The sequence below is a fragment of the Shewanella marisflavi genome (genome assembly GCF_023283925.1).
Classification (GTDB): domain Bacteria; phylum Pseudomonadota; class Gammaproteobacteria; order Enterobacterales; family Shewanellaceae; genus Shewanella; species Shewanella marisflavi.
The window spans coordinates 115,344-230,686 of sequence record NZ_JAKIKX010000005.1 but is presented as its reverse complement, the minus strand read 5'-3'; the positions used below and the strand labels follow the sequence as shown (position 1 = coordinate 230,686).

General features: G+C 49.6%; 93 protein-coding genes, 2 pseudogenes and 1 riboswitch (2 of these 96 cut by a window edge). Of the genes and pseudogenes, 30 read left to right on the top strand and 65 right to left on the bottom strand.

What is annotated here, in order from left to right:
- The 9 genes from L2712_RS12390 to bioB form a co-directional block, all read right to left on the bottom strand.
- Positions 1-304: the 5' portion of a curli production assembly/transport protein CsgE gene (locus L2712_RS12390; RefSeq protein ID WP_248977953.1), read on the bottom strand. The gene continues 164 nt to the left of window position 1, outside the view; 304 of the gene's 468 nt are visible here — the first part of the coding sequence; the start codon lies at positions 302-304; the stop codon falls past the left edge of the window.
- The gene (locus L2712_RS12385; protein WP_033538266.1) at positions 301-927 is read right to left on the bottom strand and encodes a response regulator transcription factor; all 627 of its coding nucleotides are present in this window, start codon (positions 925-927) and stop codon (positions 301-303) included. The genes L2712_RS12390 and L2712_RS12385 overlap by 4 nt, the downstream gene beginning before the upstream one ends.
- A 168-nt stretch (positions 928-1,095) precedes the next feature.
- On the bottom strand, positions 1,096-1,647 hold the full coding sequence (locus L2712_RS12380; RefSeq protein ID WP_248977952.1) for a curlin: 552 nt from the start codon (positions 1,645-1,647) through the stop codon (positions 1,096-1,098).
- A gap of 283 nt (positions 1,648-1,930) precedes the next feature.
- The gene (cctA, locus tag L2712_RS12375; RefSeq protein WP_033538265.1) at positions 1,931-2,278 is read right to left on the bottom strand and encodes a tetraheme c-type cytochrome CctA; all 348 of its coding nucleotides are present in this window, start codon (positions 2,276-2,278) and stop codon (positions 1,931-1,933) included.
- 334 nt (positions 2,279-2,612) lie between these two features.
- On the bottom strand, positions 2,613-3,476 hold the full coding sequence (gene htpX / locus L2712_RS12370) for a protease HtpX (protein WP_033538264.1): 864 nt from the start codon (positions 3,474-3,476) through the stop codon (positions 2,613-2,615).
- A gap of 241 nt (positions 3,477-3,717) precedes the next feature.
- Positions 3,718-4,440: a dethiobiotin synthase gene (gene bioD, locus L2712_RS12365; protein ID WP_248977951.1), complete on the bottom strand. Its 723-nt coding sequence runs from the start codon at positions 4,438-4,440 to the stop codon at positions 3,718-3,720.
- Between the two features lie 15 nt (positions 4,441-4,455).
- Positions 4,456-5,259 (bottom strand): methyltransferase domain-containing protein, encoded by an 804-nt coding sequence (locus tag L2712_RS12360; RefSeq protein WP_248977950.1) that lies wholly within the window; start codon positions 5,257-5,259, stop codon positions 4,456-4,458.
- 3 nt (positions 5,260-5,262) lie between these two features.
- A complete protein-coding gene (locus L2712_RS12355) occupies positions 5,263-6,444 on the bottom strand; it encodes an aminotransferase class I/II-fold pyridoxal phosphate-dependent enzyme (RefSeq protein WP_248977949.1) in 1,182 nt (393 codons plus the stop codon).
- 37 nt (positions 6,445-6,481) lie between these two features.
- The gene (bioB, locus tag L2712_RS12350) at positions 6,482-7,534 is read right to left on the bottom strand and encodes a biotin synthase BioB (RefSeq protein ID WP_033538260.1); all 1,053 of its coding nucleotides are present in this window, start codon (positions 7,532-7,534) and stop codon (positions 6,482-6,484) included.
- A gap of 149 nt (positions 7,535-7,683) precedes the next feature.
- Here bioB and bioA point away from each other — a divergent pair, with 149 nt between their 5' ends.
- Entirely contained in the window at positions 7,684-9,012 is a 1,329-nt protein-coding gene (gene bioA, locus L2712_RS12345; protein ID WP_248977948.1) for an adenosylmethionine--8-amino-7-oxononanoate transaminase, read from the top strand.
- A gap of 139 nt (positions 9,013-9,151) precedes the next feature.
- Here the strand turns inward: bioA and oleD are convergent, their stop codons facing one another.
- The 6 genes from oleD to L2712_RS12315 all read right to left on the bottom strand — a co-directional run bounded on the left by oleD (position 9,152) and on the right by L2712_RS12315 (position 16,728).
- The gene (oleD, locus tag L2712_RS12340; protein WP_248977997.1) at positions 9,152-10,252 is read right to left on the bottom strand and encodes a 2-alkyl-3-oxoalkanoate reductase; all 1,101 of its coding nucleotides are present in this window, start codon (positions 10,250-10,252) and stop codon (positions 9,152-9,154) included.
- 12 nt (positions 10,253-10,264) lie between these two features.
- Positions 10,265-11,956 (bottom strand): olefin beta-lactone synthetase, encoded by a 1,692-nt coding sequence (gene oleC, locus L2712_RS12335; protein ID WP_248977947.1) that lies wholly within the window; start codon positions 11,954-11,956, stop codon positions 10,265-10,267.
- Positions 11,957-11,977: 21 nt separating this feature from the next.
- Positions 11,978-12,850 (bottom strand): alpha/beta fold hydrolase, encoded by an 873-nt coding sequence (locus tag L2712_RS12330; RefSeq protein WP_033538256.1) that lies wholly within the window; start codon positions 12,848-12,850, stop codon positions 11,978-11,980.
- An 89-nt stretch (positions 12,851-12,939) separates the two neighbouring features.
- Entirely contained in the window at positions 12,940-13,989 is a 1,050-nt protein-coding gene (locus L2712_RS12325) for a 3-oxoacyl-ACP synthase III (protein ID WP_033538255.1), read from the bottom strand.
- Positions 13,990-14,227: 238 nt separating this feature from the next.
- Entirely contained in the window at positions 14,228-15,463 is a 1,236-nt protein-coding gene (locus L2712_RS12320) for a methyltransferase (protein WP_248977946.1), read from the bottom strand.
- Positions 15,464-15,570: 107 nt separating this feature from the next.
- Positions 15,571-16,728 (bottom strand): chemotaxis protein, encoded by a 1,158-nt coding sequence (locus L2712_RS12315; protein ID WP_248977945.1) that lies wholly within the window; start codon positions 16,726-16,728, stop codon positions 15,571-15,573.
- 162 nt (positions 16,729-16,890) lie between these two features.
- Between L2712_RS12315 and L2712_RS12310 the strand changes: the two genes are divergently transcribed.
- On the top strand, positions 16,891-17,133 hold the full coding sequence (locus L2712_RS12310) for a DUF1289 domain-containing protein (RefSeq protein WP_248977944.1): 243 nt from the start codon (positions 16,891-16,893) through the stop codon (positions 17,131-17,133).
- 13 nt (positions 17,134-17,146) lie between these two features.
- Here the strand turns inward: L2712_RS12310 and L2712_RS12305 are convergent, their stop codons facing one another.
- The 7 genes from L2712_RS12305 to L2712_RS12275 form a co-directional block, all read right to left on the bottom strand.
- Positions 17,147-17,512 (bottom strand): YajD family HNH nuclease, encoded by a 366-nt coding sequence (locus L2712_RS12305; protein ID WP_033538251.1) that lies wholly within the window; start codon positions 17,510-17,512, stop codon positions 17,147-17,149.
- A 133-nt stretch (positions 17,513-17,645) separates the two neighbouring features.
- Positions 17,646-18,173, bottom strand: coding sequence for a GrpB family protein (locus L2712_RS12300; RefSeq protein ID WP_248977943.1), 528 nt, complete (start codon positions 18,171-18,173; stop codon positions 17,646-17,648).
- A complete protein-coding gene (locus L2712_RS12295) occupies positions 18,170-19,123 on the bottom strand; it encodes a hypothetical protein (RefSeq protein ID WP_248977942.1) in 954 nt (317 codons plus the stop codon). The genes L2712_RS12300 and L2712_RS12295 overlap by 4 nt, the downstream gene beginning before the upstream one ends.
- A 296-nt stretch (positions 19,124-19,419) precedes the next feature.
- Complete coding sequence (gene phoU, locus L2712_RS12290) at positions 19,420-20,121, bottom strand: phosphate signaling complex protein PhoU (protein WP_033538248.1); 702 nt, start codon at positions 20,119-20,121, stop codon at positions 19,420-19,422.
- 50 nt (positions 20,122-20,171) lie between these two features.
- Positions 20,172-20,990, bottom strand: a complete 819-nt coding sequence (gene pstB, locus L2712_RS12285) for a phosphate ABC transporter ATP-binding protein PstB (protein ID WP_033538247.1) — start codon at positions 20,988-20,990, stop codon at positions 20,172-20,174.
- A gap of 77 nt (positions 20,991-21,067) precedes the next feature.
- Positions 21,068-22,720 carry a phosphate ABC transporter permease PstA gene (gene pstA, locus L2712_RS12280; RefSeq protein ID WP_248977941.1) on the bottom strand — a complete coding sequence of 551 codons (1,653 nt, stop codon included), beginning with the start codon at positions 22,718-22,720 and terminating at the stop codon, positions 21,068-21,070.
- 60 nt (positions 22,721-22,780) lie between these two features.
- Entirely contained in the window at positions 22,781-25,039 is a 2,259-nt protein-coding gene (locus L2712_RS12275; protein ID WP_033538245.1) for an ABC transporter permease subunit, read from the bottom strand.
- Between the two features lie 280 nt (positions 25,040-25,319).
- Between L2712_RS12275 and L2712_RS12270 the strand changes: the two genes are divergently transcribed.
- Positions 25,320-25,817 (top strand): glycine cleavage system transcriptional repressor, encoded by a 498-nt coding sequence (locus L2712_RS12270; protein ID WP_033538244.1) that lies wholly within the window; start codon positions 25,320-25,322, stop codon positions 25,815-25,817.
- Between the two features lie 39 nt (positions 25,818-25,856).
- On the opposite strand, the gene L2712_RS12265 is transcribed toward L2712_RS12270, so the two are convergent.
- The 4 genes from L2712_RS12265 to L2712_RS12250 all read right to left on the bottom strand — a co-directional run bounded on the left by L2712_RS12265 (position 25,857) and on the right by L2712_RS12250 (position 31,790).
- Complete coding sequence (locus tag L2712_RS12265; RefSeq protein ID WP_248977940.1) at positions 25,857-26,741, bottom strand: DMT family transporter; 885 nt, start codon at positions 26,739-26,741, stop codon at positions 25,857-25,859.
- 223 nt (positions 26,742-26,964) lie between these two features.
- Positions 26,965-27,897 (bottom strand): fructokinase, encoded by a 933-nt coding sequence (gene mak / locus L2712_RS12260; protein ID WP_088904802.1) that lies wholly within the window; start codon positions 27,895-27,897, stop codon positions 26,965-26,967.
- A gap of 33 nt (positions 27,898-27,930) precedes the next feature.
- The gene (locus tag L2712_RS12255; protein WP_248977939.1) at positions 27,931-30,531 is read right to left on the bottom strand and encodes a glycoside hydrolase family 3 protein; all 2,601 of its coding nucleotides are present in this window, start codon (positions 30,529-30,531) and stop codon (positions 27,931-27,933) included.
- Entirely contained in the window at positions 30,528-31,790 is a 1,263-nt protein-coding gene (locus L2712_RS12250; RefSeq protein ID WP_033538241.1) for a sugar MFS transporter, read from the bottom strand. The genes L2712_RS12255 and L2712_RS12250 overlap by 4 nt, the downstream gene beginning before the upstream one ends.
- A gap of 211 nt (positions 31,791-32,001) precedes the next feature.
- On the opposite strand from L2712_RS12250, the gene L2712_RS12245 reads away from it, so the two are divergent.
- The 8 genes and pseudogenes from L2712_RS12245 to L2712_RS12215 all read left to right on the top strand — a co-directional run.
- Positions 32,002-33,360 (top strand): GH1 family beta-glucosidase, encoded by a 1,359-nt coding sequence (locus L2712_RS12245; RefSeq protein ID WP_248977938.1) that lies wholly within the window; start codon positions 32,002-32,004, stop codon positions 33,358-33,360.
- A 14-nt stretch (positions 33,361-33,374) separates the two neighbouring features.
- The gene (locus L2712_RS12240; protein ID WP_248977937.1) at positions 33,375-34,709 is read left to right on the top strand and encodes a glycoside-pentoside-hexuronide (GPH):cation symporter; all 1,335 of its coding nucleotides are present in this window, start codon (positions 33,375-33,377) and stop codon (positions 34,707-34,709) included.
- Between the two features lie 23 nt (positions 34,710-34,732).
- On the top strand, positions 34,733-35,737 hold the full coding sequence (locus L2712_RS12235) for a LacI family DNA-binding transcriptional regulator (protein ID WP_033538238.1): 1,005 nt from the start codon (positions 34,733-34,735) through the stop codon (positions 35,735-35,737).
- A gap of 328 nt (positions 35,738-36,065) precedes the next feature.
- A complete protein-coding gene (locus tag L2712_RS12230) occupies positions 36,066-38,969 on the top strand; it encodes a TonB-dependent receptor (protein WP_248977936.1) in 2,904 nt (967 codons plus the stop codon).
- Positions 38,970-39,786: 817 nt separating this feature from the next.
- Positions 39,787-40,077 carry a putative quinol monooxygenase gene (locus L2712_RS12225; RefSeq protein WP_033538237.1) on the top strand — a complete coding sequence of 97 codons (291 nt, stop codon included), beginning with the start codon at positions 39,787-39,789 and terminating at the stop codon, positions 40,075-40,077.
- Between the two features lie 8 nt (positions 40,078-40,085).
- A complete protein-coding gene (locus L2712_RS12220) occupies positions 40,086-40,517 on the top strand; it encodes a MarR family winged helix-turn-helix transcriptional regulator (RefSeq protein ID WP_033538236.1) in 432 nt (143 codons plus the stop codon).
- A gap of 2 nt (positions 40,518-40,519) precedes the next feature.
- Entirely contained in the window at positions 40,520-40,723 is a 204-nt protein-coding gene (locus tag L2712_RS19185; RefSeq protein ID WP_487250778.1) for a hypothetical protein, read from the top strand.
- Between the two features lie 146 nt (positions 40,724-40,869).
- A pseudogene (locus L2712_RS12215) lies at positions 40,870-41,953 on the top strand (IS4 family transposase); the annotation flags it as partial.
- A gap of 83 nt (positions 41,954-42,036) precedes the next feature.
- Here the strand turns inward: L2712_RS12215 and L2712_RS12210 are convergent.
- On the bottom strand, positions 42,037-42,999 hold the full coding sequence (locus L2712_RS12210; RefSeq protein ID WP_248977935.1) for a sensor domain-containing diguanylate cyclase: 963 nt from the start codon (positions 42,997-42,999) through the stop codon (positions 42,037-42,039).
- A gap of 263 nt (positions 43,000-43,262) precedes the next feature.
- Here L2712_RS12210 and L2712_RS12205 point away from each other — a divergent pair, with 263 nt between their 5' ends.
- Entirely contained in the window at positions 43,263-44,084 is an 822-nt protein-coding gene (locus tag L2712_RS12205) for a DUF2797 domain-containing protein (protein ID WP_248977934.1), read from the top strand.
- A gap of 259 nt (positions 44,085-44,343) precedes the next feature.
- Positions 44,344-46,476: a TonB-dependent receptor gene (locus L2712_RS12200; protein WP_248977933.1), complete on the top strand. Its 2,133-nt coding sequence runs from the start codon at positions 44,344-44,346 to the stop codon at positions 46,474-46,476.
- 120 nt (positions 46,477-46,596) lie between these two features.
- On the opposite strand, the gene L2712_RS12195 is transcribed toward L2712_RS12200, so the two are convergent.
- The 3 genes from L2712_RS12195 to L2712_RS12185 all read right to left on the bottom strand — a co-directional run bounded on the left by L2712_RS12195 (position 46,597) and on the right by L2712_RS12185 (position 50,791).
- Positions 46,597-47,031 carry a DUF2541 family protein gene (locus tag L2712_RS12195; RefSeq protein ID WP_248977932.1) on the bottom strand — a complete coding sequence of 145 codons (435 nt, stop codon included), beginning with the start codon at positions 47,029-47,031 and terminating at the stop codon, positions 46,597-46,599.
- 81 nt (positions 47,032-47,112) lie between these two features.
- A complete protein-coding gene (locus tag L2712_RS12190) occupies positions 47,113-47,706 on the bottom strand; it encodes a DUF4136 domain-containing protein (protein ID WP_248977931.1) in 594 nt (197 codons plus the stop codon).
- Between the two features lie 220 nt (positions 47,707-47,926).
- Positions 47,927-50,791: a M9 family metallopeptidase gene (locus L2712_RS12185; protein ID WP_248977930.1), complete on the bottom strand. Its 2,865-nt coding sequence runs from the start codon at positions 50,789-50,791 to the stop codon at positions 47,927-47,929.
- 345 nt (positions 50,792-51,136) lie between these two features.
- Here L2712_RS12185 and L2712_RS12180 point away from each other — a divergent pair, with 345 nt between their 5' ends.
- From L2712_RS12180 to L2712_RS12170, 3 genes are read left to right on the top strand one after another with little or no spacing between them, the layout of a single operon-like run.
- Positions 51,137-51,733: a LysE family translocator gene (locus tag L2712_RS12180; protein ID WP_248977929.1), complete on the top strand. Its 597-nt coding sequence runs from the start codon at positions 51,137-51,139 to the stop codon at positions 51,731-51,733.
- A gap of 21 nt (positions 51,734-51,754) precedes the next feature.
- Complete coding sequence (locus L2712_RS12175; RefSeq protein WP_346347563.1) at positions 51,755-52,330, top strand: DUF1415 domain-containing protein; 576 nt, start codon at positions 51,755-51,757, stop codon at positions 52,328-52,330.
- Between the two features lie 20 nt (positions 52,331-52,350).
- Complete coding sequence (locus tag L2712_RS12170) at positions 52,351-53,094, top strand: ribonuclease H1 domain-containing protein (protein ID WP_248977928.1); 744 nt, start codon at positions 52,351-52,353, stop codon at positions 53,092-53,094.
- Positions 53,095-53,115: 21 nt separating this feature from the next.
- Here the strand turns inward: L2712_RS12170 and L2712_RS12165 are convergent, their stop codons facing one another.
- Positions 53,116-54,594, bottom strand: a complete 1,479-nt coding sequence (locus L2712_RS12165) for a sensor domain-containing diguanylate cyclase (protein WP_248977927.1) — start codon at positions 54,592-54,594, stop codon at positions 53,116-53,118.
- A gap of 202 nt (positions 54,595-54,796) precedes the next feature.
- Complete coding sequence (locus L2712_RS12160) at positions 54,797-55,279, bottom strand: HPP family protein (protein ID WP_248977926.1); 483 nt, start codon at positions 55,277-55,279, stop codon at positions 54,797-54,799.
- Between the two features lie 99 nt (positions 55,280-55,378).
- On the opposite strand from L2712_RS12160, the gene L2712_RS12155 reads away from it, so the two are divergent.
- The 3 genes from L2712_RS12155 to L2712_RS12145 all read left to right on the top strand — a co-directional run bounded on the left by L2712_RS12155 (position 55,379) and on the right by L2712_RS12145 (position 57,952).
- Positions 55,379-55,942, top strand: a complete 564-nt coding sequence (locus tag L2712_RS12155; RefSeq protein ID WP_248977925.1) for a TetR/AcrR family transcriptional regulator — start codon at positions 55,379-55,381, stop codon at positions 55,940-55,942.
- A gap of 147 nt (positions 55,943-56,089) precedes the next feature.
- On the top strand, positions 56,090-56,518 hold the full coding sequence (locus tag L2712_RS12150; protein WP_033540811.1) for an LETM1 domain-containing protein: 429 nt from the start codon (positions 56,090-56,092) through the stop codon (positions 56,516-56,518).
- 72 nt (positions 56,519-56,590) lie between these two features.
- The gene (locus tag L2712_RS12145; RefSeq protein ID WP_248977924.1) at positions 56,591-57,952 is read left to right on the top strand and encodes a leucyl aminopeptidase family protein; all 1,362 of its coding nucleotides are present in this window, start codon (positions 56,591-56,593) and stop codon (positions 57,950-57,952) included.
- Between the two features lie 97 nt (positions 57,953-58,049).
- Here L2712_RS12145 and L2712_RS12140 read toward each other — a convergent pair whose 3' ends face one another.
- From L2712_RS12140 to L2712_RS12130, 3 genes and pseudogenes are all read right to left on the bottom strand, one after another.
- A complete protein-coding gene (locus L2712_RS12140; protein ID WP_033539634.1) occupies positions 58,050-59,645 on the bottom strand; it encodes an ABC-F family ATPase in 1,596 nt (531 codons plus the stop codon).
- Positions 59,646-60,173: 528 nt separating this feature from the next.
- Positions 60,174-60,299, bottom strand: a pseudogene (locus L2712_RS12135) (transposase domain-containing protein); the annotation flags it as partial.
- A 12-nt stretch (positions 60,300-60,311) separates the two neighbouring features.
- Positions 60,312-61,298 carry a hypothetical protein gene (locus L2712_RS12130; RefSeq protein ID WP_248977923.1) on the bottom strand — a complete coding sequence of 329 codons (987 nt, stop codon included), beginning with the start codon at positions 61,296-61,298 and terminating at the stop codon, positions 60,312-60,314.
- A gap of 418 nt (positions 61,299-61,716) precedes the next feature.
- Here L2712_RS12130 and L2712_RS12125 point away from each other — a divergent pair, with 418 nt between their 5' ends.
- Positions 61,717-62,265, top strand: a complete 549-nt coding sequence (locus L2712_RS12125) for a recombinase family protein (protein ID WP_248977922.1) — start codon at positions 61,717-61,719, stop codon at positions 62,263-62,265.
- Here L2712_RS12125 and L2712_RS12120 read toward each other — a convergent pair.
- The 16 genes from L2712_RS12120 to cobB form a co-directional block, all read right to left on the bottom strand.
- A complete protein-coding gene (locus L2712_RS12120) occupies positions 62,246-63,220 on the bottom strand; it encodes a hypothetical protein (RefSeq protein WP_248977921.1) in 975 nt (324 codons plus the stop codon). The two genes, L2712_RS12125 and L2712_RS12120, sit on opposite strands and share 20 nt — an antisense overlap.
- Before the next feature lie 280 nt (positions 63,221-63,500).
- Complete coding sequence (locus L2712_RS12115) at positions 63,501-64,364, bottom strand: hypothetical protein (protein ID WP_248977920.1); 864 nt, start codon at positions 64,362-64,364, stop codon at positions 63,501-63,503.
- Between the two features lie 800 nt (positions 64,365-65,164).
- Positions 65,165-66,787, bottom strand: coding sequence for a recombinase family protein (locus L2712_RS12110; RefSeq protein ID WP_248977919.1), 1,623 nt, complete (start codon positions 66,785-66,787; stop codon positions 65,165-65,167).
- 320 nt (positions 66,788-67,107) lie between these two features.
- Entirely contained in the window at positions 67,108-69,171 is a 2,064-nt protein-coding gene (locus L2712_RS12105) for a S9 family peptidase (RefSeq protein ID WP_248977918.1), read from the bottom strand.
- Between the two features lie 12 nt (positions 69,172-69,183).
- On the bottom strand, positions 69,184-69,438 hold the full coding sequence (locus L2712_RS12100; protein ID WP_033539632.1) for a hypothetical protein: 255 nt from the start codon (positions 69,436-69,438) through the stop codon (positions 69,184-69,186).
- Positions 69,439-69,723: 285 nt separating this feature from the next.
- Positions 69,724-70,482 carry an SDR family oxidoreductase gene (locus tag L2712_RS12095; protein ID WP_248977917.1) on the bottom strand — a complete coding sequence of 253 codons (759 nt, stop codon included), beginning with the start codon at positions 70,480-70,482 and terminating at the stop codon, positions 69,724-69,726.
- A 4-nt stretch (positions 70,483-70,486) separates the two neighbouring features.
- Positions 70,487-71,386 (bottom strand): 3-hydroxyisobutyrate dehydrogenase, encoded by a 900-nt coding sequence (gene mmsB / locus L2712_RS12090; RefSeq protein ID WP_033539630.1) that lies wholly within the window; start codon positions 71,384-71,386, stop codon positions 70,487-70,489.
- Positions 71,387-71,421: 35 nt separating this feature from the next.
- The gene (locus L2712_RS12085; protein ID WP_248977916.1) at positions 71,422-72,552 is read right to left on the bottom strand and encodes an enoyl-CoA hydratase/isomerase family protein; all 1,131 of its coding nucleotides are present in this window, start codon (positions 72,550-72,552) and stop codon (positions 71,422-71,424) included.
- Complete coding sequence (locus L2712_RS12080; protein WP_033539628.1) at positions 72,552-73,325, bottom strand: enoyl-CoA hydratase; 774 nt, start codon at positions 73,323-73,325, stop codon at positions 72,552-72,554. The genes L2712_RS12085 and L2712_RS12080 overlap by 1 nt, the downstream gene beginning before the upstream one ends.
- Positions 73,326-73,340: 15 nt before the next feature.
- Entirely contained in the window at positions 73,341-74,498 is a 1,158-nt protein-coding gene (locus L2712_RS12075) for an acyl-CoA dehydrogenase family protein (protein ID WP_248977915.1), read from the bottom strand.
- A 149-nt stretch (positions 74,499-74,647) separates the two neighbouring features.
- Positions 74,648-76,153, bottom strand: a complete 1,506-nt coding sequence (locus tag L2712_RS12070; protein WP_088904824.1) for a CoA-acylating methylmalonate-semialdehyde dehydrogenase — start codon at positions 76,151-76,153, stop codon at positions 74,648-74,650.
- Positions 76,154-76,288: 135 nt separating this feature from the next.
- A complete protein-coding gene (locus L2712_RS12065) occupies positions 76,289-77,479 on the bottom strand; it encodes a thiolase family protein (protein ID WP_248977914.1) in 1,191 nt (396 codons plus the stop codon).
- Positions 77,480-78,100: 621 nt separating this feature from the next.
- Entirely contained in the window at positions 78,101-78,763 is a 663-nt protein-coding gene (locus tag L2712_RS12060; protein ID WP_248977913.1) for a Type 1 glutamine amidotransferase-like domain-containing protein, read from the bottom strand.
- Positions 78,764-78,893: 130 nt separating this feature from the next.
- Positions 78,894-79,181, bottom strand: a complete 288-nt coding sequence (locus tag L2712_RS12055; RefSeq protein WP_248977912.1) for an antibiotic biosynthesis monooxygenase family protein — start codon at positions 79,179-79,181, stop codon at positions 78,894-78,896.
- Positions 79,182-79,221: 40 nt separating this feature from the next.
- Positions 79,222-79,641 (bottom strand): ATP-binding protein, encoded by a 420-nt coding sequence (locus L2712_RS12050; RefSeq protein WP_248977996.1) that lies wholly within the window; start codon positions 79,639-79,641, stop codon positions 79,222-79,224.
- Between the two features lie 71 nt (positions 79,642-79,712).
- Positions 79,713-80,459, bottom strand: coding sequence for a Sir2 family NAD+-dependent deacetylase (gene cobB, locus L2712_RS12045; RefSeq protein ID WP_033539622.1), 747 nt, complete (start codon positions 80,457-80,459; stop codon positions 79,713-79,715).
- Positions 80,460-80,772: 313 nt separating this feature from the next.
- On the opposite strand from cobB, the gene fur reads away from it, so the two are divergent.
- Positions 80,773-81,204 carry a ferric iron uptake transcriptional regulator gene (gene fur / locus L2712_RS12040; protein WP_033539621.1) on the top strand — a complete coding sequence of 144 codons (432 nt, stop codon included), beginning with the start codon at positions 80,773-80,775 and terminating at the stop codon, positions 81,202-81,204.
- A gap of 86 nt (positions 81,205-81,290) precedes the next feature.
- Here the strand turns inward: fur and L2712_RS12035 are convergent, their stop codons facing one another.
- Complete coding sequence (locus L2712_RS12035; protein ID WP_248977911.1) at positions 81,291-81,791, bottom strand: GNAT family N-acetyltransferase; 501 nt, start codon at positions 81,789-81,791, stop codon at positions 81,291-81,293.
- 217 nt (positions 81,792-82,008) lie between these two features.
- Here L2712_RS12035 and L2712_RS12030 point away from each other — a divergent pair, with 217 nt between their 5' ends.
- The gene (locus tag L2712_RS12030) at positions 82,009-83,700 is read left to right on the top strand and encodes an FMN-binding glutamate synthase family protein (protein ID WP_248977910.1); all 1,692 of its coding nucleotides are present in this window, start codon (positions 82,009-82,011) and stop codon (positions 83,698-83,700) included.
- A gap of 74 nt (positions 83,701-83,774) precedes the next feature.
- Here L2712_RS12030 and sucD read toward each other — a convergent pair whose 3' ends face one another.
- The 8 genes from sucD to sdhC all read right to left on the bottom strand — a co-directional run bounded on the left by sucD (position 83,775) and on the right by sdhC (position 93,393).
- Positions 83,775-84,647: a succinate--CoA ligase subunit alpha gene (gene sucD, locus L2712_RS12025; protein ID WP_033539619.1), complete on the bottom strand. Its 873-nt coding sequence runs from the start codon at positions 84,645-84,647 to the stop codon at positions 83,775-83,777.
- Complete coding sequence (gene sucC, locus L2712_RS12020) at positions 84,647-85,813, bottom strand: ADP-forming succinate--CoA ligase subunit beta (protein WP_033539618.1); 1,167 nt, start codon at positions 85,811-85,813, stop codon at positions 84,647-84,649. The genes sucD and sucC overlap by 1 nt, the downstream gene beginning before the upstream one ends.
- A gap of 102 nt (positions 85,814-85,915) precedes the next feature.
- Positions 85,916-87,103 (bottom strand): 2-oxoglutarate dehydrogenase complex dihydrolipoyllysine-residue succinyltransferase, encoded by a 1,188-nt coding sequence (odhB, locus tag L2712_RS12015; RefSeq protein ID WP_033539617.1) that lies wholly within the window; start codon positions 87,101-87,103, stop codon positions 85,916-85,918.
- A 30-nt stretch (positions 87,104-87,133) separates the two neighbouring features.
- A complete protein-coding gene (gene sucA / locus L2712_RS12010) occupies positions 87,134-89,956 on the bottom strand; it encodes a 2-oxoglutarate dehydrogenase E1 component (RefSeq protein WP_088904829.1) in 2,823 nt (940 codons plus the stop codon).
- A 215-nt stretch (positions 89,957-90,171) separates the two neighbouring features.
- Positions 90,172-90,879: a succinate dehydrogenase iron-sulfur subunit gene (locus L2712_RS12005; RefSeq protein ID WP_033539615.1), complete on the bottom strand. Its 708-nt coding sequence runs from the start codon at positions 90,877-90,879 to the stop codon at positions 90,172-90,174.
- Between the two features lie 10 nt (positions 90,880-90,889).
- Positions 90,890-92,656 (bottom strand): succinate dehydrogenase flavoprotein subunit, encoded by a 1,767-nt coding sequence (gene sdhA, locus L2712_RS12000; protein WP_033539614.1) that lies wholly within the window; start codon positions 92,654-92,656, stop codon positions 90,890-90,892.
- The gene (gene sdhD / locus L2712_RS11995; RefSeq protein WP_033539613.1) at positions 92,657-93,004 is read right to left on the bottom strand and encodes a succinate dehydrogenase, hydrophobic membrane anchor protein; all 348 of its coding nucleotides are present in this window, start codon (positions 93,002-93,004) and stop codon (positions 92,657-92,659) included.
- Positions 92,998-93,393 carry a succinate dehydrogenase cytochrome b556 subunit gene (gene sdhC / locus L2712_RS11990; protein ID WP_033539612.1) on the bottom strand — a complete coding sequence of 132 codons (396 nt, stop codon included), beginning with the start codon at positions 93,391-93,393 and terminating at the stop codon, positions 92,998-93,000. The genes sdhD and sdhC overlap by 7 nt, the downstream gene beginning before the upstream one ends.
- Positions 93,394-93,805: 412 nt before the next feature.
- Here sdhC and L2712_RS11985 point away from each other — a divergent pair, with 412 nt between their 5' ends.
- The 8 genes from L2712_RS11985 (at position 93,806) to L2712_RS11950 (ending at position 109,401) form a co-directional block, all read left to right on the top strand.
- Entirely contained in the window at positions 93,806-95,092 is a 1,287-nt protein-coding gene (locus tag L2712_RS11985) for a citrate synthase (protein WP_033539611.1), read from the top strand.
- Positions 95,093-95,519: 427 nt separating this feature from the next.
- Positions 95,520-96,584 carry an efflux RND transporter periplasmic adaptor subunit gene (locus tag L2712_RS11980; protein WP_248977909.1) on the top strand — a complete coding sequence of 355 codons (1,065 nt, stop codon included), beginning with the start codon at positions 95,520-95,522 and terminating at the stop codon, positions 96,582-96,584.
- Between the two features lie 14 nt (positions 96,585-96,598).
- On the top strand, positions 96,599-99,841 hold the full coding sequence (locus tag L2712_RS11975) for an efflux RND transporter permease subunit (protein WP_248977908.1): 3,243 nt from the start codon (positions 96,599-96,601) through the stop codon (positions 99,839-99,841).
- A 2-nt stretch (positions 99,842-99,843) separates the two neighbouring features.
- On the top strand, positions 99,844-102,891 hold the full coding sequence (locus L2712_RS11970) for an efflux RND transporter permease subunit (protein WP_248977907.1): 3,048 nt from the start codon (positions 99,844-99,846) through the stop codon (positions 102,889-102,891).
- Between the two features lie 88 nt (positions 102,892-102,979).
- Positions 102,980-103,852 carry an MBL fold metallo-hydrolase gene (locus L2712_RS11965; protein WP_248977906.1) on the top strand — a complete coding sequence of 291 codons (873 nt, stop codon included), beginning with the start codon at positions 102,980-102,982 and terminating at the stop codon, positions 103,850-103,852.
- Positions 103,853-104,166: 314 nt separating this feature from the next.
- Positions 104,167-105,537, top strand: coding sequence for a sigma-54 dependent transcriptional regulator (locus tag L2712_RS11960; protein ID WP_248977905.1), 1,371 nt, complete (start codon positions 104,167-104,169; stop codon positions 105,535-105,537).
- A gap of 34 nt (positions 105,538-105,571) precedes the next feature.
- A complete protein-coding gene (locus L2712_RS11955; RefSeq protein ID WP_248977904.1) occupies positions 105,572-106,363 on the top strand; it encodes a thioredoxin domain-containing protein in 792 nt (263 codons plus the stop codon).
- A 476-nt stretch (positions 106,364-106,839) separates the two neighbouring features.
- A complete protein-coding gene (locus L2712_RS11950) occupies positions 106,840-109,401 on the top strand; it encodes a hypothetical protein (protein ID WP_248977903.1) in 2,562 nt (853 codons plus the stop codon).
- Between the two features lie 124 nt (positions 109,402-109,525).
- Here L2712_RS11950 and L2712_RS11945 read toward each other — a convergent pair whose 3' ends face one another.
- From L2712_RS11945 to msbA, 5 genes are all read right to left on the bottom strand, one after another.
- Complete coding sequence (locus L2712_RS11945; protein ID WP_248977902.1) at positions 109,526-112,612, bottom strand: Ig-like domain-containing protein; 3,087 nt, start codon at positions 112,610-112,612, stop codon at positions 109,526-109,528.
- 71 nt (positions 112,613-112,683) lie between these two features.
- Positions 112,684-112,768: riboswitch (cyclic di-GMP riboswitch) on the bottom strand.
- Positions 112,769-113,095: 327 nt separating this feature from the next.
- A complete protein-coding gene (locus L2712_RS11940) occupies positions 113,096-113,815 on the bottom strand; it encodes a BUD32 family EKC/KEOPS complex subunit (RefSeq protein WP_033539603.1) in 720 nt (239 codons plus the stop codon).
- Between the two features lie 147 nt (positions 113,816-113,962).
- Positions 113,963-114,142, bottom strand: a complete 180-nt coding sequence (locus tag L2712_RS11935; protein WP_033539602.1) for a Trm112 family protein — start codon at positions 114,140-114,142, stop codon at positions 113,963-113,965.
- A 1-nt stretch (position 114,143) separates the two neighbouring features.
- The gene (gene lpxK / locus L2712_RS11930; protein ID WP_248977901.1) at positions 114,144-115,154 is read right to left on the bottom strand and encodes a tetraacyldisaccharide 4'-kinase; all 1,011 of its coding nucleotides are present in this window, start codon (positions 115,152-115,154) and stop codon (positions 114,144-114,146) included.
- A protein-coding gene (gene msbA / locus L2712_RS11925) for a lipid A export permease/ATP-binding protein MsbA (protein WP_088904837.1) crosses the window boundary here: on the bottom strand, positions 115,154-115,343 show its final stretch. It continues 1,625 nt past the right edge of the window; the window shows 190 of its 1,815 coding nt (coding positions 1,626-1,815); its start codon lies beyond the right edge, outside the window; it ends in the stop codon at positions 115,154-115,156. Before msbA ends, lpxK begins: the two co-directional genes overlap by 1 nt.

Genomic DNA, 115,343 nt, shown 5'->3' with positions numbered 1-115,343 from the left:
TGTGTAGTACACTGATCTTGCTACCGCTTCGCGCTGTAGCCAGCTCGACAATGCTTAAGCCGCCATGGTCCGTCATACCGCCAATATCGCGATAGGCGGCCACAAATTCTCGATAAAACCTATGGCCTATTCGCGTCATAGCGCGGTTGAGGATCAAACCATCGATGAGATCTGACTCCTGGCTAGGCGCGGCATCACTGGTGCTCTGCGCGGCCATGCGAGAACGCTCCTCCACATCAGGCACCTGACAATAAACGGGTGCCGAAATGGCCGCTAACAAGAGTAAGCGGCCGAAGACTATCACTGCTGTACCTCATGCAGATGCGTCTGTGCCCAAGCAATAGCTTGACCACGACTCGACACACCTATTTTTCTAAACACACGATAAAGGTGAGTTTTAATAGTGCTCTCACTGACAAACAGCTGATTGGCAATGTCCACATTGGTGCTGCCGGTTAACAAGGCTTGCAGTACCTCGCGCTCTCGAATGGTAAGATTATCGGTACCTTCAAGCTGTTCCTGATCCAAAGTGGCACTGAGCAAATCAGCAGGAATAATAGTTTGCCCCCGCAGCACATTCGCCAACGCCTTACCTATCTGTTCTAGCGAGGCGTCACCATAAAATACAGCGGCGGTTATGGGAGAAATTAAAAATCGTGCATCGATGAGTTTGGGGTAATGTAGAAACACAACGCGGGCACTATAGCGTTTCTCTATCTGTTTTTGTAACTGATAGGCACGCTGTACATCTATCGTCGCCAAATCAATCACAACCAATGAGTAATTCCCTTCACTCATAGTCACTTCTACAGACTCAGGCGCCACTTTTGTCAATTTAACCAAAAACTCTTGTGGCCAACGTGTCTCCAATAGATCGATCAAGAGTTGCGACCGAGAAACGACTACCCAATTTATCACTTTGAACATCCTGCTCACTCCATGTCACTAGCTATTAGCGTATTCCATCAACCGATATATCATAACAACTATAGATTTAAAAAATAACATCTTAATTGCGCTAATTTTATGAAGCATGAGCAGAATAATTCGTTAGCCTAGGTTACATTCGCCCGACATTTCATCATTTCACGGGTTTTAACGATAACCCTGGGTAATAGTTGCCCGCTGTGCATTGCCCCACTGAGTAACGATAACCCCATGACCCGAGCCATTTTGGTAAATAGTCACCCCATTGTCGGCGCCAGATTGTTGTACAAATGCGCGATTGTCATTACCTAGTTGCTCGGCATCCACCGATAAACTCACGCCCAATTGCGACACGATCAAACTATTATTAACGCCAACCTGCAATAAACTGGCTTCAATAGCCTCTCCCTGCTGTAGTAAATAGGCCTGATTACCGATCCCTTGCTGACGAAGATCCGCGTTATTTGCCTCGCCCAGCTGTGACATTCTTGCGTTATTATCTACACCGGTTTGTACTATCTCACCCTGTAAAAGATTTCCGTTTTGGAAAATAATGGCCTGATCACCGCCACCTGCTAACTCATTAAACTCACTAAGATCCGCAGCAGCAACTGACGCCGAGTTTAAGCCAAAACTCAGTAATAAAAATAAATACCGGCTAACTATACTGCGCAAAAAAACGGCTTTTAAACTAGGAATCATCTGCTTAGTTAGGGTCATTTGACGCACCAGATTGCTTTTAGTGGCCAAGATTATCTATCTAAGTCACAGCTTGTACGTCCACAATGAGTATTAACTCCAGTTAGCCAAAGTATCTATTCAGCAAATAGGACTAATACTTTTCTACTAAACAGGAGTCTCAGCGACTTAAATTCGGCAGTAAGCAAAGAGAGTAACGGCGATAGGAAAGTCAATAAAACAGAAGAAGGAAGGAGTTACGCTTTGCTGCAGACATAAAAAAACACCGACGATAAGTCGGTGTTTTTTCAAATTATAAATCTGTTTACTTCAGCACAGATTCAGCAGTACGACCGTCATCATGACAGCTGTCACAAGTCGGTTTGTCACCTACGTTAGAATCATGAGGAGCATGACAGTCAGCACACATCAGATTACCGTCGTGTGGCTTATGCACTGCATCCATCTCAGACAAGGTACCGTGACAGCTTTGGCACTGCTCAAACTCGTGAGCACCATCTGCAGAAGGCTCGCCATCGGCGTGACATGCTTCACAACCTTCCATCTCAGCGTGCATTTCTGCAAGTTCCTGAGGTTCAGCCATTGCCGCAGGAGACAAGGCAAGTGCCGCCAAACCTGCACCAAATAACGCACTTAATATTTTATTGCTCACGATAATATCCTCTTTTATGTTTGGTTTGGCTGTGTGGGGTCTAGTTGTTATATCCCATCATGCCTTGTTCCTAATTGCACAACTTAGCTTAAAATAGCTAAGGTTTTGCAAATAGGCAAATTTTCTCTAGCGGCGATAGTAACAACAGCAATTCCTTAAAAACGTGCACTTAATCAAATATCTATGCCGCAAACCACAGAGTTACAAACAAATTTGATCTAAATCACACTAATATCATGCGATTTGGCAAGTCGAGATCCTCATCATGGCAATTGATGGATAAAAACGAAAAACGGGAGCTATTAGCTCCCGTTTCATTTTAATCTACCCTGTTTTACTGGGCACGTAACGCTTCGATACGCTTCTCAAGTGGCGGATGGCTCATCAACAGCTCAGCCATCGACTTCTTACCATTGATACCGAAAGCCGCCATCTGCGCTGGCATCGCACCCGTTTCAGGGCCTTGGCGCAATCTATCAAGGGCTGCGATCATCTTGTGCTTACCCGCCAACTTAGCACCGCCAGCATCGGCCTTAAACTCACGAATACGAGAGAAGTAAGCCACAATCATAGAGGCCAGAATACCAAACAGCATATCAAGCACAAACACAACCGCCATGTAGGCAAACATACCTAGACCTTCGCCCTCTTCATCATTGCTGGAAACGAAGTTGTCGATAATGCTTGCCACTACACGGGCAGCAAAGATCACAAAAGTGTTTACCACGCCTTGGATAAGCGTCAGGGTCACCATATCACCGTTAGCCACATGGCTCACTTCGTGGGCCAATACCCCTTCAATCTCATCTTGCGTCATGCCATATAACAGCCCGCTACTCACGGCGACCAAAGAGTTATCTTTGCTCGGACCTGTAGCGAAGGCATTGAGTTCTGGCGACTGATAGATAGCCACTTCAGGCATCTTGATACCCGCCTGATCGGCTTGACGCGCAACAGTTTCAAGCAGCCAGCGCTCCATGTTGTCACGAGGAGTCGTGATCACCTCACAACCCATGGTCTTTTTCGCCATCCACTTAGAGATCGCTAGACTGATAAAGGCGCCACCGAAACCGAAGATCGCCGCAAACACTAACAAGCCGCCCATGGTCGATGTGTTAACACCGAGAATGGACATCACAATTGACGCAACCAGCAAAATTGCCATGTTTGTCGCTATCAATAAAAAAATACGCTTCATGTCAGCTCCTATAAGCTTCTATATGAGACACCCTATGTGTCATCTGTCTACCTAACTGACATAATATGTCCGCTTTGACAGAGTTCAAGGGGGGAATCATAAAAAATTTTTCAGGCAGTGGGATTGAGAGTGTATCCACGCCTAAAAGTGTAGATCTTGATGTGGAGTCTAGAAGCCCCGTATTAAGCGAATCTTAAATTTAAGGGCTTTAAAAAGATAAGCCGTTAATCTTTATTAATAATTACTCAACTGACGCTGATTCAGGCGATAACTTGCTCAAATCAAGATATTGCGCAGCGTTCTCGGCGTTAGATTCTGCTAGATAAGGGATTATACCTAAACAGGGTGCCTGCATTATCGTCGTGAGTGTCGATAGATTATCACTGGTCACATCCATATGAGGATCGACACAATTTGCTACCCAGCCCGCAATCTTCACGCCGTCATTAAGGATAGCTTCTTGGGTTAACAAGGCGTGATTGAGACAACCCAGCTTGACGCCAACCACTAAGATCACAGGCATATCAAGTTGCGACACCACATAGGAGAGAAAGCCTTGAGGATTGATCTTACCTGCTTGCCTCAGATTTTCGTTTAGGGGCAGACGCCAACCACCAGCTCCTTCAACCAGAGCAAAATCCACATCCATCAAAGGTAGCGACGCTAAATGCTCAGCGACCGTCTGAGCATCAAGGTTTACCCCAAGCTGCTTAGCCGCAATATGGGGCGCAATCGCAGGTTCAAAGGCAAAAGGATTCACTTGTGTATAATCCAGGCGCACACTCGAGTGTTCCATTAAAGCCAAGGCATCAGGATTTCTAAGTCCCTCTGTGGTCAACTCGCAACCTGACGCAATGGGCTTAACGCCTAGCGTGCTGCCCTGCTGCTTGGCAAGATACAACAAGGATGAGGCGACCAATGTCTTACCACTGTCGGTATCGGTTCCGGCGATAAAATAGCGCATAACAGCTTTCCTCAGCTAACCTTTGCGGCTGGCATGAATAAATAAGATTTTATAAGTCAGCGGGATACCTTGTGGCTGACGCAAACCCTCTGCAATCGCCTTTAGCGCCTGCCAATCTTTACGTCCCCGAAGCTGCGACTGTGTCTGCTGCGCAGCGCCATCTACAGCTGCCGAAGCCCCAACGCCTTTGATGGAGTAAAGCAAGGATTTCAGCTCGTCGAAATGCACCTGTAGGGACTCTACGACGCCACTTTCCACTTGCCAATTAGCCTCATCGAAGCAGCTAAGAAGCGAATCGGGCTCGGCAAAGGGATTGACTCTCAACCCCAGAGTTTGCAATTCTGGCAGACTGCCATCGACCACTATGGCAAGATGACACTGGCCTTCAGCGCGCACTACTCGGGTAAGCTCTGTGACAACACTGTCAAAGTCGCGGCACCACTGCAGGGCTAAGTTTGAGTAGAGCGTATCGATACAGGCATCTTGCAAGGGCAGTGCCTGAGCATCGGCGCATAGGGCGCCATAATGGGGAAATCTTGCCTGCATCTGTGACAGCATGCCAGGTGCGATATCCAGACCTATCACCTGGGTATTGTTTGAGCTATCGTCAAAAGCAGTGCCCGGGCCACACCCCAGATCCAACAAACGCCCTTGAGGCGTGATCTTAGTTAGCAATCTGGCCGCGCTTTGACGCTGCAAGAGATCGTGGCGCTGATACTGGCTTGCCGCCTGGGAAAATTGCCGCGCTATCTTATCGGCGCAGCTGACCCCAGCTTGGGCAGAAAACTCGACTGCTGTACTCACAAGTCTACTACTCACTAATTAGGCATCCTTTGGCTTATCTGTTACGCCTTGCTCCCTCAACACGAGATTAAGCTGTTTCACCAAGGCATCGATATCGGCCCGGCTATGATTAACATTGAGGGTGATCCTCAACCTGGCGCTGCCCTGAGGCACTGTGGGCGGTCTGATGGCGCCCACCCAAAATCCGGCGGCTTTAAGATTAGCATTCACCTCAGATAGGGTGTCGATGGCGCCAACCACCAAAGGCTGAATAGGAGTCTCGCTGCCGAGCAGCTCGATACCTTGCTGCTGACAAGCATAGCGAAAATAATCGACCACCTGTTTCAATCGCTCACGCAGCTGAGTATCTCGTCCCACTCGCAGCACCGCCTGCTTTGCCACGTAGGCATTAGCCGGCGACAAGGCGGTAGAATAGATATAGTCTCGGGCATGGGCTACCAGGAAATCAATACAGGTGCGAGAGCCTAAAATGGCCGCCCCTTGGCAGCCGAGCGCCTTGCCAAAGGTGACGATTTGAATATCACAGCAAGCGGCAGTCATCGCCTGTCCAGTGCCAAGTGGCAAGACCCCAAAACCATGGGCATCATCGACGATCAACCAGGCGTCATTCGCCTTAGCCAAGTCATACAGGGCTTGAACAGGCGCCTGATCGCCATCCATGCTAAACACGCTTTCTGTGACGACAGCGACAGGCTGATGCTTTTGCACCAGACGCTGAGCCGCCGCTAAATCGTTATGGGCAAATCGCCTAAGCTCGGCGCCGCTCTCTAATAAGCCATCGATAAGGGAGGCGTGGATTAGCTTATCGGCTACCACTACCGCCTCTTTATCAAATAACGTCTTCATTAGGGCGCTGTTAGCACTAAAGCCACTGCTAAAGAGTAAGGCCGCCTCATGTCCTGTGTCCTCACACAAGGCCTGCTCTAACTCATAGTGTGCCTGACTATAGCCGGTCACCAGTGGCGAAGCGCCGCTGCCCACACCATAACGCCTAGCTCCCTCTGCCAACGCCGCGATCAAATCGGGAGACTGACTCAGCCCCAGATAATCATTGCTGGCAAAGTTACGCTTAAGTTCCTGCTCATGAGTTATCAGACCAGGCGATTGGGCCGTTTGGCTCAGCAGCTTTCGTTGCCTGAGCAACCCCCTGGCCTCGGCGGCCTGCATCTTAGTGAGGATCTTATGATCGAGTCTGGTCATGGCTCTGATTCATGCCTCTGATAAGGGTTCTGGGCGACTATAGCGCCGCTGCGTCATAGAAAGCTTGGCTTGCTTTGTCTTTAACCGCTTGAGCCTTGGCAAACACCGCCTTCTCCTCTTCCACCGTTGCCGCCTGGCCCTGCTCAGGATGCAGTCCGAGACGCTTAAACAGCGTCATATCTTCATTCTCTTCAGGGTTACTCGTGGTCAACAGCTTACAGCCGTAGAAGATAGAATTGGCACCAGCAAAGAAACACATGGCTTGCAGCTCATCGGTCATCTTTTCACGTCCAGCCGACAGACGTACGCGAGAAAGCGGCATCACAATACGGGCCACGGCGATGGTACGCACAAATTCCAGCGGGTCGAGATCGTCCAGATTCTCAAATGGGGTACCGGCAACCTTAACCAACATATTAATGGGCACAGACTCGGGATGCTTCTCCATATTCGCCAGCTGTTGCAACAGTCCGGCGCGATCACTCGCCTGCTCGCCCATGCCCACGATACCACCCGAGCACACCTTCATGCCCGCCGCGCGCACATTGTCCAGGGTATTGAGTCTGTCCTGATAGGTTCGTGTAGTAATGATATCGCCATAATATTCTGGCGAGGTATCCAGATTATGGTTGTAGTAATCAAGACCAGCGTCGGCCAGCTCTTTTGCCTGAGAGGGAGACAGCATACCCAAGGTCATGCAGGTCTCCATACCCATCGCCTTCACTTCGCTGACCATATCCTTAAGGTAAGGCATGTCACGCTCATGGGGATTACGCCACGCGGCACCCATACAGAAACGTGAAGCGCCAGCAGCCTTGGCGGCTTTCGCCTCGGTGAGCACTTTCTCAATTTCGATAAGACGTTCTTTTTCGAGCCCGGTATCGTAGCGGGCGCTCTGAGGGCAATACTTACAATCTTCCGGGCAAGCGCCAGTCTTGATCGACAAAAGACGTGAGATCTGTACTTCGTTCGGGTCGAAGTGCTGGCGATGAATGCTATGGGCTTTAAACAGCAGATCATTCATAGGTAGCGCGAAAAGCGCTTCAATTTCATCACGTTGCCAGTCATGACGTAAGACTAATTCGGACATTATTTACCAACCCTCACCTTGCAATTTTTACGTCGAAACCATCAACTCCGACGACATTTATGTTGCTTAGCATACCCTTAGGTCTTAATCTGTCAACGCCAACCAGTTTAATTGGTTTACTAATGATTAAAATTTAACCATGGAGTTTTATGTCTTCACTCACCCCCATAGATCACCAATTTGACAAAGAGCATATCTGGCACCCTTATACCTCTATGACCCAGGCACTACCCGCCTATGGTGTGGTGTCTGCCAGTGGTTGTGAACTGACCCTGGAAGATGGCAGTAAGCTCGTCGACGGCACCAGCTCCTGGTGGGCCTGTGTCCATGGTTACAGTCATCCCGATATCCTAGAGGCGATGCAAAAGCAGCTATCGACCCTAAGTCATGTAATGTTTGGCGGTATCACCCACCACAGCGCCATCGAGGTGAGTAAGAAGCTGTTGGCCATGACCAGCGACAATTTGACTAAGGTGTTTCTGGCCGACTCAGGCTCCATTGCTGTCGAAGTGGCGATGAAGATGGCACTGCAATATTGGCAAGGGCGTAATGCACCGCGTAAGCAAGGTATTCTAACGGTTAAGCAGGGCTACCATGGTGACACCTTTGCCGCCATGAGCGTGTGCGATCCCGAAGGCGGCATGCACACCATGTTTGGCGAAGCGGTAACAAAGCAGTTATTTGCACCCGCCCCCAAGACCCCCTTTGGCGAACCACTGCAAGATGGCGATCTCGAGGCAATGGAAGCACTGCTAGAGACCCATCACGAGACAACAGCGGCGGTGATCATCGAACCCATTATGCAAGGCGCCGGCGCTATGCATTTCTATAGCGCCGACTACCTTAAAGGGCTGCGCGCCCTGTGCGATCGCTTCAAGGTGTTGTTGATCTTAGATGAAATCGCCACCGGCTTTGGCCGCACCGGCAAGCTGTTTGCCTACCAACATGCCGATATTCAAGCCGATATTCTCTGTCTGGGTAAGGCGCTAACCGGAGGCTATATCTCGCTGGCGGCGACCCTGTGTAGCGACGAGGTAGCACTAGGGATCAGCGACTCGCCATCTGGCGTCTTTATGCATGGCCCCACCTTTATGGGCAACCCTTTAGCCTGCGCCGCGGCCTGCGCCAGCCTGGATCTGATCGCCAAAAACCGTTGGCAAGATCAGGTCGCAGCCATCCAGACTCAGATGAAACAACAGCTCTCACCAGCGCGTGAGATTAAGGGAGTAAAAGCGGTGCGCTGTTTAGGCGCCGTCGGCGTGATTGAGATGGAAAACAGTGTCAATACCGGTAAACTGCAGCAGGCCTTCGTCGAGCGCGGAGTGTGGATCCGTCCCTTCTCAAAGTTTATCTACATCATGCCACCTTACACCATCAGCGAGACCCAGCTCAGTCGACTCACCCAAGCCATGCTTGAAGTCGCCGCCTTAGCTGGCGCCCAGACAAGTGAAGCTGCAGATTTTATCAGCCACGGTTAACCTCAACTTGGCCCATCGAGACATTAGTCAAAGATGGGCCCAATGAGATCTTATAAGGCATTTAGCGCCGCTTTGCGGCCAAAGAAGGAGCCTGACGGAAGGTCAAGCATTACAGACGACAGGTCAATTGCGTACCTGGTTAAACCTGCCCAGTCTTAACCAACCAGGCTTTAAGGTGAACCATCCCCTCGTCGATAGAGACGAGCGGCTGATAACCAAGATCTTGCTTTGCGGCCGAGATATCAAAATAGTGGCTGGTAGAGAGCTGTCTGGCGACAAAACGCGTCATAATCGGCTCCTCGCGCTTACCCAGCAAACCGTAAAGGCCCTCGAGCACTGCGCCCGCCAAGTAAGCAAGCGCAACCGGCACCCGTTTATTGACCTGTGGCAGCGCCGCACAGGCCAAGATCTTATTGAGCATCGCCGCCATGGTGATAGGCTCATCGTTACTCAAGAAGTAACATTTCCCCGCGCAGCGTTCCGGGTCGCGCTTTAAGGTCAGCGCCGCCAAGATATGCGCATAGGCAGCGTTACCGACATAGATGGTATCAACCCGTTTGTCCTCTTTACCCACCAGTTTCAACTTGCCCGCGCGGGCCCTGGCGATCACTCTGGGCACCAAGTGTGGATCTTCCGGCCCCCAGATAAGATGAGGTCGAAGGGAGACGGTTTTAAGCTGGCCACCGCCGGATAATGGCGAACCGTTGGCGGCCGTGACATGCTGCTCGGCAATCGCCTTAGACTCACCATAATAATTCAAAAAACGACTGGCATAGGGCGCACTTTCATCTATGCCCGACTCATCCTCACCGGCAAAGGTAACGCTGGGCGTACTGGTATAGACAACACTTTGAATCCCCAAGCTTTGACTGGCCTTGAGTATATTGTCACAGCCTTGCACATTAGGGCCAAAGTAACTCTGTTTGCTGCCCCAAACCCCCGCCTTAGAGGCCACATGGAACACCAGATCGCAACCTGCCATGGCGCTGGTTAGCGCCTTAAGATCGCAGATATCACCGCTGATCATACGCACGCCCATGGCCTCAAGCTCGGGATACGCTCCTCTGGCAAAGCCAGTGACTTGAATACCCGCGGCGCAAAGGCGCTGACATATCGCCTTGCCCAGAAAGCCGCCGGCTCCCGTGACGAAGGCGTGACGGCAGTGAGTGGCAAGCTGGCTGAGCGCCTCCTGCTCTTTTGCATCCAGACTTAGTTGGTCGGCCAAACTCTGATGTGTCATGGTCACGCCAGACTACTCCTTGTATGTTGACTGGGCCCATATCGCGAGTTTTTCTCTAAAGATTTTCGCGTTATGGCGGATATCCACCGGAAAGCCCGGATGAATAAGAAATCGGCTGATCCCTTGAGTTTGCTCGTGGGCCTCACCAATCAGCCTCAGCTCGGTATAGAGTGCGGCCGCATTGCTGCAGCTTAGTCCCTGTTTCAGCTCCAAACAGATGAGTGGCGCTACTTCTCCCCTAACCTTAATGCCGACCAGGGCCGAACGCTTAATATCGCTATGGGTGTTGTAGATGCGCTCACAGGGAATGGAATAGTAACTTTTAGGCTTGCCTTCTAGATAGCAATCAACCCTATGGGCCTTACGACCACACATCCACAGGCGCCCTTGACTGTCTAAATAGCCCAGATCCCCCATGCGGTGATAGTGCCGTCCCTGCTCGTCGAAAATCTTGGCTTCTCGAGTGGCCTTATCACGGCGATAGTAGCTAGGGCTCACCATGGGCCCTCGCACCACTATCTCACCTATCTGGCCGGTTGGCAGACAAAGATCCGGTGACCAAGTGGGGATCTCGGCTTCATCTATGGCGATGATGTTAATTTCTACGCCGGAAATGGGCATGCCGACACAGATCCCGCCGCCATTGTCGGTAACCTCTGTTGTCTCAAACAGGGCCTTGCTGCCGATCATGCTAAGCGGCAATGACTCGGTCGCCCCATAGGAGTTAAGTACCGGGGCCTCGGCATTTAGCATCTGGCTAAAACGTTTAATCGAGGCGATAGTCGCCGGCGCACCGGCCGAGATCACCCGCCTCAAACTAGTTAACTTGAGCTGAGTGCTGCGGGCCTCAGCTGCCTGTCCCAAACGCTCAATTAGCGCAGGATTAACAAACATATTGCTGCACTGATAACGGTCAATCGCCGTAAATATATAATCAGGATTGGCGGTAATGGGCTTGCTGGCATCCATGTCCGGCACGATAGAGGCCATCCCCAACGCTGGCCCAAACAGGGAGAACAGCGGAAAGGTCGCTAAATCCCGCTCACCGGGCGCAATTTGATAGTCGGTTTTTAAGGCGCTTATTTGCGCCTCAAACATGCGATGTGAATAGACAACCCCTTTTGGGGTTCCTGTACTGCCACTGGTAAATAAGATGGCGCACATCTCATCATCATCTAGCTGCGCCATAGTAAAGCGCCCTTTCGAGGCGCCCATAGCGGCGAGCTGTTTCAGGTTGGTACCGCCCCACAGGGCGCTGCCGCCAACGGTCACTAAACGGGTCAGGCTAGCCTTACCCCAGCCAAACAGGCGTCTGGCCAAATGAGCTTTAGGGATACCGATAAAGGCATCGGGCTCAGCCTCTTCAAAACATTGCTTAAGGTTTTTAACCCCCATGCCGGGATCCACCAAGATAGGGATAATCCCCGCCTTAAACAGGGCAAATGTCAGGGCAAAAAACTCAAGGCTGGGGGTAACCATCAATACAGCCTTATCACCGCGCTTAATGCCGTAGGCGTTAAGCCCATGGGCTAAGGTATCGCTCATCTCATCGAGCTGAGCAAAATTAAGCTCTTGATAACTCAGCTGTTTGGTAAATAAACCTCTAGCCTGCTGCACGGCAACCGCCAATTGCTCAGGTAAGGTCTCGGCGGCGTGATGAAGATGACGGCACAGATTCGCGCCCGCTTGAATACCCTGTGACATATTGGCCAACCTTATCTTGAGTTACTGCGCCATGAATTTTTGCACCTGGGGCACCACTTGCTCGCTGGCGTCTTCCAGAATGTAGTGACCACAATCGGCAAACTCGTGCACTTCGGCGTTGGGGAAACGGCGCTTCCACTCATCGAGGAAATGCTTGTCGAATACGAAGTCTTTCAATCCCCAGCAGATCAGCATAGGTAGTTGGCTAAAGTTAGACAGTTTATCGCTGATCTCGTTTACCAATTCGTAGTTACGATCCCCAGGTTTTAACGGGATATCCTGCACGAAGCGCAAGGTTGAGATACGATTAGCCCATGAGTTAAATGGCGCGACATAGGCCTCGCGAATAGGCTTAGGCATAGGCGCACGTTTCACGCCCACGTATGAAGCTATCGAAGAAAAAGCATTAAAACCGCGCACCAACACTGTGCCTAACAAGGTGTTACGGCAGATCCACAGCGCCCAGGGAAAAGGCTTAGCCTCAGGCAGATGAAAAGCGCCGGTATTGAGCACCACCAGCTTCTTAATCCGCTCAGGGTAACGCGCCGCAAAGCCCATGCCTATCATGCCGCCCCAGTCATGGACGATCAGGGTGATATTCTCTTTCACTTCGAGATGATCCAGCAGTGCTTCCAGATCGTCGATACGATTCTTCAGGGTATAGTCATAACCGACATCGTCAGGCTTATCGGACAAACCACAACCAATATGATCTGGCACTATGCACTGGTGCGTCGGACTAAGGCTTGAGATCAGATTGCGATAATAAAATGACCAGCTGGGGTTGCCGTGCACCATGACCACAGGCTCACCTTGGCCTTCATTGACATAATGCAACTTATGGCCATTACGATCTAAGTAATTGCGCTTAAACGGAAATAGCGAATCGAGCATGGAGGTTCCTGTTTTAATTATTCTTCGCCAGGCGCCGCCTTAGGGCGCCGCCAATATGCAATGCTATAGGGAATGATACGAAAAAGGCACTACCACTTGAGGCCGAGCATCATGCAGTTGAGTCCACTGCCGATCCCCAGAAAACTTACCTGATCGCCCTTACGCAAAAAGCCCTGATCGTGTGCCATCGCCGCAGTAACAGGCAAAGATACTGTGCCCATATTGCCCAGCAACTGATAGGTAGGAAACTCTTTCTCTTGCGGGATATTCAGCGCGCTCAATACCTGTTTACGGTTTGATGCACCAACCTGATGACAGATCACCTTGTCCACCTGTTCCACCAGCCAGTTACGCTGCTCAAGGAAATGTTCCCAGGTGTGTCTTGCCAGCTCGACGCCCTCTTTTAACAGCGCCACGCCGTCGGTACGCATAAACTCGCGATACAGCTGAGTGCCCGCCTCCTGTAATCCCCACTGACAGAGATTATGATGTTCGGGCGCCGAAAGATGACTCGCACCTAACAGCTGATGCTGACGCTCACCTTTTAGCGGCAGGCTGCCATCGGTCAAGAGCACGGCCACCGCGCCCGAACCACCGGTTAGGGTTGCCAGCGACTGAGCATAGTTTTGCATGGTGGGCTCGGCGAGCATGTTATCTATGGTGATATCGACAATGTGACGCGCCGATTCACAAGAGACCACTAGGCCAGCTTTAATCTGCCCAAGTTCGATGCGATTGGCGATGTCGAGAATACCAGAAAGTACGCCCAGACAGGCGTTACTGATGTCATAGATAGCCGTGTCTTTAGACACTCCCAGCTCGGCCGCGATACGACAAGCGGTTGCAGGCTCATGTTGATCGCGACAAACGCCGGTATACACCACGGCGCCGAGATCACTGACACTGATCCCCGTCTCCTCGATAGACTTGTGAGCCGCCGCCAGAGCGCCATCAGACAATCTATGGCCCTTGGGCCACCAACGACGCTCATGAATCCCCGTTAAGGCAGCAAGTTGCCCCATAGGGATCCTAAACTTTTGGTACAAGGGAGCTAATCGAGACTCTAACTCTGAAGTCGAAACCACTTCAGGTGCTAGCTCATAGGCCAGACTATTTATAAAAACGCGAGAATATTTCATGAAACCGTTCTGTTTCGCTCATTATATCGGCACTTATTTGGCCAATTTTTATCATTCAGTGTTAACCCGCCATTTGAGCAAGAAACGGCGCATGATTCAATAAAAAACGGCCATAGGGCGGCTTTTTTAGACATAATTAACGAAATTATCCCAAAGACGCCACGCTTTGATCCGTCATGCAAAGTTTCAGAAAAAAACGGCTGGTCACAAATTAAACGTTAAAAGGACAAAAACACCATTAAGGCAAATTGGCCAAAATAAGCGCATTTCTGGGAGTCAGATTCAGATCGCAAAACCGGGTTAACTCCACCTCATACCCCTGCTCTTGCAAAAAGTTCACCTTGTCGAGCAGCAGCCAGGCTTCAAGACTTTCACGAAACAGATGGGCCACCAGGTCAATTCGCCTGGTCAAACGTTGACGGGCAAGCCCTCGGGCCAGATAGATCTCTTCATCCCACTGGACTGGTAAATCGACCTGCTTTTGCGCCGCAGCCCAGAGACAAAACGCCTTGAAGCTACCACTTAGCTGGCTCTGCTTCAGCGCGGGAATAGGCAGATAATGCGCAGCCCCCCTCACATCACGCTGTAAGCTATCAAACCCTAGACGCCAAGCCACCTCTTGCAAACGCAGCGCCCTCGCCTTAGGGTTTGCGATCACCGAACGTTGTAGCGGCAATTGCAGATCGTGCTTACTGAGCCTCAATTTGCTTGCCTGACCTAAACCAGAGAGCGCTTGATAATGGCTATGGGGGATCAGGTGGTAGCAACAAGGCGCTACCGCCAGCGCGCGGGTCCCCGCCTTGGCGGCGCCGCGCAGCAAGCTGAGGTGAAGCTCACCGCAGGCATGGAGCGCCACGGCATGTTGTTCGGCCTTAAGCAGTCGCTGAGCCTCGCCAGATAAGGCATCACCGCATACAAACCTCTGTGGTAGCTGCCACTGGCTGGCAAACTGCTGGCCGGCGTCACATAGGCTCTGCTGCCACTCCAGGCTCACGACTGAACTTGCCTTGCACTTTGCCAAGAGTCGTCCCAGGTGCCCCTTGCCGGCGCACCACTCGAGTACCTCATGGTCTCCTGAGTTCACCCTACTGGCAAAGGCAAGGATCTGCTGCCACTTGCGCCCCTTGATATGGGCGCTAAAGTGGCCCAGATCACTCTCATCGAGCTCAACATCTTTCGCTGATGACACTTGGCTGCCCGCCCGTGCGCTTTCACTCATCAATGCTAGGGGCCATGAGCATCCGCGGGCGGTGAGATCTTCAGCCAATGCCGGAATTAAGCGCTCGTTAAGGGCTTCACTGTCACTGTCCAGCCCATCGAGCTCATCGTCTGCAATTTGCCATACCAAGTCTGCAAGGCGAGGAAATTCCGCCTGCCAGGGCAAGTCATCAGCCTCGAAGGCCTTAACCTGCCACAATGCCCTGCTGTCTGTCAGCAGACTATCTAAGGCGGTAAACGCTTGTGCATACGACATCTGAGTTCCTTAACAAAAAACGCCGGTTAACAAAGACCGGCGCCCATAAATTGTAAACTAGCTTGGTCGCCAATCACAGCCTAGAGCATGTTAGCGTTACGAAAAGCTTAGCTTTGTGGCTGTTTCAGCGCCATCCGCTTACCCAGCCAAACCCCTAATCCCAGGGGAGCAAAGAAACAAACCACAAAAAACAGCACCAGATAGAGAATTAGACTCTTAAGGGTTTTAGTCAGCTCTTGAAACGCCAGCTCAACCGCATGTTGACTGATGGTATCAAGATCGGCCGCCGCCGCGACTCGCTGCCGATCCACCATCTCTTCCAGCGCCAACCGTTCCTGCTTAACCATCTGCGCTAATGCCTGACGCTCAATAGACAGCTTGGCTAACTTGTCATCGGTTGATTCGCTAAGCTGCGCGAGCAAAGGGGACAGCTCACGACGCAGATCCACCGCCAGCGCTTGCATCATCTCAGGACTTTGTGCCATCAACTGCTGAAACTTGGCCGAGGTGTCACTGATGCTCTGCAGGGTGTGCTGGACTGTCTCAGGGTTAATGTTGGCATGGAGCGCGTATAATTCAGCCTTCCAGCCCAATATTTTCGGGGTCTGCTCGGCAATCATCGCCATACGATCCGATACATCGCTCATCACCTCAGGTACAGTGCCGAAAGTGGTCACCGCCTCAAACTCGTTAATCTTGCGATAGGCTAGCCAGTCATTAAAGGCTGAGTGTCTTGCAAAGGTTAGATCGTTAATCGGATTTTTCGCCACATAGTCTTTGATAAAACCCTGATATTTCTCAAATTCAGTCGGCGTCACAAAACCTTTTACCGAACGTTCAAAATCGGCCTGCAGCACCTTGCTCACTTCGATGGCGATCCCTTGCTGCTCACCAAAGAGCGACTGACCGGCACCGCTGTCGAAAAACGCGCTCATCTGCGCCGTCAGCGTCCAGGTATCCACCATGGCGGCAATGGGTGAGGCCTGAAAAATCGCCCGCTGCAGCGCCTGTTCACTGTTGATCTTCCACATCAGGGTATTGGATTTGATCGTTAGCTGATCGCCCTGAGCCTGAGCTATTTGATCAGCCCCCTGCTCCACCTTGGCATAGAAGGTATGACTAAAGTCGCGGCTAAAGACACGCATGTTGAGCTGTGCCTGAGGCAAGGGCTCAATACCGCTTTCTAGCTTAACTTCTAATAATGAACAGGCCGATAAACTCAACATACCGATCACCAGTAGGACAGCTTTGTATCTCAGCCCCATAACAACACCCCACAAAATTTCACAAACAATTGAATTTAAACAATTAAATGATGAATGCTAACAGTTGTACCTGCAAGGCTCCAGCGGCAGACCAAGGTTGAATCACGGCACTAGCTACTTTAGAATGCGGCCAGGATCACAAATTGAGTAAAAACAGAAACGATGCAATCACCCTGCGTGGCCCGCTGCGGCTTAAATGATGAAGATATCTGTATGGGCTGTTTTCGGCATATCGATGAGATTGTCGGTTGGGGGCAAGCTGACGAGTCACGCCAAGCCCAAATTTGGGATAATATTGAGCGTCGAAAATTGGCTGGGCATAGGAGCGAAAACCGGCAGATCATCAGCCGTCAGAAGTGGCTTGAGGCGGAGCAGCGTCTCGCAGTGCAAGACGCGAAAATCTAACAAGGCGCGAGCCTTACTTCTTATTCATCATACTCTTAAGGTCGGCGAAGGGGTTATAGGTGGCCGCTTCTACCTGAGTTTCACTCGTCGGGCCATACTGAATTAACTCTTCATACTTGGCATGTTCGTTATCGTGACAATAGAGACAGAGCAGCTCCCAGTTTGAGCCATCGCTCGGATTATTGTCATGATTGTGATCCCTGTGATGCACCGTCAGTTCTCTGAGATTGGAATGGGTAAATTCGCGGGTACAACGTCCGCAGATCCAGGGGTAGAGTTTCAGTGCCTGCTCGCGATAACCTGACTCGCGCTTGGCCTTATATTCACGTGCTTCGGCCAGCACTTTATCTAATTTACTTTGACCTTGATGGGTAGACATAAGCTCGTCTCTCTTTTTGCCCAAGCGTCGGGCGACTTAATTCAGTGGCAATATACCTATACTTGCCGTAAAAGGGAATCGGCGACGTGACACCTTAACGCTCAACATCTCCTTTAAGCATGAGTATAACGAGTTAACGCGATGAATTAGCGGCGTACCAGCCAAGCGCCAACGCCAAAGTCTCGACCATAAAATCTGCCTTCAACGCCATATAAGCTTCACTGTCATTCTGGCCCTTTTTTGCAATGTGCTGCTTTAGCCGACCATACTCACCCGCCATTTGTGGATGCGCGATAAGATAATCACGAAAGGCGCGATGGGCTGTCAGCTGCGCACTCCCAGATTGAAACGCATGCAGATGATGGCTGCGCTGCTCTCCCCCTTTTTGAAAATAACGGCGACCGGCAATACCATGCTCACCCCGCGCCCGATAACCCAAGCGCTGAAGTTGGCTGCTTTTGGCGTCAAGCGCCGCTAGGCTATCAACCTCAACCAAGATATCGATAATGGGTTTGGCCGCCAGTCCAGGCACCGAGGTGCTGCCAATATGCTCAATAGTGATAACCCCATCGCCCAGCACAGCTAGCAAGAGCGCCTTCTCCGCCTCAAAGAGCTCTGGCCAATGCCTCTGGTAATCGAGCACCTCTATAATCCGGCTCATCGCACCTCCTTAGTCCTTACACTTCGCAACATATACAGGGCAAACAGGCCACTCAACAAAAACACGAAGGAGAGCAGTGGCTGGAACTCCCCTTTTCCTATCAGGTTCGCTATCGACACCAGCTCATCGATATTCACCCAGATATAAGCCCCAATGAGCGCCAGTAAGACCAAGGCAAAATAACGCACCATCCAGACGCCTAGCTTATCATCACCATTCAGTCGCCGACTAAAGCGTGACACACCAAGCCCAAATAGCGGTGTAAGCAGGAGTGTCCAGGCCGCCAGGTAGTTAAGCCCTAGGGGCAAGGTGCCCGCAAAGGAGAGCAAGGGGTAAACAATAGTGTAAAACAGCACCATCAACAGCATCTGCCCCAACAGCGATAACAACGCAGCCCAAAGAGTGCTGGCTTCGCTATCTAGGCCTCGTCTGGCAGCCAAGATCTCAATCAAGGTGGTGTGAGCAGCAGGAATAAGTGCCACCATGGCCACGGCGCCTGAGAATATGACCATCAGCATAAATTCACGATAGAAGGGAAAGTTTGACAGCCGATTGGCAATGGTGAAGTAATCAAACTGCGCCCCATAGGGACCATAGGCTAAGGTCAAAAACCAATCATTCAGCTGACCTAGACTTGGCGCCTCGCCGCCAATCAAATAATTGCTCAAGGGCCAATAACCAAGATAAAAGAGCGTGGCGGCAAATAGTGGCAGGGAAAACAGCATTACTAGGGTAACCAAGACGCTAGTACTCTGACGTCCGCCAAACAACAAGATCAACCAGAGTCCCCACGCGGGGTTAGTGAAGATAAAGAAAGGTTTAGTACGAGCTACCTCAGCCAGATAAAGGTAGCCCCCCTTAGTCAGGCTATAGGCCAACAGCGCCGCAAATAATATACCGATACCGGCGCTCACCTTATGCCCTTTACCGCTATCAAACATCGCTAACAAGATAACAAGCCTCCCTTTGTGACTCTTAATGCCCGGCTTTACGAGCCAAGGTTGATTAAACTGATTTGCAGCCTTACTTAGCCTAATACAAAACCCTTCAAAAAAGCTTAACCGCTAACAGCTATCCCTTTCTCACTATTGACCCTAAAGCCAATAGTCATCAAGCAATGACTAAGATAACACTATCAAGGACAAGGCCTCGCTTTAAGCAAAAAACGGCATAAAAAAAGCAGCCTAGGCTGCTTTTAATTGACTCATGATCTTACCATCATGATGCTGGTTCATCTAAGCTAGGCTTAAATCTGCTTCATCTCTTCATAAGTGGTATGACGCACATCTTTACCCTTAACATAGTAGATGATGTATTCGCAGATGTTCTGACATCTGTCGCCCACACGTTCTACCGCGCGCGCCGCCCAAAGCACATCGAGCACCTCAGGGATAGAGCGGGGATCTTCCATCATGTAGGTCATCAGCTGACGAATAATGCCTTCATATTCGCTGTCCAGCTTAGCGTCTTCCTTGTGCAGCTCGATGGCGACATCGGCGTCCATACGCGCCAGTGCATCCAGGGTCGAGTGCAAGGTACGGGTCGCGTGGCGTCCCATATGCTCGATACTCACCAACAGCGGCTGCTGATTCTTGAGGCGCTTGTCCAGTGCCGCATTCGCAATCTTTACACAAGCATCACCGATACGCTCAAGGTCGGCAATCGTCTTCGAGATGGCGATAATTAGACGTAAATCACTGGCGGCAGGCTGACGCTTAGCGATGATACGGGTGCACTCCTCATCGATAGAGACCTCCATACCATTGACGCTATGGTCGCCATCAATCACCTTCTGCGCCAGTTCGGCATCCAGGTTGCCCAAAGCATCCAGAGCTTGCTCCAGCTGACGCTCAACCAAGCCCCCCATGGCCAATACGCGGTTACGGATATCATCAAGCTCGGCATTGAACTGACCCGAGATATGTTTATTTAAGTTCATGTTTTCCATTGACATTCAACCTTATCAATTCTTGCAATTCAAATCCGGCTCAGGCCCAATTAACCGTAACGACCTGTGATGTAATCTTCGGTCTTTTTCTTCTTTGGCGTAGTAAAGATGGTGTTGGTGTCGGCGTACTCCACCAATTCGCCCATATACATGAAGGCCGTCTGATCCGATACTCGGGCCGCCTGCTGCATGTTGTGGGTCACGATCACCACGGTATATTTCGACTTAAGCTCAGTGATCAGCTCTTCGATGGTCAAGGTTGAGATAGGGTCGAGCGCCGAAGTTGGCTCATCGAGCAGCAAGACTTCTGGCTCGATAGCGATAGCGCGGGCAATCACCAGACGCTGCTGCTGACCACCTGACAGACCGAAGGCGTTGTCATGGAGACGATCTTTCACCTCATCCCAAATCGCAGCGCCGCGCAGTGAACGCTCGGCGGCTTCATCCAGTTCACGACGGTTATTGATCCCTTGCAGACGCAAACCGTAAACCACGTTCTCATAGATAGACTTAGGGAAAGGGTTAGGACGCTGAAATACCATACCCACGTTACGACGCAAGGAGGCCACATCCACCTTCTTGTCATAGATGTTCTGGCCGTGCAGCAAGATCTCGCCGCCGATATGGCAGTTATCCACTAGGTCGTTCATGCGGTTGATACAGCGCAGCAAGGTTGACTTACCACAACCACTGGGGCCGATAAAGGCAGTCACCTTCTTCTTGGGGATCTTCATCGATACGTCAAACAGGGCCTGCTTGTCGCCATATTTTAGATCTAAGTTACGGATCTCAAGTGCGGTCTGTTCGCTGCTTAAATTATTTAAGTCTAAAGTCTCTGTTTTCATTACCGACTGATCTATCGAAATCATATCTGTTCCTAATCACTTCAGGATAAAGGTTATTCGCGCCCTAGCCTAGCCCAGGCGCGATTAATTCAGGTTTTAGGTTAGTGTTCCAGCGAGCGATATTTCTCTCGCAGGTGATTACGTACCGCGATGGCGGTCAGGTTAAGACTCACAATCACAGACACTAACAAGAAGGAGGTCGCGTAAACCAATGGACGCGCCGCTTCTACGTTAGGGCTTTGGAAGCCCACATCATAAATATGGAAACCCAGGTGCATGAACTTGCGCTCAAGATGCACGAAGGGGAAGTTCATATCGATCGGTAGGGTCGGCGCTAACTTCACCACACCCACCAGCATCAAAGGCGCTACCTCACCGGCCGCGCGGGCGACCGCTAAAATCAAACCAGTCATAATCGCCGGGCTCGCCATCGGGATGATGATGCGCCACAGGGTCTCTGCCTTGGTGGCCCCCAACGCCAAGCTTCCCTGGCGGACCGAACTCGGAATACGGCTAAGGCCCTCTTCGGTCGACACAATCACCACTGGCAGCGTCAGGATAGCCAGCGTCAATGCCGACCAGATCACCCCTGGTGAACCAAAGGTCGGTGCCGGCAATGCCTCTGGGTAGAAGAGTTGGTCGATTGAGCCACCGAGCATATAGACGAAGAAGCCCAGGCCAAACACGCCATACACGATTGATGGCACACCCGCTAAGTTAATGACCGCGATGCGGATCATCTTAGTAATAGGGCCCTTTTTCGCATATTCATGTAGATAGATAGCCGCGACCACACCAAATGGAGTCACGATAACCGCCATCAGCATCACCATAAACACGGTACCGAAAATGGCCGGGAAGACACCGCCCTCTGTGTTGGCTTCACGGGGATCGGCGCTGACAAAGTTACCCACGCCACTAAACCAGTGACCCAGCTTACCCAAGATCCCCAGACGGTTTGAGTAGGTTACGCCCAAGATGCTATCTAGCTTGAGGGTCACCTCTTCACCTCGCATATCACGCACGATCATCGCATCACGGCCAGCCTCGGCGCGCAGGTCAAAGAAGGCCTTTTCCAGTACCTGGTATTCGCCCTGAAGCTTATCGCGCTCGGCTTGAAGCTCAAGCTTACGGCTGTCGGTCAGGGCGTTGTCCAATTCATAACGACGCTGTTTAAGACGCAGGTTTTCCAGCGCATAGTTGATGGCACCAATCTCGCTCTTTTGCAAGCTAGTCGCCTTATCGCTTAGGGCTACCGCTCGGTCAATATGTTCCTCAAAAGAGGCTTCCACATCCTTAAGTGGCAGACGCTTACCATCTTCAATGATGGCGATAGGATAACCAAAGAAGTCACCGTTTTTTGCACGTTCAAGCTTGGCAACGTCCTCCGGGATTGTGCGCGACAAGATATCTGTCTCCAGCACCCAGCGAAAATCTAGACCGACAAACTCACGGTTACCGGTTTTGATCAGATAACGGGTCACCAGCTCACCGGGATCTTCACTAAACTTGTGTCCAGCTGAGACCAAACGCTCTGTAGGCACAGCCTCCTTATCGTAGATCTCACCGATAATGGTTGAGCGCTTGCCCTGCTGATCCACCACTTCCCACTGGTAGATCTGCGCGGGCCAGAAGTAACTCAAACCACGCCATGCGATCAGGAGCAACAAACCTAATACGGCGATCAAACTGATACTCACGGCGCCACCTGTCATCCAGATCCAGGGGGAACCCGACTTAAACCACTTACCCATTACACAGGCCTCTTAACGTCACAGGCGAAAAATTAAATATCGATAACATGCCAATCTCCCTTACAGTGAACTGTAGCGTTCACGCAGACGCTGCCGCACCACTTCAGCAATGGTGTTGAAGAAGAAGGTAAAGATAAACAGCACGAAGGCCGCCAGGAAGAGCACGCGATAGTGCGAGCTGCCGATAGCCGATTCTGGCATCTCCACGGCGATATTCGCCGCCAGGGTACGCATCCCCTCGAACACGCTCCATTCCATGATGGCGGTGTTACCTGTAGCCATCAGCACAATCATGGTTTCGCCAACGGCGCGGCCGAGTCCCATCATGACTGCAGAGAAGATCCCCGGGCTGGCCGTCAGCAAGACAACCCGTGTCAGCGTCTGCCAGTTGGTGGCACCCAGTGCCAGGCTCCCGTTAGAGAGATGGCGCGGCACAGAGAACACGGCATCTTCAGCAATAGAGAAGATGGTCGGGATCACCGCAAAGCCCATGGCGATACCCACCACCAGCGCGTTACGTTGGTCAAAGGTGATCCCCAGCTCGTTAGTGATAAACTGACGGCTATCACCGCCAAAGAAGGCCACTTCTATCGTCGGGCTGATATAGAAGGCAAACCAACCGACGAAACAGATCACTGGCACCAGCATTAGCTCTTGGTAAGTCTCAGGCAGACGCTGTTTCCAGCGACCCGGCAGCTTGTACCAAGCCAGTGCGGTCAACAAGATACTGATAGGCAGAAGCACCAGTAACATAAAGATTCCCGGTAGGTGATCTTCAATCAAAGGCGCTAGCCAGAGACCGGCTAAGAAACCAAGAATAACCGTCGGCAAGGCTTCCATGATCTCAATGGTCGGCTTCACTACGGCGCGCACTTTTGGCGACATAAAATAAGCGGTATACACGGCACCGGCAATGGCCAGCGGCGTGGCGAACAGCATGGCATACAGCGCAGCCTTCATGGTGCCGAACGCTAGCGGCATCAAGCTAAGCTTGGCTTCGAAGTCATCGGAACCTGACGTTGACTGCCATACATATTGCGGCTCAGGATAACCTTCATACCACACCTTGCTCCACATGGCGCTCCAAGAGACCTCAGGGTGACTGTTTTCGACCGCAAACAGGTGCAGCTTGTTACCGGCCTCGACCACCAGGGCGTTGGCTCGTGGACTAAAGCTCATCTGACTGGCGTGGGCCAGATCGAAGGTTTCGGTAAAGAGTTTGCGCTGACTCGTAGTGTAAAGCAGATCCAACTCGCCAGACTCGCTGACGGTGGCAAAGCTCTTGCGATAAAACTCACCGGCAATACGCTTCACACCCGCCTTGTTTTTAAACTCACGGATCTCCTGGTATTGACGCCCCTTGTCACCATTAACCTGGAAATATTGGAAGACTTGACCATTGTCATAACTCACCAGCAGAGAGCTGGCACCGGCCAACAGAGCGACATCAGTCACCTTGGTCTTAGCGCGTTCCAGCTCAATCACCTGACTTAAGGCGACCTCATCGACATAACGGATATCGTAAACAAACAGACGATTACCCGAGCGCAGTAAAAGCTGGCGCTGATCTGGGGTCATCAGTTGCTGATCCACTTGAGTAGGCGCTTCCTTGATAGGACTCGTGGTCGCTTGCCACTCCACCTCTTCGGTCATCATGTTCTCTTCACCGTTATGGCGGGTCAGGAACCAGCGACCGTCAGCATCACGGTAGGCGAAGCTGAGTTTGTCAGAGGCTGTGGCAAATGTCAGTTGATACAGAGGCTTACCCGCCTCAGACACCTGCAGCGGCGTTTCACCCAGCAGATAACGTACGCTGGGGGTGATCAGACGCTTATTGCCCGGATAGCTCACCGCGAAATTCACGCCAGCGATAATCACCTGGCCATTAGACAGGCCATAGGCAAAACGCTGCTCACTTGGCACAGAGGCAACGCTGCTGACGATCTCCGCGTCCGAGGGCACCTGAACTTGCTCATGCTTAACTAAGCTGGCGTTCAGCGCACTGTAGAAGCTCACTTCACCATTTTGTGCCACACGATAGAGGATCTCATTTTGCTCATCGCTCCCCACCATCAGCGCTGGCGACGTAGCGTTTTGCAGTTCGACATTCATCACAGGCGCGACATCTGCCCCATCAAAAATCGGCTTTACAACATAGAGTAGGTAGAAAAAGATCAGCAAAAGGGCCACAAACACCATGGTGCCGCCCATCGTCACCCCAACTTGGGTAAGCTTATCTTTAAATGCTCGCTTGCTGGAGCCCTTGCCCGTCAACAAATTTGTTGCAGTAGAACCAGGTTGAATTACCTGAGTTTCCATTAAGAACCTCGTTTATTTTTGTTCAGTAGAGTTTTCGCTGGGATTGTCGTTTCTGCTATGTTAACTATAGTGAATCGAGGCAAGCCCTTTTTCTGACAGTCGGGATTATATGACGCAAAGATGACACTATTGTTACAGCTCGAAAATGTCATCATTATAAGAGGTTATTTAGCTTTTTGAGCCGCTTTTTAGATTGTTAACGACTAAGCTAAATAAGGTCCCACCTTGCCCTAGTCTTCTCGATACACAGCACTCAACCAACTGATGGAGCCGATGCGAAATGTTACGATACTTAGTTACCCTGCAAGTTGCCGATAAACCGGGATTGGTCGAACAGATAGCCCATAGCGTTAGCCGCCACGGCGGTAATTGGCTCGACTCTGAGCTGCGCCACATCGACGGTATCTTTGCGGCTATTTTGCTACTCGAAGTGCCCGCGGCTAACTGGGACACACTGCTGGAAAACCTAGAGTGTATCGAAGGCCTGACACTCACCTACGCTAAGACCCGCAAGGCACTGGCACCAAAAACCATCCGCCGATACTCCTTAGTGGCCTATGACAGACCCGGGCTGGTACATGACATTTCAAATAAGATCAACGAACTGGGGGCCAACATCGAACGTCTCTCCACCCATTACGAGACCGCAAGTCACACGGGTGTCGCCCTATTTCGTGCCAACTTTAGCTTAAGCGTAAAAGACGAAGCCGCCGAGCAGCGGCTCACTCAGGCGCTATACACCATAGGTGACGACGTAGTACTGGATATTGTCGATTAACGCCTAATTCTTAATAAAGGCTCAAGCAAAAAGCGGCAGTTATGCCGCTTTTTGGTGTCTCGATTTTATCAAATACCGCAGCGGCAACTGGCTTATCAACATCCCCAGCAGCATCAAGCCACAGCCGAAAAGCGCCCGACCTGACAGACTTTCACCCAGAAATAACACGCCACCTATGGCGGCAAATACCGTCTCCAGGCTTAAGATAATGGCCGCGTGGGCCGGATGAGCATGTTTTTGCGCCAGCACCTGCAGCGTATAGGCCACCCCGACTGAGACCAAACCGGCATAGGCCAGTGCGCCCCAGGCGGCTTGAATTCCCGCCATGCTAGTGGTCTCCATAGCCAAAGAGACCACAAAACTGGCCAGAGCGCACACCAAAAACTGGCCACAAGCTAATACCACAGGAGCAACTCTACGGGCAAAATGGTCCACCGCCAGTATATGCATCGCCCAAAAGAGTGCGCCAACCAGCTGCAAACCATCACCGTATGCGATGGTAAAATTCTCACCCACACTTAAGAAATAGAGCCCCACCGCGGCGACGGCGCAACCAAGCCAAGTGTTGCTGCCGGTGCTGTGTTTTAAAAACAACCCGAGCACTGGCACCAGCACGATGTAGAGCCCGGTAATAAAACCAGCATTAGCGGCCGTGGTGTGCAATAAGCCAACCTGCTGGAAAGAAGCTGCGATAAATAAAATACCGCCACATCCAAGTGACCCTATGAGTACTTGGCGTAAAAAATCTTTGTCAGCCACGCCTTTGAGTCTGCCCCGACGTTTCAATATCCAGATCAGTGGCAGCAAACTCAGTGCGCCAATCACAAAACGCAGACCATTAAAGGCAAAAGGCTCGAGACTCTCCATCCCCAGACGCTGCGCCACGAAGCCAAAGCCCCAAATGGCAGCCGCCATCAATAACATCAAATTCGCCACACTTCCCCCAAACCTCTATAAGCCAATAGCAGGCGACTATTCTGCCGAGGCGATGATCACTTTACAATGGTGTGTGCAGAATAAAAAACGGCGCCTCAATCGAAAAGACCGGGCGCCAAATACACAAGTACAAAAAGGGCCTCATCCCTGAGGCATTACAGACAGAAAGTGAATCGTAAAACCTAAAAATCTCCGATAGCTAGCGGCATTATCACGCTGTGGTCAGCCCAGGTAAAGCCGCATGCTCACCAGGAGCCCAAAGCCAGGCAGCCCCTCGAACGCCCGATGAGGCACCGTGGCGATTTTTCACCACCTGCGTCGCACACTCACCACCAAGCACATACTTGGGAAGTAGTGCAGGCAGATACTCATAAATCAGATCTATGTTGGAGACACCTCCACCAAGCACGATCACATCGGGATCCAATGCGTTTATCACATGAGCCAGCGCACGAGCCAGACGATCGATAAAACGACCAAATGCCGCCTCGGCCAGAGGGTCGCCCTTGGCCATCAAGGCGACGATCTCGATACCGCTGGCTGCCTCGCCGCCATGAGCACGAAAGTCACGCACAAACCCTGTACCGGATACGAAGGTCTCGATACAGTCGGCATTGCCGCAAAAACAGCGTGTAGAGTTGAACTCGTCGGCCGTCATCCAAGGCAAGGGGTTATGGCCCCATTCGCCGCCGATACCGTTGCCGCCGCCGTGCACCTTATGGTTAATAGCGATCCCGGCGCCACAGCCTGTTCCCAGTATGGCGCCAAACACTACAGCTTTACCTGCTCCGCTACCGTCGACCGCTTCAGAAAGCGCAAAGCAGTTGGCATCGTTGGCGATACGCACTTCACGTGACAGCATAGCTCCCAAGTCTTTATCCATAGGTTGGCCATTGAGCCATACTGCATTGGAGTTTTTTACCCTACCAGTGACTGCAGATACCACTCCAGGGATCCCTATGCCAATGCTGGCCACCTGGCCGGTCTCGTTTTCAGAAGCGTGAACCAGGGATGCTACCGCCTCCAGCGTGGCACGGTACTCCTTTGGTGTGGCAACGCGTTTGCGAAACACCTCTTCGCCATTGTCGTTCAAGGTCACCAACTCAATCTTGGTGCCGCCCAGATCTATCCCACTTCGGTACATGCTGCTCTCCAAATACCTGTTAAATCATTAAAGTCACTGATGCTTGCCGCAATCTGACAGCAAAACATGAGGCGATGGCGAATCACTACTTTGTGTTTTGGCCTCTTCAATCGCGATATTTGCCAAGGTGAGTACATCACCCGCACCAAGCGCTAAGGTCATTGGGCTAAACACGCTACTCAGCTCTTTGACACCAAGGCCAAAGCAGCTAAGTGGTACCTGATAGCGACGCCATTGGCCATCGGCCACCAAACTCGTACTCAGATTAAGCGCCTGACCACATGCACCTTCGCACTGCATGGAAAGCTCTGCATTAGCAGGGGTTTTCTCAAGCACAGCATCAAAGCCCAGCACCGCTGTTTCACGATTAAAGCGGCGCAGGTCCATGGGGAAATCATCCCTAAAACTCAAGCGTCCAGCAGCGGCAAAGCTAAAGCGGCGCGCATCTTCTTGTACCTCTCGGTTAATGCTTCTTACCGACCAGGGCCCTTGCTGCCATACTCCTGCCCCTACCCTATGCATGCTAGCCTCGTCCCCTACGGCCAGATGCCAGGGCGCCTTCAGAGCCTTATCGAAAATGGCCAGTCTGGTTGGAACCCCTTCATCACCGCTAGACTCTTCTAGCTTGGCAAGCGAGGCATCCTCTTGATAACTAAAACCTTCCCAAAGGGGGAACAGTGGCGCCTTCGACGATTCAGCCTGGGCGCTTGCATTGCTACCCGCTAATTGAAAACCATCGTCAGCAGGGGTTGCCGGCCAGGGAAACGGCAGACGTCCAACAAAGTCCTGTCTTGGCTTAGCCGCTTTATCGCCTACCAGCACATCGGCCACACCTGCGCCCTCGCTGCCTGGTAGCCAAGCAGCGACAAAGGCATCTGATGCGTTAAGCTCAGGGTTCATCCATAGCGGCCGGCCTGACAAGAACACAGACACCAAGGGCAAATCTGCCGCCTTGACGCGTGCTAACATGGCTAAATCACGCTTATCGCCACGCTGGTATTCAAGATTATCCAGGTCGCCATTGCCCTCGGCGTAAGGCGACTCACCAAACACAGCTACCACTAGGTCCGGCTTAAAATCTTCGGGGATACTGCCATCGACACTGAGACGTGCCTCACCGCCGCCGGCCTTAAGCGCCTCGGCGAACCCAGCAAATATAGAGGTGGCACCTGGGAAGTCAGCATTGGTCACGTCAGTACCCTGCCAGGTCATGCTCCAGCCACCAGACTGCTGGGGAACATTATCCGCCCCTTCACCTATCACCAGCACCTTGGCAGATGACTTGATGGGCAACAAAGGCGCTCCATCAACTGGGTTGTTTTTCAGCAGTACCAAAGACTCTGCCACCGCTTTTCTGGCAAGCGCCCTATGCTCAGGATGTCCAATCCAGCTGGCATCACCGGCAAAAAGTCGTTTTGCGGGAGACACCCCGTCAAAGAGTCCGGCGCGCAGCTTAACCCGCAGAATACGCTTCACCGCATCATCGAGACGACTTTTCGGTACGGCACCAGATTTAACGTCGGCAATGGTATTAGGATAAAGCGCCTTCCAGCTATCACCAGGGGCCATCAAAATATCCACCCCCGCGTTGATCGCGGCGGCGCAGCGCTCATAGCTGCAGCCTGGCACAAAGCCATGCCCCAACCAATCGCCTACCACAACACCGTCAAATCCCAACCGCTGTTTAAGCACTTGAGTAAGGAGATACTGGCTACCATGAAGCTTTTCACCATTCCAGCTGTTAAACGAAGCCATCACGGTTTGCACGCCTTGCTCAAGCGCCCCTACATACCCCAGTCCATGCCTGGCGATAAGGGTCTGTTCATCTACCCGGGTATCGCCTCGGTCATCGCCATTTTCTGTGCCGCCATCACCAATGAAATGCTTGGCAGTCGCCAGAGTATGCTCGCCATCCAGCCAGGCATCACCTTCGCCCTGCATACCTGCCACAAAGGCGCGAGCATAACGTTCAATCAGTTCTGGATCGCGGGCATAACCTTCGTAAGTTCGACCCCAGCGCAGGTTGTCCACCAGCGCCACAGTGGGAGCAAACACCCAGTCGATCCCCGTCGCCCGCACTTCCTTGGCCGTCGCTGCCGCGATTGCTTTGATAAGCGCTGGGTTTTGCGCTGCGCCCAAACCTATGTTGTGCGGGAACAAGGTCGCGCCAAACACATTGCCATGACCATGTACCGCATCGGTACCCCATATGGGCGGTATGGCAATGCCATCTAGCTCAGTATCCATGGCCGCCTGATACATAGCATCTGCAAGCTTTACCCAATCGGCTGCGGTGGCCTTGCTATTGTTACCTGGAAAAGAACCGCCACCGTTTAAGAAAGAACCAAAACCAAAGCGGCGCATATCCTCTACGCTAAAATCACGTATTTCAGGCTGGATGATTTGCGCGACCTTCTGCTCAAGGCTCATCTGCTCAAGCAGTGCATCAACCCGGGCCTCAAGGGTGGCATCTACAGGCGCGCGATACACGCCTTGTGGCCACAACTCGACACGTTTGCCATCTATGGATGAGCCAGTTTCTGCGGTTGTTGCCCCGCTTGGCGCCGCCATCACAGTGGTCAACCCCAGCACGCCACAGATCAGCGCCTCTGTTCGCGTTAGCGTCCGTTTCATGCGCGTTCCTCCGCAGGCTTTGACCCGTTAAGTCCATAAAACAAGATATAGGCGTAACAAAGAACCGGCAGTAAGAAGGACACGGATAAGCCCGCCGCATCGGCAAGCATACCTTGAGCCAGTGGCACGACTGCTCCACCCACAATCGCCAGACATAAGATACCGCTACCCTGTGCAGTGGCTGGACCTAAGTTTTTCAATGCCAAACTGAAAATGGTAGGGAACATAATAGAGTTAAACAGGCCCACAGCCAGAATCGACCACATGGCCACGGCCCCTTCGCTGACCACAGCCACCACCACCAGGAGCGCTGCCATGGTGGCATTAAAGCCAAGCACCTTGCCCGCCGGAATTTTTTGCATCACAGCAGCCCCGATAAAGCGACCGACCATGGCGCCTCCCCAGTAAAAGGCGATATAGTGCGCCGCTTCGGCTTCAGCCATTGCCGCCACATGAGCTTGACCGAGGAAATTCACCAGCAAACTGCCGATAGCCACTTCGCCGCCCACATACACAAAAATACCGACAGCCCCTAATACCAGATGACGATGACTCAGCGCCGAAACCGGCTTACTTGCCTCAGCACCTGTAAGGGTTTCTTCTTCCTGCCCTTGAATATGGGGTAATTTAAGCAGCGCAAACACCACAGCCAGAATGAGCAACATGCCACACAGGAGCAGATACGGCAGTTTGACCGCTTCGGCCTCTGCTTGCGCTGATGCTTCCACCGCGACCGACAAAATCAGCACTGAACCAAAAGCTGGCGCAACTGTGGTGCCAAGGGAGTTAAACGCCTGAGTCAGTGTCAGGCGGCTCGATGCCGTCTCCACCGAACCTAGCGCTGTCACATAAGGGTTCGCTGCCACCTGTAACACGGTTATACCGCTGGCCAAGACGAAAAGCGCGCCCAGAAATAATCCGTAGCTGGCTATAGCCGCTGCCGGGTAAAACAGGCCACAGCCAAGCGCAGCGATGAGCAGCCCCAGTACTATGCCCTTTTGATAACCCAAGCGTTTTACCATGACACCCGCTGGCACGGATACCAAGAAGTAAGCGCCGAAGAAGCAGAACTGGATCAGCATCGCCTGGGTATAATTTAAGTTAAATACCGCTTTAAGATGCGGAATTAGAATGTCATTCAGGCAGGTAATAAACCCCCACATAAAAAACAAAGTCGTCAATGAGACCAACGCAAAACGGTTGTTTTCCGTCTGGCCGCCTTGCGATACTGCAACACTCTGGCTAGGTGTGGTTGCCATCTTCTCTCCCCTAAATTTGCTGCGTTGGGCAGTGTGAACCATATTGGTGATTGACCTTTTTCGGTTCTGCCACTAGATTAATGTAAGCGCTTTCATTTTTAACATTACCTTAACCCTTGTCAACCTATTTTGCCCAAGGAATCATTGAATCCATCAGGGTCAGTGGCAGGCACCACAGGTGAGTAGGGACAATTTCAGGAACAGAACAACAATGAAACAAATACCAGCATTCACACTACCGAGTGATTCGGCCATGATGCAAAAAGACTTTTTGTTCGGGGTCGCCACTGCTTCTTTTCAAATTGAAGGTGATCTTCACCATCGTCTTCCCTGTATTTGGGATACTTTTTGCGCCCAGCCCGGAAAGATTGCCGATGGCTCGAATGGCGAAGTGGCCTGTGATCATATCAACCGCTGGCGCGAAGATGTGGCGTTAATCGCTTCCCTCGGTGTCGATGCTTACCGGTTGTCAATCTCCTGGGGGCGAGTGCTGAACCAGGATGGCAGCATCAATCGTGAGGGAATGGCGTTTTACTCTGGCCTGATCGATGCGCTTAACCTGCGTAATATCAAGGTGTTTGTTACCTTATATCACTGGGATTTACCTCAACATCTTGAAGATAAGGGAGGCTGGCTTAACCGAGATACTGCCCTCGCCTTCGCCCATTACACCCGCATTGTGGTTCAGGCACTAGGAGAGCGTGTCTATGCCTACTCCACCCTTAACGAACCATTTTGCAGCGCCTTTCTTGGCTATGAGGTAGGTATTCACGCCCCCGGACATTGCAGTCGCAAGGAAGGCCGTGCCGCCGCCCATCACCTGCTGTTAGCCCATGGCCTGGCCATGGCTGAAATTCGCCGTTTCGCCCCCCATGCCAAGGCTGGCATAGTCCTTAACTTCAGCCCCGCCTACGCCTTCCAGGACTGCGAAGCAGATCGAGAGGCTGCCCGCAAAGCTCATGAATACCATAATATTTGGTATTTGATGCCACTGATGGAAGGCCGTTATCCCGACATCATCAATAGCCTAGACACAGATGAGCAGCCACCCGTACAGCCCGGTGACATGGAGATCATTCAAGAGAAAATGGATTACCTCGGCATTAACTATTACACCCGTAATGTGTATCAAGCCGGTGGCGATTTGGGCTTTGAGGACGTGCGCATAGCGAATGTTCCCCGCACAGCCATGGACTGGGAGATCTGCCCAGATGCCTTTACCGATCTGTTAAAGGACCTGTCACAGACATTTGACCTGCCACCTATCTACATCACGGAGAACGGCGCCGCCGAAGACGATATGGTCCGCGAAGGTGAGGTACATGACCCAATGCGACTCGACTATCTACAATCACACCTGCTGGCAGTACATGACGCTATTGAAGCGGGCGTAGAGGTTAAAGGCTACTTCGCCTGGAGTTTGATGGATAACTTCGAATGGGCCGAAGGCTATCGTAAACGCTTTGGCTTGGTATACGTTGACTACACCACCCAAGAACGCACCCTCAAATCGAGCGCCAAGGCCTACCAAGAAATGCTTGCACTCAGACACTCGCTAAGCCAACAATAACAAAGGAGGTCGCCATGTTAAGCGTCAGAGAAAAAATCGCCTACGGGCTTGGCGATACCGCCAGCAACATAGTATTCCAAACCGTCATGCTGTTTTTGACATTTTTCTACACCGACATTTTTGGAATATCGGCCGCCTATGTTGGCACCATGTTTTTAGCCGTACGCATAATGGATGCGGTGACCGATCCCCTGATGGGCTACTTTGCCGATCGCACCAAGACCCGCTTCGGCCGCTATCGACCCTACCTGCTTTGGTTTGCCTTCCCTTTTGGCGCCATCAGTGTGCTGGCGTTTACCACACCCGACTTTAGCGAAAGCGGCAAAGAGATCTATGCCCTAATCACCTATGCGTTATTGATGCTGGCCTATACCGCTATCAACATTCCCTATTGTGCCCTCGGCGCGGCCCTGACCACCAATCCGGCCGAAAGGGTGTCGGTGCAATCCTACCGCTTTGTGTTTGCCATGTTGGGTGGACTCATGGTCACTTCCCTCACCCTGCCCCTGGTGGATTTTTTTGGTGAAGGAGACAAGGCCAAGGGCTATCAGCTCACTATTCTTGCCATGAGCATAGTGGGCACTGTGATGTTTCTGCTCTGTTTTGCCGGCACCAAGGAACGGGATTTCTCAACTGATGATAGCGGCGATGATCCAAAGGCTGCAGCCAAGGCGCTGTGGGCCAATGATCAGTGGCGAGTTCTGTCGGGAGCGGCCATCTTCTTGCTCACCGGCTTGGTACTCAAATCGACGCTCGCCATCTATTACGTTAAATATGTGCTGGGACGCGAGGAGATGATCAGTCTGTTCGTCACCTGCGGCGTGATCGGTAATATCTTCGGGGTGGGACTGGCGAAAAAGCTTGCCGACAAGGTATGTAAGGTCAAGGCCTATATCCGGCTACAGCTGATTGCCGCCGCACTTTGCCTACTCGCCTGGTTTGTCCCAAGCGATCAATATATGCTGGCGCTGGTGCTCTATGTCGCCTGGAACTTCACCATCAATATGGGCACCCCCCTGTTATGGGCCAAAATGGCTGATACCGTGGATTATGGCCAATTTAAAACCGGGGTGCGCACCACTGGATTGGTCTACTCATCGGTGATCTTCTTTATCAAGCTTGGCCTGGCTATAGGCGGGGCCTTAGCCGGTTGGCTGCTTGCCGCCTACGGATATCAGGCTGATACCGCCCAAAGCCAGGACACACTGAATGGCATGGTGCTCTGTTTTACCCTGTATCCGGCACTGGCTTCAATCGCGGTTGCCTTTATCATGCGACGCTATACACTAGACAGTCAGCGCGTGGCACAAATCAGTCTGGCGCTGGAACAAAAACATTCAGGCACATAGCAGTTCAAGGAAAGCCAGCTCTCATGGCCACAATTTATGACGTTTCCATCCTGGCAGGCGTGTCGCTAGCGACCGTCTCCCGGGTAGTCAACAACACAGGCAAAGTCAGCGAAAAGACATGCAAAAAAGTCCATGATGCCATGGAGCAGCTGGGTTATCGCCCTAACAGCATAGCCCAGTCATTGGCGTCCAACCGTTCTAACAGCGTTGGCGTCTTGGTCTCCCAGCTCGATGGCCCTTTTTACGGTCCCTTGATGCGGGAAATCGAATCGGTACTACGCGCTGCCAACAAGCATGTGATCATTGCCGCCGGACACAGTGATGCTGCCCAGGAAAAGGATGCGGTAGAGTTTCTGTTATCTCGCGGCTGCGATGCGCTGATTGTGGATGCCGAAATCCTCTCCAATGAATACTTGCAGAAACTCTGCAAGGGCAAAACCCCTGTGGTACTGATCAACCGCCATGTGGATGGCATTGAAGATCGCTGTGTACACCTGAATAATCTAGAGGGCGGCCTGCTTGCCAGTCGCCACGTGCTGGAACACGGTCATCAGCAGGTGGCCTACATTTCCGGGCCGCTCTTTAAGCTCGATGCCAGAGAACGTCTCGAAGGCCATAAACAGGCGCTGACAGAAAAAGGGCTAACCTTCGATGAACGGCTGTTTTTCGAAGGCGATTTTCGTGAAGAAGGTGGCTATGAGGGCATGGAGGTGCTATTTGAGCGTGGTCAGCCGTTTACCGCTGTGGTGTGCGCCAACGATCAGATGGCATCGGGTGCTATTGCGCTCTGCCTCGAGCGAGGATTACAGGTCCCCCAGGATATCTCCTTCGTGGGATTCGACAATATCCCCTTCCCCAGGTATATCTCTCCCAAGCTCACGACCGTGTGTAACCCGATACAAGATATGGGACACATGGCGGCCAATTGGGTCTTAAAAGAGGTGTATGACAATCGCGAGGTGAACTTTAGTCATCGCTTCGAACCTGAGCTGGTTGTACGAGAATCGGTTCAACCTCCTAAGGCATAATCTATTTTTTCTCCATCCAGGGGTGACAAAATCTGAAAAACTGTAAGCGCTTACATTTTTTCAGATGATTATTTGAACGCCCCGACATACCATCTAAATCACGCCATTACAATGAGTTAGATTAAGTTATGGCGAATATCCCAAAAATTTAGGCAAACATTTTTCCAACATTTGACCCACAAATGGTTGACATAAAAACGTCATCATCTTAATTTATGTAAGCGCTTACATTTATACTCGCAGGCGAAGTTGTATGCAAACCTGTAAGCTTTACAACAATAGCGTCCCGAGCTGCACCGCAGCCAAGGGTCTCTGGGAGAGGAACCTGATGCAACAATTACAATTCAAAAAATCAAAGCTAGCTACCAGTGTATCTCTGGTACTGGGCTTTCTGTCTGCCCTACCCGCCATTGCCGAAGAAGCCCCTGTGGTGAACGGTGATATCGAAGTTATCCAAGTTACAGGTGTACGAGGTTCGCAGGCTAAAGCCATGGAACTCAAACGCCAATCCGCCGGTGTAGTGGATGCCATTTCTGCCGAAGATATCGGTAAATTCCCCGACACCAACCTAGCCGAATCGCTACAACGAATCACTGGTGTGTCTATCGACCGTGTCAACGGTGAAGGCAGCAAGGTGACAGTACGTGGCTTTGGCCCCGACTTTAACCTGGTACTACTGAATAATCGTACTATGCCCACGGCTCAGGTAGCAGGCGAATCGACCCGTTCGTTCGAATTTGCTAACCTCGCCTCTGATGCGGTCAGCGGTGTAGAAATTTACAAAACCGGTAAGGCCGATGTCAGCTCTGGTGGCATAGGTTCAACCATTAACATCCGTACTGCCCGCCCTTTCGACACCCGTGATCTTGTGGCCAACATTGGCGTGAAGGCCCATCATGACACTAGCGTAGAAGATGGCAGCTCTGTGACGCCTGAGATCTCAGGTATTTTCAGCAACACCTTCTTGGATGACTCTTTCGGTCTGGGTTTATCAGCCTCTTACCAGAAGCGCGACAGCAACACCAAGAAAGCCACGATTGACGGATGGCGCCAGAACATAGATGGCGAGTTAAACCCTAACGCCGTCGTAGTAAACGAGAACAAAAACCCTTACGGCAATACCTTCTACGCCCGTAACATAGGTTTTGCCAGCCAGGATACCGAGCGTGAACGTACCAACGCTCAGCTGGTATTCCAATATGCCCCTAACGATGACATCGAAATGACGCTGGATTATACCTACTCCAAGCTGTCTGATGTCTCCAATACTGACACTTGGGGTCTATGGTTCTCAGGTCCAGGCAACGCCACCGAAGCTCATATCAATGAAAACGGCACCTTTGATTATGTGACCGAAGTGGGCGGCGACTACTCAAGTACCATGCAGCAAAACGCTTCAGACAATATCAATAATTCGCTTGGCTTTAACATTAAATGGCAGGCGACAGATAACCTTGCGCTAAGCTTCGATGCCCATGATTCTAACGCCACCGCCGAAGGTACACTGGGTGACTATGCCGATAACAAGTTCTTTATCCTAGGCGCGCTCAACATCGCCGACAAGACCTATGATGCCACCAGCACAGAGATCCCGCTGCTTGGTGCCAACTATGGTACGCTCAACCCTAACGGCGAACCACACCTGCTGCCTGAGCATTATGCCTCGCTATTTGCCGGGGTTCGTGCCGGTCGTAACGAAACCGACGTTAACCAGTACCAGTTCGACGGACAATGGGTAAATGATAACAACGACGCCCTGTCATCTATCGACTTTGGTGTCTCTTTCACCTCTATGGAAACCCGTGCACAGGGCTCTTACACAGGCCCGATCAGCGCAGGCTGGTACGGCAACATGGGACTGTGGGAAGACGATGTAAGCTATGTGGGACTGGGCTCAGACTTCTTGTCTGACTTCTCAGGTGGTGGTAGCGACATGTTGATCCCCTACTACTACAGCTACGATCAGCAAGCCGCTATGGAAAAAGCCGAGGCTCTCTATGACGTAGAGTATGTCTCAGCACCTTGGCAGGACGATCACCTGATCGAGGAAGACACTACAGCTGCCTACATCCAGGTAAACATCGACAGCGAATTTAACGATATGCCTCTGAGTATCGTTGCCGGTTTACGCTATGAACAAACAAACGTTACTGCCAGCTCCATGCAACAAGAAGCTCAGCAACTGGTTTGGCTAAACCCCACAGAGTGGCAAACCGTTTATGCCGATGATTTCTCTTACAGCCATGAAACCCATGACTACAAAGAGTTTTTACCAAACCTAGATATTAACCTGGAAGTGGTTGAGAACCTGGTTGCACGTTTGAGTTATAGCCGTACCATTACACGCCCAACCTTAGCGTCAATGCGTGCCACTACCGCTCTGACACCCATCCCGAAAGTCGGTTCGCGTACTGGTTTCGCCGGTAACACGTCGCTTAAGCCTTTCAGCTCGAATAACATCGATTTGTCGCTGGAATACTACTACGACGATGCCAGCTACGTATCTGTGGGTTACTTCAACAAGGAAGTGGAAAACTTCCTGATGAATACCATTGAAACCGTAGAATACGATCACCTGCGTGACCCATACTCAGGTCCAGCTGCCGAGCAAGCCCGTGCTGAGCTGATCGCCAACAATGAAACCCCAAGTGATGAAGCCGTGTTCCAATGGCTGATTGACAACGGTTATGGCAATGCCGACGGTCGCGTACCTCAATCAGGAAATGATCCCGTTGCCGAGTGGAACATCAGCAAGCCTAACAACGTCGAAGATCTAAACATCAACGGCTTTGAGATTGCATGGCAACATTGGTTCTGGGATACAGGCTTTGGTTTTGCCGCTAACTACACCTTAGTCGATGGCGATACCGAGTATGACGTAGAGCGCGTGGACGAGCAGTTTGCCCTGCCCGGAATGTCTGACTCTGCCAACATGTCTGTATTTTATGAAAACTATGGCGTGCAGGCGCGTCTGGCCTACAACTGGCGCGATACCTTCCTGTCAGGCATGGGTCAGGCTGAAGCCGGTGGTCCTGCTCCTCAGTTCACTGAGGCCTATGGTCAGTTGGACATCAGCGTGAGCTATCAGATCACCGACGGCCTGTCCATCTTTGCCGAAGGCATCAACGTACTTGAGCAAGAAAAACGCGTCTACGGCCGCTACGAGGAGCAAATGCTGCTTGCACAGCAGAATGCTGCCCGTTACTCCGTTGGCGTACGTTACAACTTCTAAGCAAGAAAAACAGGCGCTATCAATTTAGCGCCTTGGGTGAACCTACCCAGCTTTATAAGGTAGGCACCCTAACTGCAAACGAATATGGAAACCCTTTAGGTCATTGACAGGGATTAGGTCTTTGCCGCGGCACCCGCCGCGGCTTTTTTTATCTGTATCGACAGTAATCAAGTCTCTCAATGAAACTTTGCACATGGCCGACACTAACGAATCAAAATCGAGACTACATCAGATAGCTCAGCGTTAAACACTTCATCATCTTACCCGAATCGAATGACAACTTAGTGTCAAATAACCACCCTCAACCTAACTCGCTTTTGGAAAAAGTAAGTAGACCTTAGAATAAAGGTATTGGCTTTTTAGCTTGTAATCTTTAGCGGCATAGGTTTTTACTTCGCTAATGGTAGCGTTAACCGTCATGGTTTTGAATTGCCTGCGGCAGGCTTATGTGCAAGCACGCTTTTGGCACGCCGAGATTCCGTCCTTGGAGGCTTCACGGCGGCGTCCATGCCGCCGAGAGCCAAAAGCGTGCTTACACTGGTATCTATCGTCTCTTCGATTAAACGTTAATGGATAGCCTGACGCTAAAATTCAATTGGACATTTTCGAGTTAAAGCCTTAGCTCTAACCTGTCAGTTTCGGATAAAAATTTCTATGGGATAACGCCTCATGAAGTGGAAGTTAATGGTTGGATATAATCGCGAAGCGATTGCCTACTGTTAATTTTCCATTTAAATCACTTGTATGTGCCTTGTAAAGTGACCTTATCTGAAATATAGTTACCATGATAACTACATTTGAGGTAAAGGAAATATTTATGAATGAGCATACGTTTATTTTTGCCAAGATAACACCAAAACCAAAATACTTTGAAGTATCAAAAGAAGCTATTAAAGAAATTATATCTCAGACTCGAAATGAATCTGGGTGCTTAGAGTTCACACTCCATGAAGATGGAACTGGTAGTTTGTGCTTATACGAAGAATGGATTGATGACAATGCTTTGAAACTTCACCATGAAATGGATTATACAAAAGCTGTTTTTGAAGCTTACATTGACTGGTTAGCAACTCCCCCTGAAATAACTAAACTTAACAAACTAGCCTAAAGGTAAATATGTTTTTCCTAAAAGAACTTCCAACCAAAGCAATGCTTGATAAATACACAAGTGATTTAACAAGTGATGAGAAGAACTCAATAACTGAAGCTCTTAGCATAATGCGACAAGCAAGCCTTCTAGTAAGGAATATAGAAACCTATTTTTCTGTTCATGACCTTTCGCAACTAAGGTTTTTAATACTAATAGTTATTGATCGTGAGCCCGATAGAACCAGCCTCTATGCACATGAAATAGCATCACGTTTAGACGTATCACGGCCAGTATTGACAAGGACGTTAAAAAGATTAATTGAGGATGGCTTATTGACTTCGAGTAATGATGAAACCGATAAAAGAGCAAAGAAAATTACACTGACAAAAAAAGGGGTTACCTGCTTATCCGAGGTTCTTCCTGGATATTTTAATGAAATAAATAAATTAATGGGATAAATATGAAAGAAAAATTAATTAGAATTATTTTAACTTGGACGTGTGTTTATCCTATTGTTACATTACTAATTTTTACACTCACAACCCTAGATTTTCAATTACCCCTATGGCAACAGACTTTTGTAATAACAATGATTTTAGTTCCTATCATGGTTTTAATAATTGCGCCTAAAGTAACTGTAACGATAGATCGAATAGCACAATAGAAGGCACATAACGCCCCAATCTAGGAAATCCCCAGATAATTCCTTTTACAATCAATCAGTAGATACGCATGCTGCTGTTTGATCTAATCAATTTCGCCAAAAACAAACTAGAACAACACCATGCGTGACATTACGATACTACATGACTCTCTTTGACCCAACTAGGCCGTAATATCTCTGGCAATGTGGCGCCTAAACACAGTATGAAACGCATTGACCGCTTGCTCGGTAATCACCACATCAATAACGACCGATTGACGATATATCGATGGCATGCAATGCATCTTTGCGGTGCTAACCCAATGCCTATCGTGCTTGTCGATTGGGCCGATGTGAGAGAGCAACTCCGTTTGATGACATTGCGCGCCTCCATCAGTGTTCAAGGGCGCAGCGTGACCCTTTATGAGCGTACTTTTGAATTCAAAGATTACAACGCACCTCGCAGCCACAATGTTTTTCTCACTGAGTTGGCAAAGGTGCTTCCGAATGGCTGCTGTCCGCTAATCGTCACCGATGCTGGCTATCGCAATACTTGGTTTGCTCAAGTCGCAAGTCACGGCTGGTTTTGGTTAGGGCGTGTTCGTGGTGACGTCAGTTATCAGCATGTTGGGACACCTCAATGGCACTCCAATAAGTCGCTTTATCCAACAGCAACAAACAAAACCAAATACATCGGCTGTGTTAACCTCGCCAGGAAAAGCCCATTGCCCTGTCATTTACACCTGTACAAAGCGAAAGAAAAAGGCCGTAAAGACCGCCGTTCCTCAAAGGCTGGAAGAAACCATACCGCCCAAGCAAGCTACGGAAGAAGCAGCAAAGAGCAGTGGCTATTGGCAACCAACTTACCACCTAACCATTTCAACTCAGTCCAAGTCACAAAGCTCTACGCTAAGCGAATGCAGATTGAAGAAACCTTTCGAGACTTGAAGAGCCCACAATACGGCATGGGGCTGAGGCACAACAAAAGTCGTTGTCCGCAGCGGCTAGATGTGTTGCTGCTCATCGCTATGCTGGCAGAAATTACCTTATGGCTCATTGGTATCGTTGCCTTGCATCTAGGCTGGCAAAAACACTTTCAGGCCAACACCATTCGGCACCGGCCTGTGCTGTCAATTATTAGGTTGGGAAGAGAGGCGGCGGAGGAAAAACTACTGAATAACCGCGTAGTATTTATGCTGGGCAATGCATGAATATATCAAGTTAGTTCACACAACTGGGAGACCTGAATGATGAGGCCCCCAGATGCGATTGTTCACGTGCCAGCTTTGGTGTCAATTTGATTTTTTCGCTAATACCGATATGGCGTTTAAGCGCTAACGCTCACCGTCTTTCTTTTGTTCGTACATCGCCGCATCAGCTGCCGCAATCATTTTTTCTAACGAGTGCTCTGTCTCATATGAGAAATGCGCCACACCTGCACTGTATTCTATAAGATAAGGTTTGTTGATAGCCTTGTTCATTGCGTCCATTTCTGTTTTAAATCGATCCAGAATGATCGCAATTGTTTCATCACTGACGTCTGTCAACATGGCAACAAACTCATCCCCGCCCAGCCTGCCAATCACATCACTCTCACGGAACACACTGCGCATCACTTCTGCAAATTGCTGTAATGCAAAATCACCTTCATGATGCCCGAAATTATCATTAATCGGTTTAAACTTATTAAGGTCAAATAAAATCACTGACATTGGTATTTTTTTTCGCCGGCAGACCCGTTGGCTATGCTCGGCCAGTGTTATAAATCCTCTTCGGTTCGATATTAAGGTTAATTCGTCAAGTGTTGCCAATTGAATTGATCTGATTTCTTGCTCAATCATGGCTCCCAAGTCGTTTAATAGCTGCTTATCTTCTTCATTCAAATGCTTAGGCTTCGAGTCGATTAAGCATAATGTCCCTATCTTTATCCCTTGTCTCAATTTCAGTGGATAGCCCGCATAAAAACGGATATTAGGCTCTTGGGTCACTAGAGGGTTATCAGCAAACCGGACGTCTTCAATCGCATTAGGAATAATGAATAAACCATCTTGATTAATGGCATGGCCGCAAAACGATATATCGCGCGGTGTTTCAGATGCATCCAAACCTTGTTTAGATTTAAACCACTGCCTATCTTCATCAACGAGGCTAACCAGTGAAATCTCTACACCAAACATACGCTTAGCCATTCGAGTGACGCGATCAAACCTTTCTTCATGCGAGGTATCGAGGATTTTCAGTGTTCTTAAGGCATGAAGCCTCTCTCTTTCATTGGCAGGCAGTTCAGGCTTAATCATATGGCTCCTATATCTTGAAAGACTTGCTAGAACCTAGTGTACCTGAATAACTCCATAAAAAAATAACCAAACACTATTCAGCAAACGCAAGAAATCCCCCCCATCCCCTCACCCACCCAAAGCAACATGTTCAAATTCTCCATGGCAGCACCTAGATGCTGGCCCACGCCATTTTCATCTTGCCCCCTTTAACTGTTACACTCATCACAAATTAACGAAGAGTCAGCGCTGCGGCGAATGGCTCCAACGCAATTGAGAGTGTCATGCAAGGAACCTTGAAAAAAATGCGCACCAGGCTCGATGAGCAGGGCCTGGCCAGTTACCATATGCTGTTGGGCGACAATGAAGTTGAGCTTAACCCTCTGATCGGCAGCAAGATAAACTTAACCCACACAGGTAATATCTTTTGCTGCAACTGCGGCAAGAAAACCAAGAAGAGTTACTCCCAGGGCCACTGCTTCGTCTGCATGAAGAAGCTAGCAAGCTGCGACATGTGCATCATGAAGCCAGAAACCTGTCATTTTGCCGAAGGCACCTGCCGCGAACCCGAGTGGGGTGAGGCCAACTGTTTTGTGCCTCACTATGTCTACCTCTCCAACACCTCGGGACTTAAGGTCGGGATCACTCGTCATACTCAGTTACCAACCCGCTGGATAGATCAGGGCGCCACTCAGGGCCTGCCTATTCTTAAAGTCTCCAGTCGTCAGCTATCTGGCCTTATTGAAGTAGAGCTAGCCAAAATGATTGCCGACAAGACCAACTGGCGCGCCATGTTGAAAGGTAATGCCGAGCCCTTGCCGCTAAAACAACACGCCGAGGAGTTGCTGCCGCAAATTGAGCAGCATATACATAGCCTGGCGATGGCCCATGGCGAATATGCCATCGAGCGACTGGATGAGGAGATAGTGGCTATCGACTACCCGGTGAGTGAGTTTCCGACCAAGATAGCCTCCCACAACTTCGACAAAGACCCGAATGTGAGTGGCACCTTGTTGGGCATTAAGGGTCAGTATCTGATCTTCGACACCGGCGTCATCAACCTGCGTAAGTTTACCGCCTACGAGGTAAGCTTTAGCGCTAATTAAACGTCTGATACACGATTAGGCCTGCATACCGTCGATGTGTGCGGGCCTAAAGCCCGACTCAAAGGCAATAAACAACTTAATTAGCCAGCCTAAATGACCCCGTAGCAACAACCGCCCTAATAAATACATCGTTCAATACGTTACTGCCAACCTCTTTAAAATGTAACATATGTAAATTCCAAGCAAATATAAATGATAATCTATATCATTCGCATCAAATAATTGTTACCCATTATTCGGACACACTTAGGATAATTTGATGCCATCACACTTCACCCTAAAAAAATCCCCTTTAGCTCTCTATACCAGTCTGTTTTGTCTTGGCCTGATAAGCCCTAGCGTCATCGCCGATGATACTGGCATAGAGCGTATTATTGTCACCGGTAGCCGCAGCGCCGAGAGCATCGAAGAGGTGCCCTCCTCTGTCACCTTGATCGACAACAAGACCTTGGCGCAGGACATGCAGATCACCTCCGAGCTACAAAACATGTTGGCCTTTCGTGTACCGGGCATGGCGCCCAGCACTGGCACCTCGAGTAATGCTGGCCAGACTTTGCGAGGTCGTAAGGCATTGGTGATGATCGACGGTGTACCTCAGTCCACCCCGCTGAGAAACGGCAGTTTAGGCATACGTTCTATCGATCCCAGCGCAATTGAGCGTATCGAAGTGATCAAGGGAGCAACCTCTATCTATGGTAATGGCGCGTCAGGCGGGATCATCAACTACATCACCAAGACCCCAAGCAGCGATGCCAAGGCGAGCGTCGAACTGGGGGCATCGAGCAAATTCAGTGCGGTTAAATTTGAAGACAGCGCAGGTTATCGCTATCACGCCAGCCTGGACGGGACACTGGACAAATTCAGCTATGTGGTCAGCGCGGTAGAAGAAGAAACAGGCCTGGAATATGACGCCGAGGGCGACATCATAGGGCTTATCTACGGCCTGTCTGAAACCAAGTCGCAAAACCTGTTTACCAAGCTGGCCTATGAGTTCGACAGTGAGAAACAACTTCAGCTGACCTACAACTATTATGAGGCGCAGCAAAATGCCGAGCTGGTGGATGTCACAGGCAGTGTCAACAGCGGCGAGAAAACCTACGCCATCAAGAGCAGCGCGCCTAAACCCGGTGTGCCACAAGGGCCAAGAGGCAACCACAACCTGATGCTCAAATACACAGATCAGGAGCTCTTCAACCAGACACAACTGACCTTAGATGCCTACTATCAGAAGATTGAAAACATGTTCTTCTACTCGGCGGCGCTGGCCAATCCCAGCGAGGGGTATGATGGTGGCCAATCGCTGATCCGCTCGGAAAAACGTGGCCTGAGGGTGAACCTCAACAGCTACACTGACTGGGACAATGTGTCGGCAAGCTTCATCTATGGTATCGATGCCCTGAACGATATCAGCTCGCAACCTCTGAATGATGGCCGCATCTGGGTGCCCGAGATGGACATGAGCAACCTGGCGGGTTATCTGCAAACTAAGTGGGTGATCTATGATGACTGGATCCTCAAGGCGGGATTACGCCACGACAGAGTCGACATTAGCGTCGATGACTATGAAACCCTTAAGGTGTGCCGCACCGCTGAGACTTGCTCAGTCCCCTTCGATGTCACAGGTGGTGAACTTAACTTTACCTCCACCACTTATAATCTAGGGCTGCGCTATCAGCTAAGCAATACCTTTAGCCCATTCGCCAGCTTCTCTCAGGGCGCCGACATCTCTGATCTAGGCAGATTACTGCGCACGGCAACCGTTAACGATATCTCGCTGATTCAGACAGAGGCCTCTATCGTCGACAACTATGAGATTGGTTTCTCGGGCCAGTATGACAAGTTGAGCTATGAGCTGGCGGCCTATCGCAGCACCTCAGAGCTGGGGACCAGCAATGCCTATGATCCGGTCACTGGGGTCTATATGCCGGTGCGCGCCCCGCAAAAAATTTGGGGCTATGAGGCACAATTGGCCTACCAATGGTTGGATAACCTAGGCACAGATTTCAGCTACAGCTGGGTAGAAGGTAAAGATACCGAAAAGGATATCTATTTGGACGGCCAGGTGATCTCGGCGCCGAAATTCACCGCTTCGCTCAACTGGCAGCCGGTTGACCATGCCAACATCGCCATCAACTACCTGTATGTGGGCGATCGCAAGCGATTTGAGCCCGTCAATGGCCAGTATGTGGGTGCCCAAGGTCCAGTCAGCCATTACAACCTGGTTAACCTAAGCGGTAGCTACCAACTGGATAACTGGCAGTTTAGCCTCGGGGTAGAGAACCTGTTAAATGAAGACTACTACTCTGCGCGCTCTCAGGCCTTTACCTATAGCGGCTACAACACTAAAGGGTTGGGGACCACCATCAACCTTGGCGTAAAGGCACGTTTTTAGCGGCCAATAAAAAGCGCCGCACAGTCTAACTGGCGGCGCTTATGCATACTTTTGATCGATAAAGGGCTAATGGTTAAGCGATGCGTGTCGCTTTGACGTTAGCCATTTTCAGCTATTATTTTAGTCATCTGTTGCCTTATGTTTCCCCAGCACAGTGATCTTGCCCTTCTTGGAGATCCCGGCAAGGCCCAATGCCTGGCTACCGACGCTGTCATAGGTGAGTTCAATTCGCTCAAGGTGCGCCTCTCCTTTTGGCACTGTGATGGCCCGGCTCGACAACCCTTTGGTTAACACCCCGAGATTATCTACCTTCTTAGACTCACCGTCGCTCATGAACAGCTCTACCTGTTTCAGGTTCACCGTCCCTTGTTCACATTTAAGTTTGATACTGACTAAGTCCTGCTCCTTGCGACCCAAGTTAATCTTATCCACCTCGGCCTTATAGTCGACCGTCTTTTGAGCTATCTCACTCCACTCCCCAGCCTTCACTGGTTGCGTCAACAAAGGCAGTAGTAGCCCCATCACCATTAAGCCTTTAACTGTGTGTCGTAACATCTCAATACTCCTTATCTCAAACTGTCACAATAATCATTGCCACACACTAGCTTAGTCTATCTGTGCGGCGCTGAAGATCCGTTAAAGGTGTTGCGGTAGCTCGCTGAGCATCTTAGTGATCACCCTAGACAATCTGGTATCAGTCCCCTCTTTTGCCTGTGCATTATCCTGACTCAAAGGCGTAAACCCTTGTGCCAGCACCTGCCATCTTGGCGAAGCGAGTTTGGGATCAAACACCATTAACAGTACAGTTCCCTTCTCATAGCGCCCCATGTCGACTCCCTGATTAGATGCACCAGGCACGAGCCCAACCTTTTGCAAGATCTCGCTATCACTCATCTTGTCGCCTAATGCCACACCATAGCCTATCAACAGATCCGGCGATTGTGACATTGAAACTTCTTGATACCCCTTGGCCAACATCACTGCCTGAATCGCCTCACGCATACGCGTCTTTAACGCATCGGGCTGCACCTCATCACCTACCCTTAGCTCGGCAACACCAGGATGTAACGCAAAGCGAGATGGCTGGTCACCAAGGAACCTCAAATCGCCGCTGGCCACCAGGGTTAAACGATCCTCAGGTGTCATAGGCAGTTGCAAGGGCGTCTCCTCGGTGACTGTGCAGGCGGTGACACTCATCATGAGTATCAGGCTAAGCAAGCATGTTTTCATTGGCTATCCTTATCAAAAGTGTAAAAGTCAGTATCTAAAATCAGTCGCATCGTGACCAGAATGAACAAAGTATAAGCTAAGTATCATGAACCTAGGCTGACAAAACGTTAACATTCATCTCCTTAGTGTATCTGTTCACATTTTGGGCTTTTCAAACGCGCCAGGACCATGATAAACGCCAGCACAAGGCCGGCGTTTATCATGGTCAGGCGTATCGCTTTTAGTTCGCCTCGAGCGTCACCACTAAACTGGCACCACTGCTCGAAGGCGCACCATCTGCGCTGACATAGAACCAGCCTTCTGTCGGTGCTAACACACGGATCTTTTCCTGATTACCGGTATTGTCCGACTTGTACTGATAATCTGAAGGGCTCGCCCAGGTCGCGCCATTGGCGTATAGATCCAGGTTACCACTGCCGTGATCCGTATTGATCTCAATGGCCGCGGTGTTGGCCGGCACATAGAAATAGTAACTTGAGTGCCCGTCGGCCACACAGACGGCTTGGCCAAATTCTACGCCACCATAGCTGTATGGGTTGTTGCTAACGCAGGCATCCTCGACACCAGCATCACCACCATTATCGGGAGTTCCATCAGCTGTTTGACTTACCTTTAGGGTCACACCATCAAACGCAGTAACGGCCACTGTCGAAATATAGACCCAACCACGATTGGCGATAACACTTATCAGCTCATCGTTACCTGTGCTCTGTGACTTGACGTCATAGTCACTGCTCGAGGCCCAGGTTTGCTGGTTAAAGTAGATATCCAGATCCCCTTCACCACCTGAGGTACTGATGTACAGCTGTGTATTATCTTGATCGACATAGGTGTAGTAATAATTGATCCCAGTGCCCGCCACACATTCAGCCTGCTCCAGAGTGAGTTTGCCATCGGTAATGCTTGTGTCGCCGCAATGGCTCACGGGCCCACCACCATTGTCAGCATCGGCGTTATCGCCAATACCATTACCGTTCTCATCGGCCCACTCGGTAGGATCGCTTGGAAAGGCATCTTCACTGTCGATCACCCCGTCGCCATCGCTATCAATCGGCGTGACTATGCCGCCATCAAGTGGTGTGTCATTACTGGATACCGTCAAGAGCCAGCTATTCCATTCACTGTCATACTGAGTGCCAATAGTGTTATCGATATAGCTGAGCCAAGCTGCCGCATCCCCGGCGCGGGCGTATACCAGAAGCGCGTCAACATCACTTCTGTGCTGTTCAAACAGAAAGCGCACTGCTAGGTAGCCCCAACGGTAGACTCTCTCTGTACCACTGTCATAGGTATTGGCCAAGATCTCACTGAGGCTGAAGCTTTGACTACGCCCAATAGCGATCGCCTCGTCATTACGATTTTGCTGAGAAATGTATTCAGCCAATCCTTCTGACCACCATACCGACTTGCCAGTATCGATATCGAAATGGCTAAAACCACCGTACAGATTAAAGCGACCATCGAGATAATGCACATACTCATGCCTGAGATTCCACACCAAAATATCCTCAGTCCAGGTGGCCTCATGTGCAATAAAGCGGGCTTGGTTATTCGGGTTGGAGGGTGTGCCTTCGAGGTACATACCACCATTGTCTGTGTTGATGCCAAAAATAATACCGGCATAGGCATCATAGTCATCATAACTGTCGAAGATATTGACCTCGAGATCCTGATTGTAATCATCGGCCACGGGGTCGCCGCTGGTCGCCAGCACCTGATGGAACAGTACTTCTTCATCCCCCATCAAATCACAAGACTGCTGTAGCTCCTGATTGGTAAGTTGCTGCGCGCGGATCTTAATGGTGTCAGAGCAGCTATAGTGAATACCAAGCACGCTGCTTTCCAGCTCAGCTTCCCAGCCGCAGATCCCAAAACTGTCGCATTGTCCAGGGTTGTAGTAATCCAGATAACCAGCGGCATCAGCCCACTGCTTAGACAGGCGGGCAAACTTATTCATATATTGCTGCACACCATCGTTGAGCGAAAGCTTCAGACTCTCAGGCAGCCCCCAGTATTTCTGGTACTCATAGAAACGGCCAAACTCATGAAAGGCATCTGAGGATTCGAAGGCATAATTAGAGTTGATGATATAGTCTGAGGTCGCCACCTTAAGCAGCGCGGCGCGCAAAGCATCATACTCCATTGAGGCCTTAGTGTACTTCTCATCCCAATTGCCACGATAAAGGGTGGTTAGCGCCTTAGTCAGTGCACTTCTGTGATACCAGGACGCCAGATGCTGCTCGCTAAACTGATCAAGATATTGTGTGATCACCGCCACCGAATCATAGTAGTTGTAAGAACTGTCCCAAGCGATGAAATACTCCTGCAATGTGTTGCCCTGCATGTCGCTCAGGCTGGCCATAGCCGGGTTTTTCGCATATTCGAGTAGTAGTTCGCGCATGGCATCGCTGGCGCGAGTATCGCTATAGCTCAAATCCTCGTTATAGTATTCGATATAAAATGCGCCACGTAGAAAGTAGAACAGGTTAAATAACTCACTACCGCTACTGCTGTCATAGGTCGCCGCGCTGGCCTTAGCTAAATTCGCCACCGCCACCACATTGTCGGCCTTATACGCCTTTACCGCCGTGGCGTCGTTACGAGAATATAACTCTGAGATACAGGAAAACTCCGCCTGACGAACAAAATCATACAGGGCCTGGCCGGTTAACGTATCGAACTGGCTATAACCATTACAGGGATCCGTCTCAGCCGCTGGCCCTTCAGCACCTTGATTGCCCTCAGCGCCCTGAGCGCCCAAAGGGCCTTGCAGAGCAGAGTGGTCATTAACCCCCTGCTGTGACTCTTGCCCTGTACCTGATGGTGGCACCTTATCACCCTCAGTAACCGATGCGGCACCTCTTGGCTTACGCGCAGCCTTATCGAAGCGCGCTTTGCTCTGGCCATTGTCAACATCAGCCCGTTGCACCGCCGCTTTCATCGCCTGTTGCGGCATGGGTTTAGAACGCGGCGCGTCATTGGCACTCACAACCTGTGGCGCTGCAAGCAGGGAACAAGCTAACGCCAGGGCGGTGGGAGTGAAACGGCGAGTAAGCACACCGCGAGATATAATTGTCTTTGTCATAGTTGGTCTCCAGACCTATCGGCTCGGGCGAGCCGATCATTACTCAGGTTTAAGTCACTCAATTCACCTTCTTTGAGGTGTCGTTATCGAGCATTTAGCACATCCTTGTTAACCCGTAGTTAACAATTTATTGCAGGCAAGTTATATTTTATACAATATATAATTGCAAGCGAGACAGAGAAGATTTACATCACCAGATAGGTAAATCTGCCGATTTAAAGCTAAATAGTTAATGATTTACAGTGAGTTATAAAATATGCAAAAGGTTGGGAAATTTTTCTGGTCAGAATGTCTTATGTCGGCGATCATAGGCCATCGTTAACAGGTACTAGAGACACACGCTACATGGAACTGGTTTTTGCCATCGCCCTTTTCGCCTTTTCCTCAGGGATCACCCCTGGGCCCAACAACATTATGTTGATGACCTCTGGCGTCAATTTTGGCATCAAGCCCAGTCTGCCCCACCTGGCGGGGATTTGTATTGGCTTTCCCTGCATGGTTCTGGCGATCGGTTTGGGATTGAGCGCCGTCTTTCAGGCCTACCCACTCTTGCACCTGATCATCAAATATATTGGTATCGCCTACCTGCTCTATCTGTCTTGGCTCATCGCCAACAGCAGCAGTAAGATGGAGGGTAAACAGACCGCCAAGCCACTCTCTTTTCTCCAAGCGGCGGCCTTTCAATGGGTCAACCCTAAGGGCTGGATCATGGCCGTGGGCGCTATTGCGACCTTTACTGTGATTGACCAACCACTAACACGACAAGTTCTCACCATCGCCAGCGTCTTCTTCAGCGTGGCACTGCCCTGCGCCCTGGTATGGTTAGGCTTTGGTGTGGCACTCAAACGGTTACTTAAAAATCAACGTCAACAAAAAGGCTTTAACATTGCCATGGCACTCTTGCTTGTGGCCTCTATCATCCCTATGATCGCTCCTCAATAACGAGATCAAACGGAGCTGCCGGTGTCTGATACACAGGTCAATCACAGCGCTGAGGATGCGCCAATCGCCTTAGAGACCCAGAATTGGGTGGAAAAGGTGATCATGAAATACAACATCTGCCCCTTTGCCCGCCGTGAAGTGGAGCGTAACAGCATCCGCTATACGGTCGCCCAGCATAGTCAGATTGATAAAGTATTGGATGAGCTGATTCAGGAATGTCATTTGCTGGAGCAACAGCCACAAATCGAGACCACACTGTTTATCATGCCACGGGGCTTTGAGGGCTTTTATCTCTACCTAGATCTGGTGGATATCGCCAACGACCTGCTTATCGAGCAGGGCTTTGAGGGGGTCTTTCAGCTCGCCAGTTTCCACCCGGATTACTGTTTCGAAGGCGAGCCCCAAGACAGCGCAGCAAACTACACCAACAGGGCCCCTTACCCAACACTGCATATCATACGAGAAGCCAGTATGGAGCGCGCCTTGGCCGATTATGACGATCCAGAGTCTATCCCCGAGCGCAATATCGCTTTTGCCGAACGTAAGGGCGAGGCCTTCTTCGTCAAGTTACTGCAAAGCTGCAAACAAGCCGATTAATTCAAGGGAAAGAGAAACCGATGGCAAGCAAATATTATGTGGTATGGGCAGGACGCGAGACGGGCATCTTTACCAGTTGGCCGCAAACCAAGGCGCTAGTGGACGGCTTTGCCGGGGCGCGCTATAAATCCTTCAAGACATTGGCAGAAGCAGAGGCCGCCTTTGGCGCTAAGCCCTCTCAGACCAGCAAGCCTAAAACGGCCAGTCGCAAAGCAAGCAGTCAGATCGCCGCGAGTGAACACCCCGACAGCGATATCGATATCTATACCGATGGCGGCTGTGAGCCCAATCCCGGCGAAGCAGGCTCAGGCCTGGCACTCTATCAAGCGGGTGAATTGACTGAGCTCTGGTATGGGCTTTATAACCCCAAGGGCACCAATAACACCGCCGAGTTAAACGCCCTATATCAGGCTCTCTTAATGGCGCAGCAATATAGTAAACTGGGCAAGAGCGTGCATATTCACAGTGACTCCCAGTATGCGATCAATTGCATCACCAACTGGGCCTATGGTTGGAAGGCCAAGGGCTGGCAACGTAAAACCGGCGAGATAGCCAATCTTGAGATCATTCAGCAAGCCCATGAGTTATATGACAGTTTAAAAGCGACCATCAAACTCACTCATGTGGCGGCGCATGTGGGCATTGAGGGCAATGAGCTGGCCGACCGCATGTCTATCCACGCCATCGACAGCAAGGAACCGAGCTTTTGCCGCTACTCGGCGCCGTTAGATATTCCGGCTTTATTGGCACTGCGGACGGGCTAATCCCCGTCCATAAAACACTATCTAGATCACGACAACACAGTCGCGGCCATTCTCTTTAGCCCGATAGAGCGCCTGATCCGCATCATTAAACAGCCTGTCTTGATCATCGTCCCAGCGATAGAGTGAGACGCCGGCGCTGACGGTGATAGCCACCGGAAAGTCGCTCTCTTGGCTGAGATGTTTGATATCTTGCCTGAGTTTGTCGGCGAAAGAGGTCGCCCCTTCGCTGTCGGTATCCTCGAGAATGATCACAAACTCCTCGCCCCCCCAGCGGCCAACAAAATCTGTCTTACGTATCGCCTCTTTGAAGATTTTAGCCACCCGCTGCAACACGTCATCGCCCACCAGATGACCATGCTTATCGTTGACCGCCTTGAAATGATCGATATCGAAGATACACACCGCCAGCGAGGTCTGCTGTCGATTGCTGCGACTAATCGCTGCCGCCAGTTGATGGTTAATGGCGCGACGATTGGCGACCTTGGTTAAGGGATCGGTATTGGCCTGAGACTTATACTGCATCTCGTCACTGAGATCTTTAATCACCACAATGCTGTGTTTCTCACCACCAACCCCATAGGTGGCGATAGAGATACTGGCGGGAAAAACATCACCATTCAATTTCTTACCGTAAAAAGTAGTATTACGTTGGGACATGGGTTGCACCCGGTCTGACTTTTGAAACTCCATACGCAGCTTCTTATGCTTCTCCTTGGTAGCACTGGGCACCAGATCATCGACATTTATTTTATTTAGCGCCCGCTCAGAAAATCCAAACAGCCGCATGGTTTCCCGATTGGCAGAGATGATGGTGCCATGCTCGTTGACCGAAAAGATGGCATTGGGCGCACAGCGAAAGATCACTTCGAGATCTTTTAGCTTGATGGCCAGACGTTTATTCACATATCGGATGAAACTAAATACTAAGATACTTACCAGCACCAGGGCAAAGAGGATCACCAGCAACATTTGATTCAGACGTTGATGGGCACTTTCCGCCCGTTGAAACAGGCTGTTTGGCACCTGGCTCTGACTGGCAAGAATGGTGGCTATCGCCGCAATTGCAGCAGTGTCATCCACCCTCACCGCCAAATCGATAGCTTGAACGTCGCGCTTTTGCTCCACCATCTGGCGCAGGCGTGGCAGATGTTGTCGATATTGTTCGACGACAGACGCTATCGCCTTCACCTGAGCCTCATGTTCGGGAGCAAGCTGAGCATACTTACCTAATGAGCGCAGCCCTAGCTCAATCTCAGCTTCAGCGCGCCTCAAATAACTGAGATCGTGACGAATAACGGCATTTTTGAAGTCGTGAATAAAGCCTCCGTAGCCTAATGCCACCATGGCATCGTTAAACAAGGCCGTCTTATCCAGTTCCTCATAGGTGTGATGCTTCCAGTCCTGCTGAGACTGATTAATGCTAGCCATCAAAATATAAAACGCCGCGATGAGAAAGACGAGATACAAGATAGCCAAACTGTATATTTTAAAAGCCTTCATGGGGTGGCGCATTCACGTTTCATCCTTAAACAGAACAGCCGCCATACGGCGATGATTCGTTGCAGGCGCTGTGCTCACATTACTTGCGGCAATAGCCACTGAATAGGAAAGCGGTTAAGCGCCGCCAACAGAATGAAAAGTATAGTCCACTTCAACCTAGATACCTGAAATTAAGCACAAAAGTCGTAGTTGCTGCGGGTCATTAATCCAACGCTGCTTGGCTCTGCTGCAGGTTTTGGCGTGCCAGACGTTTGTGCATCAGCGCGATAAGCTTACCCACCAGCACAATAATCACAGCCCCGGTCAACACAGGCGATAAAAGAAACCACCAATCCTGGCCTGTCAACATCACCAATAACGGCGTCGCACCCGCCGGAGGATGAGTTGTTTTAGTCAGTAGCATGGCGCTAACAGCAAGGCCGCTGGCCAGAGCCAGGGTAAACGGATTGACACCGACATAGTGAAAAAAATAGAGGCCGATGGCGCAGGTCAACAGATGACCGAAGATCACGTTTCTTGGTTGCGCCAGCGGGCTCTCAGGCACGCCAAACACCAACACAGCCGTGGCACCGAACGGGACCATCAACAGCACCAGATCGGACTGCAGCGTTTCGGCGTATGACAGGAGGCCAATCGCCAAGGCGGCACCCATTCCAGAAATTAACGCAAAAGCCAGTTTATTCATCTTGATCTCTTTCACTCCATAAATGTAGACAAGTCTGTCTACCCGCAAGAGTAGACAACCTGGTCTACCGATGTCAAGATATAAAAAAGCGAGGCGATCATGACAGATAAACGACAACAACTAATCGATACCGCCCTCAGCCTCTTTATTGAGCGAGGGATCAATCTGGTGGGCATCAACGAGGTGCTTAAAGTCTCTGGGGTGGCCAAGAAGACTCTCTATCACCACTTCAGCAGCAAAGAGGCGCTGATCGTTGCCGTGCTTGAGACCCGCCACAAGATCTACATCGACTGGCTCAATCATAGATTAAGCCAAGGCCAGGACGACTTTGGTAAAATTGAGGGGCTCTTTGCCGCCCTCGATGATTGGTTTAATGATCGCGTGCCTGAGCTGAGTGAATTTCATGGCTGCCTATTTATCAATTCGGCCATTGAATGTGGCGACAGTCGCTGTCAGGTGTCACGCTTTGCCAAGTATCATAAGCAGGCCGTCAGAGAACTGATTCGCGAGCATCTCGAGCAGCAAGACGACGCACTGCTGGACCTTATCTGTCTACTCAAAGAAGGGGCAATAGTCTCGGCCATGGTGAGTCAGAATAAACAGGCCGCTAAGCCTTGCCCGGCGTTCATTGCCGCCTACCTAAATGGAAAAAAGCGTGAGTGAGCATGGTAACGAACTGTCCTCACTGACGCGCCATAGGGAAAGGCTCAAGTTCATGCCCAAATTGATCTTAAGCCCCCTGAGTATCAAGCATAAAAACAGCAATATTAAATGTTGGGTCTCATCGATAGCTTGTGAGACAATCGCGCCATGAAAATCTATCGTAAGTTACACAAGGCCCCTTTTAGAGTGCTGCGCATTAGTCGCCGCCGCTTTGGGCTGCGTTTGAAACGGGACATGCTTGCGCTCAAAGATGCCCTGGCCCAGGAAAAACAGGAAACCAAGGATATGTTGGTTGCCTATAAGCGTTACACCCGCAAACAGGCCAGTAAAGAGGAGCTTCGCCTGGCCAATAAGCAACTGGCAGACCTGATCAAAGGCCTGGGGCTTGGCGTCTTTGCCGTACTGCCTTTTGCCCCTATCACCATTCCCGTAGTGGTAAAACTGGGGAAGTTAGTCGGGGTCGAAGTACTGCCCAGCTCCTTCAATAATCTCTCCGAACGCAAGGTGCAACTTGGCCGTGAGGCTCAAGCCACTAAACGTGCTCTCAAGGCTGTAGAAAAAGCCAGCAGTGAATAATCCTCCGCTTTCGTCTCAAGGGGCGGGCATGCTAATCTAAGTTGAATTTTGACCTCAATAAGATGATGCCCAATGACTCAAATACTCCTCTCTGGTTCCGAAGGGATCCCACTGACACTGCTCAGTACCAATGATTATAACGACTGGCTAAGCAGCCAAGACAACACGGTAAAAAACTGGTTAACCAACACCCAATTCAGCGGTAAAGGCATGAGCCTGATCCCAGGCAGTGAGGGCGCACTCAGCCAAGCCCTCTATGTCACCGATGATAAAGACTCCCACTGGGTTTTCGGCGATCTGGTTAACGAGCTACCTGCAGGCCAATACCTGCTCGATGCCGATGCGCAAACCTGTAAGCTCGCTGCCTTTAGCTGGGCCTTAGGCGCTTACAAGTTTGATCGCTACAAGCGCAACGACAAGACCTACCCTCAACTGGTACTCAAAGACGCTGCACTGGTTGCCCAGACCTTACAGATGGTGCGTTCGGTATCGATAGTGCGCGATCTGGTCAACACCCCTGCCGCCGACATGATGCCTCAGCACCTTGGCGAAACCATGGAGTCATTGGCAGCCGAATTTGGTGCCAAGGTCACCCAGATAGTCGGCGATGACCTGCTAACCCACAACTACCCCACCATTCATATGGTCGGCCGCGCCAGCCACAATGCGCCGCGCCTGATCGACCTCACCTGGGGCGATGAAGATGCACCTAAGGTCACCTTGGTGGGCAAAGGCGTCTGCTTCGACTCAGGCGGATTAGATCTTAAACCTGGTGCCGGCATGCGCCTGATGAAGAAAGATATGGGCGGTGCTGCTCATGTTATCGGCCTTGCCCACCAGATCATGGCAGCTAACTTGCCTGTGCGTCTGCGTGTATTGGTGCCTGCGGTGGAAAACGCCGTGTCGGCCAACGCCTTCCGTCCAGGTGATGTGATCACTACCCGCAAGGGGCTTACGGTCGAAATTGACAACACTGACGCCGAAGGCCGTCTGGTACTGTGTGACGCCTTGGCCGAAGCCAATGACGACAAGCCCGTTCTGCTGATCGATTTCGCGACCCTCACGGGCGCCATGCGTATCGCCCTGGGCACAGAGCTCCCTGGCTTCTTCAGTAACGATGATGAGGTCGCAGCGGGGATCACTGCATCCGGTCTGGCGGTAGAAGATCCTGTGTGGCGTATGCCGCTGCACAAGCCTTATTTTGACCTGACCGGCAGTGATATCGCCGATCTGGCCAACTGCGGCAAGGTGCCCTTTGGCGGCGCCATCACGGCGGCCCTCTACCTGGAAGCCTTCGTCGACGAGGAGATCAGCTGGACCCATTTCGACGTTATGGCCTGGAATACCCGCAAACTACCGGGTCGCCCCATCGGCGGTGAAGCCTTCGGTATCCGCGCCGTGTTCGACTACCTGGCCGAACGCTTCGCCAAGTAGCCTGATACAAAAATAAGCGATAATAAAGCCCAAGTGATGATTCACTTGGGCTTTTTATTAGCCTAACAGACTAGGTTCTACTGACAGCTGACGAGATTTATTCCTCTACGCCTTTGCTGCGCAGGAACTCATCATAGGTGCCCTTGAAGTCATTCACGCCCTGTGGGGTGATCTCTATGATGCGGGTGGCCAGTGACGACACGAAAGCGCGGTCATGACTGACGAAGATCAAGGTACCTTCGTACATCTCCAGCGCATTGTTCAGTGACTCGATAGATTCCATATCCAAGTGGTTCGTCGGCTCATCCATCACCAGAATGTTTGGCTTTTGCATGATCAGCTTACCAAACAGCATACGTCCCTTCTCACCACCTGAGAGTACGCGTACCGACTTCTTAATATCGTCGGAGCTAAACAGCATACGGCCAAGGTAGCCACGTACACTCTGATCGTCATCTTCTGGTTTACGCCACTGACTCATCCAATCAAACAGTGTCATGTCATTTTCGAAATCCGATTCATGATCCTGAGCGTAGTAACCAATGGCAGCGTTTTCTGACCAATGAATGGTTCCTGTATCCTGTGGAATATCGTGGATCAAGGTGCGTAACATAGTGGTCTTACCCACACCGTTTTCACCCAATACGGCGATACGCTCACCCACTTCGGCGATCAGGTTGAAGTCTTTAAACAACGGGCCGTTGTCATAACCTTTAGACAGCTCTTCAACCACCAAAGCATTACGGAAAAGTTTCTTCTCCTGCTCGAAGCGGATGAAAGGGTTAACACGGCTTGATGCCTTAACTTCTTCGAGCTTGATCTTATCGATCTGCTTAGCACGTGAAGTCGCCTGCTTCGCCTTAGAGGCGTTAGCAGAGAATCGCGCCACGAAGCCTTGAAGCTCGGCAATTTGCGCTTTCTTCTTGGCATTGTCAGACAATAGACGCTCACGGGCCTGAGTCGCCGCCGTCATATATTCGTCATAGTTACCCGGATAGACACGCAGCTCACCATAATCGAGATCCGCCATGTGGGTACACACAGAGTTGAGGAAGTATCTGTCGTGCGAGATGATGATCATGGTGCTGTTACGCTGGTTGAGCATCTCTTGCAACCAACGGATGGTATCGATATCCAAGTTGTTGGTGGGTTCGTCCAGCAGTAAGACATCTGGATCACTAAATAGCGCCTGAGCCAACAGCACACGTAACTTGAAGCCTGGGGCGATTTCGCTCATTAAACCAAAATGTTGCTCTAGCGGAATACCTACACCGAGTAGCAGTTCGCCGGCACGGCTTTCTGCGGTGTAACCGTCCATCTCGGCAAATTCCATCTCCAGCTCGGCCACCTTGATGCCATCTTCTTCGCTCATCTCTGGTAACGAATAGATTCGATCGCGCTCCTGCTTCACCTTCCACAGCTCGGTATGTCCCATGATCACTGTATCGACAACATTGAACTCTTCGTAGCCGAACTGGTTCTGGCTCAGCTTACCCAGACGCTCATTCACATCCAGAGAAACATTGCCCGATGTCGGCTCAAGCTCACCGCCTAGGATCTTCATAAAGGTTGATTTACCACAACCATTGGCGCCGATAAGACCGTAACGATTGCCGCCGCCAAATTTTACTGAGATGTTTTCAAACAGTGGCTTAGAGCCAAACTGCATGGTGATGTTAGCCGTGGTAATGATAAGAACGCCCTCGCAAGTCTATACCATTGATTATAAACAAGTTTGCGTAATCAACAGTCATTATAAATTAAGTGTAAATTTTAAACGCGGGAGTATACAGCAAATGCTCATGTTTGATAAGTAGGTATCAATATCACTTACTTAACGGAGGTGCACCAGCTCGTGCATTGACCTTAAATTTGAAAGTTGATGACTGTATATCTATACAGCACACGTTCAATTTTGATACAATCTTTATTGCGTTACTAGCTGTAAGAAATTCCGGTAAACGTGACACTTAATCACTTAAACAAGAGGTTCTAAAAATGGCTAATGATAAACAGGTAAAATATAAGATTGGGCGAGATGCGAAAACAGGTCTATTCATTCCCGTTAGTGAGGCTAAGAAAAGACCTAAAACAACTGTTGTAGAAACAATAAAGCGCAAGAAATAAGACTTAAGTTTCACTAAGGGGCACGGAAGCCCCCTTATTCTTTATTTTGGATTAATAATAAAAAAACGTAAGCGCTCAATGAACTAGTTAAGCCTCACTCAACTTTATCTATTTCCACATTCCACGGCATGAGGTCAGACATATCATCGTTGAGTTCGCGCTTTGGCAACTCAGTAAACAGATGTTGGAAGTAGTAGTACGGGTTCATATCGTTGGCACGAAAAATCCATCATTAGTGTACTGAAACATACACCCCATCCCCCATCCTTGTAACATCTAAGGAAAACACTCTATATAAATCCTTTAGTGCAAAACCAATCCCATCATAATCATGAACAGATGTTAATGAACTACTATTATAGGCATCAAGAAATTCATAGAATTGCTCACCAAGTTCAACTAACACTTCATATAATGGCGATGCACTCATCACCTCATAAAGTTCCACATCGAATGTTTCTACTTCTAATGCCAATGAATCAATAAAGCCTTTTGCGTACGCATAAGAATTAACTATCAAGCCCAAACGTTCCCTAACGCTAGCAAACATATCTTCTATAGAAATTAGTCTACTCTTATATTGATTAACCAACTCAGTTATTTCTTGCGGAACCTCTGTCAACACATTCCTTAATGTCAAAAATGTTGATTCTATAGCACAATCGAGAGCAAAAAATGAAGACATGTAGTTAGCAAAATATTCAGACCAACCTCTAACAGCAATCATTAATATAGCATTAGCATAACCATCTACCATCATTGACGCTGGCACCAGATTCAATGTATTTTTCTCGTGCACATGAAATAATTCATGAAGCAACCTTTGCAGAATAGTTCTTGTTTCATCTCCATTTAATTCAACCTCAATCTCTCCATTTCCATTTTGTACAAATAGCTCACCAAAAAAATCCCAACCAAGAACCAAAGTGAACTCCTCATATTCACCATCACTTCCTAATTTTGAAACCAACTGACCAACAGCAATAGCTTGCTCGCTATTAGTGAATGCACTTTCTGATTGATGCCCATAACTACTACAGACAGAAGATAGAGAGTTAGCAAAATTTACAGTTATTACGATTCTTTTTAATTTAGATATATTAAGACTTGAATATCGACTGTCTAACGCCCTAACCATATCCATACAGCTATTCCCAAGCTCATTAGCTAGTCGCTCATTTTCAAAACCTTCTACAGTTATAAAAAAATCATTATCCATTGAGTTTCCCTTACATTGTTGACGACTAGATTTCAAGTTGAACTAGAAAATAAGTTACTACACTCTTTTACACTACTATCAGTGCCATTATCAACCCGATGGCAATCATTTAAGAATTGAACGACCAACTCCCAGATATAAAACAATTCAATTAAAACTACAACTTAAGCACATTCAGCAACCATGTTACAAACTAATGCATAATCTTTAACAGCTTTCAAATTAGGTGTTGAGGCCTTAGGGCTTTTTTATAGCGTCTTCAATAGCTCTCTAACAATTTTAAAATCCCTAACAAGATGTTAGAAACTTTACCTCAACACCTAACACTGTTAAAAACCAAGAACACAAAGTTATTGACACCCCGCAATGACAGTGTCACTATCTATATAGTTTCTAACACTCTCTACAGGTGCTTAAAATGGCTCTCATTGGATATGCAAGGGTATCAACTCAAGACCAGTCACTAGAGGCGCAACTTGAGGCGCTCAAGAAGGCTGGCTGCTCAAAAGTCTTTCACGGGAAGCAATCAGGGAAGTCTGATGATAACTGGAAGAAGCTAGATGAGCTTATCGAGTATTCGCGAGAGGGCGACATTGTAGTAGTGACAGCCTTTGATAGACTAGGAAGAAGTCTTAACCAAGTATTAGCCAAAGTTGACACCCTCAATAAGAAAGGGGCAAGCGTAAAGACCTTAGATGGTCAAATAGACACGAGTGATGGCTCACCAATGGCCAAGGCCTTTACGCAGCTTTTAGGGGTATTTGCAGAGCTTGAACACTCTATAATCACTGATAGGTTACAGTCAGGAAGGAGACGAACAGGAAAGCTAGGAGGAAGGAAGTCCAAGCTAAGCCCTGAACAGCAAGAAGAAGTGAAGAAACGCCTAAAGGATGGCGATAGCAAGCTAAAGCTTTCCAAAGAGTTTGGAGTATCTAGGGCAACCATTCTCAATATAGAGAAGGCCTAGAACCCATCTGGTGAGGCCGATAGCTCTTAAGAGTGTTGGTGAGGATTGCCACCTCTATAGCATTAGCCTCTTTCCTGCACATTGGCTCAAAGCCCCAATTAGCATCCTGCCTTATTTCCATACCAAGATGGAGGCCATAGCTATAATGGATTCTCTCTAGCTCCTGCTGCAAAGCAAAGTTAGAGAAACCTATGTCAGACTCCAGCCTAGTAACCTCTTCTGACACCACCTGAACAGAATCATAAGGTCTTTCCCCAAATTTAGGGTTTTTAACCGTTCTAGAGGGAGGGGCTATTTGCTTGTACTTAATAAACTTGAACAACTCTCCATCTGTGAGACTGTTAATAAGGCGGAGAATCTCCTTATCACTGGTGTCGGGATAGACTTTGTAGTGAGACTGTAAGCCTGTAACCATCAACCTAGAAGTGTGATTGTAATCAGCATTACCAAGTGAGCGGTTAACCTCTTTTGAGGCTATTAACAGGTTGGCAGTTGATAGCAGCCCTATAGAATCCCTTCCCTTTGTTGGGGCTAGGTGAGCTAGTTCAAATAGGTGTTCTCGGTACTTCCCGAAGCCATTAGCTCTTACCATCCTTTTGTATAAAAGGAATAAGTCGTTAAAGCTGTGGTAATTAGAACCTGTGAGAATTTGAACAGTGTTAGCCCTCTTACAATTATAGAGTAACCACCTACCAAAGCCTGTTCGGTGGAAGCACTTCAAGGCTTGTTGTTGGTGTTGTTTCTCGGTATGAGTTGATTGACAGGTGTGATTACAAAAGCTCTTGTTCTTAGTTAAAGAACCACAGGACTTACATTTGTTAAGTGGCTTAGATTTTCTAGTGGATTTTACAGTGCTTCTTTTAAAGGCTTTGGTGCATCTGTCTGAGCAGAATTTAGCAGTTTTTCTTTTAGCTTTAAAAGAAGACTTACAATGTACACAGGTAATAGTGCGCATGAGTTCCTCCTTTGTGTGAGGTTGTACGAGTGAGGGTGTAGAGTGGTGAGGGTTGTACAAAGTTATAAAGGGATGTTTGGCATCTCGGTTAATTATCTCGGACAGTTTTATAACTTTTGTACAGTACCTACAACCCTTGGTATCACTGGGCTACAGCGATGTTTTTTAAGTGGGTTTCTACAGTTTTTACGATAAAAGCTGCTATAGACATCCCTTCTAAGGCAGCTTGCTGTTTAAGGGCTGGGTAGAGTGATGGGGTGAAACGTAAACTAATCATGTATTAACCTCCGATTTCTAAAGCTTGTTTTAAGATTGCGTCTTCTGACTCTCTTTTAGCTCTTATCTCTTCCGCTTGCCTTAGAATTTCTTGACGTTCGGAGTCGATAACCTCTTGAAGCCCCTTGTTGTGAAGCTCAACCCGCTTTTCCACCTCTTTTCTGGCTAGCTCAGCTATTAGAGTTAAGTCTTCCTCTTGTTGTTCAGGGGATTTCTCCAAGATTATTGAGCGCTTAGCGGATAGCTCTGGAATAACCCGACAGCCTTTGTAGGTAGACTGGAGTTCATTCATAAAAGTTAATAGGTCGAAGTCGCTTGAAATAATAACTTTGAATCTTTTCAAGGGGTAATCACCGTCAAAAACTAACATTCCCTCATAAGCGGTAGCTGATAGAGGTGATGAGTTATAGTTCTCTATCTTAGTTTCGACTAGCTCCTTAACAGCCTTTTCGGAAACCCTCTTAAAGGCTCTAGAATCATCACTGGAGGGCGTTTTCGCCTCTGGCTTGCGGTAGGGTTCAAAGCTGTAAATAAGCTTACAGGATAGTATTGAGGGTGTTTTGAAGTAGTCTTGACCTACTTCATGGGCTCCAGAAGCTACGTGAAGCCTCTCTTCTGAATCCACACTAATACTAATAGTTTGCTTGGGTTTTAGGATTTTTACCTGGCTCTCATAGGAGGTTTCAATATCCTTACCCTTTATGAACTTCTTACTATTAACTCCTCCAGCAAAAGCTGTGGGCTTGTGATAATCAACATGATAAAGGACTTCATTAACACCATTATTTGTTAGCGTATAATCACCAGCACCATTACGGAGGGTTTCCCACCCTGTAATGTTGAATAATTGCTTGTTGTTAATCTTCATTTTTTATCCTCCCATTTTAATTTCTAGGTTGTTTGAGTGTTTTTGTAGCTCTGGGTTATCCGATTCTCTCGCTAATAAAATTAGTGATTTCTGAATCACATCAGATTGAGAGAGGCCGTAATGGACTGCTAGGTCCTTGAGAAGCTTTTTACCCAATACATAAAGTCGGGTTGAGTACGGATGGCGAGTTAAATACATTTTAGGCATAGAAAGTCCTCCATTTAGTGACTGGGTCACTTGGTGTCGTTTAATAAAGGTGGAATATAGAAAGCCCTTAGCGAGAAGTTCCCTAGCCTGAAGAAGAAAAGGGCTAGAGAGAAAGGTAAGGGTTGCTAAGGGCTTGATAGGGTTGGCTATAAAAAGTAACTCTATTAATTATAAATATTATAACACGAAACATTGACTTTGTCAAGAGTTTCTGGTAATGACAAGGAGTGGCCAGCTATGTATAGTATTGTTTTTAAAGGTTTTGTGTTGTTTCGCGTTGTAAATGCTGTAGTAATTTTTTGTTTAACTTGTAGTAAATATTTTTATATCAGTCCTTTACCTCCCGCCCAGACCTAGGATTAAGTCATTACTTCGGGTCAGTTTCGTAGTATTTACCAAGGTCACAACTAAAGGTCACCAGTAGGCTTAAAGCTACGAGTTAAAACAATAATTAAGACTCTAACACCTACAAGCTATTGACTTTTAATGAAAAGTGTGATACCTTAAAGGACTTATGTAATTCGCTATTAAAGCCGTTACAACCCCCTTTCAAGTTTACCTTCTGTTAAAAGAATGACTGTTGATGATTTAGGTTATAAATCCTTTATTAATTCCTTAATAAATGGGTTATCTCTATAAAGCGAGCCTTTTTCGTCCTTAAATACAGACATTACAGCTTGAGGCTCACCCTCTAAAAGCTCTCTATCTGTATCTTCCATAGGACGAGCAACTGGGAGAGTGAATTCTTCGATAAGCTGACAATCAAGGTCAAACTGACGCATATGATAACAATCTTCTGCTCTAGACCACTTTACGTACTCCCAAACTCGGTCTTTATAGGTAATCTTATTACCGATAACCGTGATATTGTAAGAAACCTGTCTCAGAAGATTATTAAGCAGCTCAGGGTCGTCCATCATATCACTCCCCTCTAGCATTGCATCTGCATAGGATAATTCTGAAGGAGTTCTTATCTGAAGTAACAATTCCGACTCGTCCCCCTGCAATTGCTCAAGCTGCTGTTCCAACTCAATAACCTTTGCAGGTGCCGTTTTTGACCCCATCCCAACCAAAACCAAGAAGTTTTCTATTTGAGCCTCTACTTCAACAATACGCCCCTTTACAATTGCTAGCTTTTCTTCGGCATCTTTATTGTTCGCGTTTTTAGATATTTCCTGTATGGCTTCAACAAATGTTTCATAACGAACCCAATCAAGGATTTGAACGGGAATAGTTTTATTATTGGTACATTTATCTTTGCGCTTATTGCCTATGCTACAGTGCATAGCATCGGTCGAATGCTTGTTGGAGCGCATCGAGAAGTTGCCGCCACAAACACCACACTTAACAAGCCCACAGAGCAAATGCCCTGAGCGAGGTGGCTGAGAGTGACCATCAGCCCTTCTAAGCAATTCAGCTTGGACTTGGTAATATAGAGACTCTTCTATAGCAGGTGGATACACGCCAGCTATATCCCCCCAATAGCCTATTGCAGTCTTATTTCTAAGCCACCTCTTTACCGTTGCAGGGTCAGTTGTACCGAACTTTTCAGGAAAAGCATCTCTTAGCCTTCCAAGAATCCGACGCTCACCCAAACCAGATAGATACCACCTAAACACATTACCAAGTATCTCTTTGTCTGCATCGGTTACGACATCGTATCGCTGAGTAGATTCATTCCAAGTAATCCACCAAGGAGCCTTACGCTTAACCCCTTCCCCCTTTTGCGCTAATCTCTTCTTTTTCGTCCATGCAGCTTTCACCCTCACAGATAGCTGCTCAGAATATTGGTGAGCCATCTGAACCTTACCCACCAACTGATACAGCAACCCAGCATTAGTGCTTAGGGCTTCTTTACTATATTCGACCCCGTCTTGCAGCGTTATGACTTTAACACCATGTTTGATTATGTCGTTAAGCAAAGAAATCATTTCCATCTCAGGAAGTCGCCCTAGCCTATCCATAGACTCAACCAAGATTCGGTCACCTGAAACTATGTGATTAGCCTCAATTGCCGCCAAAAGCTTTCCAAGGTCATTTTCTAGGTGCTTTCCTTTATACCCAGAAATCCCTAAATCCTTGTACTGCAAAGCGCTAAGCTCAACATCGGTATGCGATTTTAGATACTCGTTGATTAAGTTCTCTTGCCTTTCTAAAGACGAGCCTCTTTCTTGAATCGCAGAGCTGAAACGAATATAGGGAATAGCTTTAGGCATGTGTAGCTCTTTAAGAAATGATAAGAACCACAAGTATATGAGTGACTTAAATTGATAGCAACAGCAATGCATCCGTGGTGATGTTCGCTGTAGTGATCAATGTGAAATTCCGAATAATTTAGTTAAGCGAAGCGCCGCCTGCCGGGTCGAAAACCCTCCATGGCAAACCTAAAGTTCGCCTGTGACAAGCTGATTAAAAACCGCGCTAAAGGGATATTTTAAAGCGCGCTACTATAGCCACTTTAGTCTGTTTTATCAACTTAAGCGGACTATTTTCCCACCGAGGCGATCGCAGCGAGCGAGTGGCAAAGCGGCAGAATTTAGTGACGTAAGGCCTCACCATTATCGATCAGTAACAGCGAGCGCTGATCAGCCTGACTGTCAGCCGGGCTAAAGCCAAACACCTGACCATAGAAGGAGAGCTCGGCATTTAACGCGGCAACACGATTGCGCGGCTTTTTCACCCCATGCCCTTCATCATCAAACAGCAGGTATGCCACGGGCACACCCCGGCGTTTAAGGGCGGCATAGATAACATTCGATTGCTGCGCCGGCACCACAGGATCATTTGCGCCTTGCACAAGCAATAATGGCTCTTTCAAGTCATCCAGATGATAGAGGGGCGAACGCTCACGGTAGAGAGGGGAATTGGGCTTAAGCTCTCCCACTAAATGATGCAAGTATCCCTGCTCGAACTTATGGGTCTCCCTGTCCAGAGCCATCAGATCGCTCATTCCCGAATAGACCACGCCCGCCTTAAAGGTGTTATAGAACGCCAGCGCCGAAAGCACGCTAAACCCGCCGGCGCTCATGCCGCGGATCGCCACCTTATCAGGGTCGACCCAGCCACGACTCATTACGTAGTTGGCTGCCTCGATAGCATCTTCTACCTCCGCGCGGCCCCACAAACCATAAAGACTCTGACGATAGGCTCGGCCAAAGCCTGAGCTGCCACGATAATTCACATCAAGCACCGCAAAGCCACGGCTGGTCCAAAACTGAATATCTCGGCGAAAGCTTAAACTGGCACGCCAGGTGGGACCACCATGGAGCATGATGATGAGCGGTGGGCGTTGATCATCCGGCGCGATATATTCAGGATTCATCGGGCCATAAAAATAACCATAAACAGGCAGGCCGCTGATATCGGATGTAAATTTAATCGGCTCTGCGCGTGAGACATATCGTGGATCCATTATGCAGAGTTTCGGGGCATACGCCAGCTCCACCCCGCGCCCACGAATACGATAGATCCCCTTCTCTGGCGTTATCTTGCTGCCGACGAAATAAACACTATCAGGCCCCTTAACCAGTTGTTTCACCTCGGCGAACTCGGCGGCGATAGACTCGGTTATCCTAAGCTGGGTATAGATACGCAAAAGATGGGTCTTGCCCTCATGCTGCACACTGGCGATGAGTTGATCATCGGTTTCAAAAGCATAGCTATGATTACCCAGTTGCCAGTCAGGGCTAGCAAACTCGGCCGCTTGTTCCAATACAGCCTCTGGCGAGCCATCAGGTTTGATACGATAGATATTCCACCAATTTGTAAAATCGGCGATCACATACAGCTCGCCGCTGGGGCTGTATAACGGCTGGGTAATTGCCCCCTGCATCTGACTTAACAATCGTCTCGGACGTACAATCCCCAGGTCAGGATCGAGGTCCGCCACCCAAAGCTCTGTGTTATCCCAGGGCATATTGGGCTGTTGCCAACTTATCCAGGCCAATTGGGTACCATCTGGCGATACTCGCGGCGAGCTGTAAAAGTCGCTGCCGCTGACCAAAGTTTCTCCCTCATTTTCAAAGTTGAGGTTAAGCGCTACCAAGCTCGCCTTAGGCGCACCTGACACGCGATGATCTTCCCGTACACAGATAAGCCGAGACCCCTTAGAGTAAGAGACACAATCGGCATGTCGGGTATTGGCGGGCGTAATGACAACAGGCTGCTGATTTGGCGCGATACGATACAGCCGTTGATCATCGCGTTTTACCGCAAACAGGCTGCTGCCAATGGCCAGAATAGGCGCGCCGCCATATTCATGGACACGGCTTTTGACATCAAACTCTGAAGGGATAATATTGACTAAATCACCGGATAAGCCGAGTTTGTTGACCCCGACCTTGCCGCCGAGATTTGCATCAACCTGAGTAAAATAAACACCATCTTCGATGGGCATAAGTACCCCGAAGCTATCGGAGGGAGCATATACCGCCTTGGCTGACAGCACTGAGTGCCAGCTGCCGTAATCTGCGATGAGGCGTCCGCTGCGCTCGTCGCGCAAAGGCTCAGGGACGGGGACCTGAAAAAGGCGTATCAAGAGCATGGCAGCCACGGCAAGCCACACAAGCACCCAAGTCAGGTTTTTTAACCGCCTCGCCATAGCATCACTTCACTAAAACTTTCGCCAAAAGAATATTTTACGTCGCAACCATATGAGGGTGAGTTTCTGCTTCTCGGCGCTTAGGCCAAAATAGATGCAGAGCCAGGGGGAGATCAGGATATACCAGGGTAAGACGTTGGCCGATGACTGCGTCACCAGCAGAAAGAAGAAACCAGTATAGATCACCACCACCCCAAGTACGCCTACAATCAACATCAGCGTCTTGGTCGCTTGTTCAAACCATATCATCTTTCTTTTCTTACTCATAAGGTTATACCAATCCTAGTGAATAACTGATCATTTCGGCTTGTTAACACGTCCGATAAGGGCATTCCTATTTTTGATTGTAGAATAACTACTTATCGAAAAATCCTGCTTTGTTCTCGAACGTTTTTCCCGCGCGATGTCTGATCACTTACTTACCGTGATTGGTATTAGATTACATCAAGTGGTGCGCCTTCGCACATTGCACTTTCACACAATGATTAGGGATAGACGTCACCATAAAAAAACGGGCACAGAGCCCGCTTTTACCTATCACTTCGCCAAGTGTTAGATACGAATACCACCGTCGATCTCAAATACGCGACCATTAACATAGTCGTTTTCGATGATAAACTTGACGGTAGAGGCGATTTCGCTTGCCTGGCCTAAACGTCCAACCGGCACCATCTTCTCCAAACGCTCTAGCGCTTCTGGCTTCATGGCCGCCGTCATCTCAGTTTCGATAACACCTGGCGCCACCGCCGCGCTGCGGATATTGTAGCGTGCCAGTTCTTTGGCCCAACCCACAGACATAGCTGCAACGCCAGCCTTAGAAGCGGCGTAGTTGGTCTGACCGATATTACCCGCTTTTGCCAAGCTAGAGATGTTGACGATCACCCCTTGCTGCTTAGATTCGATCATGGCTGCCGCCGCTTCACGTCCGCAAAGGAAAGAGCCTGTCAGGTTAACATTGATCACCGCCTGGAACTGCGCCAGTGACATGCGATCTGTCACCTTGCCCTCTTTGGCTTTGACCAACATGCCATCGAGTAAGATGCCTGCGTTGTTGACCAACACATTGACCTGGCCAAAGTCTTCTAGGATGTAACCGAAACCGGCCATCACATCTTCTTCATCGGTAATGTCGAAAGCGTAACCTTGAACCTCAGTGGTATCGCCGATATCGGCGCAGGCGCGTTCAAGCTTCTCCTGATCCACATCGATAAGTGCCAATTTGGCACCCGCAGCGGCAAGTTCTTGTGCCATCGCAAAACCTAGACCACCGGCACCACCTGTGATGACAACAACCTTATCTTTTAAATCCATCAACTTACCCTTTCTTATTAAACTGCTCAAAAATACTGGAGAAATCACGCTTACCATTACCCTGACGGGCATGATTGACATACAGGCTACGAGCCAGCGCCCCCATAGGGGTACTCGAGTTAGAGAGCAAGGCTGCCTCTTGGGACAGACCTAAGTCTTTCACCATAAGATCAACCATGAATCCACCCTGGTAACCATTTGATGATGGCACGTTTTCCATCACATCTGGACAAGGATTATATTTATCTAGCGTCCAATTACCACCACTACTGACTTTCATGATCTCAGAAAGGACCTTAGGATCCAATCCATGGTCTATCCCCATCTGAATAGATTCGCTAGTACCTACCATGAGTACAGACAGTAGCATGTTGTTGCAGATCTTGGCGACCTGACCGGCACCTGGGCCACCGGCATGGAAAATATTAGCACCCATGGCGTTTAGCACACCCTGAGCCTGCTCAAAGGCGGTATCGCTGCCGCCACAGATAAAGGTCAGCGTGCCCGCCGCTGCACCTGCGGTGCCGCCCGATACTGGCGCGTCGATAAACTCGAGATCCTTAGCTTTGGCCTGCTCGGCAACAAAACGTGCGCTCTCGGCGTCTATGGTTGAACAATCGATCAACAAGGTGCCTTGGGCCACCACATCTATGATGCCTTTATTCTGCTCATCTCCCAGATAGAGACTGCGCACATGCTTACCCGCAGGCAACATGGTGATCACTACATCGGCCGCAGCCGCTGCCGCGCAAGCACTCGGCGCCGACATTGCACCTTGCTCGACCACATGGCTAAGTGCCGCCTGAGAGAGATCGAAGGCTTTAACCGTATAACCGGCCTTCACCAGGTTGACCGCCATTGGGCCACCCATATTACCTAATCCGATAAATGCAACTGTATTCATGTTTTGCTCCTTTTCTTCAGGCTTTGCCTGAAAAATTATTGGCCTAAGGTGCGCAGTGGATCGTTTTGTGGATCCCATGGCGAGGTCATTAGTGATTTAACCATCTCTTGTGGCACGGCCTCGACAGTCTCATACAGCCACTGTGGCTGACGGTCCTTATCGATAAGCAGTGCCCTCACCCCTTCAGCAAAATCACCGATTGAGCAGCAGTTACAGCTCAGTCCCAGTTCCAACTGGAAGACCTGACTCAGACTCAACTCGGTGCCAAGTAGCGACTGCTGATACACCAGATGCAGACTCAAAGGACTACCTGCCAGCATGGTGCTTAGGGCGCGCGCCAGCCAAGGCTCACCGTCTTCCACCGCCTTTACCTTGGTCATGATATCAGCCAGCTCACCCTCCATTAGGGCATCGATCTCGGCTTGATGTTGCTCGAGGACACTCGCGCCCATAGGTTGTTCGCAGCGGCTCGACATCGCCTCGAGTAGCGCGTTTAATTTGCCATGATTAGCACAAACATCGCTTTCCCAGTCGACGCTGGAAAGCGCGTCAAACAGTGGCTGCTTGTCATTTGAGTTAAGGAAGTGATTACCTAGGCCCACATAGAAGGCATCGGCGCCATCCATGTTATAGGCGGTCATCCCTAAGAAACGGCCCATATGGCCCGGCATTCGGTTGAGGAAGTAGCTGCCACCTACATCAGGATAGAGGCCTATGGTCACCTCTGGCATGGCGATGCGTGAACGCTCGGTCACTATTCGATGGCTGGCGCCAGCCATCAGCCCGAGACCGCCACCCATAACGATGCCATCGCCCCACACCAATACCGGCTTGTCGAAGGTATGCAGCAGATGATCGAGGAAATATTCTCGGGTAAAGAACTCCTGAGTCACCTCAGGGATCTCACCGGGCTGCTCTCGTGCCGCCTGATAGAGGGCGCGCACATCACCACCGGCGCAGAAGGCTTTCTCGCCAGCGCCGTCCAGCACCACCATGGCAATGGCATCATCATCGGCCCAGTCGGTTAACTGAGCGGTCAGCGCTTGCACCATATCCATGTTGAGTGCGTTGAGCGCCTTCTCCATGTTGAGGGTAGCAACCCCAACCCTTTTGCCGGATAGGGTGCCTAAGGTCTGAAAGACCACACAATTTGTCTGCTCAGTCATTAGCGGTTTTTCCAGTTTGCTTTGCGCTTCTCAAGGAAGGCGTTAACCCCTTCTGCCTGATCTTCGGTATCAAACAGACCCACAAACAGCTCACGCTCAAGCGGCAACGCCTGGGTGCGCGGCATGGTGCGGCCAGACTGAATAAGCTGCTTACACACGGTCACACTACTTGGGCTCTGGTTCGCCACCTTCTCGGCTAGCGCCATGGCAGTAGCTAAGGCTTGTCCCTTCTCGACCACCTCTTCGATAAGACCGATACTTAGCGCCTTGTCGGCATTAACACGCTCACCGCACAGGATCATACGCTTGGCCCAACCCTCACCCACCAGGGCGGTCAGGTTTTGGGTGCCGCCCGCACAGGGCAGCAGGCCAACGGTGGCTTCTGGCAGAGCTAACACCGATTGCGCCTCGGCAATGCGGATATCACAGGCCAAGGCAACCTCTAAACCACCACCCATAGCATAGCCGTTGATGGCAGCGATAGAGACGCCACGAAATGCGCTTAACGCCTCAAACGCCTCACCAAAATGTTTCGCCATAGTGGCCGCATTACCCTTGTCGCCGTCGGCAAATAACTTGAGATCGGCGCCGGCGCTGAAAAACTTCTCGCCTTCACCAGTCAGTACCAGAGCGTAGATCTCCTTGTTTGCGTTGAGCTCGGTCACCTTCTGCTTAAGCAGCGCCAGGCTGTCTGCCGTCCAGGTATTGGCCGGTGGATTGTTCATGGTCAGTACGGCGGTATGGCCGATGATCTGTTCAACTATCGCTGTCATCTCTCTTCTCCCTGACTATAAGATTTGGCTGGCATTTTCGTCGAGCAAACGACGGGCAATGATAAGACGCATGATCTCATTGGTGCCCTCTAGGATCTGGTGTACGCGTACGTCGCGGAAGTGACGCTCCAGCGGATATTCGCGGATGTAACCGTAACCGCCGTGCAGCTGCAGCGCGCTATCACACACGTTAAAGCCCACGTCGGTGGCGAAGCGTTTGGCCATGGCGCAGTAGGCTGTGGCCTCTGGATCGCCACTATCGAGTTTAAAGGCAGCCAGGCGCACCATCTGACGGGCAGCCACCAATTCGGTCGCCATGTCGGCTAGCTTAAATTGCAACGCCTGGAAGGCGGCAATCGGCTTACCAAACTGCTGACGCTCGTTCATATATTGCTGGGCGCGCTCAAGGGCTGCTTGAGCAGTACCGACTGAACAGGTAGCGATGTTGATACGACCACCGTCGAGGCCCTTCATGGCGAAGGTAAAGCCCTGGCCCTCTTCACCCAATAGGTTAGTCACGGGCACACGCACCTTGTCAAAGGTGATCTCGCGGGTCGGCTGGGCATTCCAGCCCATCTTATCTTCCGCCTTACCGTAAGTGATCCCTTCGGCATCGGCCGGAATGGCAATCGCCGAGATCCCCTTAGGACCAGCTTCACCAGTGCGGCACATCACCACTAACAATTCGGTAGAGCCTGCGCCCGAGATAAACATCTTGGCGCCAGAGATCACATATTCATCGCCTTCGCGCACGGCCTTAGTCTTGAGTGAGGCCGCGTCGCTGCCCGCCCCCGCCTCGGTCAAACAGTATGAGGCTAGCTTACTGCCAGTCGTTAACGCCTCAGACCATTCATCGCGCAGTGTCTGAGAGCCAAAGCTGGTGACCATCCAGGTGGCCATGTTGTGAATGGTCAGCATGGCGGTAGTCGCGGTACAGCCCATGGCGAGCTGCTCGAAAATAATGGAAGAATCCAGACGAGACAGACCCATGCCCCCTTCCGACTCGGGCGAGTAGAGTGAGCAGAAACCCAGCTCACCGGCTTTTTGAATCACGTCTTTAGGAAAATGATGTTCTTCATCCCACTTGGCGGCAAAAGGTGCCAGCTCTTCCTGGGCAAATTGGGTAGCCAGTTCGGCGAACTGACGTTGGTCTTCATTCAGATTAAAATCCATCTGATCTCTCCTTTCGCGCCTTTGTATTTGCCTTGAATCTATGATTCGGCTTATTTATGGCGGCGCTTAACTTGTTGAAGGCTAGTAATGATAAAAGCGATTCGGCCCCGGCCTTATCGCTTTTACCTTGCAAGGTCTCTTATTGCCGCTTATTTCAGAGCAATCGTCATGTTAGGCGCATGGTGCTCCGCCTCGACGATATCTGTCTCAAACCAGCGAGCGGTGATTGTCTTAGTCTCTGTGTAGAAACGAACCGCCTGCTTACCGTAGGCGTGCTGATCGCCGTAGAAGCTGCCTTTCCAACCGGTAAACGAGAAGAATGGCAGTGGCACAGGAATAGGCACGTTGATCCCTACCTGACCCACTTCAATGTTGTGCTGATACTTACGAGCAGCGGCGCCACAAGCGGTGAAGATAGAGGTACCGTTACCATATGGGCTGTTGTTGACCAGCTCGATCGCCTCTTCCAGCGACTCCACTTCCATGCAGCACAATACTGGGCCGAAGATCTCTTCCTTGTAGATGCTCATGTCTGTGGTCACATTGGTAAACATGGTTGGGCCAACCCAGTTACCGTTTTCATAACCTTCGACGGTAAAATCGCTACCGTCCAGCAGACACTCGGCGCCCTCTTCCTTACCCTGGGCGATAAGCTTTAGCACGCGCTCCTTGGCGGCAGGGCTGATAACAGGGCCATAGGCCGCATCTTTGTCGTCCCATACGCCCGGTCTGACCTTGGCGATAGCGTCACGCAGCTCAGGGATCCACTTCTTGGCTTCGCCGACAAATACCGCTACCGACAGGGCCATACAGCGCTGACCGGCCGCGCCCACAGAGGCGCCTACTAAGTTGTTGATCACCTGCTGCTTGTTGGCATCTGGCATGATAACGCAGTGATTCTTAGCACCGGCAAAGGCCTGAACGCGCTTGAGGTTGTCGGTACCTGTCTTATAGATGTACTGACCCACGCCTACAGAGCCAACGAAAGAGATCGCCTTGATATCCTGATGACTAAGCAGCACGTCTACCGCTGTCTTGTCACCGTGTACCAGTTGCAGTACGCCCTTAGGCGCGCCAGCTTCTTCGAACAGCTCAACCAGACGCTGGGGCGTCAAAGGATCTTGCTCAGATGGCTTAAGCACGAAGGTGTTACCACAGGCTATTGCCAGTGGGAACATCCACAGTGGGATCATTGCCGGGAAGTTAAACGGCGTAATACCAGCGCACACGCCCAGCGGCTGAGTGTAACTATAGGTGTCTATGCTGCGGGCCACGTTTTCAACGGTTTCACCCATGATAAGGCTAGCGATATTGCAGGCATGTTCTGCCACTTCGATACCGCGCCATACGTCGCCCTTGGCATCTTCGAAGGTCTTACCGGTTTCCTGGGCCAGGATTGTCGCGATCTCGTCATGATGCGCTTTCAGCAGGTGCTGGTAGCGGAACATCACGCGGGCGCGCTCAGACACAGGCACCTCTTTCCAGGTGGCAAAGGCTTGCTTGGCGCTGGCGATCGCGGTTTCAACTTCTTCTACCGTGGCGGCGTTGATCGTGGCAATCACCTCGTTATTCGCCGGGTTAGTGACAGAGATCTGTTGCTGGCCGCTACCTAAAATAAACTGACCGTCGATGTAATGTTTTACTTGAGTTGTCATATCGCTTTCCTAAATACGTCTAACAGGCATGGACAAATGCCGCTACCTGATGATCTGCTATGTAAGTGACAGCAAAAAACTCACATAATCATGGGTGAATGCATAGGCTCGCTGACGCGAGCCCAAAAAAGGGAGTTACACTTCGATAGCCATAGCGGTCGCTTCACCACCACCGATACACAGTGATGCCACACCGCGCTTAAGGCCTCTGGCCTTCAGGGCATGAATAAGAGTGACCAGTACGCGGGCACCTGAGCAACCGATAGGATGACCCAGGGCGCAGGCGCCGCCATTGACGTTGACCTTAGCCTCGTCAAGGCTCAGCTCAGAGATGGCCAGCATGGTCACCATGGCAAAGGCTTCGTTGATCTCAAACAGATCCACATCGTCTTTCGACCAGTTAACCTTATCCAGCAGCTTGTTCATCGCGCCCACTGGCGCTGTGGTAAACATTGAAGGCTCTTGTGAATGCGTCGTATGGCCCTTGATGGTGGCCAGCACTTCTAAACCGCGCTTGCTCGCCTCGTCTGCGCTCATCAGGATCAATACCGCGGCGCCATCAGAAATGGAGCTTGAGTTGGCCGCCGTGATGGTACCCTCTTTCGCGAAAGCTGGACGCAGGGTTGGGATCTTCTCGGGTCTGGCGTTGCCAGGCTGCTCGTCAGTATCAACAACGATATCGCCTTTACGGCTGGCCACGGTAACCGGCACTATCTCAGCCTTAAAGGCACCAGATTCGATGGCGGCATTGGCTTTTTGCAGCGAGCTTAGGGCAAAGTTATCCATTGCCTCGCGGGTGATACCGAAATCATCGGCGGTCTTCTGGGCAAAAGTACCCATGGCGCCGCCCGTGTAGGCATCTTCAAGACCATCGAGGAACATATGATCCAGCACCTTGCCATGGCCCATGCGCATGCCGCCGCGCGCCTTATCTAACAGGTAAGGTGCCTGACTCATGCTTTCCATACCACCGGCAATAACCACCTCGGCACTACCGGCTTTAATCAGATCATGAGCCATCATGACAGTCTTCATGCCTGAACCACACACCTTGTTGACTGTGGTCGCGCCCACTGACAGAGGGAGATCGGCACCTAAGGTCGCCTGACGCGCTGGCGCCTGGCCGAGACCCGCTGGCAATACGCAGCCCATCAAGACTTCGTTAACATCGTCGCCCTGAACGCCTGCAGCGTCCATGAGTCCCTTAATCGCCGTGGCGGCGAGTGTCGGTGACGGCACGCTGGAAAGGGATCCTTGGAATCCACCCATAGGGGTGCGTTTCGCCGCAACAATCACGATTTCTTGGTTAGTTTGCTCTGTACTCATCTTCCGCTCCATTCAAGGTACTTATGCGCTCATGTCACACGGCTTCATGGTGAAAGCGTGATCATGTTCAAATAATATCACTGTGACGTTTACGCGAACGTAAAGCAAGCATTAACTGGTCGAATTTCACTAACTTTAGTCTAATGTTTTGTCAGGCTGCATTTACAGCGTAGGCACAAGATGCTGCACTTCGACGACGCGTCATCAAAAACGAACACAACGGAAAAATATAACAACAACGCCAAAAACCGATTTTAAACAATGCTTTACATTGTTCCAGTTCAATCTAGGCTTATTCATCAGGAAAATGAGTCACTATTTACGGGGGCAAAAACAGCAAAAAATAATGTCGCAGTTCGATCCATTGCGAGTTGGTTTAGTCTGGGAATATCAGATGCTAGCAGCGAATAGTGGGACGAGTATCTTACCCCTAGGGTCAACCTTTCACCATTGGCAAAAGATGAGCCTCTGGTGCGGAGCTGACACTGATGAGACGGCCCTTGTGGCCAGCAAGAAACGGCACAAATACCCGCTCAACCAGGTGTCGTTGAACTATTAAGCGCCATGGTGAACAGAGCTTGCCTTGTTTAGCTGTGGGGACTCTTAAGCGAAACGTTAGCCCTACAGAGAGAGCGCCATCAAGCCCACGCCATCGAAAAGTAGTGGTTGACCAAAACCGCGCAGCCCAGCCTTGGTGAGCAAAACGGCATCCTCATCGCTACAGAGTATGAGGGGATACTCAGCCAAACTCGATGCCTCGAGTTGACACGCGGCCCTGACGCTCATTGCCACTCCGCCGTCACTGAGATCGCAATGGGGTAAAAATTGATAGGGGAGCAAGCCCAGACCACTCAAATCGCTAAGCGCCTGGTGATTAACATCACCGCACAAGGGAGCACAGGCAATCGTCGGGGTCATCAGCATAGCGCCAGCGCTCATGCCAATTAAGATCCCACCTCGGTGACAATAGTCAGAAAACTCCGTCATCAGTCCGCGGGCATGCACTTGCGCTAAAAAGCCAAAGGTATCACCACCGGCGAGATGAATCGCTCTGTAATTCAGTAACCTATCCAACCCCGCCGAAGAAAAGCCTTGCTCAAGATCCAGATAATGCTCAAGCCTCAAGCCTAAACGGGAATATTGCTCCTGCGTCGCCTTATAGTAACTTTGCTCCACCTCATGGCCTGAGGCCAAATAACCCAAGCTATCGCCTTCACAGAGCACCTCGGCGATAGCCGCCAGCGACGCCATGCAATCTAGATCACTCATAAGTACTAATGACACCTTGCTCCTCCTTGTGGGCGTTTGCCATTCCAGACAAAATACTCGGTTTATATCCTTTAAAGCTTGCTTTTGACCTTTGCCACGGCTCGGTTATAACGACACATTAAGCTAACCTTGAAACACTCAATCGCTACCCCTGATACTGACGCTTTATCTCGACTATTTCGACCTGGTAACTCTTGTACCAAGCTTGCCTGCCTAGCTGCTGAGCAACTCTATGTTCGCTATCTTGTTTCCAGGCCAGAATATCGGCTTCGCTGCGCCAATAGGAGATGGTGATCTCCAGCTCCCCTTCGGTCACAGCAATAAAGTCCTGGCAGTGGTATTTCTCCATCGCTAATTGCCGCATTTGAGCTGCCATCTCACTGTATCTGGCATCCAAGTGGGCCACCTTGGCCTTAAAGATCACCGCAAACATCTCCTTCCTCCCCCATATCGATATAAATGGGCTGCGCTGCTTATAACTGCTCGAACTGACGCGCCATCGCCTGGATCTGTTTGAGCCCTAAGCCATGTTGATTGCGCTCTGCACACAGACGCTGATGAGCCAGTTCAGCAGGATTGCCTATGAGCACGATGCGCACCTGATAGCCCATCGCCTTGGCGGCAGCCTCATAGGCCATAAACTCCCAATGAGCCATGTTGGTGTTATCGCAAATCACTATGCCTTCGCCCCTTGATAGGGCTTGAATAAATGCAGTGAGATTAAACTGATGGTACTGGGCGAGTCGACTGGCGTCGAAACGATACTCACCCTCTTTGACAAAATAACTGTCAGTTGAAAAGTAGCCTCTACGGCGAATCGCCTCGCCGTCACTTTTCCCTGCAATAAATTGCTCCACCCAGTAACTCTTTCCGCTACCCGGCAGGCCGCGCATGATAATCGCGAGTCTGCTGTGAGCGGCCGGTGCCGCTTGCGGCTCATCCTCTGGGTGGCTCACCCCTGAGCTCACCCTTTAGCGGCCTGGCTGAAGGGCTGATCGCTAATCACATCACCAGCAAGGATCTGCTCAACCAGCTGCGGTACTATCTTGCTGGCCTTGCCTTGTAGGTGATACTGGAACTGACTATGGCGATCCGCTGGCATTAGATTCACTTCCACTGTTTGGGCACCATGATGGTTAGCAGTATCGACAAAGCCTGCCGCAGGATAAACCGTGCCGGAGGTGCCGATGGCAATGAAGAGATCACAGGTATCTAACGCATGCTGAATACGGTCTAACCCTATGGGCATCTCACCAAACCAAACCACATGGGGGCGCAGGCGCTGGGCAGGAATACAGCAGGTACAGGTATGATTAACGCCAAAGTGATCGGTCAACAAAAAGGTCTGGTGAGAACGCGGGCAGCGTCCCTTGGTCAGTTCACCATGCATATGCAGCAGGCGACGAGAACCGGCACGCTCGTGAAGATCATCGATATTTTGTGTGACCACCAACAGCTGGCCGTCGAACTCCTGCTCCAACCTTGCAAGTGCTTTGTGCGCGTCGTTAGGCTCTATCTCGCCATTATGGAGCTGTTGCCAACGTTCATTATAGAAACGCTCAACCATTTCAGGGTCGCGCGCATAGCCTTCTGGCGTGGCGACATCTTCAATTTTATGCTCTTCCCAAAGTCCATCTTGATCCCTAAAGGTTCTCAAACCGGACTCTGCCGAGATCCCTGCCCCGGTTAACACTACAATCTGCCGATACATCCCGCTTCCTTCTCGTTATCATTATACTGGGGCCCAGTTCACCACCAAGGCACACTCAGGCCAGAATCTCATCCTGCCAGATACTTCTGTGTAAGACTATTAGGCATTAGTCTCAATAACATTACAAAAAGTACGCCTTAAATTCAGCCTAAATCCCACAGGTAGGGCCAATTTAGAACAAATTTCTGCCGATGCGAACAATATGCAAGATCAAAGGTTTAAGTTTTCAATTTCACCCCCTATAATGGTTCTCAACATCAACTACTGAACCACTATTGGCAATGCTAATGGTTCTTCAATCCAGAGATTAATAATGACAGATGGAAATCAAGCGCTAAAAAAAGCGGGATTAAAGGTCACCTTACCACGAGTCAAGATCCTCGAGCTGATGCAGGAGCCCGAAAACCAGCATATCAGTGCAGAAGAACTATATAAAAAACTGCTCGATATTGGCGAAGAAATAGGTCTGGCTACGGTTTACCGTGTATTAAACCAATTCGATGATGCAGGTATTGTTACCCGTCATCACTTTGAAAGCGGCAAGGCAGTGTTTGAGCTGTCCTCTACCCACCATCATGATCACCTGGTATGTCTCTCATGCGGTAAAGTGATCGAGTTTTCTGATGAAATGATTGAGCGACGCCAAGACGAGATTGCGATGAAGCACAACATCAAGCTGACCAATCATAGTTTGTATCTCTATGGCGTATGCACCAACGACGAGTGCGACCACGGCGACGAATAATTCGGTGCTAAATCACCCATAAAGAAAAACCAGCATTATGCTGGTTTTTTTGTTTAAGGTGACACCTAAGGTTTAGTCACGCTGATTTACAATACCTTATGAAACACTTTCACCTTGTGGCCCATAAATTTACTGTGTTCGCGCTCGATCATGCCCAGCTTGCGCGCTACTCTTTCTGAGCCTTTATTCGCAAGCAAAATCAATGCAATGGCCTCATCTATACCATGAGCTTTAAATCGTGATAACGCTGCTTGTCCCGCCTCCGAAGCGATCCCTTTGCCCCAATATTCAGGCAGATAGCGGTAACCTAACTCAACCTCATCAAACTCTTTGATATAGGTTGGGCCACAAAAACCTATCACCTTGTTATCGACCTTGTGTTCAACCGCCCAGCGACCATAGCCACGTTCGCGGTAGTTTTTAAGCAACACGTTTTCAAAAATATCCTGAGCCTGCGAGCGACAGGTCATTGGCGCACCAGGGATATAGGTTAATACCTCAGGAATGCTATTTAGCAAGTAGAGACTCTCCACATCCTGTGCCTCAAATTGGCGTAAAATCAGCCTTTCTGTTTCTGCGATGATCACCACCCGCTCCTTTCATTTCCCCATCTAGCGTTTCAATATACCCATAACACGGTAGATTAGGAAGTATTCATCCAAGCTTAAGCGGGCATAGCTTTACACTAACCTCGCTTAAAATAAGTAAAAATAACATAAGTCTCAACGTGAACAATTGCTAAAACAATTGCAATGGCGTTCAATAGACAGCTAAGGATAAGTGTCTGCAATACTGGAATGCGTTATGACTATTATGCAAAAGGTCTTTTGGCTTATCGCCACCCTAGGTAATGGGGCCGGACTCTATTACTACCTCAAGTTTGGCGGCACTGGCGCCGCGTTTCTCCTCGGCTTTACCCTGCTCTACACCCTAATCGGCGCCTATGATCTGCTGTTTAGCTCTCATACACTCAACCGCCTCTACCCAGTGGTCGCCTATCTACGTTATTTCCTTGAATCTTACCGAGTGGAGATACAGCAATATTTTATCGCCGGCGACACAGAAGAAGCCCCATTCAATCGCGAGCAACGATCCCTGGTCTACCAAAGAGCCAAAAATGTACGCGATACTATCGCCTTCGGCACCCAGCGCGACCTATTAGAAGAAAATTATTTGAGCCTGTGGCATTCACTGTCACCTAAACAGATCGACGAACAGGCCAAACGGGTGCGCATTGGCGGCCCTGACTGCACTAAGCCCTACGACGCCTCCTACTTCAATATCTCCGCCATGAGTTTTGGATCCCTCAGCGCCAATGCCATTGAGGCCCTTAACCTGGGCGCCAAAAAGGCAGGCTGTTACCACAATACGGGGGAAGGCGGTGTCAGTCCCTACCACCTCAAACATGGAGGCGATTTAGTGTGGCAGATAGGTTCTGGGCTATTTGGCTGTCGCGACGATGAGGGCAATTTCAATCCCGACACTTTCGAGAAGATGGCCAAACACCCCCAGGTCAAGATGATAGAGATAAAGCTCAGCCAAGGCGCTAAGCCGGGTAAAGGAGGCCTGTTACCAAAGGCCAAAATCACCCCGGAGATCGCCCGTATTCGGCATATATCCATGGATAAGGATTGTGTCTCCCCGGCGGTCAACCCTGAGTGCACCACGCCCATTGCTCTGCTCAACTTCCTCAATCGCCTGCGAGAGTTAAGCGGCGGTAAGCCAGTGGGCTTTAAGCTCTGTATCGGCAATCCGGCGGAGTTTCTCGCCATCTGTAAAGCGATGCTAAAAACCAATATCACACCCGATTTTATCACCATAGATGGCGCCGAAGGCGGCACAGGGGCGGCACCAGTGGAGTTCAGCAATCGTTTAGGCATGACATGTCTCGAAGGGGTCTACTTTGCCAATAATGCCATGGTTGGCGTGGGACTGAGGCATAAGATCACCCTGATCGCTGCGGGTAAGACGGCCTCAAGTTTCGATCTACTGACCAAGATTGCCATGGGCGCCGATCTGGTCAATGCCGCCCGTACCATGATGCTGTCGCTGGGCTGTATTCAATCGCGAAGCTGTAACACCAACATGTGCCCAACGGGTATCGCTACTCAAGATCCTGCGCGATCCAAGGCCCTGGATGTAAAGAAGAAGAGTGAACGGGTGAAGAACTTCCACCAAAACACCTTAAAAGCCTTCTATGAACTGGTAGGCAGCATGGGACTGGATAATCCCGACAAGTTAAAGCCGAGAATGATTAAACGCCGTTCACCTTATGGCCTGCTCATCTCTACCGGTAGCCTGGTAGCGCCCCTGACCCATAACGCCATCATAGAGAACAAACTGCAAGGCACGGCCTGGGCATCTTGGTGGCAACAGTGTAGCGCCGAAGATTTCTATTGCGAAGACACCTATATCCTCACCCCTGCCGAATTTGGCCTATCTCACCGTAATGAAAATGAACGCAGGGAAACCCCTAGTGACCATAGGCGGTCATAAAAGTTATCTAAAGCTGTCGTAAAAAAAGGCGCCCTAAGGCGCCTTTTTTATCAAATGCTTAATGACTTAGCGAATTACCAGCCAGTCTTAGCACGCAGTGCACTACCGATGTCGGCAAGTGAACGAACTGTAGTCACGCCTGCCGCTTCTAGCGCTGCAAACTTGTCTTCAGCCGTACCTTTACCGCCAGCGATGATCGCGCCAGCATGACCCATACGCTTACCCGCAGGTGCAGTCACACCCGCAATGTAAGACACTACAGGCTTAGTCACGTTAGCCTTGATATATTCTGCCGCTTCTTCTTCAGCAGTACCACCGATCTCGCCAATCATCACGATAGCTTCGGTCAGCGGATCGTTTTGGAACATTTCCAATACGTCGATGAAGTTAGTACCTGGGATTGGGTCGCCACCGATACCAACACAAGTTGATTGGCCGAAACCTTCATCGGTAGTTTGCTTAACGGCTTCATAGGTCAGCGTACCAGAGCGAGACACGATACCCACTTTACCTGGCTTATGGATGTGACCTGGCATGATACCGATCTTACATTCGCCTGGAGTGATAACACCTGGGCAGTTTGGACCGATCATACGTACGCCAGTCTCTTCCAGCTTAACCTTAACTTCCAGCATATCCAGAGTAGGAATACCTTCAGTAATACAAACTATTAGCTCGATACCACCGTCGATAGCTTCTAGGATAGCGTCTTTACAGAAAGGCGCAGGTACATAGATTACAGTTGCAGTCGCACCCGTTTCAGCTACAGCATCTTTTACTGTATTGAAAACAGGCAGACCCAGGTGAACCTGACCACCCTTACCTGGTGAAACACCGCCAACCATTTGCGTGCCATACGCGATAGCTTGCTCAGAGTGGAAAGTACCTTGACCGCCAGTGAAACCCTGACAGATAACCTTGGTATCTTTATTAATTAATACAGACATTATTTGCCCTCCGCAGCAGCAACAACTTTAACAGCAGCATCGGTTAGCGACTCGGCTGCAATAATGTCAAGACCAGAGTTAGCCAGTACTTCGCGACCGAGATCTGCGTTAGTACCTTCTAGACGTACAACCACTGGCACTTCAACACCTACTTCTTTAACGGCGCCAATGATACCTTCGGCGATCATGTCACAACGTACGATACCACCGAAGATGTTGACAAGAACCGCTTTAACGTTAGCGTCAGACAAGATGATCTTGAATGCTTCGGCTACACGCTCTTTAGTCGCGCCGCCGCCCACATCAAGGAAGTTAGCTGGCTTGCCGCCGTGCAGATTAACGATGTCCATAGTACCCATTGCTAGGCCGGCACCGTTTACCATGCAACCTACGTTACCGTCTAGGGCAACATAGTTCAGCTCGAACTTGGCCGCGTGTGCTTCACGAGCGTCATCTTGTGATGGATCGTGCATGTCGCGGATCTTTGGTTGACGGAACAGTGCGTTTCCATCGATACCGATCTTGCCATCCAAGCAATGGATGTTGCCTTCTTCAGTGATAACCAGAGGGTTAATCTCAAGCAATGCAAAATCGTGGTCGTTGAACATAGTCGCCAGACCCATGAACACTTTGGTGAACTGCTTCATTTGCGTTGGGTTTAGACCCAGCTTGAAGCCAAGATCACGTGCCTGGTAAGGCTGAGGACCTGTCAAAGGATCGATAATCGCTTTGTGGATCAGCTCTGGAGTCTCTTCAGCAACTGTTTCAATCTCAACGCCGCCTTCGGTAGACGCCATGAAAACAACGCGACGTGTCGCACGGTCAACAACGGCACCTAGGTACAGCTCGTTTGCGATATCAGTGCAGCTTTCGACTAAGATCTTAGCAACTGGCTGACCTTTTTCGTCAGTCTGATACGTTACTAGGTTCTTACCTAACCAATGCTCGGCAAATGCTCTGATCTCTTCTTTATCGCCGGTAACTTTTACGCCACCTGCTTTACCACGGCCGCCAGCGTGTACTTGACACTTAACAACCCACATATTTCCGCCAATATGGCCAGCCGCTTCTACCGCCTCTTGAGGGGTATCACAAGCATAACCTTCTGACACTGGTAAACCATATTCGGCAAATAGGGCTTTTGCCTGATACTCATGCAAATTCATGATGATCTATCCGTATACTTCTAATCTAATCCAACCGACTCTGTTGAGCCGGTAGCGAGGGTGATGCCTACCGTTACCGACAGGCATCTAAACAACATCGTCTTACAGGTCTAATAGCAGACGAGTTGGGTCTTCCAGGAAGTCCTTAATGGCCACCAAGAAGCCAACAGACTCACGACCATCGATAATACGGTGGTCATAAGAGAGTGCTAGGTACATCATAGGTAGGATTTCTACCTGACCATTAACCGCCATTGGGCGATCTTTAATGGCATGCATGCCTAAGATCGCGCTTTGTGGCAGGTTAAGGATAGGCGTTGACATTAGCGAGCCAAAAACACCGCCGTTAGTCACGGTGAAGTTGCCGCCAGTCATATCTTCAACGGTAAGCTTGCCATCACGGCCCTTGATCGCCAATTCGCGCACGTTACGCTCAATGTCGGCCAAGCTCATGGTGTCAGTGTCACGCAGTACTGGGGTTACCAGACCACGAGGCGTTGATACCGCGATGCTCACGTCGAAGTAGTTGTGATAAACGATATCATCACCGTCAATAGAAGCGTTCACTTCTGGGAAACGCTTAAGCGCTTCGGTTACCGCCTTCACATAGAAAGACATGAAACCAAGACGGATACCGTGCTTCTTCTCAAACAGATCTTGATACTGCTTACGAATGTCCATGATAGGCTTCATGTTCACTTCGTTGAAGGTAGTCAACATCGCCGTAGAGTTTTTCGCTTCTAGCAGACGGTTAGCGATAGTCTTGCGCAGGCGCGTCATAGGTACACGCTTCTGGCTGCGCTCGCCAAGCGGAGCAACAACCGCTGGCTCAGCGGTTTTAGCCGCAGGCGCTGACTTAATAAAGGCTTCCACATCTTCTTTAGTGATACGTCCACCAACACCAGTGCCTTTAATCTTGGCAGCATCTAGGTTGTGCTCGGCGATCAGACGACGTACCGATGGGCTTAGCGCATCGTTAGACTCGTCAGATTCAGCCGCTTGAGGCGCTGCAGCTTCGGCCTCTTCCTTAGAAACTTCCTGACCAGCAACGGCGCCAGCAACAAACTTAGCAATAACGGCTTCCGCTAGCACTGTGTCGCCTTCTTCAGCCAGGAACTCAACGATTGAACCATCTTCAGGCGCAACCACTTCTAAAACTACCTTGTCGGTTTCGATATCGACTAGGTTTTGATCACGAGACACTTGCTCGCCAGCTTTAACATGCCATGTGGCGATGGTTGCATCAGCAACTGATTCTGGCAGTACGGGTACCTTAATTTCGATACTCATGGAAAGCTATCCTTTTTATATTGTCTATTACTACAGTTTTAATGCGCTATTAATTAAAGATTCTTGCTGCTGAGCGTGCAGAGCCGGATAACCACATGCGGGTGCTGCCGAGGCTTCACGACCTGCATAGGTTAATTGGGCACCGGCTGGAATGGCCGACCAGAAGTGGTGCTGGCTGCAATACCAAGCGCCCTGGTTCTGAGGCTCTTCCTGACACCAAACGAAATCTTTAACGTGCTGATACTGGGCGAGAATCTGCGCCATATCTTCGTGTGGGAACGGGTACAGTTGTTCTACACGAATCAGCGCAATGTTGGTCTGGTTCTCTTTACGACGCTTTTCAAGCAATTCGAAGTAAACCTTACCACTACAGAAGACCACGCGATCGACCTTGCTGCTATCAAGCTCATCAATCTCACCAATCACATTTTGGAACGTGCCTTCGGCAAGTTCTTCCATGGTTGACACGGCCAGCGGATGACGCAGCAGTGACTTAGGTGACATAACCACCAGAGGACGACGCATAGGACGCACCACCTGACGGCGCAGCATGTGATATACCTGAGCCGGTGTCGAAGGAACACACACCTGCATATTGTGGTTTGCACAAAGTTGCAGGAAACGCTCCAGACGTGCACTCGAGTGCTCTGGGCCCTGCCCTTCATAGCCATGAGGCAACAGCATGGTTAAACCACACAGACGGCCCCACTTCTGCTCACCAGAAGAGAGGAACTGATCGATAACCACCTGAGCACAGTTAGCGAAGTCACCGAACTGGGCTTCCCAAATGGTCAATCCACCGGGTTCAGCTGTGGCATAGCCGTACTCGAACGCCAATACTGAGGCTTCAGACAATACCGAGTCAGAAATATCGATAGGGCCTTGCATATCAGACAGCTGACGAAGCGGCAGATAGGCAGTCGCGTCATTCTGATTATGTAGCACAGCATGACGGTGGAAGAAGGTACCACGGCCTGAGTCTTGACCCGTAATGCGCACGCGCTTGTTGTCGTCCAAAATCGAGGCGTAAGCTAAGGTCTCGGCAAAACCCCAATCCAGTAGCTTGTCACCAGCTGCCATGGCCGCACGATCTTTGTAGATCTTAGCAACGCGCGACTGCAACTTATGGCTCTCAGGCACATAGCTGATCTTCTCAGCCAAGGCTTTAAGGCGCGCCAGCGGCAATTCGGCAGGATAAGCCTCATCCCATTCGCGATTCAGATAAGGCGTCCAGTCAACTGTGTGCAGCGTCATCGGACGCCACTCTTTCACCACGCAATCCCCCTTATCCAGTGCATCGCGATAGTCGTTGATCATCGACGTCACTTCATCTGCACCAAGCGTCTTCTCTTCGATCAGGCGATCGGCGTAGATCTTACGTGGTGTTGGATGCTTTTTAATCTTGGCATACATCAGCGGCTGAGTCGCACTCGGCTCATCGGCTTCGTTATGGCCATGACGTCGGTAACAAACCAGATCGATCACCACATCACGCTTGAACTCGTTGCGATAATCAACCGCAACCTGAGCCACAAAAGCAACGGCTTCTGGGTCATCTGCATTGACGTGGAAAATGGGCGCCTGAACCATCTTAGCGATGTCGGTACAGTACTCAGTAGAGCGGGTATCTTCAGTCAGGTTGGTGGTAAAGCCCACTTGGTTGTTAACCACGATACGGATACTGCCACCCACTTTGAAAGCACGGGTTTGAGACATGTTAAAGGTCTCTTGGACAATACCTTGACCGGCAATCGCGCTGTCGCCATGAATAGTGATAGGCATGACCTGCAGACCAGTCTTACAGCCGCGGCGGTCAAGACGTGCTCTTACCGAGCCCATAACCACAGGGTTAACGATCTCAAGATGCGAGGGGTTAAAGGCCAGGGCTAGATGCACATTGCCACCTGGCGTTTCGAAATCTGATGAGAAACCTTGGTGATATTTAACGTCACCCGAACCATTGAGCTCATCGCTATGCTTACCAGCAAATTCGTCAAACAGTTCTGATGGCTTCTTACCTAAGATGTTAACCAGCAGGTTTAGACGACCACGGTGAGCCATGCCCACGACAATCTCTTTGGTACCCGCTTCGCCACCGCGATAGATGATTTCACGCATCATAGGCACTAGCGCATCACCACCTTCCAGCGAGAAACGCTTGGCACCTGGGAACTTGGCCCCAAGATACTTTTCCATCCCCTCGGCGGCATTTAGGCCTTCAAGAATTCGGGTTTTAGTGCTTTTATCGTAATTAGCGCTACCTAATGATGGCTCCAAGCGTTGTTGAATCCAACGCTTCTCATCAGTATCCGTGATATGCATGTATTCCGCGCCGATAGCACCACAATAAGTGGTCTTCAGTGCTTTCACCAGATCACCTAGCTTCATGGTGTCGCCACCGTGAGCAAATGAACCAGTATTGAATTCACGCTCCATATCTTCGCTGGTTAAGCCGTGGAAGGCAGGGTCCAATTCAGAGACGGTTTCGCGTTTCCATATACCGAGAGGGTCCAGATTCGCATTCTGGTGGCCACGGAAACGGTGCGCGTTAATCAACTGAAGAACTTTAACCTGTTTAGCGTCGACTTCGGGATCCGTCACACGAGCAGCGCTCTTGTGGCGGCCTTCTAACGCCAAACTACGGAAATATTCACGTACTTTAGAGTGGGCAGCTTCGGGTACATCTGCTGTTGCACCGTTGGCATATGGGAGGTTATCAAACACCGCTCGCCAGTCGTCTGAAACTGACTGAGGGTCCTCTTGATAGGCTTCATACATCTCTTCTACATAGGTCGAGTTCGCGCCACTCAAGTGAGACGAATCGAGCCAGGCTTTCATGATGCCTTGGTGCATTTCTATTCCTTTCAAACTTTATACACGTGTTTTTAGCCAAAGTATTGAAAATGCAATCCCAGTTAAATGCACTGCAATTGCAAAATATCTGCCGCCCCTAGAGTCCAGATTTCACGGCATGTGTAGTTCCATTACATAAAAGAGCCACTTCTCACATAGGAGAAGTGACTCTCAATGAGCTATATAATTATTAAAATTAGCTCAGTGTGTTGCATTTATACTGCTCGCTTCAGCAACATGGACTTAATGTGTCCAATTGCTTTCGTCGGGTTGAGTCCTTTCGGACACACATCAACACAGTTCATGATGCCATGGCAACGGAATACGCTGTATGCATCGTCAAGCTCAGACAAACGCTCTTCGGTCGCGGTATCGCGGCTATCGATAAGGAAACGATAAGCATGCAACAGGCCGCTTGGTCCGACAAACTTGTCTGGGTTCCACCAGAATGATGGACAAGCCGTTGAACAACACGCACACATGATACACTCATAAAGACCATCTAAGTGCGCACGCTCTTCTGGCGATTGCAGATGCTCACGAGCTGGCGTCTTTTCATCGTTGATCAGGTAAGGTTTGATCTTCTCATACTGCTTGTAGAACTGAGTCAGGTCGACAATCAGGTCACGCACAACAGGCATACCCGGCAGTGGACGTATTTCCAGTTTCTTACCTTTGAAGGTAGAAATAGGCGTAATACAAGCCAGACCATTCTTACCATTCATGTTCACGCCATCACTACCACATACACCTTCACGGCATGAGCGACGGAACGCCAACGTTGGGTCTTGAACCTTCAGCTGCATCAGGACATCCAATACCATCATATCGGTACCTTCAGCCACTTCCAGCGTGTAATCCTTCATGTAAGGCTTAGTGTCTACTTCAGGATTATAGCGATAAATAGCAATCTTCAAATTCATCTTATCTTCCTTAGTAGGTACGCTTGATTGGCGGGAAGGCTTCACGAAGCTTAGGCTCCATGTTCACCGCACGCTTGGTCATCTGCTCTGTCACAGGATCGAACAGGCTGTGGCATAACCAGTTGTCATCATCACGCTCGAGGTAATCTTCGCGTGAGTGCGCCCCACGACTCTCTTTACGGAAGTTAGCCGCGTAAGCCGTGGCGATGGCTGTTGCCATCAGGTTGTCTAGCTCTAAACACTCGATACGCTGAGTGTTGAACTCTTTCGAGTTATCAGACAACTTGGCATTGGCCAGACGCTCACGAATCGCCTTAAGCTCTTCGAGACCTTCTGCCATGGCGTCACCGCTACGGAATACTGAGAAGTTAAGCTGCATACACAGCTGAAGATCTTTACGGATCTTCGCAGGATCTTCACCGTCTTTGTTACTTTCCCAACGGTTTAGACGCTCAAGTGATTTCGCGATGTCGGCATCGGTAGCATCTTTAGGATCAGCAGTCTCATCCAACGCCTTACCCAAGTGTTGACCCGCTGCGCGGCCAAAGACCACAAGGTCAAGTAGCGAGTTACCACCGAGTCGGTTGGCACCGTGTACCGATACACAGGCAATTTCGCCTACGGCAAACAGACCAGAAACATCAGTTTCGCTGCCGTCTTCATTCTTACGAATCACCTGACCGCTCACCTTAGCAGGTAGACCACCCATCATATAGTGACAGGTTGGCAATACAGGGATTGGGCCATCGGCCGGATCGATATGCGCGAAGGTACGAGACAGTTCACATACGCCAGGTAGACGTGCTTCGAGGGTCTCTTTACCTAAGTGATCAAGTTTCAATAGACAGTGAGGACCTAATGGGCCATCGAGACCACGACCTTCACGAATTTCAGTCATCATAGAACGTGCAACCACGTCACGCGATGCTAAGTCTTTCGCGTTTGGCGCATAACGCTCCATGAAACGCTCGCCGTCTTTGTTTAGCAGATATCCGCCTTCACCACGACAGCCTTCAGTGACCAGTACACCCGCGCCGGCGATACCGGTTGGGTGGAACTGCCACATTTCCATATCTTGCATCTGCACACCAGCGCGCATCGCCATACCGACGCCGTCACCCGTGTTGATGTGAGCGTTAGTGGTAGAGGCGTAGATACGGCCAGCACCACCTGTCGCTAAGATAGTGGCTTTAGACTTGAAGTAAACAATCTCACCGGTTTCGATTTCGATTGCAGTACAGCCAACGATAGCACCATCTTCGTTTTTCACGAGATCCAGTGCGTACCACTCAGAGAAGACTTCAGTCTTATGCTTAACGTTCTGCTGGTATAGGCAGTGGAGTAGCGCGTGACCAGTACGGTCGGCCGCAGCAGCGGTACGAGCTGCTTGCTCGCCACCGAAGTTTTTAGACTGGCCGCCAAAAGGACGCTGATAGATCTTACCGTTTTCGAAACGAGAGAATGGTAGACCCATATGCTCAAGCTCGATAATGGCTTCTGGACCGGTTTGACACATAAATTCGATAGCGTCTTGGTCACCGATGAAATCGGAACCTTTTACCGTATCGTACATGTGTTGTTCCCAATGGTCTTCATGGGCGTTTCCTAGGGCTACGGTAATACCACCCTGGGCTGAAACGGTATGAGAACGCGTTGGAAATACTTTAGATAACAGCGCGCAGCTCTTACCTTCTTTAGAAATCTGTAGTGCAGCTCGCATACCCGCGCCACCGGCGCCAATTACGATTGCATCAAATTCACGAACTGGAATACTCACTTAAACACCCCACACAATAACAATGCCAGCAGCCAGATAAGAAAGTGCTGCTACGACGAAGACGAATTGGAGTACGCCACGAACTGCGACCGGCTTAACATAGTCGGTTAGCACTTGCCAGATACCGATCCAGGAATGAACCAGAATGGCAACCAAGGCTAAAAGCGTAAACACTTTCATCGGCAAAGCACTGAATAACCCGTGCCATACGTCATAAGTGAGAGGAGCACTAGCGGCAATGAATCCTACTAAAAAAATAGTGTAACAAGTAAGGATCACGGCACTAGCACGAAGAAGAATAAAATCATGAACGCCACTGCGTCCAAGACTCGCTGCATTTGTTACCATACCCAAATCCCCGCAATGATTGACCATGCCGCAGCAATAACAAACGCGGCTTTCGCTGAAGCGTTACCTGAGTCCAACTCTTCCCAACAACCGGTATCCATAATCAGATGGCGTAAGCCAACAATCAGGTGATAGCCAAGCGCAGTAAGAATTCCCCAGACGACAAACTTAACGATGAAGTTATCAAATAGAGATTGAATGCCCGCGAAACTCTCAGCAGATGCGAGTGACTCACTCAACAACCAGATAAGAATGCCGACGGCAAACAGCATGATGACACCGGAAACACGGTGTAGGATTGACGCAATCGCTGTTGCAGGAAAGCGAATGGTCTGCAGATCTAGATGGACAGGTCTTTGCTTTTTCACGTTCTGCTCACTCTGCTCCATTGAGCATTATTTTTGTTATTGAACCTCTTTCGAACGAAATTTGACCAGCAAGCAAACTTACCACCTCCTCTCGCCTCAAAAGAAAAGTTGAAACAAACAGTTAACTAATTCAAAAAACACTAATTAAGCTTGTAAATAATGGTTTTCGAATTGGTTTGTTTGTAGCTCTTTCGAGCCGAAGCAAGTATACGCCCCACAAATGTCAAATACAAACATCACATTATGCAAATTTTGTTTTTTTGGTAAAAAATTCTAGCAAGTTGCTTTAATGACGGGCACTTACGTCAAATTAAGACCATGGTCTAACAAATTTAAACAGTTATTTAAATTGAAATGTGATCTAGATTCACTGTAAAGTATTGGCGTTTGACAAAGCCGCACTCACATAAGAATGAAGTAAGGAGAACGGGGTATGGCTGATAATATAGCCAAATTGGAACTACCAGGGAACGATTCGATTGAACTGCCTATTAAGAAAGGAACGGCGGGATTTGATGTTATCGACATCAGTAAACTCGGTAGCAAAGGTCATTTTACATTTGACCCAGGATTCCTAGCGACAGCATCCTGCGAATCAGCTATCACCTACATTGATGGCGCCCAAGGTATACTTTTACACCGTGGTTACGCTATCGACGAACTTGCCGTCGATTCAGATTATTTAGATCTTTGTTATCTGCTGCTTTACGGTGAGCTACCTAACAAGGCTCAATACGACAAATTTGTCTACACGGTAAAGACACACACTATGGTTAACGAGCAACTTGCGTCGTTCTTCCGTGGTTTCCGCCGTGATGCACACCCAATGGCTATGCTATGTGGTGTTACAGGTGCATTGTCTGCATTCTATCAAGACTCTCTCGATGTTAACGACGAACACCACCGCGAAATTGCGGCGTTCCGTTTAGTCTCTAAGATGCCGACTATCGCCGCTATGTGTTACAAGTATTCAATTGGTCAGCCATTTGTTTACCCACGTAACGACCTAAGCTATGCGGGGAACTTCCTAAGCATGATGTTTGCGGTCCCTTGTGAAGAGTACAAGGTTAACCCTATCATCGAGCGTGCTATGGACCGTATCTTTATCCTGCACGCAGATCATGAGCAAAATGCTTCTACCTCTACTGTGCGTCTAGCTGGTTCTTCAGGAGCGAACCCATTTGCGTGTATCGCAGCGGGTATTGCCTCACTGTGGGGGCCTGCACATGGCGGCGCAAACGAAGCTTGCCTGAACATGCTAGAAGAGATTGGTACTGTTGATCGTATTCCTGAGTTTATCGAACGTGCAAAGGATAAAGATGATCCATTCCGTCTGATGGGCTTCGGTCACCGCGTTTACAAGAACTTCGACCCTCGCGCCAAAGTCATGCGTGAAACTTGCCACGAAGTGCTTGCCGAGCTTAAGGTTAACGATCCACTGCTCGACGTAGCGATGGAGCTTGAGCGTATCGCACTGGAAGATGAATACTTTGTGTCTAAGAAGCTTTATCCAAACGTAGACTTCTACTCAGGTATCATCATGAAGGCTATCGGTATTCCAACTAGCATGTTCACCGTACTGTTCGCTCTAGCGCGCACTGTAGGTTGGATTGCTCACTGGAAAGAGATGTTGGATCAGCCTGGTCACAAGATCAGCCGTCCACGTCAGCTTTACACAGGTTCGGCAGAACGCGGCTTCGTCAAACTAGATCAGCGTTAATCCCTGCCTAATCTTAAAAAGCACCCTTAAGGGTGCTTTTTTTATGCCTATCTCGCTTTATATACGCCTTTTTAAGCCTGTCCTTTTATGGCTCCTCTAAATATCACGCATCCATTCTCACTCCATCCATGGCATCAGGTTCTATACCTATTTTTTGCTCATATTCGGCCCGCCAAACAAGAGAGGCTTCGACTAAAATATTAAAGATACATTTTGTATCAAATCCAATTTGCGCTCCCATGGCTAACAGTCATAACTTTAAGTAGTCAAAATCATCACTTGTTAAACATTTTCGCTACAAACCAATTAACAAGTTCATCAACTCAAGGGTTTATTTGGTACAAACAATTGAAAAATATAGATTTAAAATTTTGGCACACCTTGTGCTTACTAAGGCTAATTGGATAAATAACATAGGTATCTTCACATGGAATCTTTTTCAAAGTTTAAGTTGGCACTTCCCCTACTATTTGTTGCCGTACTCAGTGCATGTGGCAATGAGGAAACAAAAAAAGAAGAAGAAAAATACGCCGTTCCCGTTGAAACCACGACTGTAATACAAGGTGACGTCTCCTCCTTTTATAGCACTACTGCAACCCTGGAAGCGCCTCAGGAAGCCGATGTCGTTAGCCGTATCGCGGGTCTTATCGAAGAGATTAAGGTTGAAGAAGGGGATCGCGTCACCAAAGGGCAACTGTTAGCCGTGATTGATGCGAAACGCCAACGCTACGACCTGGCGCGCTCTCAAGCCGAAGTGGAGATTATCGAACAAGAACTGAATCGTTTGAAGAAGATGGGTAATAAAGAGTTTATCAGCGCCGACTCCATGGCCAAACTCGAATACAACCTGCAGGCCGCCATCGCCAAACGCGACTTAGCTGCACTGCAAGTACAGGAAAGCATGGTACGCTCCCCCATCGACGGTGTTGTCGCTAAGCGCTATGTCAAGGCCGGTAACATGGCCAAAGAGTTCGAGCAGCTCTTCTATGTGGTTAACCAAGATGAACTTTACGGCATCGTCCACCTACCAGAAGCACAGCTGCAGAGCCTACGTTTAGGTCAGGAAGCTGAGCTATATGCCAACAAGCACACCAAAGAGACTGTTCACGCGAAGGTTCTTCGCATCAGTCCCATAGTCGACCCACAAAGTGGTACCTTTAAAGTCACTCTGTCTGTTCCGAACCAAAATGCCCAACTCAAGGCGGGTATGTTTACCCGGGTAGAGCTGAGATACGATACTCATAGCAATGTGATAACCGTTCCCTACAACGCTGTAGTCAATCAAGATAATCAATACGCCCTATATGTCGTCCAAGGTGACAATGCCCTGCGCCGCGAAGTGTCGTTAGGTTACCGCGAAGCCGATACCGTTGAAGTCGTGTCTGGATTGGAACCCGGTGAGCAGATAGTGATCCGTGGGCAACAAAACCTCAAAGATCAATCCTTAGTTGAAGTGATCAGCCAACTAGACGTTGCTCGCGCACAACAATAACGGGAACTCAGCTTATGTCGATTATTAATACTTCCGTTAAACGGCCGGTATCCGTGTGGATGTTTATGTTAGCCGTGATCCTGTTTGGCATGGTGGGCTTCTCTCGTCTGGCAGTGAAACTACTGCCGGATCTCAGCTACCCTACCATCACCATACGCACCCAATATGAAGGCGCCGCGCCGGTCGAGGTCGAGCAGCTTGTCTCTAAGCCGATCGAAGAAGCCGCTGGTATCGTTAAAGGCCTGCGTAAGATTAGCTCCATCTCCCGCTCTGGCATGTCCGATGTCGTACTCGAATTTGAATGGGGTACAGACATGGACATGGCGAGCCTAGAGGTCAGGGAAAAGCTAGATACCATTGAGCTGCCGCTGGATGTGAAAAAGCCACTCCTGCTGCGCTTTAACCCTAACCTGGATCCCATAGTCCGTCTGGCGCTCTCCCTACCCGACGCCGATGAACAATCACTCAAGCAGATGCGTACTTTTGCCGAGGAGGAGCTAAAGCGTCAGCTGGAATCTCTTAGCGGCGTCGCGGCCGTCAGACTCTCTGGCGGTCTGGAGCAAGAAGTACATATTCAACTCAATCAGGAAAAACTGACCCAACTTAACCTTAATGCCGACAAGATCCGTGAGCGAATCGCTGCCGAGAACATCAACCTTTCTGCCGGTAAAGTGGTTCAGGGTGAGAAAGAGTATCTGGTACGTACGCTAAATCAATTTAACTCCTTAGATGAGCTTGGCCAGATCATCGTCTATCGCGACAAGCAAACCCTGGTGCGTCTGTTCGAGGTGGCCGACATCATAGATGCCCACAAGGAACGTAACGATATCACCCGTATCGGCTCGGCGGAATCTATCGAACTGGCCATCTATAAAGAGGGTGATGCCAATACGGTTGCTGTGGCGCGCAAGGTTAGCGCTAAATTAGATGCCCTCAAAAAGCTCAACGAAAAAGCGGAGCTTAAGGTGATCTATGACCAATCCGAGTTTATCGAAAGCGCGGTGAGCGAAGTCACCTCGGCAGCACTGATTGGTAGTCTGCTTTCGATGCTGGTGATCTATCTGTTCCTTAGAGACATAGTGCCGACCCTTATCATCTCTATCTCGATTCCCTTCTCCGTGATCGCCACCTTTAATATGATGTATTTTGCCGACATCAGTCTCAATATTATGTCACTGGGTGGTATCGCCCTGGCAGTGGGACTTCTGGTTGATAACGCCATTGTGGTGCTGGAAAACATCGATCGCTGTCGTAAGCTGGGAATGAATAAACTAGACGCCGCGGTAACAGGCACCAAAGAGGTAGCGGGTGCAATCTTTGCCTCGACCATGACGACTCTGGCAGTATTCGTGCCTCTGGTATTTGTCGATGGCGTAGCCGGTGCGCTTTTCTCGGATCAGGCGCTAACGGTAACCTTCGCGCTACTGGCCTCACTACTGGTCGCGCTGACCACGATTCCAATGTTGGCATCGCGCGAAGGCTTTAAGGCGCTGCCCCACCTGGTTCAAAAACGTGAAAAACCTGTGCTAGACACTAAAATGGCCAAGGTAAAGCATTACGGCGCAACCGTTTGCTCCTTCCCTTTCGTACTGCTATTTAGTTACTTACCGTCACTACTGCTAACCTTGGCACTGATACTCAGCCGCGCCTTCTCCTGGCTTGCAGGCTTGGTGATGCGCCCAATCAGCTTAGCCTTTAACTGGTTTTATCATCTCCTCGAATACCTGTATCACAAGCTGCTGAGTCAGGCCCTGAAATTTACCTGGGTAACGCTGGCCATCGCCCTCACCCTCACACTCGGTACGATGAGCTTGATCCCAAGGCTTGGCATGGAGCTGATCCCGCCGATGAACCAAGGTGAGTTCTATGTAGAGGTCCTACTGCCTCCTGGCACGGAAGTGAGCGAGACAGACAGAGTATTACAGAAGCTGGCATTATCTATCAAAGACAGAGAAGATGTTAAACATGCATACAGCCAAGCCGGTAGCGGCGGGCTAATGACTTCAGATACCTCTCGCGGCGGTGAAAACTGGGGGCGTCTGCAAGTGGTACTGGCCGACCACCAAGCCTTTAATGAGGTCACCCAGGTGCTGCGCACCACAGCGATGCGCATCCCTGAGTTAGAAGCCAAAATTCAACATCCAGAGCTGTTTAGCTTCAAGACGCCACTGGAGATAGAGGTGATTGGCTATGACTTAGCTCAGCTCAAGCAGACCGCAGATAACCTTATCAGCGCGCTGTCTGACTCGGATCGTTTCGCCGACCTTAACACCAGCCTGCGTGACGGTCAGCCAGAGCTTAGTATCCGCTTCGACCACGCTCGCCTGGCTGCCTTGGGTATGGACGCACCGACGGTTGCTAACCGTATCGCCCAGCGCATCGGCGGCACAGTCGCCAGTCAGTACACTGTCCGTGACAGAAAGATCGACATCTTGGTACGTAGCGAACTTGAGGAGCGCGACCAGATCAGCGATATCGATTCGATGATCATCAACCCCAACAGCAATCAGCCGATCCCGCTGAGTGCCGTTGCCGATGTGTCTTTGAATCTGGGGCCCTCAGCCATCAACCGTATCAGCCAGCAGCGAGTGGCTATTGTCTCGGCTAACCTTGCCTATGGCGATCTCAACGACGCAGTAGTTGAGGCCAGAAGCATCATAGATCAGCAAAACCTACCAAGCTCGATTCAGGTACGTTTTGGCGGACAAAATGAGGAGATGGAACACTCCTTCCAGTCACTGCAAATCGCTTTAGTATTGGCAGTATTTCTGGTCTACCTCGTCATGGCCAGTCAGTTTGAGTCGCTCATTCATCCCCTGCTTATTCTTATCGCCGTACCTATGGCGGTGGGTGGCAGTATCTTTGGCCTGTTCATCACCCAAACTCACCTGAGCGTTGTGGTGTTTATCGGTCTTATCATGCTGGCAGGCATAGTGGTGAACAACGCTATCGTTTTGGTGGATCGCATCAATCAGTTGCGTCAACAGGGCATCGCTAAGCTAACGGCCATCGAAGAAGCCGCAAAATCCCGCCTGCGCCCCATCATCATGACCACAATGACGACAGCCTTAGGTTTGGCACCTATGGCACTGGGCTTAGGCGATGGTAGCGAAGTGCGTGCACCTATGGCGATCACCGTTATCTTCGGTCTGTCTCTGGCAACCCTGCTAACACTCGTGGTGATCCCGGCGCTCTACGCCCTGTTTGACCGCAAGGCATTTGATGCACCTGCCGAAGTCGCTCAAAAGGGAGAATGAGTATGAATATCACTCGTTTAGCCATCAGTCGGCCTGTGACCACCAGCATGTTCTTCGTCGCTATCTTGCTCTTTGGCTTGGCATCGAGTCGTCTGCTGCCTCTGGAGATGTTTCCTGGCATCGAGATGCCCCAGGTGATGATAGAAGTGCCCTACAAGGGCTCTACTCCCGCCGAAGTAGAGCGGGAGATCACCAATGTGCTAGAAGAGTCCCTCGCCACCATGGGAGGGATCGAAGAGCTGAGATCGCGCTCATCGCAAAATGGCGCCGAAATTGAACTCAGGATGAAGTGGGGCGAAAACGTCTCCACCAAGAGTCTGGAAGCCAGGGAAAAGGTGGATGCCGTGCGTCACCTGTTGCCTAAAGATGTCGAACGCGTCTTTATCCGCCAGTTCTCTACCGCTGATATGCCGGTACTGACTATACGTATCTCTAGCGAGCGGGAGCTCTCTGGTGCCTTTGACCTACTGGACAAGCAGCTTAAGAAGCCGCTTGAGCGAGTCGAAGGGGTCTCTCAGGTGAGTCTTTATGGCGTTGAACAAAAGCAAATTGAGATACGACTCGATGCCGATAAACTCAGCGCCACCGGCGTAAGCAGCACGGCATTACAACAACGTCTGAGCCAGGAAAACTTTATCGTCAGCGCCGGTACACTCAGGGCCAACACTAGGGTGTATCAAGTATCGCCTAAGGGCGAGTTTCGCGACCTTGATGATATCTCAGCCTTAGTGTTGATCCCTGGCGTGACCTTAGGGGACGTCGCCTCGATTCGCTACGCCCTGCCTGAGCGCCTGGACGGTCGTCATCTGGATCAGAAATATGCTGTCGGTCTGGACGTATTTAAGGAGTCCGGTGCCAATCTGGTCGATGTATCTGAACGGGTACTCAAGGTTATCGAAGCGGCTAAGCAAGATCAGCAGTTCAACGGCATCAAGCTGTTTATCATGGAAGATCAGGCCTATGGGGTTAAATCTTCCCTATCGGATCTGCTGACCGCAGGCTTAATCGGCGCCCTGCTCTCATTTGCTGTGCTGTATCTGTTTCTGCGCAACCTCAAGATGACACTTGTAGTGGTTTCCTCTGTGCCCATCTCACTGTGTATGACACTGGCGGGCATGTACTTCTTAGGCTATAGCCTGAACATTCTCTCGATGATGGGCTTGCTGCTGGCAGTGGGGATGCTGATCGACAATGCCGTGGTGGTAAGTGAAAGTGTGTTGCAGGAAAAGCAACATCAGGGCAAAGCATCGACCTCTCAAGCTGTGCTCACCGGGGTTAACAAGGTTGCTCTGGCGGTACTGGCTGGGACACTCACTACGGCTATCGTGTTCCTGCCCAATATCTTTGGGGTAAAGGTGGAGCTGACCATCTTCCTGGAACATGTCGCCATAGCGATCTGTATCTCGCTGGCGGCGTCACTCTTGATCGCCAAAACACTAATCCCCTTGATGTTAAGCAAGCTGCATTTTGAGATTGAGACCGACCCTAAGCCAAGCAAACTACAATCTTTTTATGAGCGCAGCCTTGCATGGATCTTGTGCAGACCCAAGCGTTCAGGCGTGATTGCCGTGATCATCTTGGCATCGACAGCCCTGCCACTGAGCATGGTGCAGCAAGACCAAAACGATGGTGAGGGAAACAACCGCCTTTACATCAACTATCAGGTAGAGGGACGCCACAGTCTGGATGTGACCGAGGCGATGATCAACCGCATGGAAGATTACCTCTATGCCAATAAAGAGGAGTTCTATATCGACTCGGTATACAGCTACTTCTCTGCTGACCGAGGTCAATCGACCCTGCTATTGCAAGAAGATGCCGACATAGATATCAAGGCGTTGAAACGCAAGATACGTGAAGGCTTTCCTAAATTCTCCATCGCCAAACCACAGTTTGGTTGGGGCAATGATAACAATGGCATTCGCGTAACTTTAACTGGCCGCTCCACCAGCGAACTGATCACCATCAGCGAGCAAGTGGTTCCTTTGTTGGCCAAGATTGAAGGCCTTAGCGATGTGCGCTCAGAGCTCAACAGCACGCAGCAAGAAGTGATAATCGAGCTGGATCGCACTATGGCAGCGAGACTTGATTTAAGCCTCAGCGAGCTGGCGCGTAATGTCTCTATGGCGCTTCGCGGCTCACCACTACGCTCTTTTAGACACGATCCAAGCGGTGAGCTGCGCATCGAGTTAGCTTACGATAAGAAGTGGCGCGAATCTTTGGAAAAGCTCAAAGAGCTGCCAATCGTCCGTCAGGGCAGTCGCGTCTATACACTTCAGAGCCTGGCCGAGATCTCGATTCGTCCACGATTTGACACTATCCGCCACTATGATCGTCAAACCGCGCTTTCTATCGGCGCTAACTTAGATGAGATGACCACTGAAGCGGCGCAAAAAGCGATAAAGCAGGTGATGGATACCGTACAGTTCCAACCTGGCTATGGTTACTCGCTACGTGGCGGTTTCCAGCGCCAGGACGAAGATCAGGCCATCATGGCGACCAATATGATCTTGGCTATCGCCATGATCTATATCGTCATGGCTGCCCTGTTTGAATCTTTGCTGCTGCCAACGGCCATCATTACCTCTATCCTATTTTCCATTACCGGAGTTTTCTGGGCACTGTTACTGACAGGCACGTCAATGTCTATCATGGCAATGATTGGGATTCTGATCTTAATGGGCATAGTGGTTAATAACGGGATAGTCTTGGTGGATCAGATAAACCAGAAAACACCCGAACTGGATCGCCTCTCCGATACCATACGCCAAGTGTGTATTACACGTTTACGTCCGGTATTGATGACGGTTGGTACCACAGTATTGGGACTTATACCGCTCGCCATGGGAGATACCCAAATCGGTGGCGGCGGTCCCCCTTATGCGCCTATGGCAATTGCCATCATAGGTGGCTTAAGCTTCTCGACGCTTACCAGTCTCTATCTGGTGCCGCTCTGTTATCAAGCACTTTATCGTATGCGCCATCAGGCAGCGATAAAACTTGGCAACGCCGATCAGTTTACCCGCCGTATCATGCCGTGGGCGCACTAAAACTTAAGGAAAAGAAAAGGCTGCTTCTTGCAGCCTTTTTAATATGCAACTATATAAACTGATTCAACAAATATAAAAAGGCTCCCCAATGAATAGCATGGCTCGCTTCACTCTAACCAGCTTACTGCTTTACTGTGTAAGCATTAGCTACACTGCCGCTGAGGATAAATTTGCACAGGTAAAAATCTCAGCCACCAAGTTAACCGAGCATATCTATATGCTTAGCGGTGCTGGCGGCAATATCGGTGTGTCCGCCGGCGAGGATGGTGTACTCATCATAGATGATCAATTTGCCCCTTTAGCCGACAAAATTAGTGCGGCGCTGGCCGATATTCAAACTGGCAAACCCAAATATATCGTCAATACCCACTATCATGGGGATCATACTGGCGGCAATGGTTTCTTCGGACAAACTGGCGCCATATTCGCCCACGATAATGTACTTAAGCGATTAGCCAGCGACGAAAAGTTTTCACCCGAGGCACTACCAAGCATCACCTATGAACAAGGGATCAAGATCCATTTTAATCGCGATACCCTGCACCTAGTGCATCTGGGCGCTGCCCATACCGATGGCGACAGTGTCGTGTTTTGGCGCAACGCACCTGTGGTGCATATGGGCGATCTCTTCTTTAAAGACAGATTCCCCTATATCGATCTGAAGGCAGGAGGCTCTGTGCTTGGCTATCGTGACAGTGTTGCCACCATATTAGCCAGGGTCGATGAAGATACTAAAATCATACCTGGCCATGGCGATCTCGCCACAAAACAAGACCTTATTCGTTTCAAAAAGATGCTAGATATGTCTATCGACTGGATGATGCAGCAACTTAAAGCCAAAAAGTCTCTCGACGAGATAAAACAGCAGGGATTACCCGAAGCACTACAGGGGTGGGGCTGGAAATTTATCTCACAAGAAACCTGGATAGACACTCTCTATAACGGCCTAAGTGAGCAATAACGACAATGAGGAGACTTTGTCTCCTCATTTTTTAGCGAATGCTGCCACTTCTCGCTAACTCATATCACTCAAAAAGTCATTTTATAGCCAGACACTCAAAGGGTTAGCAAGTAGCATATCATTCAACTGAATTGACTAAATTCATGAAAGTCAATTCCGCCCATTGTTCGGCCTTCAAACAGCCTTTTTAAAGACTCAGTAAAATCACAATTAGAAACACTACAAACTTGCGTTACTCCCTAGCTATCCTAAAATTTAAACATCCTTCATAGCAAATGCATTGGCTGTATTGGGGCCCTCGCTGAGGATTGACTGTGAGTAATCGCAATAGGAATTTGGCTCACAAGGAACGTAACATATTGGTATTAAACCTTACGGACGAAAGGTGTTTTACCAATAAACAAACTGACTCATCCCAGTGGCAATTTAACCTTGCTTGCACCTTAGAGTGCGCTTACCAAACATTGCAACACACCCCCTGCCAGGTTGCGATAGCCGTCATAGACACTGCCCATCAACAGGTTGTCTTACGCGCTGTAGAGTTACTGTCAGCGCGTCAGCCTGACCTATTATGGGTGGCGCTTTCCGTAGACTGCCCCAAGAAAATGAAGGAGCTCTGCTTCTGTTTTACAGACTACTTTTTAGATCTACACCACCTGCCTATTGACTGGCCGCGACTCGAACATACCTTAGGTCACCTCTATGGCATGGCGAAAATAAATGAGCAATGGAGTCAAAAGCACCCTTCTAATAAGCCCGCATCCTTTTTCTTTGGTAAATCCGAAGCAATGCAAAGCTTGCGCGACACCCTCTATAAAGTTGCCAAATCCGACGAAACTGTGCTTATCGGTGGTGAAACAGGCACCGGCAAGGGGCTATGTGCTAACTTGATCCACTCGCTATCTGGACGTAAAAACGGTCCTTTTATCACCGTAAATTGCGGCGCCCTGCCCCCAACGCTTATCCACTCGGAGCTATTTGGCCATGAAAAAGGCGCTTTCACCGGGGCCGACAGACAGTACATAGGCCGAATTGAGCGCGCCGATAAAGGCACGCTATTTTTAGATGAAATAGGCGATCTCTCTCTAGAGTTACAGATTAATCTTCTGCATTTTCTTGAGGAACATTACATCGAGCGGATCGGTGGCCAAAGCACAACCGACGTAGACTGTCGCATCATCTTTGCCACTCATGTTAATCTAGAGAATGCCATTGAAGAAGGCAGATTTAGAGAAGATCTTTACTATAGAATCAATATCATACAAATAGAAATTCCCAGTCTAAGGCAACATAAAATTGACATTCCCCTGCTTGCCGAGGATTTTTTGGCCAGATTGGCTCCCCCCAACCGTCGAGTTGCGTTTAACCAAGATGCCTTACAAGCCATGACCCAATACCAATGGCCTGGTAATGTGCGTGAGCTTAAAAACCGTATCCAGCGAGCCATCATCATGGCCGAAAGTGATGTGATCACCGAAGCCGATCTTGGCATTAAATTGGCCTGCCCGGCTAACGATGAGTCAGACGTAGTCGATTTTGCTAAACACAGAACCGAAATTGACACAGAACTGCTACTGGCTGCTATTAAGCGTAATCATCACAATATCTCGGCAGCCGCCCGTGAACTCAATATCTCCCGAACGACTTTCTATCGCCTCATCAAGAAGTGCAAGATAACGCTATAGCTAAGTTTAAGTGGCACAAACAGAGGATCGACTTATGCCATCAATTCAATCGACAGTAATTGTCTGCCTGTCCTTGCTCTTCCTCAGCACTGGATGTCAGCAAAAAGAGGATGAGAAAGTGCATCAGGAACTCGCCTATCTTAAACAAGAAGTCGGTCAGCTTAAGCAGCAAGTAGCCATTATGAGCAGCCAGGTTAAAGAGATACATGCCATTGCCATGCAGAGCCAACAGCCACAACACAAAACCCTACCCAACCAGAATGATCCTGATGAGCAAGGCAAATTACCCTCATTAGGCGCAGCAACGGCACAAGTGGCTATTGTCGAATTTTCAGATTACCAATGCCCTTACTGTAAACGTTATATAGACAATACCTTCGCAAAAATAAAAGCCAACTATATCGATAAAGGTAAGCTGAAATATATCACCAGAGATTTCCCACTGGGCTTTCACCCCAAAGCCAAAGGCGCCGCTATTGCCGCAAATTGCGCCCAACAACAAGAAGCTTATTGGCCAATGCGCGAGGCCTTGTTTCAAAATATGCGTCAATTGGGCGACAAACTCTATCAAGACACGGCGATGCAACTCTCACTGGACATGACCAAGTTCGCCACTTGCCTCGAAGATCAAACCATCCTGGCTAAGATAGAACAGGATATCGTTTATGGCTCATCAGTGGGGATACGAGGCACACCAAGTTTCCTTATCGGCAAACTTGAAAACAATCGCCTTATTGAGCCCAAGCTTGTGGTGGGAGCCCAAAGTTACCAGACCTTTAGTGCCCTCATCGATACACTCGAATCTGAGCTTACCAAAACCAACTAACATTGAAGCCGCTATAGTATCGGTATTAGCGGCTTTACCCGAAAACCTCCTCCCCTTTAAACGCCTTACACCATTAGACAAGGCTATACATAAAAAGGCCACAACAGTCAGCGGATGCTCTTTCTATTAGGTCTGTCTCGTCCTCTGTCACTCCTCACTTATGGACAAAGCAAAGTGTTACACATATGTAACACCGAAACGATATTCCCATGACATAAAACCCCACAACCCCCTTAATTAACAACAAGATAACTATTTGGCCTAATGCTTGCTGTTATAAGACCAACGATTTGGACACTGCATCGAAATGGCCCCGTTTTCACGCCATCCCTGCAGTTACTAAAAGCGGCATACGCCGACATATGCAGTAATAGCGAGTAAACACTTTATCGAAATTGAGCCCAATTTCATCAACATAAAGTGACTAACTTACAAGACGTTTTATCCATATTAACTTATTAATAAGGTTCAATATTATGAAACGATTTAAAAACAACCGACTTATCAGGGCACTGGGTATCGCCCTCATAAGCAGCGCCAGCCTATATGGCATTAACACGACACCTGCACTGGCCAATTCTCCAATTTGGCCCTCTCCCGCCAATACGGCAGACTTCTGTATGGCGGATGAATATGTTCAAAGAGGTGGATCGGGAATGAAAAACATTATTGGCGAAGCATTAAATTGTACCGCCAATGATGTCGAAATCACCAAAGTGGATCCAAAGTTCATTGTATTGCACGACGAAGAGGGCAACGAGGTATTATCAAGCGAATTGACCTGTACGCTCGGCGACCCCTTTATCTTAATTGCTGATATAGATGTCCGAGCCAATGCTGCCGAACGCTGGGATACGACCTTTTATGTTCCCCAGAAAGAAGACCAGGATCCTGACGTAATATCACAGGTTGATGATGCCTGTTCAAGATTGATACCTATTCCCGATGGCACAAACGGCAACTCATATGTGGCGCAGCAGCTCGATGGTGACGCCTGCGGTGATATTGCTAAAGCCGATCTCACTAATGATGAGTACACCTTGGTAGGTGCAAGGTTTACCATGATCTGTGAGGATGAAGATCCTGATGGTGACGGGCCCCTAACACCGGATGGTATGGCTGATTTCAATTATTGTGCCGCCTGGGACAATATTGAACGTGACAACTGTAGTGCTGCAGATGGTCAGGTGCCTAACAACAAATCCAAGTGTAAATGCGACAACTTCCCGATTGACGTATTCGTTGAGCCCAAGCCTGCAACTGTGACCAAAACAGTTGATAAAATGTCAGCGGAAGAACCTTTTGGCCTCTTTACTTACACAGTAACAATCGAAAAAGCGAAGGACGAGAACGGTAACCCAACCGGGGCCAACATTAAAATCACTGATATTCAAGACACCTATAAATCTTCCGACACAACCTACCCAGGGCCTTATTACTTTGACCTAGATGATACGGAATCCGATTATCAACAAGGCAATGTGACCCTGTTGGGCGGCGAGACAAGCTACAACGCCGCAAATGCCTGCTGGAGATTAGACCTGAGTAACACTCCAGTAACACTGACTAATTCAAGCCCAACACTGGTTTGTACCTTTAAGGTGAGAATCGACGATGTCAACCTGCGGGATGTTGATCCCTGGGATGAGGATTACTATGACTTTGTTAGCTTTAGTGCCACCGACACTGAAAATCGAGGCATAAACGTAGGCAATGATGCATGTGACTCATTTGATAGCGACCCTGTAGCTGGTGATAACTGCTCTGCCGTGGTCGGCGTTAAGATCACAAATGACCTACCAAGCATAGATGTCAGTAAATCTATCTGGAGTCTTGATGCAACCCCAGTAAAATTGACCTCAATACCTGAACCAGGCGGTACAGTCGAATTCAGAATCGAGGTCAAGAATACATCCGGTGACCATGATTCACCTCTGACACTGGAGATATTAAACGATTCTGTATTCGGTAACCTCTTAACTCGAACCGAAGGTGACTGTGACACCATGTCCACAAGCATTGCCTTCAACAGCAGTTTCACTTGTAGCTTTACAGAAACGTTAACAGGTAACTTTGGCGATCAGCATTACAACGAGGTGACAGGCGTTGCGAGAGATGCTACGGAGAATCAAACAGCCACAGATAAAGGTGATGCAACACTACTATTTAGTGATGTTGATTCCATGATTGAGCTGACGAAAACGCCTGATGTAGATAGCGTGCTGGAAACGGGTGATAACCCTACTCTATATCGTACCGTGAACTATACATTCGAATTTACTAATACCTCCCTGGCGGACTATGTGACCTTCTTCAAACTCACAGACCAAGAGTATGAAATGGATGGAGGAACAAAAGTGTATATCGGCAGCCTAGCAGATATTACCGCTGATTGTATTGTCGATGGAACTCCATTGAGCAACGGTATTGAACTTGCGCCGGGTGCATCCGCATCCTGTGTTGTGGCAATTACAGACATACAGGGTAACGCCGGTGAGACATATAGAAATGAAGCAGTAGTATATGGTTATGATGACGACCATGCTCAAGGCGAGGATGACCTTATGGCTAATGCCGTAGCACAGGTTGGATTCACACCAGAAGCGCCTGCCGTTGACCTTAAATTTGCCACCAGTATGTTAGTCGTATTGGAAATGACAAATGGCAGTCAAATCAATAACGTCGATTTTACTGGGCTGACCGTGAAGTTACAAAGTGTCTTTGACGAAATTGAAACCGGAGACTTTAAGCTTATCAATGGTGGTGGTGATTACAACGGTAATAGCTATAGTGCTTGTGAGAAAGATCATACCCTTGGCTATGCAAGTTCAGGTACTGAAACCTATAACTGCGCCTTTACCATTGAGCTTAAACCAGGATTGGAAAATGCAGTTGATATTAACTTTGCCGCTCTACTTGCTACCGGTGCTATAAGAGCCACATTTACGGATAAAAACGGCACAGCAGATACAGCAGACGATGTTGATCTATCTAACGATGTATTAATCCAGGTTATTACTAATGAGTCGCCATTTTAACTAATTGCCTCAGTCTATTAGCGATAACTATAAGGATCATGAGTTTCAATATTGAAACTTAAAAGACAAAAGAGCGATGTAATACATCGCTCTTTTTTTTAAGGTTAAAGTAATCACAAAGACATTAATTCTTTCCTTTGCCTTTGTTGCCACCGCCGGTGTTGCCGCTATCGCTAGCCAAAGTAACACTCACCGTTGCCGTAGACTGTAGTTCCCCATCACTGATGGTATAGCTAAAGCTGTCACCATTTTTAAAGCTCTTTGCTGGCGTATACTTAATGCGACCATCGCTAAGTACTTGCACACTGCCCTTGGCACCTTGAGTTGCGCTCGTAACCACTAACGTATCTCCGTCAATATCCTTGTCGTTACCAAGCACATTGATGTAAATGGCCGCTTTAGACGTCATGCTCACACTGTCACTATAGGCAACTGGGGCATTGTTTTGCTGCTCCGCTACGCGATAGACCAAGGTACTAGTACTGCTATAGGCGGTATTGGCGACATCCTTAGCTGTTAACGTCAAGTTATAGCTGCCGGTATTGGCGCTGGTCGATGACGTTACGCTCACACTTACCCTAGTCGTAGCGCCGCTTGCCAAGGTCACAGTATTATTACTGGCACTCCAACCGCTTGGCTTAGCAATGCTCAAGTTATAGGTGGCATCGTCACAGTCCTGATTCTGGTTAGTTATTTCTACGCTATAGTGTTGCACTGTGCCCGCATCAACTTCGGCCCCTAATACATCAGTCACATTCAGTTTTGGTGCCGCTAATTGACAACTGACGATCGGTGCTGCTACCTGATAAGTGGCGCTGGCAGAGCTCTGGTAGCCGACGTTACTCCGGTTTAGTGCAACCATGCTAAAGTCATACACACCAGCATTGGCATCCGAAGCCGAGGTAACACTTACGCTCAGGGTTTGTGATTGACCCGGCACCAAGGTTGCACTTGTGCTAGTTGCTTGCCAACCCGATGGCAGGCTTGCCTTTACATCAAAAGTCGAAGCAGCGCAGCTATCGGAGTCTTTATTGGTTAGCGTGCCTTGATAAGTAACCGCAGTGCCCGCTGCAACCTCGGTTGAACTATTGCTTAACAAAGTCCATTGCGGGTTTGCCGATACACAGGCAGCAACAGGTGCCTCAACCACATAAGTAGCAGTAGTGCTGGCCTGATAGCGACTATCGCTCGTATTCGCACCTTCGATGGTCACGTCATAGAAACCATCTGTAGCGGTCGTGCTTGAGGTAACGTTTAAGCTTACCGTTGTACTTTGACCCGGCGTTAGGCTCACAGATTGCTGCGTCGCATTCCAACCCGATGCTACTTGGGCAGACACTTTGTAGTTGCTGCTGCCGCACTCGACACTGTCATTGTTTGTTAACGTGACGTGATAAGATACGATTTCACCAGGCTCGGCCCATACGCTGTTGCTTGACGCTAGCTCAATGCTTGGCTGCGCAGCAATACAACTTTGCTGTTCTGAGTAGCTGACATTTACACTCACACCCGAGCTATCTGACCACTCAGTGGTAATGGTGACACCTGCAAGATTATCTGTGTAGCTTTTGCCCGTTAGTAAAGCAGCATCATCCAAATCATAAATTGAACTGCCTGGCGTCATATCCAGCAGCAGGCTACTGTCGATATTGTCTTCATTTCGATTTAAGTGAACCAGTACCCCTTGCGTAACGGCTTTGCCGCTTAAAAAACTATCAGAACCAATAGGCTGTCGGTATTCGAGGTAATAGTAAAGCGGTTCTCCGGTAACAGAATCCGTGCCGCGGCGAACCTTAAGGCTCTTAGCTTTGCCAGTTGGCGCTATTTCATAAGGTTCCAACAGGTAACTACCGTCCCTGTCGGCAGTAACGACCTCACCTTTATCAGCGGTTATCCAGCCAAGATGTTCCTTATTAAAGGCATTGAAATGCCCGCTAACGGATTGCCCCATAAGATCTAGGCTATCGCCATATTCACTCGAAAAGCAACTTGAGTCGATGTCACCACTAGGACAGCCTAAAAATTTTGCATGCTGTAGTCCTAGGTTATGCCCCAGTTCATGACCTATCGTCATTAGATTGAGCTCTCCAAAAATCCATGCTCTGGACGGATTGCTGGTAGTAACGCCCAAGCCCAGTGTGCCTTGGCCACGTAGGCCACCACATTGATCGCTTTTTGGCATTAAAAACACTAATCGCGGATATTGACTAAGATCGATTCCATTGTTTAGCGCCTCTTCTCTTGCAGCCAGTTCTATATCAGTGGTAACGCAAGTTGTATCTATGGGAAGGGTAAGGTAGCCTTTGACGTCACCAATGAACCAGGTCTGACCATTGGATGCCTCCCAGTAATAATCGTTGACAGTGCCGAATACCATTTGATCAACTTCTTGCGATGTCCAAGGCTCGACTGGATTGTCCTGGAAGTTAAGCATTAGTACCAGGACGTTTTGTTCACCGGTCGATTTGGTTGGGATTTTATAAGATGATGTTGACGCTGAGCTTGTCTCACCGGCCGCGAGTATTAATAAATTTTCCTCACCTTGCTCAATAGCTAAGCTGCTATTCTCAGAGTTCTCTGAATTAAACAGCCAACCTTTTGCTTTAACCTGCATACCGCTTTGCAATTTTTGTGACCGAGTATTGGCAGGTAGATACATTTCAACTCGGCCCTGGTCAGTCACTAGGAAATGACGCAATCGATTCTCGCTTGGATCCGCAAAATCTTCATACACTGCTTCCAGCTCACCCACTAATTCGGCTTGTTGAGCTAGTTTGGCCTGGATCTCGGCAGGCATGCCACGACGCTTCGCCATAGGCAATACAGAAGAGACAACGCTGTAAGGATCAAGTATTAGAAGAGCCTGCTGTTCTACTTGTCTCTCCGCAACCAGTGCTTGAAGTTGCTGGTAAAGCGCCGCATCAGAAGCATGAGATGCACCTTTATTTGACTTAGTGGCGTTTAGGAATTGTGCAGCAACTGCTGAAAGTTGTAGCGTCTGAGTTTCAAGCTCCGCCTTATGAGTCAGACGCGCCTGTTGCTTGGCATCACGATTAGCCTGAGCCGCCGCGGAAATTTGCTCTCCATGAGAGCCGGCATGCACTGGCATGATAGCCGACGCCGACAATAGGCCAGCGCCCAATAGGCCAAAACCTAGGGTTTTAAGAAAAGGAGAATCGGTAAGCGCAACGGCGCAATGAACTGAACTCATAGCTAGGGCCTCTCAAAGTCAACATCACTTCGAAAGCTCCCAGTACAAGTACAGGGCTCTATCAACGCTCATTCGGTAACCCAGCCACCCTTTGCTATGCAATTAGGGCCTGTGGCTTTGCGTACATTAATTTCTTAATGCTTGCCGTTTCGAGAGTGCTTTCGAAAAAACCTTCTGGGCCGTGAAGCCCAGAGAACACGGGCATTCTAGCAAGTTGATTAGGTTTAACTCAACCAAAAAATGATTATTTTTTAACCAATTTTTAAAACCTCATGAAAATCAACGCACAATGAATGTATAAATTTCACACAGGCTGACGCAACCAGAATAAACATTGACACAACACCACCGATAAAGGATGTTTCACCACAAATTAAGCCAAATCCGATATTTTGAACCGATAAAGACTAAAAAGAAGAAATCACCTCGAAACACCAGTGACTATTTTGGCGCCTCGAAGCGGAACAGATAAGAAATGATGAACTAAGCGATATCTTTAAAATGTTTTAATAACCAATAGACTGGACGAAGATCTTTACCACCAATGGACTTTAGCGGTGCGATGAGATAATTCAACCACTGCCACTTTAACATCTGCTGCTGAGATTCCTGCCAGAGTGATTCGCCACCAGCGTTGCGATAGGCGGCAATCACAGGCTCGGCGATCTCTGGGTGGGGACCAATATAACGATAGAGGCTGTGAATATAGACTAAAAGATCTCTGATCTGCTGCTGATGCATATCGCTGTCTTTCTGATTTGCCTCGAAATCGATAAACGCCACCTGCCCATCATCCCAACAGATATCGCGCAGCGCGGGTCTACCGTGCGCTAAACCTTTCAAATGCAGCTGTGCTAGGCCAGCGGCGCTATCTTTCAATATCTGTAATTTCTCGGCCTCAGAAACATCGGCATTCAACCAGCGATTCACCGGCATACCCACATCGGCCACTACCAAAAAATCCTCACCGCTTGCAACCAATTCAGGCACAGGAGCGCCTTGTTGTGCAAGTTTAGCCAGGGTGGCGATTTCAAGCTGTAACGAAGCGTGGGGCTGTGCCTTGAGCAAACGCATGGCACCAGTCAGGTGCTCAGCCTGCTTCAGCCAATATTTATGCCCTTGATGTTCGAAACTGACTACTCGTACACCTTGATTTTCCGCTAACAATTTTTCAATCACGCTTTGAAGGCTAGTCACAGTCACACAAGGTACTCCGATAAAAATGAACAGGGATTATCAGTGCTGGCGGAGGCAAAAGCAATATTTGGGGCAACGGACGTGGGTTCTGTGAGCAATTGGGGGGATAAAATGAAAGAGACGCGCCTGTCATCACGCGTCTCAATAAAAGGATTAAGCTTCTTCAGTCCAAGGTGTTGCCTTGGTTTCCAACAGCACAGGGATCCCTTCATTAATGGCATAGGCTAAACGGTCAGCCTTACAGATAAGCTGTTGATTAGCTTTGTCATACTCAAGCTTACCCTTACACACTGGGCAGGCTACTATCTCTAAAAGTTTCTTATCAAACGCCATGTTATTTTCCTTGTTGTACTTCTTTTCGCTGCTCAAGCAGCCTAAGCAATTGCAGTTCAAACTCTGGTGATATCTTGGCATCTACCGGCAAATACCACCAGTTAGACTTTGCAAAATCGCGACATTTAACCGCATCTTTCTCTGTCATCAACACCTTAGCGCCATGGGCAATGGCCTCAACATCCTCGAGCCGATAGGCCTGATGATCATCAAAAGCATGTTGGATAGCTGGATTAATCCCCATACTGGCTAAGGTATCGAAAAAACGCTGGGGATTGCCAATTCCAGCCATAGCAACCGCATCTGCCGTTGAATCGATATCGGCCTCAATGCCATTTGCTACATTGCGCCATGACGCAGGCACTAGACCCATGGTAAATTCATCCGAGTGCGTGCTCTGCCCATTGACTAGCGTAAGGTCTACCCTCTTTTGACGCCAGCGTCCTTCTCTTAACGGCCCGGCAGGCAAGAGCAAGCCATTACCGAATCGACGCTTGCCATCGAGCACTAAGATCTCAATATCTCTTTGCAGGGCATAGTGCTGTAAACCGTCATCGCTGATGATGATATCGACCTTTTGCCACTCCAGCAGTGCTTGCCCTGCCGCAACTCGGTTACTGCCAATCACCATAGGCACCTGAGTGCGCGCAACTATCATGGCGGGCTCATCCCCTACCTCACTGGCTGACATGCCAGCAAGCACCTGCTTAGTGCCAGTAAACTCAACCCCATAACCACGACTTATCACCCCGGGGTGATAGCCATGACGGCGCAGCAGCTCAATAAGATAGATGACGGTTGGTGTTTTACCGCTTCCTCCAACTGTGATGTTACCAACAACGATAACAGGCACAGGGAGTTGCTGACTTTGCTTCACACCTAATACAAACAGGCGTCTTCTTACACTGGTGATCAGATAAAACAGACCACTAAGCGGCAACAAGAGGCAGATAAGCAACCAGTGGAAGCCTAACTGCCTGTCGTACCATAGGCGATTAACGAGATTCTGCATTAACTACCAAACTGCATCTGATATAGGTTGTAGTAGATCCCCTCTTTCGCCAGCAACTCTTTATGAGTGCCTCGCTCAACGACCTTACCCTGATCGACAACCAGGATCTGATCGGCATTTTCAATGGTCGACAAGCGGTGAGCAATGACGATGGAGGTACGATTCTGACGCAGGTTATCCAGACCTGTC

Coding starts and splice junctions, on each gene's coding strand:
- L2712_RS12320 (WP_248977946.1), bottom strand. CDS start 15,463: ATGTCGTATGCACAAGCGTTTACCGCCTTAGATAGTCTGCTGACAGAC.
- oleD (WP_248977997.1), bottom strand. CDS start 10,252: ATGACACATCAGAGTTTGGCCGACCAACTAAGTCTGGATGCAAAAGAG.
- L2712_RS12205 (WP_248977934.1), top strand. CDS start 43,263: ATGCAAGGAACCTTGAAAAAAATGCGCACCAGGCTCGATGAGCAGGGC.
- L2712_RS12125 (WP_248977922.1), top strand. CDS start 61,717: ATGGCTCTCATTGGATATGCAAGGGTATCAACTCAAGACCAGTCACTA.
- L2712_RS12030 (WP_248977910.1), top strand. CDS start 82,009: ATGACTATTATGCAAAAGGTCTTTTGGCTTATCGCCACCCTAGGTAAT.
- L2712_RS12325 (WP_033538255.1), bottom strand. CDS start 13,989: ATGAAATATTCTCGCGTTTTTATAAATAGTCTGGCCTATGAGCTAGCA.
- L2712_RS11985 (WP_033539611.1), top strand. CDS start 93,806: ATGGCTGATAATATAGCCAAATTGGAACTACCAGGGAACGATTCGATT.
- L2712_RS12005 (WP_033539615.1), bottom strand. CDS start 90,879: ATGAATTTGAAGATTGCTATTTATCGCTATAATCCTGAAGTAGACACT.
- odhB (WP_033539617.1), bottom strand. CDS start 87,103: ATGAGTATCGAAATTAAGGTACCCGTACTGCCAGAATCAGTTGCTGAT.
- L2712_RS12185 (WP_248977930.1), bottom strand. CDS start 50,791: ATGACAAAGACAATTATATCTCGCGGTGTGCTTACTCGCCGTTTCACT.
- L2712_RS11970 (WP_248977907.1), top strand. CDS start 99,844: ATGAATATCACTCGTTTAGCCATCAGTCGGCCTGTGACCACCAGCATG.
- L2712_RS12160 (WP_248977926.1), bottom strand. CDS start 55,279: ATGAATAAACTGGCTTTTGCGTTAATTTCTGGAATGGGTGCCGCCTTG.
- L2712_RS11975 (WP_248977908.1), top strand. CDS start 96,599: ATGTCGATTATTAATACTTCCGTTAAACGGCCGGTATCCGTGTGGATG.
- L2712_RS12380 (WP_248977952.1), bottom strand. CDS start 1,647: ATGACCCTAACTAAGCAGATGATTCCTAGTTTAAAAGCCGTTTTTTTG.
- L2712_RS11980 (WP_248977909.1), top strand. CDS start 95,520: ATGGAATCTTTTTCAAAGTTTAAGTTGGCACTTCCCCTACTATTTGTT.
- L2712_RS12235 (WP_033538238.1), top strand. CDS start 34,733: ATGGCCACAATTTATGACGTTTCCATCCTGGCAGGCGTGTCGCTAGCG.
- L2712_RS12095 (WP_248977917.1), bottom strand. CDS start 70,482: ATGGATTTAAAAGATAAGGTTGTTGTCATCACAGGTGGTGCCGGTGGT.
- L2712_RS12210 (WP_248977935.1), bottom strand. CDS start 42,999: ATGATTAAGCCTGAACTGCCTGCCAATGAAAGAGAGAGGCTTCATGCC.
- L2712_RS12145 (WP_248977924.1), top strand. CDS start 56,591: ATGACTCAAATACTCCTCTCTGGTTCCGAAGGGATCCCACTGACACTG.
- oleC (WP_248977947.1), bottom strand. CDS start 11,956: ATGTCACAGGGTATTCAAGCGGGCGCGAATCTGTGCCGTCATCTTCAT.
- L2712_RS12195 (WP_248977932.1), bottom strand. CDS start 47,031: ATGTTACGACACACAGTTAAAGGCTTAATGGTGATGGGGCTACTACTG.
- L2712_RS12265 (WP_248977940.1), bottom strand. CDS start 26,741: ATGTTATTGATGGCGGCTGCCATTTGGGGCTTTGGCTTCGTGGCGCAG.
- L2712_RS12245 (WP_248977938.1), top strand. CDS start 32,002: ATGAAACAAATACCAGCATTCACACTACCGAGTGATTCGGCCATGATG.
- fur (WP_033539621.1), top strand. CDS start 80,773: ATGACAGATGGAAATCAAGCGCTAAAAAAAGCGGGATTAAAGGTCACC.
- L2712_RS19185 (WP_487250778.1), top strand. CDS start 40,520: ATGAAAGAAAAATTAATTAGAATTATTTTAACTTGGACGTGTGTTTAT.
- L2712_RS12250 (WP_033538241.1), bottom strand. CDS start 31,790: ATGGCAACCACACCTAGCCAGAGTGTTGCAGTATCGCAAGGCGGCCAG.
- sucD (WP_033539619.1), bottom strand. CDS start 84,647: ATGTCTGTATTAATTAATAAAGATACCAAGGTTATCTGTCAGGGTTTC.
- phoU (WP_033538248.1), bottom strand. CDS start 20,121: ATGGAAAACATGAACTTAAATAAACATATCTCGGGTCAGTTCAATGCC.
- L2712_RS12130 (WP_248977923.1), bottom strand. CDS start 61,298: ATGGATAATGATTTTTTTATAACTGTAGAAGGTTTTGAAAATGAGCGA.
- L2712_RS12330 (WP_033538256.1), bottom strand. CDS start 12,850: ATGCTCGATTCGCTATTTCCGTTTAAGCGCAATTACTTAGATCGTAAT.
- L2712_RS12240 (WP_248977937.1), top strand. CDS start 33,375: ATGTTAAGCGTCAGAGAAAAAATCGCCTACGGGCTTGGCGATACCGCC.
- L2712_RS12110 (WP_248977919.1), bottom strand. CDS start 66,787: ATGCCTAAAGCTATTCCCTATATTCGTTTCAGCTCTGCGATTCAAGAA.
- L2712_RS11955 (WP_248977904.1), top strand. CDS start 105,572: ATGCCATCAATTCAATCGACAGTAATTGTCTGCCTGTCCTTGCTCTTC.
- L2712_RS12150 (WP_033540811.1), top strand. CDS start 56,090: ATGAAAATCTATCGTAAGTTACACAAGGCCCCTTTTAGAGTGCTGCGC.
- lpxK (WP_248977901.1), bottom strand. CDS start 115,154: ATGCAGAATCTCGTTAATCGCCTATGGTACGACAGGCAGTTAGGCTTC.
- mak (WP_088904802.1), bottom strand. CDS start 27,897: ATGTACCGAAGTGGGATAGATCTGGGCGGCACCAAGATTGAGTTGGTG.
- sdhC (WP_033539612.1), bottom strand. CDS start 93,393: ATGGAGCAGAGTGAGCAGAACGTGAAAAAGCAAAGACCTGTCCATCTA.
- sdhD (WP_033539613.1), bottom strand. CDS start 93,004: ATGGTAACAAATGCAGCGAGTCTTGGACGCAGTGGCGTTCATGATTTT.
- pstA (WP_248977941.1), bottom strand. CDS start 22,720: ATGGGTAAGTGGTTTAAGTCGGGTTCCCCCTGGATCTGGATGACAGGT.
- L2712_RS12155 (WP_248977925.1), top strand. CDS start 55,379: ATGACAGATAAACGACAACAACTAATCGATACCGCCCTCAGCCTCTTT.
- L2712_RS12100 (WP_033539632.1), bottom strand. CDS start 69,438: ATGAGTAAGAAAAGAAAGATGATATGGTTTGAACAAGCGACCAAGACG.
- sucA (WP_088904829.1), bottom strand. CDS start 89,956: ATGCACCAAGGCATCATGAAAGCCTGGCTCGATTCGTCTCACTTGAGT.
- L2712_RS11965 (WP_248977906.1), top strand. CDS start 102,980: ATGAATAGCATGGCTCGCTTCACTCTAACCAGCTTACTGCTTTACTGT.
- L2712_RS11950 (WP_248977903.1), top strand. CDS start 106,840: ATGAAACGATTTAAAAACAACCGACTTATCAGGGCACTGGGTATCGCC.
- L2712_RS12270 (WP_033538244.1), top strand. CDS start 25,320: ATGTTACGATACTTAGTTACCCTGCAAGTTGCCGATAAACCGGGATTG.
- bioD (WP_248977951.1), bottom strand. CDS start 4,440: ATGCGCTATTTTATCGCCGGAACCGATACCGACAGTGGTAAGACATTG.
- L2712_RS12120 (WP_248977921.1), bottom strand. CDS start 63,220: ATGCGCACTATTACCTGTGTACATTGTAAGTCTTCTTTTAAAGCTAAA.
- L2712_RS12080 (WP_033539628.1), bottom strand. CDS start 73,325: ATGACAGCGATAGTTGAACAGATCATCGGCCATACCGCCGTACTGACC.
- L2712_RS12220 (WP_033538236.1), top strand. CDS start 40,086: ATGTTTTTCCTAAAAGAACTTCCAACCAAAGCAATGCTTGATAAATAC.
- L2712_RS11945 (WP_248977902.1), bottom strand. CDS start 112,612: ATGAGTTCAGTTCATTGCGCCGTTGCGCTTACCGATTCTCCTTTTCTT.
- L2712_RS12070 (WP_088904824.1), bottom strand. CDS start 76,153: ATGACAACTCAAGTAAAACATTACATCGACGGTCAGTTTATTTTAGGT.
- L2712_RS12190 (WP_248977931.1), bottom strand. CDS start 47,706: ATGAAAACATGCTTGCTTAGCCTGATACTCATGATGAGTGTCACCGCC.
- L2712_RS12255 (WP_248977939.1), bottom strand. CDS start 30,531: ATGAAACGGACGCTAACGCGAACAGAGGCGCTGATCTGTGGCGTGCTG.
- L2712_RS12180 (WP_248977929.1), top strand. CDS start 51,137: ATGGAACTGGTTTTTGCCATCGCCCTTTTCGCCTTTTCCTCAGGGATC.
- L2712_RS12230 (WP_248977936.1), top strand. CDS start 36,066: ATGCAACAATTACAATTCAAAAAATCAAAGCTAGCTACCAGTGTATCT.
- L2712_RS12300 (WP_248977943.1), bottom strand. CDS start 18,173: ATGAGCCGGATTATAGAGGTGCTCGATTACCAGAGGCATTGGCCAGAG.
- bioB (WP_033538260.1), bottom strand. CDS start 7,534: ATGTCCGAATTAGTCTTACGTCATGACTGGCAACGTGATGAAATTGAA.
- L2712_RS12170 (WP_248977928.1), top strand. CDS start 52,351: ATGGCAAGCAAATATTATGTGGTATGGGCAGGACGCGAGACGGGCATC.
- L2712_RS12105 (WP_248977918.1), bottom strand. CDS start 69,171: ATGGCGAGGCGGTTAAAAAACCTGACTTGGGTGCTTGTGTGGCTTGCC.
- L2712_RS12315 (WP_248977945.1), bottom strand. CDS start 16,728: ATGGGGCTGAGATACAAAGCTGTCCTACTGGTGATCGGTATGTTGAGT.
- L2712_RS11935 (WP_033539602.1), bottom strand. CDS start 114,142: ATGGCGTTTGATAAGAAACTTTTAGAGATAGTAGCCTGCCCAGTGTGT.
- L2712_RS12075 (WP_248977915.1), bottom strand. CDS start 74,498: ATGGATTTTAATCTGAATGAAGACCAACGTCAGTTCGCCGAACTGGCT.
- L2712_RS12355 (WP_248977949.1), bottom strand. CDS start 6,444: ATGACCAGACTCGATCATAAGATCCTCACTAAGATGCAGGCCGCCGAG.
- mmsB (WP_033539630.1), bottom strand. CDS start 71,386: ATGAATACAGTTGCATTTATCGGATTAGGTAATATGGGTGGCCCAATG.
- pstB (WP_033538247.1), bottom strand. CDS start 20,990: ATGATTTCGATAGATCAGTCGGTAATGAAAACAGAGACTTTAGACTTA.
- sucC (WP_033539618.1), bottom strand. CDS start 85,813: ATGAATTTGCATGAGTATCAGGCAAAAGCCCTATTTGCCGAATATGGT.
- htpX (WP_033538264.1), bottom strand. CDS start 3,476: ATGAAGCGTATTTTTTTATTGATAGCGACAAACATGGCAATTTTGCTG.
- L2712_RS12225 (WP_033538237.1), top strand. CDS start 39,787: ATGAATGAGCATACGTTTATTTTTGCCAAGATAACACCAAAACCAAAA.
- L2712_RS12310 (WP_248977944.1), top strand. CDS start 16,891: ATGCAATCACCCTGCGTGGCCCGCTGCGGCTTAAATGATGAAGATATC.
- L2712_RS12115 (WP_248977920.1), bottom strand. CDS start 64,364: ATGAAGATTAACAACAAGCAATTATTCAACATTACAGGGTGGGAAACC.
- L2712_RS12085 (WP_248977916.1), bottom strand. CDS start 72,552: ATGACTGAGCAGACAAATTGTGTGGTCTTTCAGACCTTAGGCACCCTA.
- L2712_RS12055 (WP_248977912.1), bottom strand. CDS start 79,181: ATGTTTGCGGTGATCTTTAAGGCCAAGGTGGCCCACTTGGATGCCAGA.
- L2712_RS12385 (WP_033538266.1), bottom strand. CDS start 927: ATGTTCAAAGTGATAAATTGGGTAGTCGTTTCTCGGTCGCAACTCTTG.
- L2712_RS12305 (WP_033538251.1), bottom strand. CDS start 17,512: ATGTCTACCCATCAAGGTCAAAGTAAATTAGATAAAGTGCTGGCCGAA.
- L2712_RS12050 (WP_248977996.1), bottom strand. CDS start 79,641: ATGCGCGGCCTGCCGGGTAGCGGAAAGAGTTACTGGGTGGAGCAATTT.
- L2712_RS12065 (WP_248977914.1), bottom strand. CDS start 77,479: ATGAGTACAGAGCAAACTAACCAAGAAATCGTGATTGTTGCGGCGAAA.
- L2712_RS12165 (WP_248977927.1), bottom strand. CDS start 54,594: ATGAAGGCTTTTAAAATATACAGTTTGGCTATCTTGTATCTCGTCTTT.
- cobB (WP_033539622.1), bottom strand. CDS start 80,459: ATGTATCGGCAGATTGTAGTGTTAACCGGGGCAGGGATCTCGGCAGAG.
- L2712_RS12200 (WP_248977933.1), top strand. CDS start 44,344: ATGCCATCACACTTCACCCTAAAAAAATCCCCTTTAGCTCTCTATACC.
- L2712_RS12275 (WP_033538245.1), bottom strand. CDS start 25,039: ATGGAAACTCAGGTAATTCAACCTGGTTCTACTGCAACAAATTTGTTG.
- bioA (WP_248977948.1), top strand. CDS start 7,684: ATGTCTTCACTCACCCCCATAGATCACCAATTTGACAAAGAGCATATC.